Origin of the sequence: uncultured Erythrobacter sp., assembly GCF_947502395.1 — a bacterium.
Classification (GTDB): Bacteria; Pseudomonadota; Alphaproteobacteria; order Sphingomonadales; family Sphingomonadaceae; genus Erythrobacter.
In genome coordinates, this window is sequence record NZ_CANMZM010000003.1 from 512,581 (window position 1) to 627,923 (window position 115,343).

Below are 115,343 nucleotides of genomic sequence, written 5' to 3' on the forward strand. Positions count from 1 at the left end.
TGAGCGAGCTGGTTCACCGTGTTGAACCTTCGCCCAATTGCAATGATCGCAAACTGCCGATCAGCATGTTGGTGATCCATTACACTGAAATGAAGCCAGTGGAGACCGCGCTTGATCGGCTGACTGATCGTGAAGCCGGTGTCTCCGCACATTACCTCATCACCGAAGCGGGCGAAGTGATCCAACTGGTCAGCGAGGCCAAGCGGGCCTGGCATGCGGGTGCTTCCTACTGGCGTGGGATCAAGGATGTGAACTCGGCCAGCATCGGGATTGAGTTAGACCATCCGGGTCACGCCGGCGGATATCGCGGCTTTGAAGAGGCGCAATTTGAGGCTTTGGTACCCTTGGTAGCTCGGATCGTCAAAGATCACGATATCGCGCGGACCAATGTGGTGGGGCATTCCGATGTAGCCCCGATGCGCAAGGTGGATCCGGGCGAACTTTTCCCATGGGAACGCTTGTCGGAATACGAGCTATGTCTGTCCACACCGGCGAAGTTTGAGCAGGCTGATCCATTCGACAATGATGGTGCCTTCATCCTGGCGCTTGAGCGTTTTGGCTATGACATCACTGAGGGTCGCAAGGCGATTGAGGCCTTTGAGCGTCGCTGGCGGCCAGAGAGGATCGAAGGCAAGCCTGACGCGCAATTGGGCGCGATTTTGTGGCAATTGCTGCTGGAGCGCGATCAGGGACTGGCGCGATGATCAACTGTGGCACGCGTTCAATTTACAAATGCTCACAGCATCACATGGGAGAATGTGCTCTAATCGTTGAATAAGACAATATCTGGGAGGGATTGACTATGTTGAAGAAACTCGGAGCAGAATTTGTAGGGACGTTCTGGCTGGTGTTCGGGGGATGCGGATCCGCCGTGCTTGCGGCTACTTTTCCCGAACTCGGCATTGGGTTTGTCGGCGTTTCGATAGCCTTTGGCTTAACTGTTCTGACGATGGCGTATGCTGTTGGCGGTATTTCGGGTGGTCACTTTAACCCGGCGGTTTCATTGGGATTGGCGATTGGTAAGCGCTTTTCATGGGGCGAACTTGCTCCGTATTGGGCGGCGCAATTGTTGGGGTCCTTTACCGCTGCCGGAATGCTCTATGTCATTGCGAGTGGTGCGCCGGGCTTTGAACCTGGCGGCTTTGCTTCCAACGGATATGGTGAGCTTTCACCGGGCGGATATTCTATGACTGCTGCCCTTGTGGCAGAGATCGTTTTGACAGCAGGGTTCCTGATCGTCATCTTGGGGGCGACATCATCAAAGGCACCGGCTGGCTTTGCACCGATCGCAATTGGCTTGGCGCTCACGTTGATCCACCTCATCTCGATCCCTGTGACCAATACCTCGGTTAATCCTGCGCGTTCGACCAGCGTTGCATTCTATTCAGAGACGGCCGCCGTGCCGCAGCTTTGGTTGTTCTGGATCGCGCCGTTGGCAGGGGCGGCAATTGGGGCCGTTATTTGGGGGCTTATCGCTCCTGATGAATCGCTGGAGAACCTTGGCGGCACTGAAGGCTGATCAAAACTGGTAAGGGTTCCCTACGCTGGCACATGCGGCTAAGGCCTCACCCATCAGGGGGCTGAGGCAGCCGCGTGTGCTTTCGAGTATGCGAGGAAAGTCCGGGCTCCACGAAACATGGGTGGCGGGTAACGCCCGCCGGGTGCGCGTCTTCGGGCGTGCGTTTAGGGAAAGTGCCACAGAGAGCATACCGCCGATGGCTCGGGCCGCGTGTCCAAGTACAGGCAAGGGTGAAAGGGTGCGGTAAGAGCGCACCGGGGCTCTGGCAACAGCGCTCGCATGGCAAACCCCACCCGGAGCAAGGCCAAATAGGGGTCTCGTGCTCACCGCAAGGCTTTGTCTTGTGATTGGGCAGGGGTGTTTCGCCCTGAGGAGATCCGGGTTGGCTGCTTGAGCGCACCTGGCAACAGGTCGCCCAGATGAATGGTTGCCGCTGCGGCGCTGGTCGAACAGATACCGGTCGTAGAGACAGAACCCGGCTTATGACGCCCCCTGATATTTGCGGTTCGAACTCTGTAGCTCAGGCAGCGTCGGTGGTTTGCTCTACCGGTGGGTATAGCTCATCCAGTGGGCGTGAGCGTCCATCAGCACAAACGAGCCGAACATGGAAACGCTTCATCCTGCGAGGGCCGGGCACGCCGACACTGTGAGCGATGACACCTATCTCCTTGCGCATTTGCTGAACAAAGTTGGCCACCCGCACAGCTTTGTTCGCGGGGTCGAGACCGCGTTGAAGCGCGGGGTCATGGGTCGTAATCCCGGTGGGGCATGTGTTCTTATTGCACTTCATCGCCTGGATGCAGCCCAATGCGAACATGAAGCCGCGCGCCGAGATGGTGAAATCAGCGCCCGCACACAACGCCCACGCGACTTCGCTTGGCGTGATCAGCTTGCCGCTTGCAATGATCCTAATGCGGTCTTTGAGGCCTGCCTTGTCACGCAGGTCGACGAGCATGGGGAGCGCCTCCCGCAGCGTCAGGCCGACATTATCCATAAGCGGGAGCGGCGCAGCCCCGGTCCCGCCATCGCCGCTGTCGACGGTGATAAAGTCAGGCGCGCATTCGGGACCACGACGGTTGATCTCATCAAACATCTCCTCAAGCCAACCGTAGGCACCGATCACAGTCTTGAAGCCCACCGGCTTGCCGGTGACGTCGCGAATGTGAGCGATTTGATCGAGCAGTTCTTCATTGCTGCCGATGTCATGATGGCGATTGGGAGAAATCGACGCTTCGCCCACGGGAATGCCTCGGATGCTCGCGATCTCCTCATTCACCTTGCCAGCTGGCAAGATACCGCCCTTTCCTGGCTTGGCGCCTTGCGACAGCTTGAGTTCGAACATCCGAACCTGTTCATGGGAGGCGACTTCGCGAAGCTTCTTATCCGAGAGATTGCCCTCATCATCGCGCACACCATACTTGGCGGTGCCGATTTGGAAGACGATGTCGCAGCCGCCCTCAAGATGGTAGGGCGAAAGCCCGCCTTCGCCAGTATTCATCCAGCAGCCCGCTTTGGCCGCACCGTTTGAGAGTGCACGCACAGCTGGCGTTGAAAGCGCCCCATAACTCATGCCTGAAATGTTAAAAAAGGAAGGTGCATCGTAGGGAATGCGTGCGGCCCCTTCGCCAATGCGCATGGGATTGGAGGTAACGCTGTCGCGTTCCAATACAGGCCAGGGGCAGTTGACGAAAATTGGTGTCCCTACCGGTTCAAGATTACGGGTCGAACCAAAGGCCACATTGGTTGAATCGCCTTGTGAGGCTTCATTGACCCACTCGCGCTGGGCTCTGTTGAAGGGCATTTCCTCGCGGTCCATGGCGAAGAAATATTGGCGGAAGAATTCACCAAGCTCGGACAGGATGTTACGCATCCTTCCGATGATCGGATAGTTGCGACGCACCGTGTCACTTGTCTGATAGCGGTCGACAAAAAACAGCACGATCAGCGACAAGGCAACCAGGCCGATAACGAATACGAAAAGCGATGTCAGAATGTCTAATGTTGCGGCCACAAAAACCCTTCCTAATTCCCTGATACCGATTGTTCGCGCTCTGGCGCTGGTCCGTTACACATTGATAGAGAACAAAAACGCCGGGCCTTGCTTAATGGCAAGGCCCGGCGCTTGTTACAGCCAAGGCTTTTGTTGGAGGCTTAGAAGCGCCAGCTCAGTGAAGCTTGCGCCTGGTCATTCGAAAGAACGCCGCGGCCCATGTCTGAGGTGACCGAGATCGTTGCTGAGAAGTTGTTACCCAGCAGCATTTCGGCACCCGCATTGACGCTCACCCACTCAGGGTCGAGTGCGTTGGTGATTGCAAACGGTGTGTCAGAAGCGCCGAAGAAGTGCGCTGTGACAACGTCTTCAGTGTCGCCCAGCTCACGAGCATAAGCCACCGAACCGAACGCACGAAGCGCGTTCTTCTCAGATGCCATGATGTCCACACTAGCCATGGCGCCGACCTTCGCACCGAGCGAGGTGAAGGTACGCTCGTTGACATTCAGGCCAAATGCGCCAGCACCTGTCTCTTCAAACGCACCAATGCGGTTGTTGAGATAGTCCATGCTCGCCACAGGGCCCATTTCGAAGCCCTCAGCAATATCGAAAGCGTAGCCAAGGCGAACACCGCCGAAGACTTGATCGCCATCAGATTGGCCGATTGCGTTCTCATAAGCGGTGCGGAACTCTCCAGCAGACTGACGGTTCACGCCAAGACGCTGATCAGCAGTACCGGCATAACCATCGGCGAAGAGACCACCGTCGCTGTACGTCGCGTAGATTGCGACTGAGCGGCTGTTGTCTTCTTGCGGCTGAGTACCCGCGAGTGCCAGCTGGCTGTTTCGAATGTTGGACACCGCAACACCAAAGCTGAAGCCTTCACTCAATGCCACGTCAGCACCAACGGTAATCTCACCAGCTTGGCTAAGGGCAGCCTGCTCGAACGCGTTCGCGCCGACTTCGCCAATGGTCTGGCCATTGATGCCAAAGGCACCGAACCCTGCCGTTCCATTGCCGAGCACGCTCTGCTGGAGCTGACCGCCGTTGCGGTAGATGCCAGATGCAGTGCCGAACATGCCGATCTTGCCAACCTCAGCAGGTGCACCGCCAGCGATCGCAAAGCTCGCATTACCTGCAGCGGTGAAGCCACCAGCAGCTCGCGAGCCGTCACGAAGCGACAGAGTGCGCTGAGCAATCTGGCCAGTGAAGCGGTGCGAGAACGAGTTAGCGGTGAACGTCTGATTGAAGGCGTTCACTGGCGTGAGCGAGCTCAGGGTTGCTCCGAGAGTTTCAAAGCTTGCGCTATGAATAACGTCGAACAGACCTGCAAATTCAGCATAGTTGTTCTTGAGCATCGTATCTAGAGCACCGCCGAGCGATTCCATCCTGCTTCCGCGACCCATAAGGGTGCGAAGGCTCCGAGCGGTGATCTCAACGATCACTTCATTGCCTTCAACGCGACTTTCAGCTTGCAGAGTTGCAGAGTTGCTCAAAAGCACAGTCTCATCAAAGGTTCCGTCAATCGCGCCAGCTGTCAGCGCGGTGTATTCCGTGCCGAAGCGAGGACGACGATCGGTTGTAGCAACCAAAAGGGTGCCCCCAAGCAATGCCGCGCCTGACACATTGTAGACGTCAGAGTTGATAGTGCGGCGACGACCACGGCTGAACTCCGACAGAAGGAAACCTGTCGATGTTTGGAGGTAGTCACCATTGATTGTCATGGAACCAAACGAACCGAAGCCACCTGCATTGAGCAAGCCACTGCCATTTAGCAACGCATTGGTGTTGATTGTACCACCGTCACCGGCAATCTCACCGCTTACCAGCAGGTAGAACGGAGTGTTCACCGTACCATCGACTTCCACAAGTCCGCCAAACTGCTCGATGTCTTGGATGGTTGTGAAGCTGAACGGCGAGTCAACAAAGACCTCCGCATCGGCATTGTTCACAACCAGCTTGTCGATCTCAACGTCGAGGTCGACCGTAGTGCGTCCTTCGTTGTTCAGATGAACTTCGAAGTACTGTGCAGGATTTGCGAATGCCACTCCAACGGTGCCGTCAGTGTTCTGAGGAACAAAGCCGGTTGAACCCGGACCAAGCAGCGCAGAGCTTTCTGGAAGCGCGATTGGAATGCCTTCAAATCCAGGGGTGATCGCGGTTGTATTGCCCGAGATATCGCCACCAAGCACATTGCCGAACTTACCATCTGCGGCCGTGATTCCAGGCTCGTTTCCGGTTGGAGTGCCATTAACGATGTCGCCGTTTGCATCTTGGATGAAGAAGCCAGGGTCAAGATCCTGTGTCCAATGCGATGCATCTGACCAGTTGCCGTCACCAGCGTTAGCAGAGACATACTTGTACGGAGTGTTCTCTGTAATGAACTCAAAGAAAGGATACAGCGGGTTGTAGAAGCTTACGTCTGAGTAGGTGCCGCCAAGCTGAAAGAAGTCGAAGCCACCAGAAAGAACGCCAATGGCAAGCGGGAACTCTGCGATCTGGTCAGCAACAAGCGGAGAGCCTGAGTCGCCTGGACCTGTGCCTACTTCGCCTGGAAGAGCATCGCCATCGAAGAAGTCAATTGCGAAGACAGCCTCAAGAGATTCGCAAGAAATGGTGCCGCCAGGGAAATCACAGCCAGCCTGTTCTTCAGGCGTGCGGTCCGGATTGTCGAAATCAGTCCAATAGTAGTTTTGGCTTACTGAACCAATTGTCTGGGTTGCCGGGGCAAAATCAGAGAAGACACCTCCGATGAAATCGCCAAGGCTGCCATTAAGGCTCAGCATATTTTCACCCACCCGGCGAAGGAAGCGGCTTCCGGCGTTGGTCCCGCCAGTGAGACCGGTTCCGTTAGTACCATAGCCTACCTGAAGAACGTGGGTTGTCTGGGCCAAAGGTGAAAGAAGTAGTGACAAGGAAGGAACGTCGAGGATCGGTTGGTCAACGGCGACCAGCGCGATATCCGCCCAAGGGAAACCAAGACCGGTATTATCCGGATTGGCGGTTGGGTGAATGACGACGTCCGTGCTCAAAGCCGAACCGCCTTCATTGTAACCTGCGCCCGTCTGAGCGTAGGTGATCAGACGGGTAAAGCTTTCTTGGCCTGTCGAGATCACCAATGTTGTGTCGGCTTGGCCTGGCAGGCCGTAGGTTTCCGAAGACGTTGTCGCAATCGGACCGTCACTGCCATTCACACAGTGTGCAGCCGTCAAAATCGTACGCGGGTTGATCACACTGCCTGAGCAGTTGAAGAAGATGCCGCCAGCATCGGGACCTGTGTTGACCTGTTGGAAGATATGCACCGCATATGGCGCAATGTTGTCCGGATCACCAAAGTCCACGCCTACGTCATCACGAACAAGGAGGCGCTGTTCCGGGTCGACGATCGAACCAATGAAACCGTTGTCAGTGCGAGCGGTTCGGAAGTCGCCAATCGTGTCGAGATTGCCTGCGAATTCGAAGGTGTCGATACCCGAAAACGTGTTCAGCGGCGACATACTGCTGGTCGCGCCTGGTGAGCCGGCGTCTTCAGACTCGCTTTCCGTTTCCAGTCGGAATGAGACTTCGTCGGTTTCGGCCTCGCTGCTTGCAACATCTGCGTTTCCGCCTGAAGCGTATGCAGGTGATGCGGCAAGAGCTCCGGCAAGAGCCATGCAGCCCGCGCCAGAAAGAAGGATACGATTTTTCATGAATTGCCCCTTTGCATATGTAGTTTCCCCTAACCGGAAGCTACAGAGAATCAGGGGGTTTCCCAAGACAAAATTTTACGTTTCAGTAACTTTTTGGCACGGCCTACCGAATAAGCAGCCTTCCTAAAGCCGAAACGCCAGAAAAGCGTCCCATTACGGGACTAAGATTCCGCAAAGCTTGGCAAATTTCGAATCACTGGCGCCCGATGCTGTGATAGGTAAATCCGCGAGAGCGAACGTCTTCTGGCGTGTAAATATTGCGCAAATCGACCAGGACCGGTGCGTTAGCCAGACCTTTCACTCTCGCAAGATCGAGCGCCCTAAACGCGTCCCACTCTGTCACGATAACAGTAGCATCCGCGCCTTCGATTGCTGAATATGGATCGGTGCACATTTTGACCTCTGGCATAAGCGGCTGAGCCTGCTCCATCCCTTCTGGATCATAGGCCGATACCAGAACACCTGCATCAGTCAGGGTCTGGGCAACCGCAATCGCCGGTGAATCGCGCATGTCGTCAGTGTTAGGCTTGAACGTCAGACCCAAAAGCGCCGCTTTTTTGCCGCGAGCAACGTCGGCACCACCTAATGCATCAAGTACTTTGCGACCCATGGCGCGTTTTCGGCTGTCGTTCACATTGACCACCGCCTCCACGATGCGCGTCGGGCTATCATAGTCTTCTGCTGTCTTGAGGAGAGCGAGCGTGTCCTTTGGGAAGCAAGAACCGCCATAGCCTGGTCCTGCATGGAGGAACTTGGCACCGATACGATTGTCCATGCCGATGCCGCGGCTCACATCTTGAACATTGGCGCCTACCTTCTCGCAGAGATCAGCCATCTCATTGATAAAGGTGATCTTGGTCGCAAGGAATGCGTTTGCGGCATATTTTATCAGCTCGCTGGTGCGGCGCGAGGTAAACAGAAGGGGCGATTCATTCAGGAATAGCGGGCGGTAGACTTCGCTCATAACATCGCGGCCAAAATCATCCTCTGCTCCGATGACGATCCGATCTGGCCGCTTGAAGTCGCCAATCGCTGCCCCTTCGCGAAGGAACTCCGGGTTTGAAACCACAGCGAACCGATGGGCAGTTCCGCTGTTGGCCAAGATACGTTCCACCTCGTCACCAGTGCCAACGGGCACAGTGGACTTGGTCACAATCACAGCTTCATTGGCCAAGTGCTCACCGATCTCTTGGGCAACGGCATAGACAAATGACAGATCTGCATGGCCATCGCCGCGGCGGCTTGGGGTGCCGACCGCGATGAAGATGGCAGCTGCGTCTTTGATCCCTTCAGCAAGCGATGTTGTGAACGACAAACGGCCAGATTTGACATTGCTTTCTACCAGGCTGTCGAGACCGGGTTCGTATATCGGCATTACGCCATCATGGAGCCGGTCGATCTTGCCCTGATCCTTGTCGATGCAGACCACGTCATGGCCAAAATCGGCAAAACAAGCTCCCGAAACGAGCCCAACGTAGCCGGACCCCACCATTGCAATTTTCATCGTCTATGTCCCTTGGGTCAAAACTTGTTCTTGCTTGGCAGGCCGCATCTCCCAAAGCCTGCTTGATTACAGCGATACTCAGAGCAGACTATTGCCCTCGTCCGCCATGGAAAACCTCAACCGGTCCGCCATCGCTTTGGATCGTTTGAATAATCCGCCGCTGGTCGCCTTCAAGTACAAGCGCGCTAAGCACACCTGAACGAAAAGCACCAGTGTCAATGCCAATCCGATTGCCGCAATCCATGACCTTGTTGAAGATAGTGTGACCGTGCACCACCACCTTATCTAACGGCCCCTCATGGCTAAGAAAGCGATCGCGGATCCACAAGAGATCACTGCGCTTCTGTTCGGTGATCGGCGCGGCAGGATCAATTCCGGCGTGCACAAAGAGGTAATCGCCTGCGACGATGTAATCTTCAAAGGTTGCTATGTAGTCCCGTTCTGCTTGGGAGATGAGTTGTGGGAGTGCCTCAAAAAGCTCATCTAAGCTCATCGTATTGAACTGCTTTTTGGAAAGTCCGTAGGAAAGCAGTGTTTCGCGTCCGCCGTGCTTTAGGAAATGGCGCAAAAACTCTGGCTTCTTGAACGCATCGAGCATCATTTGCTCGTGATTTCCTGCCAGAACGCGAACCACGCGTTGGGTTTGCCAATGCCGCGCCAGGTTCACGACGCCTGCGCTGTCATGTCCACGGTCGACCAAATCACCAAGCAAGACAACTTGCGTGTCCTTTCCTGCCCGCGCTGCTTCGTCTTCTTCTATGGCTGCGACCATGGCTTTGAACAGGTCGAGACGCCCGTGAATATCTCCAATCAAATAGTAGCGCTCGCCTTCAGGGACCGCCGGCAGCAGAGTGTTGGGGCGGGGCCTAAAGAAAGAACGAATCGCATCAAACATGACTTGTTTTGGCACCCTGGCGGGTGAATGCTTTCTATTTTGTCTGTTACGAGAAACCCTCGGGGTTCGGAAACTGTAACAGCTTAGTTCTGCCTTGTCGGAACGGCAACTCACCCGCAGATCTTTGTTCCGCAATGGGTTTAGCTCCACCATAATGAGTGATGCACAAACTCAACAATGAGAGCATCGTGAAGCTGCAATAACCCAAATAGTGCAAAAGTGTCTTGTGCGGCGCACCATAAATGTGCACGATTGTGTCGCGTTCGGATGAGACTGCGTCATAAACAAGCAGCCGACGAGCGTGCAGGTGGGACGAAGCAACAACATTATCAAAGGAAGTTGTAATGCTCACGTCCATCCGCGGCCTTTCGGCTGCAACCCTCTCTATGGGACTGCTTGTTACTGCAGCACCAGCCTTCGCCGAAGAATCCTCTGCTGGCGAAACAACCATCGTGAATGAAGAGCTTGTCGCAGCTTCGGCTGCGCTTGATGCCAAGCCAGTTCTCTCCACCTCTGATCGCGCAATCGAGCCGATTAATGAGGCTGAAGCGAACAAGGTGGCTGGTGAAAGCGGGCTGAGCTTCTCAGCCAACGTTGCTTTTGCGACAGAATACCGTTTTCGGGGCGTTGGGCTGTCTGATGGCGAGTTCGCTATCCAGGGTGGTTTTGATGTCAGCCACTCATCGGGCCTGTATGTCGGCACCTGGGCGTCCAACATTGACGAACAGACCGTTGGTTTTGGTTCAACCGAGGTTGACCTTTACGGCGGTTGGAGCGGCGATGTCGGCGAAGGTATTTCGACCGACGTCGGGGTGATCTACTATCTTTTCCCGGATGCTCCAGGCGTTGCTGGTAACACTGACTACATCGAGTTCTATGGCTCGTTGAGTTTCTCGCTCGCCTCTGTTTCCGTGACACCAGGCATCGCCTACGCGCCCGATCAAGATTCGCTTGGCGATACCGATAACCTCTACCTGTATACTGATGTGAGTTTTGGGATTCCGGACACGCCGATCACGCTGAATGGTCACATCGGCTACACTGATGGTTTCCTGACCTTCACGAATGACAGTGAGGCTTTCGATTGGTCGGTCAGTGCTGACTACGCTCTCAATGATACCTTCACTATCAGCGCCGCCTACATCGGCGTCGAAGGTGATGCAGCCAATGATTTGATCCAGCCTGATGGTGATCTGGTCTTCACTGGTGACGCGTTTGTGGCGACGTTGTCGGCAAGCTTCTAAGCCAAACGCAGCAAGACAACCCGCTAAAAAGCGGGAGGAACGGGGCGCAAGATCATCAGGTCTTGCGCCCTTTTGCTTTTGCATGGTTCTCGATGCCGGGGCCGGAGCGCTTGCGGTCGATCTGACCAAGGATTATCTCGCTCTCGAAAGGACGTCCTCCGCATGGTCAAGTATCTTCATTCCATGATCCGCGTAACAGATCCTGACGCGACAATCGCATTCTTCAACTTGATCGGGCTCGAAGAGGTGCGCCGCTTCGATGTCGAGGCGGGGCGATTTACGCTGATCTTCCTTGCCGCTCCTGGTCAAGAGGGAGTGGCCGAAATCGAATTGACTTACAATTGGCCCGCTCAGGATGGCAGCAAGCCAGAGGAATATCACGGCGGGCGCAATTTTGGTCACCTGGCCTACCGCGTCGACGACATTTACGAGACCTGCTCGCGTCTTGCGGATGCCGGTCACACGATCCATCGTCCGCCGCGTGATGGGCACATGGCTTTCGTCAAATCACCCGATGGGATCTCGGTTGAGTTGCTTCAAGATGGCTATCTCGACCCAAAAGAGCCTTGGGCAAGTATGGAAAACACAGGAAGCTGGTAAGTCCTTGCGATCTTCAGCGGTGTCTTACGTTCCGCTTGGCTGGGTTCCTTGGTCGTCGCATTCCTGAGCAGTGTGCTTGGTCGTTAGCCTTAGAATGACAAATCCAAGCACCGCGGAAATTGCCGAACCTGTAAGAATGCCGATCTTGGCTTCTTCGATCAGGGACGGCTGATCCGGGAATGCAAGTCCACCGATAAACAGGCTCATAGTAAAGCCAATTCCGCACAGGATCGAAACGCCCCAGATCTCTGCCCAATTGGCATTGGCAGGGCGCGGCGCAAAGCCGACCTTGTCGGCAAGCCAGACGCAGGTGAATATGCCAACTTGCTTGCCTACCACGAGGCCAGCGGCAATCGCTATTGGAAGGGGAGCAAGCAGCGCTTCAGCTCCAAGCCCTTCGAGCGAAACACCAGCATTGGCAAAGCCAAAGACGGGAACAACCAGATAGGCGCTCCACGGTGCCAAACCATGTTCCAGCTTTTCAAGCATCGAGTTACCGTCGCTGCGTTTCAGCGGGATGGTGAGCGCGGCCACAACACCGGCAATTGTCGCGTGTACACCCGTGTTTAGCACGCAGTACCAAAGCACCACGGACAGCAGAATGTATGGCCAGAAAACCGAGACTTTGAACCGGTTCAGCGCGATCATAACTGCCAGAACTCCGGTCGCTGCCAAGAGCCAGGTCAAGTAGATCGTCGGTGTGTAGAAAATGGCGATGACGAGAACGGCACCAATATCGTCGACAATCGCAACGGTCAGGAGGAAGAGCCGCAAGGACGCGGGCACACGGCTTCCCAAGAGACCGAGAACACCCATTGCAAAGGCAATATCTGTGGCAGCTGGGATTGCCCAACCGCTGGTGTACTGACCTCCACCAGACACGCCCATAAAGACGATGGCTGGGGCAATCATCCCGGCCGCCGCTGCCAACATGGGAAGACGCCTTGCCGCGGGATCGGATAGCGATCCGGCGATCATGTGGCGTTTTACTTCAAGTCCCACGACAAAGAAAAATACCGCCATAAGACCGTCGTTAATCCAGTAATGAAGGTCTTTTAACTTGGCTATCGGGGTCCAAGAGAGTTCACCGTAAAAGAGTTCTCGATACTCGTTTGAGAAGGCGGAGTTGGCCGCTAACATCGCAGCTCCGGCCACCAATATAAGTAAAATGCCAGCAGAGGCATCTCCAACAAACAAAGCGCGGACTGGCGCAAAAACACGCCGCAACGGACTAGCAGTATTGGAAATATTCTCAGACATTAAGTTAAATCCAAATTGAATATATTTGATTTGTTTGTCCTGCCCCTTTGGGCAGATTTAATTGAGTGAATGCTCAAAGAAACCGGGGGGTCTTTGATCATATGGAAGTTGATATTTGGCAATTTCTGGCTTTGATTCAGTACGAACTGCTTCTGTTCGCAGGAGTTTTCTTTCTTATTGGTGCCCTCGATGACCTCGCTGTCGATCTGGCATGGCTATGGCTTAAACTTACCGGCCGGGCAAGGACTGCGAGGATCAACCGCAAAGAACTTCAGATAAGGCCGCTCAGTGAGCCTGTGGCGGTGTTCATTCCAGCTTGGCAAGAAGCAGATGTTATCCATGATACTGTCCGCCATTTGCTGAGCGTGTGGCCCCAGCGTGGCCTCATGGTCTACATCGGGGTTTATCGCAACGATCCCGAGACACTCGACGCTGCGATGAGGGCAGCCGAAGGCGATGCACGGCTGCGGTTGGTGATCCACGACCGAGATGGGCCGACCACGAAGGCAGACTGCCTCAATCGCCTGTATGAAGCTATGAGCGTCGATGAGCGCCGATCTATGGTCCGGTTTTCTGCAGTGTTGTTTCACGATGCAGAGGACATGGTTGATCCAGCAGGGTTGGGACTTCTGGATGAGGCGATTGGCGAGGGTGCCGACCTGGCGCAGCTACCGGTTGAGCCATTGCCTCAGGCTTCAAGAGATTGGCTGGGAAGCCATTACTGCGAGGAATTTGCTGAGGCACACGGCAAGGCGATGGTTGTGCGAAACGCTGTTGGAGCGGCGTTGCCTTCGGCTGGGGTGGGTTGCGCAATGGCGCGTAGGGCGCTCGAACAGCTAGCTGGAAAAAGTGGGGAAGGGGTACCATTCAATCCGGATTCTCTTACCGAGGACTACGAACTTGGCCTCGCAATTGCCGCACAAGGGGGGCGAAGCCGCTTTGTAAGGGCTCGCGGCGAGGATGGTGAGCTGGTTGCGACCCGCGCGTACTTTCCGTCGACGTTAAGCGAAATTGTGCGTCAAAAGACGCGGTGGGTACATGGTATCTCGCTACAGGGGTGGGATCGCAGTGGTTGGATAGGCGGCATCGCAGAAACCTGGATGCGCGCACGCGATCGGCGGGGGCCATTGACTGCCCTGCTGTTGGCGCTGGCTTATCTTCTCCTTATTCTCAGCTTGATCGTTTCGATAGCTGGTTCTTTTGGAGCGAGTTCTTCAGTGGTGATCCCGCCAATTATGCTTGGACTGGTGATAGCCAATTTGTGCTTCCTCGGCTGGCGGATCGGGTGGCGTTTCCTATTCACCGCACGCAATTATGGGATCGCCGAGGGTGTCTTCGCTGTAATCCGCCTTCCAATGACCAATATTATCGCGATCATGGCCGGTCGCCGCGCCATATTCGCCTATTTACGGACATTTTTCAGTCGCAGAGTGGTTTGGGACAAAACCGCACATAGTCGCCATCCTGCCAAGCCAAGCTACGGCCAGAGCCACGCAGTTTCTACCACCTCCGCGTACCGACTCCACGGTTCGCCAACCCAATTGAAGGGATCGGCTGAGGCGCGACAGTGAGCTCTGGCAGCAACATCGGTAGGCGTGGGACCCCTCTGGCTTTTTTGGGCATTCTGCTTACCACATGGGTGTGCCTTCGCGCTGCCACCTGGGATAGCGCCTTGGCATTTCCGACGCCAGATAGCGCTCCGATTGGTTTTGATACTGTGCAAATTGGCGAGCCAGCATCCGCCGACGGTGCTAGCCGGGTGGCCCCAAATGCGCCCCAATCTCTCGTTTTTCCGCAGTTTCAGCGTTTCCCTTTATATGCTCCACAATTCGCATCTGGTGCGAATTCACATCGCGCCTATCCACCCGCGGCCTATGCTCTTGCGCAGCGCGTGCCACGCCCGGCTGTCAATGCACGCCCCACCGCATCCGGGGCGCAAAGTTTGAATCTTCCGATCGCTCCGGACCTCACCAAAGGACATCAACTTTTGATGCGTGAGGCCTTCGGGGCGGACAGGCATTCAAGTGTCGTACAATTGGGGGAGATGGCGGGTCGTAGTGTTCAAAGCGAACGCATCCCTGGTACCCAAGCGGCCCGTCCACCCTTTACAGCCCATACGCTTACTGAGGGCCAGCGTTCGACAGATCGCTGGATGCTCGATGCATACGGTTTTTATCGCCAGGGCTCAGGCGCTCTGTCCGTCACACAACGTCGCCGTCCGATCTATGGCGCAAGCCAACTCGCGGCTAATCTCCAATGGCGTGCACGACCATCCTCAAGCCATGATCCGCGGATCTATGCTCGCGCCTATCACGCGTTGGTGACCGGCGGGGAAAGCGAAATCGCAGTTGGAGGCTCAGCACTGCCGATAGGGCACGTCCCGGTCCGCCTTTACGGGGAACTTCGTGCAACACGTCGTCCAGGGCTATCCGAAGCGGGCATCTCGTCCAGGACCGATTTACGCCCCACTGCGTTCGCTGCGACGGAGATTCCACCTCAAGGGCTGCCGCTGGGTTTCTCACTGGAAGCCTATGGCGCGGGCGGATACGTGGGTGGCAAAGACAGCACCTACTTCGCCGACGGGCAGTTGTTGGCAACGCGCGAGCTTGGACGGATTGACAACCCCGGTTCGTCTTCCGGTGTGGTTAGCCTTGGGGCCGGCCTCTGGGGCGGTGCCCAAGAGGGGGCGCAACGTGTCGATATCGGTCCAACCGTGCGATTCGATCTGAACATCGGCGATGTGCCTGCGCGAGTCTCGGTCGACTATCGTGAACAGATTGCGGGCGATGCGGAACCCGATTCAGGCGTAGCGGCGACCGTTTCCACCCGCTTTTGAGATATCATCGGGGTTTGGAGTCAAACGCTCCTTCCCTCGAAAAGCGAGCTCATGTAGTCGCTTAGAGATGGATGTTTATCTCCCAATTGCGAATCTCTCGGTGAATGGCCTATTCATCGTGCTTTTGGGCGTCCTCACAGGCATCCTCTCCGGACTTTTCGGGGTAGGCGGCGGCTTTCTGACCACGCCTCTGCTGATCTTCTACGGCATCCCGCCAACCGTCGCCGCGGCTTCCGCTGCGACACAGGTGACCGGGGCCAGCATTTCAGGCGTGATCGCCCACGGCAGGCGAAAAGGTGTCGATTATCGCATGGGAAGTGTGATGGTCGGCGGAGGAGTTGTTGGGGCACTGTTTGGCGCGGCACTGTTCCGCCTGTTTCAGGCTCTTGGTCAGATTGATGTGGTCATTAACATCCTCTACGTCGTGATGCTGGGATCGATTGGATCGCTGATGATGAAAGAGGCGTTTGAAGCGCTCTCTGCCGCCAAGGGCCAGAAAGATGCGAACCCACGCAAGAGACGGCACCACCCGCTTGTCGCGGGTTTGCCTTTTCGAACGCGATTTTACGCCTCAGGGCTCTACATTTCGCCTATCGCGCCGCTTGTTCTTGGTGTGATTGTCGGTGCCCTCACCATGCTGATGGGTGTGGGCGGAGGGTTTATCCTTGTGCCGGCCATGCTGTATATTTTGGGGATGAGCGGCAATGTGGTGGTGGGTACATCGCTGTTTCAGATTCTGTTTGTCACAATGGTGACGACTATGACTCATGCTCTGACAACCAAGGCTGTCGACATTATTTTGGCAGGTCTCCTGTTACTCGGATCAGTCATGGGCGCGCAGTTTGGTACGCAGATTGCGATGAAAGCGCGGCCAGAGATCTTGCGTTTCGTATTGGCAGCAATCGTGATCGCGGTGGCCCTGCGGATGCTCTATGGGCTGGGAGTGCAACCCGACGAAATCTATACGGTGAGCCCGTTATGACCGCGCGGGCACGCTCTCTGCTTTCAGCCTTCGCACTGGTATTTGCTGCCCCCTTCCTGATGGGGCAGGCAGAGCCAATCCTCGTTCCTGAGGTCAGTCAATCGCGGATCGAAGTACGCCAAGGTTTCACCGGCGCGAACTTGCTTCTTTATGGCGCAGTCATCGATCCGGAAGGACCCGGCAGCGATCGCGACTATGACATCGCCGTGGTGGTCAAAGGGCCTGCCGAACCCATCCGACTGCGAGAGAAGGAACGGATCGCGGGCATCTGGATGAATTCGGGCGCGAGCGATTTTCGCTCAGTCCCATCATTTTTCGCTGTCGCTTCATCCAGTCCGATTGCCGACATCGTCGATCCACGCACAGCCGCAATCTATGAGCTCGGGACCGAATTCATTCAGCTTAGTCCATCAGGCCAAATCGAGCCAGAAGAGCAGTCTCGGTTTGCAAATGGCTTGGTCGAGATGCGCCAGCGTCTCGGCCTCTACAAACAGGACCCTCAAGGTGTGCGGATCAGTGAGGGCGTGCTGTATCAGGCTCGGATTGCGTTGCCATCAAATGTAACCACAGGCCAGTACACAGCAGAAACCTTTGCCATAGCCAATGGCCGCGTGCTCGCCAGCGCAACCGCCGATATTGAGGTGGTCAAGGTCGGACTGGAGGGCAGCGTTGTCTTTGCTTCTCAGCGCTGGTCCCTGTTTTATGGGCTCGGTGCAATCGCGCTATCGCTCGGAATGGGTTGGATTGCTGGCCAGGCTTTCGCGAAGCTCTAGCGCGCTAAGGCGCTTATTATCCAATTGTGAACTTTGGCCAATTGAAGCATTGGCGTTGACGCGATCTTAACCCTGATCGGCCATGAAATTCCTCACGGTGGGAACCGCAAAAGCAAGAGCGCGCCAAAGGGTTAGGTGCGGTGCTAAAGCTGACATGAGGAAGCGCGCATGAACGCGATTGGGAATCAAGATTTTGAAGCAAACGGCCAGGGTGCAGCCCCGGCTAGTGGCGCAGACTTGCCCGAGGACAACGCCAAATTGCCAATCGGTGTAGTACTCGAGATTTCGGGTGCTGGTTCGCAGATCGCGCTGGACTTGCAGCGTCTGAATGAATGCATGCAAGACGATGATCGGTCCGTGGCTCTGGCGGGACAGGTGGGAAGTCAGATCAAGATCCGTGTCGGTGACGCATGGCTCCTCGCCAACGTCCGCGACCAACGCAAGGATCGTCGCGCCCAAAACGGCATCATCGCGCATATCGATTTTCTGGGTGAGGGGTCTGAAGAAAAGCTCACAGGTCGCATCCGTGGATTTAAGCGCGGTGTGACGCGCTATCCTGTGCCTGGAGCCATGGTCTATCCCGCCTCCACGAAGGACCTTGAACAAATCTACGCCAGCGATGGACGCGCCAATATCACCATCGGGACAGTGTTCCCGACAAAAGACATCCGTGCAGGCCTCTATATCGACGCAATGCTGGGCAAGCACTTTGCGCTGCTGGGATCGACGGGGACTGGTAAGTCGACCAGTGCAGCGCTCATCCTCCACAGGATTTGCGAGCATGCGCCCGATGGCCACATCGTGATGGTTGATCCCCACGGTGAGTACTCTGCGGCGTTCCGCCAGACGGGTAAGATCCTTGACGTATCGAACCTGCAAATGCCCTATTGGTTGATGAACTTTGAGGAGCATTGCGAAGTACTGCTTACCAGCGATGGCAATGAGCGTCAGGTCGATATGGATATCCTTGCCAAATGTTTGTTGCACGCCCGGTCCAAGAACCGGCTCGCTGAAACGATGGGCAAAATCACGGTGGATTCGCCCATACCCTATCTCTTGTCCGATCTTTCGACCAAGATTCAGGACGAAATGGGCAAGCTCGATAAAGCGACCTCGTCCGCACCTTACATGCGGATCAAAGGCAAGCTTGAGGAGTTGAAAGCCGATCCGCGCTATCAATTCATGTTTTCAGGCATGCTCGTAGGCGACACGATGACCGACTTTATCTCCAAAGTGTTCCGTATGCCGGGCGAGGGCAAGCCGATCTCGATCATCGATGTTTCAGGCGTTCCTTCCGATATTACCTCCACTGTAGTTGCTGTCCTTTCACGTCTGGTGTTCGACTTTGCAATTTGGGGGCGTGAAGAGAACACGCGACCGATCTTGCTCGTGTGCGAAGAAGCTCACCGTTACGTTCCAAGCGAGAAGAACTCCGATGGATCCTCCGTCGGTTCGATACTCAGCCGGATCGCCAAAGAGGGGCGTAAGTACGGGATCAGCCTCGGCCTCATCACCCAGCGTCCGTCTGACCTTGCCGAAGGCGTGCTCTCACAATGCGGCACGATCATCTCGATGCGCCTCAACAACGACCGCGACCAAGCCTTTGTGCGCTCAGCCATGCCAGAAGGCTCGCGCGGCTTTCTCGATTCCATCCCAGCGCTCAGAAACCGCGAATGTATCATTTGCGGCGAGGGCGTTGCGATCCCAATCCGCGTGAACTTCGACAACCTCGAAGAGCACAAGCGTCCAGCATCGGAAGACCCCAGCTTCAGCGAGCTGTGGAATCAGGGCGGTGGCGAAGAGGAAATCGTCGACCGCGTGGTTCTACGTTGGCGCTCACAAGGGTAGGCATGGGTCGAACGAGAACGCTCTACTGCATCAAGTTCCTCAGATTGCCAACCTCGCGCCAGCCATTGATCGAGGGATCGTAACTCACATTGTAGAAGCGCTGGAGACCTCCGGCATCGCCAGTGTTCTGGCCGGTCGAATTGAAGAATATCCGGCCCGTAACACCATTGAAGCTGCGTGAGCGTAGCACTGCAACCAGACCATCAGCGGTGATCTTGCCTTCAATCTCGCTTGCCGCTTGCTTGACGATCACGCCCGAATCAAAGGCCACCGCCTCCAACCGCCAACGCGGCGAGATCGGACCAAACAGGCTTTCGAACTGAGCGATCTCTTCCGGCTTGTCGCCATTGTAGTCGGCGCTTTCGAACACGTCGGTCATATCGATAAGGCGGCCCGTTTGGAGCGCGGTCATTTCGCTGACCGCTTGCACCTGATGGCTGTTGTTCCAGCTTGCCAAAATCGCTTTGCGCGCAGGCTGGTCTCCACGGAATTGGCCGCTGGCAAGGTCCTTGAAGTCGCCGCTCAGCCCCATGATCACGATCAGCCTGTTCTCATCCAGAAGCGCCTGTTGGTCCGGGGTTGAGAATGCATCGTTGATAGAACCACGGATAAAATCACGCGTATTCACACGCCCATCCGCTGTCCAATTTGCAAGGCGCGCGTCGCCCAGTTCCTCCGAGACCCGGTCAAAGAACAGTTCACCATAGGTCTTCGCTTCGCTTTCCGGATTGGTCTCAATCATAAAGGTGATACCAATCCCTTGCGAAATCGCTCGTTCCGCCAGTTCCTTGAACTGTGCGGCTCTCTCATCGACGCCAGAGCCAACTCGGAAAATCGGCAGATCGCTGTCTTTCCAGCCAAGGTCGGCGCGGCTTCCTGCCGTTGTCAGGACGATCGCTGGTCGTTGACCGCTTTCTTCGATCACTTCGAGCACTTGCGGGGTAAATTCTGTGATCGAAGGGCCAATAACTGCTACCACATTGCGCTCCGACAAAAAGGCGCGAAGATCCTCGATCACCTTTGGCGCGTCGCGCGTCTTCATCGCGCTGATCGGCGCGTCCAGATCCTGCACCATAAGCGCGGGAAAGCCTTCTAGCGAGGCCTTCAGCCCATTGCTTTGCTGAATGCCGAAGCTTTCGTTGGGATAGATGCCCAGCACAATCGCCTTGTCTGTTGGCACACCGGCAAGTCGCGCGGATTCGCTGCCGCCGCCCATTCCGCCAAACTGGAAGGTCAGAAACCCAGCAACGACCACTGCGAGCGCCGCAGCAGCCATGGTGATTGGGCGTTTCCAGAAAGGCGTGCCGCTATCGCCTCCAGTTGTTGTTTGAGGCGTAGCCGCTTCGCCTGTCACTGGCACTCCGAAGGCAGCCATCTCGGCTCTGCCAGCATCTGCGCCCTGGCCTTCACCCGCCAGATTGTGAATGCTCTCAAGAAAGACCGGCCAGTTTTTGCTCTGCGTTGGGTTTGCGCTTGAGTCTTGCAATTCCGCCGCCTGAATCCGCCTGAATCCGCGCGGGATCGTCACTTCGTCGATAAGTGCTGGTACAAGCTTGTTGTCGATTACACCGTCTTCGGCTTCTTCCTTGACCCAATTGCTGTTGATCGACGTGTTCGACCACACCACCACAATCGCCTTGGACTGTTTGATGTGCTTGTCGATGACGTTGTCGAATTCTTCGCCCGCGCGAAGATCGCGGTCCCACCAGACCGAATAGCCTTCGGCTTCAAGTGCCTTGGCCATGAAATTTACACGTTCGCGATCACGCCGTGAGTACGAAATAAAGATATCCAAATCTATCACCCCCCGGTGGTCTCACTCTAAGTCGCTCTTGCATCTCCGTAAAGGTGGATGTGCATCCGGTCTGACATGCGGTATCCCTTTTCGAGACACAGTGCAGAAAGCCACATTTGCCGTTCGCGTAAAGTGCTGGATTCAGTGCCTTCTGCCATCAGGAAAAGACGATCTCTGGGGATACGATACTCCCGTTGGAGTGCATCGACTTCGCGCACATCCGATGGCTCAGCCACGACAAATTTGAAAAAAGCGCGCGGGTCGCCCGCAAAGAAGTCGAGTCGCTCGGGGATCAGGGCGAGCTCGGCCGGATTGCCTGAATGGGCGAGCTTGGGGCTGACATTGTACTGATCAACACGGATATCGATATGAGCCGAGGGACGCACAGACCCGTTGGTCTCAATCTCCACCTCGATGTCGGGCAGAATGGCGAGCATATCTGCGAGCGGCCCACACTGTATCAGCGGCTCACCACCGGTGATAACAAGCCGTTTCTGACCCAAAGCCGCCACCTTTGCCGCTGCTTTCTCTGGAGAGAGCTTCACCTGATTGGCACTACGATCATAATGTACGCCATCGCGGTGCGGGCGATTATCGCCTTCAAAGCGCCAAGTGTAGGCGGTGTCGCACCACTGGCAGGCGAGATTGCAGCGCGAGAGGCGGATAAAGGCGACCGGCGTACCCATGCTTGGCCCTTCGCCCTGGAGGCTGGCGAAAATTTCAGGACCGCCCGAATCGTCAGTTGCAAGAACCAAATCAGCCATCAATGCATGCTTTCGCTCTGTGCGCGGAAAAAACACGTTTGAGACACTTGAGACACTGTCTTAGTTCTAAAAACCAATCGATCACAGAGGGTCCCTTTAATCGGTTTTGCCGATGGAGGGCAAAGAGGCGGCGGAGCGGTTCATACCTGTCCTATGCCACGAGGGGCCATGGTAGGAAAGAATGCCTCCTGCGAAGCCCCTTCGATCAACCCAATCGCGCCAGCGCTGCGGTCAAGCGTCCGACCTCGCCCTGGTGGTGGGCGAAGTCGGTCTTGGCTTTCTCCACTGCCTCGGGCTTGGCGCGTTCGACAAAGTTGGCGTTGGAGAGCCTGCCTTCGAGCGACTTTGCTTCCTTTTGTGAGGCGGCGAGGGCCTTTTCTAGGCGGGCCTTTTCCTCAGCGATGTCGATGATGCCTTCGAGTGGGATCACGAAGATATCGCCCAGCGCTGTTACCTGCATGGCAGGGCCTGTTGGCGCTTCGCCGACGGTGACCGGGGTGAGGCGGGCAATGCGTTCAATCGCGGCGCTCGAACGCTCGATTGTGCTTGCGGCAAGGGCGCTTGCCTCTGGTACAAAGGCCGCCAGTTTCGCGCCCGGTGAAATTCCGAGTTCGTTTTTGGCGCTGCGCACATTAGTGGTGAGGTCGATCACCCAGTCGATCGCGTCGGTTGCTTCTTTCGAGGTTTCACCGCGCGGACTTGGCCATTTGGCGGTGATAAGGTCGTAGGACCGCTCGCCCCCACTATTCTTGGCCTGGGCATGCCAAAGTTCTTCGGTGATGAAGGGCATAAAGGGGTGGAGCATGACAAGGATCTGATCGAGCGCCCATCCGGCAACCTCGCGGGTTTCGGATTGCGGGCTCCAGTCGCTCCCCTCGTCATTCCGGCGTAGGCCGGAATCCAGACTGGCTGGCGCACCCTTATCTCCTTGGACCCCGGCCTGCGCCGGGGTGACGGGGGTAAGAACCGGCTTGATAAGCTCCAAGTACCAGTCGCAGAACTTCGACCATGTGAACTGATAGATCGCATTGGCAGCCGCATCGAAACGCAAGTCTTCCATTGCGCTTTCAATCTCGGCACAAACCGCTTGAACCTCGCCGATGATCCATTGGTTGGCGGCGAGTTTGGCTTTGGGCGCGCGCACCGTGGTGGATTTGCCGATACCGTTGGATTGGCAAAAGCGCGTGGCATTCCAGAGTTTTGTGGCAAAGTTGCGGTATCCTTCGACCCGCTTTTCATCCATCTTGATGTCGCGGCCTTGGCTCTCCATCGCAGCCATAAAGAAGCGCAATGCGTCCGCGCCATATTGGTCGATCAGGCCAAGCGGATCGACGACATTGCCCTTGGACTTGGACATTTTCGCGCCGTCTGCTGCGCGCACAAGGCCGTGGAGATACAGGCGCGGCCATGGGGCCTGACCCATATTGTAATTGCCCATCATCATCATGCGCGCATCCCAGAAGAATAGGATGTCGAACCCGGAGATGAGGAGTGAGTTAGGGAAGTGTTTTGAGAGCAGGTCCGTATTCTCTTCCCAAACACCCGTTCGTGCTGAGCCTGTCGAAGCACGCGCGCGCCCTTCGACAGGCTCAGGGCGAACGGGGTTGTATTGTGTCTCGGGCCAACTAAGCGTTGCAAACGGCCAAAGCGCGGATGAGAACCATGTGTCGAGCACGTCGTTGTCACGAGTGAGTGCAACGCCTTCGCCCGCTTGAGCCTGCGCTTCTTCCTCGCTCATCGCGACATAAACGCCACCGTTTTCGTCGAACCAAGCTGGGATGCGGTGCCCCCACCACAGCTGGCGGCTCACACACCATGGCTGGATATTCTCCATCCAGTTGAAGAAGGTCTTCTCCCAAGACTTGGGCACGATTTCGATGGTCCCGTCGCGCACCTGCTTGATCGGAGCTTCGGCCAATTTCGCCGCATCGACATACCATTGATCAGTCAGCCATGGCTCGATCACCACACCGCCGCGGTCTCCAAACGGCGTCGCGATTTGGCGCGGTTCGGCGTCGGAGACGACCTCCTCGCCTTTCTTGTTTTTCGACACATGCGGGATGAGGAAGCCGTCCGCCTTCAACCGCTCAACCACGGCTTCACGGGCGCCGTCGACCTTATCGCGGCGGAAACGGTGGAGGCCGATAAATTCGTCCGGCACCAGGCCGTCCGAAGTCTGGCAAACGTCGCCATTCCCATCGAGCATGTTGAGCATCTCGCCCGCCTCGATGCCAGCACGCTTGCCAACGTCAAAGTCGTTGAAGTCATGCCCCGGCGTGATCTTCACCGCGCCCGAACCCAGCTCGGGATCGGCGTGTTCATCGGCTACGATCGGAATGCGGCGGCCTGTGATTGGGAGCATCACGTGCTTGCCAACAACGCTGGCGTAGCGCTCATCATCGGGGTGAACCGAGACCGCCATATCGGCGAGCATCGTTTCAGGGCGCGTGGTCGCAACTTCGATGTAATCGCGCCCATCCGCCAGCGTCTCACCATCGGCAAGCGGATATTTGAAGTGCCAGAAACCGCCGGCAATCGTCTGCGTTTCCACCTCAAGGTCGGAAATCGCGGTCTTGAGCTTGGGGTCCCAATTCACCAGCCGCTTGTCGCGGTAGATCAGGCCATCGTTGTAGAGGTTCACAAAGGTCTTCAAGACAGCCTTGGTGAAGTGCTCGTCCATGGTGAACTGCTCGCGTGACCAGTCCATCGAGCAACCCAACCGGCGAAGCTGCGTGGTTATGGTCCCGCCGCTTTCGGCTTTCCATTCCCACACCTTATCGACGAATTCCTCGCGCGAATAATTGGTGCGCTTGTCTTGGCGCTCTTCCATCTGCCGTTCCACCACCATCTGCGTGGCGATCCCGGCGTGGTCGGTGCCCACTACCCACAAAGCATCCTTGCCGCGCAGGCGCTCATAACGGATCACGATATCTTGAAGCGTGTTGTCGAGCGCGTGGCCGATATGGAGCGAGCCCGTCACATTTGGCGGAGGGTTCACAATGGTGAAGGGTTCCGCATCCGGGCGCTCGGGACGGAAGCCGCCGGTGCTCTCCCAATGCTGATACCATCGCTGCTCAATGTCAGCCGGATTGAAGGTTGTGGGTAGGCTCATTTTTTAAGGCTCGCTAACGCTAGCGGGCTAGACCACCCGCTCTTTTTCATCCCCATGCCAATCCGCTGGGTGCAGTGCAACATTTCTTGGGTTTTCAAGCCAAATGGGCGTCAATCTCGGCATTGGCCTTCGCGCGCAATTGCCGCTTGCAATCGCGAAAGGCGGGCTGGGCGGCGAGTTCTTCGGCGCGGGCGAGGGCGGTTTCGATGAGCGCATCGGCATCCACCACTTCGTCCACCAGGCCGGTGGCAATGGCATCCTGCGGCGCGAAAAGCTGAGACGTTAGCGCCAAGCGCCTACGCCAGACCGGATCGAGCCAATGGTCGATAATCGCCTGAGGCACTGGCGGAAACGCGAGGCCTGCTTTGGCTTCAGGAAGGCCGATTTTGTAGTCTCCTTCTGCGGCGACAACCCAGTCTGCGCACAAAGTGATGATCCCGCCTGCGCCAATCGTATGCCCATTGACGGCGCAGACGAAGGCGCAAGGAAGCCGGTGAAGTTCGGCCGCAACCTGATTGATGGCGGCTCTTGCGCGAGTTATCCCCTCAGCATCCAGCGATGCTGCGACCTTCACATCCATGCCTCGAGTGAAGTCATCACCCGCTCCGGTCAGCACAATCGCGTGCGTCGCCGGATCATGGCCCAGCTCGCGAATCTGCTGTGTGGCTGGCTCGAGCATTTCGGCAAACACTGCGTTGTAGGGCGGATTGTCTAGAGTCACGAGGTGAACCCCCTCGCGTTGTTCAACATGAAAATACTCATGGTTCGTGCTCATGGTAGAACGTTCCTATTGTCGTGCGATCGCGTCGAGACCATGCCCATCTGTGCAGGGATTCAACAGGATGCTTGTGAAGCTTGCAATTTCCTAGCATACCCTATCGGCAATGTATGGGGCCGTGACCTACTCCTTGGAAGACGCCGAAGCTGGCACCACTCGGCTCGTGCTCGGTGGACAACTTCTTGTGTCCTCCGTTGGTCCGTTTGAACAGGAAATCGATCGGTTTGACGGCGAGATCGCAGAGATCGACCTGTCAGGCGTTGACGAGATGGACACAACTGGCGCTTGGGTCGTCTCGCGTCTTGCCAATCAACATTCAAGTACGATCACCGGAGCCAGCGAAACAGCCACGCATCTTCTGAAAGCGGTTGAGGTTGCGGGAGGTGACGGAGAGTTATGCCCCGCTGTCGTGCCGGTCTGGGAACGGGTCCCGCTGGCCCTTGGTGAGAAAGTCTATGCTGCTCGCGGCGGCATGCTTGGCGTCGTTAGCTTTCTTGGTGCAATCCTTGTCGGATTTGGCAGTATTATTCGCAAGCCCTCGAGCATGCCCTTTCGCGCGGTTGTGCGGCAGATGGAGATGGTCGGGGTGTCGGCTCTCCCGATTATCGGTTTGATGAGCTTTCTGATCGGCATCGTGATTGCACAACAAGGTGCTGTGCAATTGCAGCAGTTTGGTGCGGAGACTTTAACAGTGAACCTCGTTGGCCGCATTACCTTGCGTGAACTTGGCGTTTTGATGACCGCTATCATGGTGGCGGGCCGTTCCGGCAGCGCCTTTGCGGCGCAAATCGGCACGATGAAGCTTACCGAGGAAGTCGATGCGATGCGCACCATCGGTATTTCTCCGATTGTGCAATTGGTGATCCCGCGGATTCTTGCCTGTACCTTCATGATGATCCTCTTGGGCTTCTATTCAAGCATCGTTGGAATCATCGGAGGAGCGGTTATCGGACAGGTCGCTTTGGGCATTCCTTTCTTTACCTTCCTTGAGCGTATACAAGAGGTCGTTCCACTCCACGATGTGTGGGTCGGCTTGGTCAAGGCACCGGTTTTCGGTCTGATTGTCGCACTTGCAGGCTGTTATCACGGGATGCAGGTCAAAGGTAACTCCGAGGAAGTCGGTATCCGCACTACAATGGCTGTGGTCTCTGCGATCTTCGCGGTGATCGTATTGGACGCGTTCTTCGCGGTGTTCTTCACCGAAGTGGGTTGGGGGTAAGGACCTGGGCCATGGCATTTGACGAATCAGAAGCCCCGCACGAGCGTTTTTGCCTTGAACCGCCCATTGTGGTGAGTGGCCTCGTCAATCGCTTTGGCGACTTTGCTGTCCACGACGGGCTCAACCTTGAGGTGTGCCGGGGTGAAATTCTCGGAGTCGTCGGCGGATCAGGTACAGGCAAGTCGGTGCTAATGCGCTCCATCATTGGGCTGCAACAACCGACAGCTGGTAATATTGACGTTCTGGGACGGCGAATTACCGACACGGACCTTGATCAGCGGGTTGGCGTGCGCAGACGCTGGGGTGTTCTGTTTCAGGGCGGGGCGCTGTTTTCGACCCTCACCGTGGGTGAGAATGTCGAAGTACCGCTCAAGGAATTCTATCCCAATATCTCGCCCAGACTTCGGCGCGAAATTGCGCGCTACAAAGTCCTTTTGTCAGGATTGCCGGAAGAAGCGGTGCTGAAGTATCCCAGTGAGCTTTCGGGAGGAATGAAGAAGAGGGCAGGGCTAGCGCGTGCGCTCGCGCTTGATCCTGAGCTCTTGTTTTTGGACGAGCCCACCGCCGGGCTCGATCCAATTGGCGCAGCAGCCTTTGATAGGCAGACGCGTGACCTCAAAGAAACGCTGGGCCTTACCGTCTTCCTGATCACCCACGATCTCGACACTCTTTACGAGATTTGCGACCGGGTCGCTGTGCTAGCGGATAAGCAAGTCATCGCAGTGGGGACGATCCCTGAGCTTTTGGAAACAGGTCATCCATGGATCGAGGAATACTTCAACGGACCTCGGGGGCGCTCCGCGCTTGCCTCACAAGAGCGGGCGCATTCGGCATAGAGTTATGGACAGGTGGGCGCGAAGCTGCGCATAGGAGAGTGGCATGGAAGCTTTGAATGGAAACTAGAGCTAATCATCTTTGGGTAGGCGCGATCACGCTAGCGCTGCTTGTTGCGCTCGCTGCCTTTATCGTTTGGATTGCTCGGCTTAATCAAGGCGCGGTCAACGAATACGATATCTTCTACAAACAATCCGTGGCGGGTCTCGCGAACGGCAGTCAGGTCTCATACGCTGGTGTACCTGTGGGCCAAGTGCGACAGATCGCTCTGTCGGCCGAAGACCCTGAATTCGTCCGTGTCCGCATTCGAATCCGCGATGAAGTGCCTATTCTGGTCGGTACTGAGGCGAGCATTCAGGCGAGCTTTACCGGCGTGTCGACCATTCTTCTGGATGGTGCGCGCAAAGATTCGCCAGCCATTACATGTGAAACCACTGCGTGCCCGGAAGGGCGTCCGGTGATCCCCCCCGGTCGTGGAGGCTTTGGTGAGATTGTTGCCAATGCTCCACTATTGCTAGAGCGCCTCACGACGCTGACCGAGCAGCTGAACACGATCTTCGGGCCGGAGAACCAAGAGGAACTGGCCGGTATTCTGGCAAACTCAAACCGTCTGACCCGTGAACTCGCTGACGCGGCACCGCGCCTTGAAGGCACATTCGACGATCTTCAAGGTGCGTTGAAAGAAGCGAGCGAGGCATTGGATGCATTTGAGAAGGTTTCTCTTACAACCAATGAGTTGTTGGATGCCGAGGGTCCCAAACTCGCTCAAGAGCTGAGCGAGACACTGGCGTCTGCCAATCAGGCTGCGGCCTCGCTTTCGGCTGTGCTCGAAGATACCCGACCTGCGGCACGTGCCTTGAGTGAGACCACTTTGCCGACGGTGGAAGCAACCCTGCAGGATTTGCGCGCTACGAGCCGTTCTTTGCGGACGGTCACCGATCGGCTTGAAGCCGAAGGAGCGGCATCGTTGATCGGCAGACGTCCATTGCCGGAGTATGAGCCATGATTACCACGCGCCCATTGGCGGGACTTATCGCCGCAAGCCTTCTCTTGAGTGGCTGTGTCAGCATTGGTGGTGGGGGTGAGCCACCAGAGAGCCTGCTAACGCTAACTGCTTCCGCCAGCGCACCAGCAGGTTCAGGCGCAGTGTCCGGCGTTGAAGGCAGCGAAGGCGCGATTGCCGTGCTTACGCCGGAAGTTCCGGCCAAGCTCAATGTGATCCGCGTGCCTGTGACGGTTTCGGCCACTGAGATAGCCTATCTGCCCGAGGCGGTGTGGATTGAGAAACCTGCGCACCTTTTCCGCAAACTGCTGGGCGAGACTTTGCGAACAGCCTCAGGTGAGCCTCAGGCACTTTTGGTGCTCGACACTGATGATACGCCGTTGCGGGCGACACAATCACTTCGCGGCACGCTGATCGACATGGGGTATGAGGCGGCGAACTCTGCGGTTGTGGTACGGTTTGAGGCGGTCCATACAAATAGCGACGGCAAAGTTATGTCGCGCCGGTTCGAAGCGCGGGAAGAAGGCGTATTGCCAACAGCCGCGTCCGTCGGACCCGCACTGAATACGGCCGCGAATGCCGTTGCTAAGGACGTGGCGGCTTGGGTGAAGTCGTCGCAATAGACTTTTCAGTCCTGCGCCAGCTCCCAGAATTCACGTGCCTTGAGAAAATCGCCTGTGCGTTTTTCGCGCCGTTCTTCGGCTTCCTCATCGCGGCCCCATTCCTCCGCCTGCCATTCTTCTTCGAGGCTCGCGGCTTGCCACAGGGCAAGCGCGTCCGCGTCCCGCTGAGCTGAGCTAAGCCCGGTGATGAGCGAGGCGGCGAGGTGGGTCATCATCTCGATTGAAGCGAGAGCAAAGGAGCTGTGGCCGCCGAGCACCTTGCGCAATTGGGTAAGCGTCTTTTCGCTCTGAGGGTGATGGATAATGCCAGAAATACGAACGAATTCAACGCGGTGCCGCGTTTCGAAAGCGCTCACAATCGGTTCCCACACCTCTTGCTGGCGCGCAAAAAGCGGTTCATCCGGATCGGCCCGGTAGAGCAGCGTGTCGGTGTCTCCATAGGCCACGGTCTTGTCGATCAATGCCCCAGGGTCGGGGCTCACCATATCAATGGCGTAGTCGGCCATATCGCGAAGCGGCATGGTCTGTGGATCGATCTTCTCACCTTGGCCTGCCCATTCCGCGGCGAGAGCATCAGCAAGAGCCTTCGTCGGCACCACTTGCGGCGTGCCTTTGACCGTCTTGATCGCGCGCGTGTCGAGCGTGATCTGCCAACCGCTTTCGACCTCGTTTACCGAGACCTTTTTGTAGAATCGTTTCATCTGTCGCTTGCCTAAAGTTCGCCTCTATCGCCCGCTTTCCAGCGACGGACCAGAAGGGGGGGAACAAAGAAGAAGGCGAGTAGCCCTGCTACCGCCAGCACCACGCCAAGGGCATAGGGTAAGTCCACCGCGCCTTGGGCCACCGCAATGCCCAGAATGACCGAGATCACCGCGCCAATGCGGACTAGGTTCATCAAGGTGTAGCGCTTGGCCGCCACCACTTCTTCGGGAGTAGGGGCGGGAGCCATGGTCACGCGAATCGGCCCAATTCTGCCCGCAATTCAGCCATGGAGTCTGCGACGTAATCAGCTCCGGTCGCGTGCAACTCTTCCGGCGCATGATAGCCCCAGCTAACGCCAACAGCGCGCACATGAGCAGCGGTGGCCATCTGCATATCAAAGCTGGTGTCGCCGATCATCACCGCTTGCGCTGGCTGCGCGCCGGCCTCGAACAATGCGGCTTCGAGCATAGCTGGGTGAGGCTTTGACGGATGGCGGTCTGCCGTCTGAAGCGAAACGAACAGCTCCGTTAACCCGTGGGAGGCCAGGCAGGCGCTAAGCCCGCGATCCGACTTGCCCGTTGCAACAGCCAGGCTCCAGCCATTGGCGTGAAGATTGTGGAGCAGTTCTGCGATACCGTCATACAGCGGCTCGTGCAAAAGTCCTTCCTCGCGACGGGTGCGGAAGGCGGTCTTGTAATTCTCGGTCAATGCTTGCTGTTGAAGCTGCTCGGCTTCGGGTGCCAGTTCGCGGATAGCGACCGGCAGGCTCAGCCCAACCAAGCGGCGGACTTGAGCGGCATCGGGCAAAGGCAGCCGCGCCAGCTCAAACGCGTGATTCATCGCGAACAGCACATCGGCCTGACCATCGACCAGCGTCCCGTCACAATCAAACACAGCAAGTTTTGTCACGCCTCAAACTCCCGCATCCAATGAGCAAGGCCAGCGTTGCCATAGGCTTCCACTCCGGCTGCGATCCGGGCGCGCTCTACCGGGTTCTTCTTCTGAGAGAGTTTGAAGGTAGGGCGCCGTTCCTCAACCTTGAGCGAAAAGCCGGTGATCCCTTTGAACAGGCCCGACCAAACCCTCTCGCTCGATTCCGAGGCCAGCCACGGTTCGCCCTCAATGCGTCCTTCAAACGTCGTGATGACATCGTGGAGCAGAGTTTCCAGATTATCGTCCGAAAGCCGTTCCACCGTTCCCTCAAGCACCAGCGCTGCATAATCCCAAGTGGGCACCGTATCGCGATTGTCGTACCAGCGCGGGCTCACATAACCATCGGGCCCATTGACGGTGATCAGCGCACGCGCGCCATCCAAATGCTTGGTGAGAGCATTGCCTCGCGCCAAGTGAAAGCGGATATCGTCCGTCCCGTAAGTCAACATCGGCGCATGCGCGACACGCGGACCATCGGGCGTGGTCAGGAAGACCATGCCGAAAGAAACCTCGCTCACCAATCTATCAAGCAAGTCCTGGTCTTCACTGCGGAAGAGAGGGTTGGGGTGCATTACCTTTTGCCCTTCGGCTTGCTTCCGGGCTTCGCTCCTGACCTTTTGGGAGCTTTGCCCTTGAATTTCAAACCTGACTTCGCGGCCTTCTTCGCCGTGTTTGCCGACGTTGTACGCCCACGACGCTCACCTCGCCGGTCTTTGCGATATTGTTTGGCGTGCCGGCGTGCTGCCTGCTTTTTCTCGGCAGGCGTGCGCTCTGGCACCTCATCGCGAACCGGGGACGCATCGCTCATGCTCTCTTCAAAGCCGAGCGCTTCCATGCTCGCGGCAAAGTGTTCGGGCAGAGGCGCTGTCACATCAAGCTTACCGCCGCCCGTCTCGTTCGCCGCTCTGCTTTCCGGCGTCCCGATGATGAGGCGGCGTGCGTGAAGGTGCATCTTGCGGCTGATTGCGCCGGTCAGAAACGCGTCCTGCCCGCCATATTTGCCATCACCAACGATAGGATTGCCGATCGCAGCCATATGGACACGCAACTGGTGGGTGCGTCCTGTGAGCGGTTCCAGCTCCACCCATGCAGCGCGCGTTCCGGCACGTTCAACCACGCGGTATCGGGTCTTGGCCATTTGGCCACCCTCTTCATCGACATGCATTTTCTCACCACCGGTGCCCGGCTGCTTGGCGAGCGGTGCATCAATAGTGCCTTCGCGAACCTCAGGAACGCCGACGACCAGCGCCCAATAAATCTTGCGAGCCGAGCGGCCAGAGAACCGCCGGGAATAGGATGCTGCGCTTCCCGGCGTGCGGGCGATCAGCAACACGCCCGATGTGTCTTTGTCGAGTCGGTGGACAAGGCGGGGTCTGACTGTTGGTGCATCTGTCTCTGGGGGTTCCACAAACGCATCGAGCAATCCGTCGACATGCTTTGTGGTCTTGCTCCCGCCTTGGGTGGCTAGACCCGGAGGTTTGTTGAGTACGATTGCGCTTGGCGTCTCGCGGATCACCATTTCGTGAGCCTGTGAAATCTCTTCCTCAGTCAGAGGACGACGCGATTTTGGTCCTTTGTGCTTTGCCTCGCCTCCGGGAGGTACGCGCAGGACTTGACCGGTCGCCAAGCGATCCTCAGGCTTTACACGGCCGCCATCGACCCGGATTTGCCCCGTGCGGGACCAGCGCGAAACGGTGGCAAAAGGGATCTCAGGAAGATTGCGTTTAAACCAGCGGTCTACCCGAATGCCATTGTCATCATCGTTGATGGTGAACTGACGGACTTGTTGTTTTGGCTTGTCAGAAGCCCGATTGTCAGAAGGAAGGGTCATGCCGCGCTTTGTGCTCCTACGAGGCCAATCAGGAAAGCGGCCATTCCGGCAATTACCGAAGCGCTGCCATAGCCAAATGCTTGGATGAGAAACCCGCGATGGACCAGCGTGACCATCTCGGCGCTGAACGCACTAAAGGTGGTAAAGCCGCCAAGGAGGCCCACACCCAAGGCCAGCCGCAAAGTCTCATTGGTCTGCGCAGCCAAAGGTGATCGCGCAAGCCAGCCCAAAAGTACGCCCATGGCAAGGCTTCCCACTATGTTGATGGCAAGTGTTCCCCAAGGGAATGCCGTGTTCGATCCTGCCATATGTGTGACTGCGCGGCCCAATTGGTGGCGCAGCACAGCACCCAGCCCGCCGCCAATTGCGACGTAAAGCGATGCCATAAGCGGAGAAAGCGACGGTGCTGCCATTATGAAAAGCGCTTTAGCGACGGTCTTACCTTATGCATAGCGCAGTCATTGTACATTCGGGCAAATCGCACTTTGGGTTGCCAATTCAGGTGAGCGAGGCTAGGGGAGCGCTCGTGATCGCGTGAACCCTTGTGGATTCGCGCCATTTTTAGCGTCAGTTTATAACGCACTCCCGCACTAAACCAGCGGGCTCAGGCGTATTTTGAAATGAGGTAGTTGCCGTTTATGCAAATCATGGTTCGCGATAACAATGTCGATCAAGCCCTCCGCGCGCTCAAGAAGAAGCTGCAGCGTGAAGGTGTTTATCGCGAGATGAAACTGCGCCGCCACTACGAAAAGCCCAGCGAAAAGCGCGCTCGTGAAAAAGCTGCTGCGGTTCGCCGTGCACGCAAGCTTGAGCGTAAGCGCATGGAGCGCGACGGCATCAAGTAAGCGGGTGTCTGCGCCCTTCGGGCGCGGCAACTTGCGGTTGAGGCGGTGGTCCACGGGCTGAAATGCTTGAAACACTTGCAACGATACGCCATCAGGGCGCGGAACACTTCCGCGCCCTTTTTGCTGGACACGACCGGACGGATGGCGCGCATAGAAGACGGGATTACTCATGACCGAGATTACACGCGTACCGATCCAGCCTATTGCCAAGGGCTCGCTGACCAAGATTTGGCTGGGTGTGATCATCGCTGTCCTACTTGGAGCAGGGCTTGCCTGGGCCGCGGTGCCCAAGGGTTTTAGCGTCGACACGCTGGTCGCAGGTGAGGGGCCTAACCCTCAAGAAGGCGACATGGTCTTTGTGAAGTACAAGGGTTCTCTTGCGTCGAACGGAGAGGTTTTTGACGAATCGCAGGATATTCCGCTTCCTGTCGAAGGCATCTTTCCTGAAGGCAGCCCATTCCCGATAGAACCCGATGCAACCATCGATGGATTTTATCTGGGGCTCCAGCAAATGCAGAAGGGCGGTAAGTACGAGCTCTTTATCCCATCGGACATGGCCTATGGCGCAGAGCCGCCGCAAGGCGCGCCAATTCCGCCCAATGCTGACTTGATCTTCGAGATTGAAGTGGTCGATTTCATGGACCGCGAAACTTTTGATCGCAATCTCTCGATCCTTCAAAGCGCAATCCAGCAATCCGGCCCCGGTGGTCCGGGCGGACCAGGTGGTCCTCCAGTGGGTGCGCCTCAACCCGGTCAATAAACGGGCCGGACTTTCATTGAAGGTTCAAGTGGCTTAGATCAACTCTCGCCATGAGGGAGGGATCGATGGCCGAAAATCAGAGCATTGAGCAGGACGTGGACGCCTTAAAAGAATGGCGCGAACGCCCTTGGGTTCTCGCTGTGCTTATGGCGGTTGCGGGGCTCGTGGTTCACATATGTACTGATGGTTCGAACATCGAACAATGGCGCGCTGCGCTTGCTGCTGCTGCCGTATTCGGTCCGCTTGTCTTCGCTTTCACCCTGACTGAAGAGCGGTGGCGCTCCTCTCTCGTTTTCTCCGCTATTGTGGCTCTGGTCATGGCGGGCATCGCTTGGCGCGCAACCGCTGCAGGGGATGGCTTTGCAGATGAAGAGTTTTGGGTCGCAGCAGGCGTTCTTGCCACGACCTTGTCCGTGCCGTTGTTTCAGGCAGGCTTCCATCGGCTTCGCTGGCAAACCAGTTACAAATCGACCCATTTCCACGTCTGGACCGATGCGATCACCGGGGCAGGGGCACTCGCCTTTGTAGGCCTGTCCTGGGCCTTGATTGCAATTCTGGCAGAGTTGTTTTCGGCGATCCAGATCGACCTTTTGAAGGACCTGCTCGACGAAGAGCCATTTGGATGGATGTTCTCAGGCACGACCTTTGGTGCTGCGCTCGGCGTTCTTCGCAATCAGCTCAAGATCATTGGCACTCTACAGAATGTCGTCCTGTTGGTGCTCTCGATCCTTGCGGTGCCTTTGGCGATAGCTCTGGTGATCTTCTTACTCGCCGTGCTGGTCTCCGGGATTGATGTTCTGTGGGAGGCCACCAAAAGCGCGACGCCGCTGCTGCTCTCGGTGGCTGTTGGGTGTTTTGTTCTCGCCAATGCGGTTGTGCGCGATGACGATGCCGATGCCAGCAATTCGCGGGTTCTTCGCATTGCGGGCTTTGTCTTAGCGCTTGGAATCTTGCCATTGTCAGTGATGGCGGCGATTTCCATGGGGACCCGCATTGCGCAGCACGGACTAAGTCCCGAGCGGATTTGGGCTCTCATCGCGATTGCAGTCGCTGTGGCTTATGGCGTTGCCTATTTCGTGTCTGCCATTCGCGGACGCGACGCAGGCTGGCGTAGGTTTCTTCGCCAGTCGAACCTGCATTTGGCGGTGATGACCGCTGTGCTGGCGCTCCTGCTTGCGATGCCGATCCTCAATTTCGGCTCGATTTCGACATCTAATCAACTTGCTCGCTTGGCCGCTGGTGAGGTTAGCGCGGAAGAATTCGACTATCGCGCCCTTCGATGGGATTTTGGAGATCCGGGACGCGAGGCTTTGGCGACTTTGAGTCAAAGCGACGATGCGAAGGTGGCTGAGCTGGCTCTATCTGCCCAGAATGCAGAGAGCCGTTACGAAGCGAGGCGTGTTGAAAATGCTGAGGCGATCAATAGCGCGCCGATTGATGTTGAGGATGATGACATCCGCTTAGCGGTTAGGATTTATTTGCAGGGTAACTACTATCGCTGCCGCGAAAAATGCCGTGTGGTCGAATTGGGCGAGCTTGGCGGACAGCCTCTTATGGTGCTTTTGGGCGAGAATTATGACCCGGAATTCCTGGTGTATGACGAAGCGACCAACAAGGTTTCAGATGCGGCTATTCGTCACGGCCAGATGCACCGCGATACGCCCTATAAGGTGCCTGAATTTGATGAGAATTCTAACGTAGAGTTAAGGCCGTTCACAGGCCAACAACTCTACATTGATGGCAAGCCTGCAAGTGGGGCGTTCGAGTGACCGCTTCGCACCTGCAAAAAACTTGAAGCTTAGGGTCCAACTCGTGCTTGAAGCGCCCCTTCCTGAGCGCTAAGCGGCAATCATGTCTGTAGATAAACAAACCGTGGCAAAAATCGCCGGACTGGCGCGCATCAAGATGGGCGATGAAGAGCTTGAGCGGATGGTGCCTGAACTTAACAATATCCTCGGTTGGGTAGAGCAGCTTGCCGAAGTTGATGTCGAGGGCGTTGAGCCTATGACGGCAGTCATCCCCAACACTCTTCGCTTGCGCGATGATGTGGTGGACGCGGACCCGCTGACCGGGGGTGGCAAGCGCGATGCGGTTATCGCCAATGCGCCTGCGGCCGAGCACGGCTTTTTCGGCGTGCCCAAGGTGATTGAATAGAACGAAGCGAACATTTGTGCGTTCCCGCGAAGGCGGGAACCTCTTTCAAACAGGCGATGAGCGAACGACATGAGGTCCCCGCTTTCGCGAGGACTCACAAGAAACTATGACAGACCTTACAAACTTGGGCGTAAAGGCCATCCGCGACGGTGTAAAAGCTGGGGACTTCACCGCGCGCGAAGTGGCGGAGGGCTTCAACACAGCAGTCGCAGAGGCAGCATCGCTCAACGCCTTTATCGTGGCGACTCCTGAATCTGCTCTCAAAGCCGCCGATGCGACCGACGCAAAACGCGCGGCTGGCGAGGATCTGGGCGCAATGGGCGGCGTGCCGATTGGTATGAAGGACCTGTTTGCCAGCCACGGTGTGCAGACCACGGCGGCGAGCCACATCCTTGAAGGCTTCAAGCCTGAATATGAGAGCACAGTTTCGCAGAACTTGTGGAACGCAGGCGCTGGGATGTTGGGTAAGCTCAACCTTGATCAGTTTGCGATGGGTTCCTCCAACGAAACCTCTGCTTTTGGCAATGTGAGCAGCCCGTGGCGCAAAGAGGGCACCAATGCCGCAATGTCGCCGGGTGGTTCGTCAGGTGGCTCTTCGACCGCTGTGGCAGCGCGCATCGCGCCTGCGGCAACCGGCACCGACACTGGCGGCTCCATCCGTCAACCCGCGGCCTTCACTGGCATTTGCGGGATCAAGCCGACCTATGGCCGCTGTTCGCGCTGGGGCGTGGTGGCCTTTGCCTCCTCGCTTGATCAGGCAGGCCCGATGGCGCGTTCGGTTGAAGACTGTGCGATAATGCTGGGCGCGATGGCCGGGTTTGATCCCAAGGACGCGACCTCGCTTCAAATGGAAGTTCCCGATTGGGAAGCCGCTCTGTCAAGCGATCTCAAAGGCAAAAAGGTGGGCATCCCCACCGAATATCGCATGGAAGGCACGGACCAGGCGATCTTGGACAGCTGGGAGCAGGGCAAAGCGTGGCTGAAAGATGCAGGCGCCGAGATCGTCGATATCTCGCTGCCGCACACGAAATACGCGCTTCCTGCCTATTACATCATTGCACCTGCAGAGGCGTCTTCGAACCTCGCGCGTTATGATGGCGTGCGTTATGGTTTGCGCGACCTGCCAGAGGGGGCCGGCCTTCAAGACATGTACGCGGAAACCCGCGCAGCCGGTTTCGGTGATGAGGTGAAGCGCCGCATTCTGATCGGCACCTATGTGCTCAGCGCAGGCTTCTACGATGCCTATTACACGCAAGCCCAAAAGGTCCGCGCATTGGTTTCTCAGGATTTCGAGAAGGCTTGGGCGAAGTGCGACCTAATCCTCGCACCAACAACGCCAACAGCGTCCTTCCCATTGGGGAGCCTCAATGACGATCCGTTGACGATGTATTTGAACGACGTTTTCGCCGTGCCAGCCTCGCTTGCGGGCCTTCCTGCGATGAGCGTTCCGGCTGGCCTTAACCCAAACGGTCTGCCGCTGGGCCTGCAATTGGTAGGCAAGGCATTCGATGAGCAAATGGTCCTAAACGCGGGCCTCGCCATCCAAGAGCGTGCAGGCTTTACCCACGCGCCGGAGAAGTGGTGGTGAGCCCCTTTGAAATGGCCATAATCGCTGTCCTTGCGTTGGGTTTTGTGGTGCCTGCGTGGCTGCTTGCGTTTTCTTTTCGCGAGAGGGCCAAGGCCCTGCGGGTGGAGGAGCCGAACAAGCGATATTTCGCCTACGCCGCGCTGCTCCAATCGCTCCACGCCCAGCTTGATCCCAAATCGCAGACAGTGCGCAATGGACCTCTGTTCGCGGCAACCGTGCGTGAGCTGGCGAACTATCCCGAATACCGCTCTTTCAGCGTCCTGTTCCTCGAAGAGATCAACATCACCGGCACGCGCAAATTCGATAACGTGGTGCGCGCTGAGTTGAAGGCGGTCGAGGCTCAACTCCTCGACATCAAGGAACCTGCATGAGCTTTACTGCGACTTTCGTGATGATCTTCCTCATCGCCTTTGCCCTCATCGGCGGGGTGGTGATGTTTCTGTCGAAGACAATCGACCACGGCGAAGCGCGGTTTGGGCCGGATGGCAAGGTGGTTTCCGAAGATGAAGAAGCTGACTAGGCCATGACGACTTTCGAATGGACTGTAATCGGGCTAATTCTATTCGGTATGGTCATCCCTTTCTGGGTTATGACGGTGTTTGCCATTATACTCGCCGAACAGGCGCGGAAGCAGGCCAAGCCATCGGATCGACCCATCAAAGTGCACGACTACTCCAAGTTGATGACCGCTTTTGATGAGCTCTTGCACCAACCAAACAAGAATGGAAAATTCAACGGACCAACGATGGTCGCATACATTCGAGAGTTGCGGGAGTACCCACAGTATCGGGATGCGACTCTGCTCTTTTTGGAAGAGATATCGATCACCGGTTCAAATGAATTTGACGAAGTCTGTAAGACTGAATTGAAATCAATCGAAACGCATTTGTTGGGACTAAACGATGAGTGACTACCGCATCCAAGGCGCAACCGGCGAATGGGAGGTCGTTATCGGCCTTGAAGTCCACGCGCAGGTGACTTCCAAGTCTAAGCTGTTTTCAGGCGCTAACACCGAATTTGGCGCAGAGCCGAACTCACAGGTGTCTTTGGTCGATGCGGCTATGCCCGGCATGCTGCCCGTGCCCAACAAAGAGTGTGTCCGTCAGGCGGTGCGCACCGGAATGGCGATTGAAGCGGAGATCAACGCGTGGAGCCGGTTTGACCGCAAGAACTACTTCTATGCCGATTTGCCGCAAGGCTATCAGATCAGCCAGCTCTATCACCCGATCGTGGGTGAGGGCTCGCTTTTGATCGAGGCCGATGAAAAGCACGGCATTCCCGAAGATAAAGTCATCGGGATTGAACGCATCCACGTCGAGCAGGACGCAGGGAAACTGATGCACGATCAGCACCCAACCATGTCCTATGTCGATTTGAACCGCTCGGGCGTTGCCTTGATGGAAATCGTCTCGCGGCCCGATATGCAATCACCAGCAGAAGCGGGCGCTTATGTGCGCAAGCTGCGCTCTATCCTGCGCTATGTGGGGTCATGCGATGGCAATATGGAAGAAGGCTCCATGCGCGCCGACGTCAATGTTTCGGTCCGTAAAGTCGGCGATACTGAACTTGGCACCCGCACCGAGACCAAGAATGTGAACTCGGTCCGCTTCGTCATGCAAGTGATTGAATATGAAGCGAACCGTCAGGTTGATGTGCTTGAGAGCGGCGGGACGGTTGATCAGGAAACGCGCCTGTTTGATGTGGCAGCCGGCACCACGCGCACCATGCGTTCAAAAGAAGACGCGCATGATTATCGCTACTTCCCGGACCCCGATTTGCTCCCGCTGGTGCTTGAGGATGACTTCCTCGAAGAATGTCGCGCTTCGCTTCCCGAACTCCCCGACGCCAAGCGCATTCGTTACGAGACCGAGCTTGGTCTGACGCCGTACAATGCGCGTGAGTTGACGCATGAGGTCGAGACCTTTGCACGGTTTGAAACGCTGCTGTCAGCAGCGGCGGGCGCGATCGGCAAATCGGAGGCGGATGTCGCCACACAGGTTGCGAACTGGGCTCTGTCAGTGGCTCCGGGCGTGATCAAATCGCTTGGCGATGAGGGCGATGCCTCTCACGCAACCGCTGAGCGTCAGGCCGCTATTCTCGCAATGCAGGGCAAGTCTGAGATATCCGGCAGTCAAGCCAAGGAAATCTTCGAGATCGTCCTCAAAACGGGCCGCGAGCCTGATGAGATCGCCGATACGGAGGGCCTAAAGCAGGTCAGTGACACTGGCGCGATTGAGGCGGCGATTGATGAGATCCTTGCCAACAACCAAGACAAGGTCGAGCAATATAAAGGCGGCAAAGACAAGCTCTTTGGCTTCTTCGTGGGGCAGACCATGAAGGCCATGCAGGGCAAGGCGAACCCGCAAGTGGTGAACCAGATACTGAAAGATAAGCTTGCTTAAGCCATGCTGATGCGGATCGCTCTATGGGGCCCGCTCGTCGTCGCAACGCTGCTGGTTGGCGCGTATATCTACGTCCACAAACCGCTCGCTCCCGATGCGACTGAGCTGCTCCAGGTGCCACTGTCCGAGGAAGACCCTTCGCTCAATAGAGTGGGGGACCTTAAGTATCTCGGGGGCCTCGACATTCCGCGTATGGGGCAAAATATCGGCGGCCTTTCGGGACTGCGATGGGATGCGGAGAGCGAGCGGCTGCTCGCGATCACTGATGATGCGCGATGGGTCTGGATGGTTCCCGTCGAGGAGGACGGGCGCCTTACCGGCGTGACGGAACTTGAAGTTGGTCAGCTGCTTAGCATTTATGGCGAACCGCTTGAAGGCAAACAAGACGGCGATAGTGAGGCGCTATACAGGGACGAAGATGGCGTTTGGGGCGTGGCGTTCGAACGCCATCACCGCGTAATGCGATACCTAAATGGTTTGAGTAAGCCCCCGTTTGAAACGATCTTTGATCCCGAAGGCGAGCTTGAAATCACCGAACCGAATAACGGCCTTGAGTCTTATGCGGTTGGCTCCCAGGGCCATCTCATGTGCGCCGAGCGCTTAGCGACCCAGGGCCGGAGTAATTGCAATTTCTACAGCTATGCAGAAGACCGCCATACGGATTTTGCGGTCAAGCCTCCAGAAGAGGTTGAAGCATTGAAGGGTGTTCCGACTGACGCAGATGCGCTTTCAGATGGCACGTTCCTCATACTCTTCCGCAGCTATTCACCCGCCAAAGGCAACACCGCCGCCATCGTCGCCTACGAACCAGATGGCACCCGCAGTGAGATTGCGACCTTTCTGCCGCCGCTTACGATCGATAATTTTGAAGGGCTTGCCGTACGTGAGGAAGGCGACAGAACCTTCCTCTACATAGTCAGCGACGACAATTTTTCCAGCTCTCAACGCACGCTGTTGATGAAGTTTGAACTGCTCGCAACTCCAAGCTAGACAAAAGAAGAGCCGCTGGAGCGTGAACTCCAGCGGCCTTCTTATTGTCTTGTGTCGCTTGTGATTAAGCGCGCGTGCCTGAAAGTGGCATAGCACCGAAAGCACCAGCATTAACGTTACCAGTGATGCTGTCGCCATCGACGGTGGCTTCGCAGTCGAGCGTCATCGGCATTGGAACAGTCATGTTCATTTTCCAGCTGATGGTGTTGCCATCGACAGTGCCGGTTTCGATGTCCATCGAACCCATGCCGCCAGCCATGTTGCCCTTGAAAGTGCCGTCGCCATTGTCTTCAATGGTGAGAGTGCCAGACTGGTCGCCCATAGGGCTTTTGACGGTCGTGTTGTAAGTTCCTGCTACAGACATCTTCTAGTCTCCTTGAGTGCGTGCCTTTGGGGGACGCTCGTTGCATTTCGGGAGCCAAAACCCACTCGGCGCAATGCCCTGGCCCTTTGGCTTGGCGAGAGGTTGTACACGTCAATCTGGGGCTTTCAATACCAAACCCCGCGCCAATTTTGTCAAAAAAGAAGCGGGCAAAGCCGGTTATGGCTTTGCCCGCTTGGTTTACGTCTTGTCGCCCTCAAGATGCCGTAGCGTCGGAGGGCGGTACAGCGATCAGCCGCCCAGCTGAGCGCCTTCCAGCTCGCGCACTTCAACTGGAAGGCCCAGCTGTTCAAGCTGCGGTGCTACCTTCTCGGCATCACCGACGACCACCCAGAGGAAGTCATCAACGTTGAGCGCCGAACGCGCGGCAGCATCCAGACTTTCCGTTGTCTGAGCCTCATACTTGCCGACGAGCTCTTCGTAGTAGTTGTCGGGGCGCCCATAGAGCGCGAGCTGCTGCATCGCGCCAAGAACCGCACGCGATGTCTCAAACCGGCCTGGCAGAAGACCAACCGAGTTGGCGACATTGCGGGTGAGCTCTTCTTCGGTCACACCGTTCACTGTCAGGAATTCACCGGTCTCACGGATCATCTCAGCGATGGAATCGCCGGTACGGTCCGCCTGAACGCCGCCGCCGATGGCATAGACAACCGTATTCTCACGCGCCTGCGGCCCCCCGCGTACGCCGTAGCTCCATCCCTTGGTCTCACGCAGGTTCATGTTGAGGCGGGCGAGGAAGTTGCCGCCAAGCGAGTTGTTGGCGTTCTCAAAGTCGACATAGGCCGGATCACTTGCATCAAGCGGGGTGATTTGACCGCCGAAGATAAAGCTCTGAGGCGAGTTTGGACGGTTGATGAGAACGATGCGTCCACCCTCGGCCGCTGTCGGCATGGTTGAGAAGTCTTTCTCGCCCTTGGCCGTTTCAGGTGTTTCCCAATCACCGAATGCTTCGTTGAGTTGGGCGACGATAGTGTCGAGAGGCAGACTTGAGATCACGAAGACCTCACCATTGTCAGGACGGATCCATGCGTCTTTGAAAGCCTCCAAATCATCGCGAGTGATGCTTTCCACGCTCTCAAGCGTTTCGACACCGCCATAGGGGCTATCGGGCCCGAACAGCTCAACCCCAATCGCGCGCTGCGCGATGCCCTGCGGAGACCGCATCTGCTGTCGAATGCCCGTCATGGTCTGCGCCTTTACGCGCGCAAGGTCGCTCTCGTTGAAGGCTGGGTTGCGGATGATATCGCCGAACAGGGCGAGCGATGGTGCGAGGTTTGATGAAAGAGCCGAGAGCGTAAAGCTCGAACGGTCATCACCACCGCCTGTGTTGATCGTGACGCCAAGCTTTTCGCGCTCTTCTGCGATCTGCTGACTGGTTAAGGTGGCCGTACCTTCATCGAAAAGGCCGACCGCGAGGTTTTCAACCCCGCGCTTTTCGGCAGAATCCGAAGCGGAGCCTGCATTGAAGGACATTGTCACATAGGTTGCCGGAACTGCGTCACGCATTGCGTAAGTGACCTGCATCCCATTGGCGAGCGTCGCGCGCTCAAAGTCCGGGAAGTCGAGTGAGGGCACAGAGGCGATCTCAGGAGTCGGGCGATCAAGTGATACGCTGATCTCTTCGTTGGCCCGGTCGCGTTCTGTCGCGTTGCCACCGGCGGTTACGCTGGACGCTTCCTGATAGGTCGCATCGCGCTCACCCGGTTCAAGCACTAGCGTGAATGCTGGACGCGTCATCCATTTCTGCATCGCCGTCTTGATCGTTTCAGGCGTGATCGACGCGAGCACCTCCAATTGCTTCTTGGCAAAGCCAGGGTCACCGGCAAGCACTTCGCCACGGGCCAGAGCGACAGCCTTGCCGCCAAAGCCGCCGACCTGCTCAAGCCCGCGAATTGTGCCAGCAAGGTTGCTGGTTGCTGCACGCTCAACTTCAGCAGCGGTTGGACCGGTTTCGATGTACCAATCGACCAGCTGCTTGAGACGCGCCTCTAGGACTCTGGCATCGACGCCATCTTTAAGCGTCGCGCTTACGCTGATGAGACCAACACGCTGGAAATCGAAGTTTCCAGCCGACACACTCACGGCAAGCTGCTCATCACGCACGAGAATCTGGTCGAGACGACTCGAGAGCAGACCACCGAGGATTTGCGTACCCATGTTGAGGGCGGCAAGATCTTCCGACGTGATGCCAGGAGCGGGCCAATACATGCTGATCGATGTCGCGGCGACTTGATCGCGCATCACTTTGCGCACGGGCTCGTCCAGCGTTGGAATGGCTGCGGCGGCAGGTGTGTTCACCGGGCCGCGCGCAATCGGGCCAAACCACTTCTCAACCAACGGGCGTGCTTCGTCAGCGGAGATATCGCCGGCTAGGACCAGCGTCGCATTGTTGGGACCGTACTTTTCGCGGAACCAGTCTTTCACATCGTCCAGAGTGGCAGCTTCGATGTCGGCCATCGAACCAATGACCGAGTGCTGGTAAGGATGGCCATCAGGGAAGATGGTTTCGAGGATTTCGTAGAATACAAGGCCGCCGGGACGGTTGTCGCCTTGACGCTTTTCGTTTTGAACAACGCCAATCTGGTTGTCGAGCTTACCTTGCGTAACCGCGCCCAAGAGATAGCCCATCCGGTCACTTTCAAGCCATAGGGCGCGCTCAAGCGCCGGGCGAGGGACGGTTTGGAAATAGTTGGTGCGGTCGAAGTTGGTTGTGCCGTTGTAATCGGTCGCGCCCATTTCCTGAAGGTATTGGAAGTAATCGTTTGGTGCGTTTTCCGAGCCGTTGAACATCAAGTGTTCAAACAGGTGGGCAAAGCCAGTGAGACCTTTGGGTTCGTCCTTGGAACCGACATTGTACCAGACAGCAACCCCGACGATTGGGGCCTTGCGATCTTCGTGAACGACAACGGTCAGACCGTTTTCGAGCTCGAACTTCTCAAAAGGGACCTGAACCTGTGCGACCAGTTCTTGAAGGTCGTTGGTAGGAGTACTTGCGGTGGCTTCAGCTGAGTCCTGAGCGAGAGCGGCAGTGTGCGGCGCAGCAATGGCTATACTCAGCGCAGCCAGACTGGCTGCGGCGTGACGGATCTTCATATTTTTAGTCCCTTCGAATTCTCGATGCCAGTTTGAACTTATTGGGACCGACGAGTGAACCCAAGCGAAATCATCTCTTGTGGATGGCTTACCGCTCTGCGTTGCTGACGACCCGTGTGCTCTTTGCATTGGCGCGTACGTCTTCTTCAAAGAAATGCACTGGCTTCAATTTGTGATCGACATAAAGCTGCATTTGATCGGTGAAGTGCTTGGATTCTGGCCGAGTGGTTGCCGCGCCAAATGGTTGGACCGAGCGCGAGGTCACCCGGCCGCCGTCGGTTGGCCATTCGACCCATTGGATGAAGCTGTCGCCGTGCACCAGGCTAAGCCGCCCATCCTCTTCCTGGCGCCATGTGGTGGAGGCGCGCAAAGTGTCTGATCCGCCATCAAGCGGTAGGTCCACATCGCCTTGGCGAAGACGCAAAAGTTCGCTCATCGGTGGATCAAGCCGTCCGAAATGCTCCATCAGGTGGTCGCTGGCCATTTGCAGATGCTCTTCTACGTCCGGCACAGGCGTGTTGTTGTACTCAGCACCCATATAGCTGAGGATCATGAGAAGAGAGAGCGCATCAGCTGGACCTTCGCTGTCTGCTGTATAGTCCCATTGAAGAAGCAATTCTCGCGCTTCGGCGATCAAGCTATCCGACAGGCCCGCATCCTGAACACGCGGGGAAGCATCCAACGACTCAAGTGCATCGAACAAAGTGTCGACATAGTCGCGCCGTTCGTAAGCCTTGTCATATTTGATCACTTCCAACGTGGCTCGGTCAAGCAGGTTTGCCTCACTCATCAGCTTGTAAGCGCGGTGTGATCTGTTGGTCTGTTTGCGCTCAATCCCCAGAACGGGGGAGAAATCGTCGGGAGACAAATCGCTCCCCTCGCCTGCAGCTGTGTAGGGCTCGTTGTTTGAATTATAGAGCCAGCCAGATGCGGGATTGATAAGCTTGGGAATGCGATCGTATTCGACGCTTCCTTCCCAAATCAGGTCCGAGCGCGAACCGTCCAAGATTCCGCGCCAGTTTGCCTCCACATCCTCGGGTCGATTGGGGATCGCCGCGTTGTAGACATAGGCGATGTTGCCCTCTTTGTCGGCGTAGATGAAGTTGGTGGAAGGGATCGCCATGCGGGCAATCTGCGCCTCCCATTCTTCCAGCGTCTTGGTCTTGTTGAGGCGGTAATAAGCATCCAGCTGTTCCGCTTTCTCCATCCCGCCATATCGGATTGCGAACACGCCCTTGTCGTTCTTGATGACGGGACCATGGTGCTGGCTGCGATAGACGGTGCGTGGAACCGGCAGGGTGATAGGCCCCATCTTTACTGGTAGTGTTACGGCTCTTTCGCTGAGCTCATGCCACTCGCCATCGAGCATATAGCTGTCGCCCGCCTCATTCATCTCAAGCTCGTATATGTCGGTCATGTCAGGGCGGTTGACCGTGTTGGTCCAGCCCAAATGCTCATTGTGTCCGAGGAAGGGGAAGGGTGAGCCAGGGAAATTGGCTCCGGTAAAATGCCAGCCTTCACCCGATTGTACGCCAAGCTCATACCATGCGACGCCGCCACGAAGGGGTTGGTGCGAATTGGAGATAAGAGTGGTTGGGCCACCGGTCTTCTCCGGTGCCACTGCCCAAGCGTTGGAACCCAGATGGTCGCCTGCGCTTCCCAGCGGCAGGACAAGATTGGGATGCTCGTCCCGGTGGGCCAATTCTTCGCGCAACTGCTCGGCGGGTGAATTGGGTCGAGGGAAACCAGGAATATCGGGGCCAAACTCCTTGCGCAGCTCTTCGCCTGCAACCAGCGGTCCGATCACATTGCCGAGCCCGTAAAAGAAAGGCTGACGAAGGACGAATCCTGCCGCAATATCCTCTCCGTTGACCGGAAAGAGATTGGCGAGCTTAACCTCGCTCGGGTTTTGTTTGGCGTAATGGTTCAGTCCGGCAGCATAGGCATCAAACAAGGCGCGCGTGTCAGCCGGAAGCTTGGGATACTCGCGGGCAGCAGTGCCGCGTGCATCAATGAGGTGATAGACGAAATCGACCTGAGCGCCGTCTTGGCCCGCAATCGCGCCATAGCGGCCCTTCGCCATGGCGGCGACATCCTGCAGCGTGAAAAAGTCATCCTCAGAGTGCGCGATCGCGACTCCGAATGCGACATCGGCGTCTGTTTCGCCATAGATCATCGGTACGCCGTATTCGCTGCGTACGATCTCTGCAGAGTATTCGCGATATTCAGGCGCTTTGCCCTGATGCGCTGCGAAGGGTTCCCAGGTCGCCAGAAAGACAAAAGCGACCAGCAAGAGGCCAGCAAGGCCGGCGGCCCCGCGCTTAATCCATACCATTTGTGTGCTCTTCCCTCTGTGTCTACCTCGGGACAATTGCGTGCTCTTGGCAAGAGGTCAAGTGATGGGGAAAGGGGGCTTGCAATGCGTATATTTGTGACCCACCTACTCAAGTAATACACCTGCGAAGCAAAAAGTTGTTCCACCGGCCTTGTGTTGCAATATTGCAACACTACATGGAGGAGGCAATTCACATGAGGAAACGGGCATGAATCTCGAAAAGTTTACCGACCGCGCGAAGGGTTTTCTGCAGAGCGCGCAAACGGTTGCGATCCGCATGAATCATCAACGGATTACCCCGCTGCACCTCTTGAAGGCGCTTCTCGAGGATGAAGAGGGGATGGCGGCTGGCCTGATCCAGCGCGCAGGTGGTGACGCAAAGCAGGCCGTGAGCGCTGTTGACATTGCGCTTTCCAAGATCCCCGTTGTGACCGGCAGCGGCGCGCAATCGACACCCGGTATGGACAATGATCTTGTCCGGGTGCTCGATGCCTCCGAAGGACTCGCGGAAAAAGCCGGCGACAGCTTTGTGACGGTTGAGCGGGTTTTGACCGCCTTGGCTGCGCAGCCAGAGGTGACCGCCAAGGCAATGAAAGCGGCTGGTGTCACAGCGCAAGGGCTCAACACTGCGATCGAAGACCTTCGCGGCGGCAAAAAGGCCGACAGTGCGAACGCCGAAAGCACCTATGATGCAATGGAGAAGTTTGCTCGCGACCTCACCAAGGCGGCGCGCGACGGCAAGCTTGATCCCGTCATCGGGCGCGATGAGGAAATCCGCCGCACGATCCAGATTTTGGCGAGGCGTACCAAAAACAATCCTGCGATCATCGGCGAACCTGGCACCGGTAAGACCGCGATTGCGGAAGGTCTCGCATTGCGGATCGCCAATGGCGACGTGCCGGATAGCCTCAAGGGCCGCACCTTGATGAGCCTTGATATGGGCGCGTTGATTGCCGGCGCGAAGTATCGCGGCGAGTTTGAGGAGCGCTTGAAATCGATCCTTGACGAAGTGCGCCATGCCGACGGCAATATCATCCTCTTCATCGACGAGATGCACACGCTGATTGGGGCCGGGGCCTCTGAAGGATCGATGGATGCGTCCAACTTGCTCAAGCCTGCTCTATCGCGCGGTGAGCTGCATTGCATCGGCGCGACGACGCTCGATGAGTATCAGAAGTACGTCGAGAAAGACCCCGCGCTCCAACGCCGGTTCCAGCCGGTCTATATCGAGGAGCCTTCGGTTGAAGACACTGTGTCGATCCTTCGCGGGATCAAGGACAAATACGAGCTTCACCACGGCGTTCGCATCACCGACAGCGCGATTGTTGCCTCTGCCAAGCTTTCCGACCGCTATATCCAGAACCGCTTTTTGCCGGACAAAGCTATCGACCTGATGGATGAGGCTGCGAGCCGCATCCGCATGGAGGTTGAGAGTAAGCCGGAAGAGATTGAATCGCTCGATCGCCGGATCATCCAGCTCAAGATTGAGGAAAGCGCGCTCGCCAAGGAGGATGACAATGCCTCCAAGGAGAGGCTTGAAAACCTGCTAAAAGAGCTGGCAGACCTCGAACAGGAATCATCCGAACTCACGACGCGTTGGCAGAACGAGCGCGATAAGATCGAGGCTGAAGGCAGGATCAAGGAAGAGCTTGATGCAGCGCGTCTCGAACTCGAGCAGGCCGAGCGTTCGGGAGACCTCGCCAAAGCGGGTGAGCTTTCCTACGGCACTATCCCCGCGCTCGAGAAGAAACTCGCGGAAGCCGAAGACCTCACCGAAAACGCTCTTCTTCGCGAAGAAGTGACCGAAGAGGACATCGCCAGCGTTGTTAGTCGCTGGACCGGCATTCCCATCGACAAGATGATGGAAGGCGAGCGCGAGAAGCTGCTGGAGATGGAGAAGATCCTCGGCAAGCGTGTGATCGGTCAGGTCCAACCTATTGAAGCTGTATCAAAGGCGGTGCGTCGTGCACGTGCAGGATTGCAGGATCCGGGAAGGCCAATGGGCAGTTTCCTTTTCTTGGGGCCTACCGGTGTCGGTAAAACCGAGCTTACCAAAGCGCTTGCAGAGTTCCTGTTCGATGACGATCAGGCGCTCGTGCGCATTGATATGTCTGAGTTCATGGAAAAACACTCGGTTGCACGGCTGATTGGCGCGCCTCCGGGCTATGTCGGCTATGATGAAGGCGGAGTGCTCACCGAAGCGGTGCGGCGCAGACCCTATCAGGTTGTGCTGTTCGACGAAGTCGAGAAAGCGCACACCGATGTCTTCAATGTACTTCTACAGGTGCTCGACGATGGGCATCTGACAGATGGGCAGGGGCGAAAGGTTGATTTCTCCAACACGCTGATCATCCTAACCTCAAACCTAGGCTCACAGCATCTGGCGAACTTGCCCGACGATGGGAAAGTCGCCGATGTCGAAGAGAAGGTGATGGATGTTGTGCGCGGGCACTTCCGGCCTGAGTTCATCAATCGTCTGGACGAGATCATCCTCTTCCACCGCCTGGCGATGGAGCACATGGCCCCTATCGTGGAGATCCAAGTGCGCCGTGTGCAAAAGCTGCTTGATGATCGCAAGATTACGCTTGATCTGACTGACGCGGCTCTGAGGTGGCTTGGCAGGGTGGGGTATGATCCGGTCTATGGCGCAAGGCCTCTCAAGCGCGCGGTGCAGCGCTATTTGCAGGATCCGCTGGCTGAGATGCTTATTCAGGGTGAAGTCTCAGACGGTGCTACCCTCAAGATTGATGAGGGTGATGGCGAACTCAAGATGGAAGTCGCTTCCTAGGCCCAAGCTTTCAAAGTCATTGCCGTTGGTCGGTCACGACTGCCTCAACAATTCTCTTGGTCCAACAAAAAAGGGCCCCGGTTTCCCGGGGCCCTTTCTTTTGTCGGTTTGATCCGATGGATTAGAACGATTTGGTAACGCTCGCCGAGAACTGACGACCGAATGCGTCGTTGATCGCGTTACCCGCTGGGTTACCAGCCGGGCTTACCCCTGGAATACAGAAGTCGTTCAGACGCTGACACTCACGGCCAAAGGCGTTGCTGACAACAAAGTTGAAGCGGAAGTCGTCATCCGTTTCAAAGAAGATGTTGAAGTCAGCCGTTACGAAGTCACGCAGTTGGTCAAACTGACGCGCGTCTGGGGTGCGATCGGTGCGTGAGAACAGCTGCTCACCCGTGTAGTTCAGAACTGTACCGAAACCGAAGTTGTTGAGTCGATACTGAGCTGCCAACTGACCGCTCCAGGTCGGGTCGCCGATGACTGCATCGCTACGACCAGGTGCAACACCGGTGATGTCAATCACACGTTGCAGAACAACCTGCAGGCTTCCCCGCAATGCGAGGTCACCTGGAATGCCAACGCTTTCAAGCGAGGTGCTGTAGTTCAGCTCAGACTGAATGCCTTCGAAATCGATACCATTGCCGTTCGTAAAGCCGGTCCGCACGCCTGGGTTACTGGCATCTGCAATGACTTCACCAATAGCGTCACGCTGGATCAGCGAACAGAAAGCGTTCCCGTTTGCAGGATCAGCGGCGTTGAACTCGTCGTTGTCAAAACAAGCGATGTTGATCTGAGCCGTGGTGAGGTTTGCAATCGGATCCGAGATCGAGATGTTGACGTAGTCAGTGGTCAACGAAAGACCTGGTGCGAACCAAGGACGGAGGATCACGCCGAGGCTGTAGCTGTCGGCCTGCTCGTTATCGAGGTCCGGGTTACCACCCGCAAGGATAGGAACCGTCCTTTGTGCAGCCAACTGCGGATCATTCCTGTTCGGGAAGAAAGCGTTGAAGGCAGCGCAGTTTGCGGCCCGTGCTTCCGGGTTGTTGCCGCCATTTGCTGGCGGGGTGACAACCGAACAGAGATCAGCAACAGCCGCAAATGCGTTTGCCGTTGGTAGGAACAGTTCTGTCACAGCCGGTGCGCGGAAAGAGCGAGTGAAGTTGCCGCGGAACTCGATATCGGGGACCGGGGCGATACTACCGCCAGCGGCCCATGAGAAGAAGCCGCCGTTCACAGTGTTGTCGACGTAACGACCACGAGCGTAAGCTGTGATCGATTCGACGATGAAATCGTTCTCTGGGGTTACCAGCGGAACGAAAAGCTCGCCGAAGACTTCGTCAACATTGAACGAACCTTCGATCGGAGTGATGGCCGCGCCACGACCACGACCAAGCTGTTCAAACTCGGACGGGTTGAAGCGACCGGTCTCGCTACGGTGCTCATAGCCAATGTTGACGCCAACATCATTACCGAAGACGGCAAACGGTGAGCCACCAACGTTAACGTTGATAACAACCTGTTCAAGTTCAGACAGTGTTTGGTTTTCTTCGATCACATAAGCGAGTGCTTCGGGTGAAGCCTGAAGGCCGAAAAAGTTGAACGGAACACAGTTCGTATCTGCGATTGGAGTTACCGGGCTGCCAGGTTGTACAGGATTGTCAACTGGGCCAAGGTTAGCCGCACACTGGATGACACCATTGGCATCAAGTGCAACGTTTGTGGCATTGGCAAACAGTTGCTGGTTGATGTCCTGACGATTGTCAGTGACGTCGGTTGAGCCGTAGACAAAGGAGCCTTCCCAGTTCCAATCTCGGCCCATAAGCTCAAAGTCGCCGCGAGCGCCAAGAACGCCACGGAGAAGTTCGGTCTCTGCAAAACCAGTGAGGTCTGCAAAGCCGACATTTGCCCGCGAAAGTGTGAACGTATCAACCCCGTTTGCCGCGAGAACTCCTCGCGCTTGATCGTTGAGGAAGGGGTTGTCGATGCTAAAGGTCAGCGCGCTCGAACCACCACCGAAAAGCGGCGTGTTGAAGGTTGGCTGTTGTACCAATTCGTCAGCGCGAGCGTCGTAATACTGAAGCTCGGTGAAGACGTTGATGTTATCTGTCACATCATAGTTCGCAAAGACGTTTGCACCAAAGCGGCGTAAGTCTGATGTCAGCTGGTTGAAGTCAACAAACTGGAAGCCATCACCGCCGCCGACAGCGCGAATACCCGATGTACGAGCGCCAACGGTGAACGGGATAAGGTCACCACCAGCGTCGAACTGGAAGACTGTATCGCCCGGTTGAGATCCAAATCCGACACCGATTGGGCCGCCAAAGATCACGCCGTTGTTCGAAAGGACGATCAGATTCACCCCTCGGAATGCCACTTGACTGGGCACGCCGTCGTTTGGACCCGTATCGAGAGGCAAATCCGGGTCAAGACGCAGAAAATCAAGGGTGTTCGGCTCGTTCTCGATATTATCGCGGAAGTTCTGACGCTGGTTCTGAAGGATACCATCGGTTTGCGTGTAGAACGATGAAAGTTGAAGATGGCCACGACCATCAGCGAACTGGGTGCCGTAAACGCCCTCAAAGCGATATTGGAAGCCATCACCTTGTTGATATATCGAAGAGGTGGCGGTCAGCTCTAGACCCTCATACTCGTCGTCGAGAATGAGGTTGACGGTGCCGGCGATCGCATCTGAACCGTAAACTGGAGCACCAGCGGTTGATGCAATGTCGACCTGCTTTACCAGAGCAGCTGGGATGACGTTCAAGTCAACCTGGAGACCTGGTGCGCCAGGACCAAACAGCGTCGGCGTGTTCGATGACACGACGCGGCGACCGTTGAGAAGAGTCAGCGAGCGGTTGGTCCCGAGGCCGAAGATGTTGATGAAGTTCACGCCCTGACCAAAGGCCGATTCGCCACCATTTGGTGTGACCGAGCCACGAATGATCGGAAGATCGTTCAGTGCATCTGCCACGTTGATGAAGTTACGTTGATCGATGAACTCATCGGTGATTGTCACCGTAGGCTCTGTCGATTCCAGGTTAGGCAGTCGAATACGCGAACCGGTAACGGTGATCGCGCCTTCATCTTCTGCTGCGTTTTCGGTGGTGACATCGACGGTTTCGTCATTGTCCTGTGCGTAAGCTGGCGTGGTGGCCAGCGCAAATCCGACCGCAAGCGAACCTGCGCTCAGACGGAGTTTTGTCGAAATTTTCATGTGGTGCTTACCCTCAATCAAAGCATACATCACGCTTTCCGCGATGCATCAGTTGGCGGATCAGGGTGAGCTTTCACCTTCATAAGGGTTGTTGCGCCCTGATCACTCTGACGGGCATCCTGCCAACGCAGCAGAATCATCCACTACGCGCTAGCCAGTCAGTCCCGAGAGCGTGGGTGACGCAAAGCTCACTGATTTGGAAGAGGAGCCCGAGAGCGCTGCGCAATAAATGCAAAGACCTGTATCTAGAATGCAACAGTGGTGTGAAGGGCCAGATCACGAAATGCGTTAGTCAGTCTTGCAAACAAAAAGAGCCGCGGACGGGATGCGTCCGCGGCTCTCTTGTTTCAATCTCAGTGAGATTAGAAGCGGAAGTTCACACCGCCGAAGAACGTACGAGCTGTGTCGTAGATCGTCGGGAAGGTGTTACCGTTACCCAGTGGTGGACCTGAAGAGGTCGATACTGGTGGCGTCTCATCAAAGATGTTGAGGATACCACCGCGCAGACGGATCGAATCGGTGATCTCGTAGAAGACCGCCCAATCGATATAGTTGATTGATGGCAGATCATCGTCGATCTCTGGGCTGTCAACGTTCGGATCATTGTCGGTGCCTGAGAAATGACGCCAAGTGAACGTGGTCTCAAGGCTCTCAACTGGAGTTTCCCAAGTTACAAGCATACGGTGACGATACTCCGGGTTCACCGCAGACACACAACCGTTGTTGAGGAAGCCAGCACATTCGATGGGCGTGTCACCGGCGAATGATGAGAAGTCGAACTCTTCGAGGTAAGTCCCCGCGTAATCGAACCGCAAGCCACCGTATGAACCGATGTCGGTTGAGTAGTTCACCTGCAGATCGAAGCCAGAGGTTTCGAGCTCCGCGATATTCAGGTTGGTTTGCGTAAAGCCAACACCTGGGGTGCCGGCAATAAGCGAACCGTTTGGTGCACGGTTGATCAGATCACAGAAGGTTGGATTACCTGTTGTGAGACACTGATCCAGAGTGGTTTGTGCAGCGATACCGGCAGAAATGAAGCCATCTACCGAAATATCGAAATAATCGAGCGAAATTGTCAGACCCGGGACAAATGTCGGGCTGAAGACCGCGCCAAATGTATAGGTGTCTGAAACTTCAGGCTCAAGGTTCGGGTTACCACCGGTAAGCGACTGGGTTTGACCAGAGATAACATCAGGGATGTTACCGAACTGAGCTGCGGTCACGCCGGTGTTCGCACAAGCCGCTGCAGAAGCGGTTGGGAACGGCGTTGCGCACGGATCGAAGATCTGATCACCATTCGAGTTGAGCGTCGAGTTGAGGTTCGGCAGACCAGTGTTCTGGCCGGTGAACAACTCAATCACGTTCGGCGCACGCACAGCGCGCTGATACTGACCACGTAAGGTAATATCTTCGACAGGAGCCCAAGTCAGCTGAACACCATATGCATCGGTGCTGAAGCTGTTGGAAGTGCCGTTACCATCTGTGTCATAGTCCGAATAACGATACTGCCCTGATAGTGTAAGCTCTTCAAAGAAGGGCATGTCCTGTACAATCGGGATCTGAATTTCGGCAAACAGCTCGAACACATCAACTTCACCAGCCACCGGCAGCGTCGCGCCGCCAACACCCGTAAAGCCACCGCCAGGAACCTGGCTGATTTCGTCTGGGATAGACTCAAGCGTGTCTTCGCGGACTTCAAAGCCTACGAGCAGTGCCACGCCGTCTTCGGCCCATGGTGAATTGAAACCATACTCACCAAGGTCACCCTGGATGTTACCGCCATAGACGGTTTGTGTGGTTTCACCGATGACGAGACCGACACCCTGGATGAAGTCCAGAGCACCCTGAGAAACAAGGCTCTCACCGTTAGGGCCACGCTGGAAGATGTTGTAAGGAACACAGCCGCCCGATGGATCAGTACAAACCGCATTGCCGTCTGCATCTGTCGTCACGAGGAAGGCCTGCTGAAGGTTCGAAACGATAAAGTCGTTGGTTGAAAGAGAGCTGTCCGAAGTTTCGGAATACTGACCAAACAATTCGTAGGCCCAAATACCGTCTGCGAAGTCACCGCGAGCACCACCGATGATGCGGAACGCCGAGTTTTCGAGACGTGAGTTACGTGGACCACCTTCGACGTTACGGTGTGAAGCGAACAGGTTGTTCTGGATCGTACCGTTGGCGATATCAGCGTCAGTACAGCCAAACACTTCCGTGGCGAGGTCAATACCTGGCGTTCCGGAGATGAATGGGTTGTCGCAGTTGATGCTATAAATCGCACCGAATGATGCGGTTTGAGCGATTTGTGCGTCAGAGATAACATCTGTGTAGCTTACATCGAGGAAGGCCTCGATGTTGTCGGTGATGTCGTAGTGAGCACGACCGTAAAGCGTGAAGCGCTCGGAAGGACGCTGGAAGAAGTTCAGAGCGCCAAAGTTAAACGTCTGAGCTGGACCACCAACAAATGGAACAATTGTGCCGTCCAATTCTTGGAACACGTCATCAACATCGTCGGGATTACCGTCGATATCGTTGAAGTCCGCAAAACGACGGAAGTTCGACGAGCCGACGCAGCCAGCACCGCCAAAGGAAGTCGCAGCGCTCGATTCACCAATGGTGCAAGCCGAGAAAGAACGGTTGTCCTGGGTGACCTGATTACGCTGCTCGTAAGAAGCGTAGACCGTCACGTTACCGCGACCGTCAGAGGTGTTAGTACCGATCATACCGGTAATGACGAATTCTTCACCGTCGATGATGCCATCCGGCACCGGCTGCTGCGCAGCGGCTGTCACGTTGTTGAAGAAGTCGTTGCCGTTTCCGGTCTGTTGGAAGTTGCCCTGGAAATCGAGCTCGACACCTTCAAAGTCGCGACGAAGGATGAAGTTGGCAACACCGCCAACCGCATCGGAACCGTACACAGCCGAAGCACCACCGGTCAGGACGTCAACGCGTTCGATCAGTTGGGTCGGGATAAGGTCAAGGTTGGCCGAGGAAATACTTGATGAACCGTAAGGAAGGCGGCGACCGTCGATCAATACGAGGGTGCGAACCGAACCGATACCGCGCAGGTTCAGGGTAGCAGTACCCGATGCACCGTTGGAAACCTCACCCGCTTGGCCGGCAAAAACCTGCGGCAACTGGTTGACGAGGTCTTCCACGCGGACCGTACCTTGAGACTGAAGCTGTTGTTGCGAAACAGACAGAACCGGTGCGGCACCTTCGAGGTTTGGATTGAGGTTAAGACGCGAGCCCGTGACCACGATGCCGCGATCTTCGGCTTCCTCTTCTTCCGTCGTAACATCTGCTTCCTGCGCAAACGCAGGCGATGCAGCCAGAGCAACACCGACAGCAAAGCTGCCAGCACTCAGGCGTAGTTTTGATGATCTTCTCATTGGATTTAATACCCCTAATGACGGTCCAAACACCTTGCCCGCACGCGAGTTTTAGTGATCAAACCAACACTGACATAGAATATGATCCACCCATTTGGTGGCTGAAGCATACCCAGTCTCTCGTAAGACGGAATGTATGCGCACGCGACGAAATTCCCCGCTAACAGCAAAGCTGCTTTACGCATAAATTGTCCGTCCCTGCATGCACGGTTGGCGGAATAGAGCTCACAATGGAAGAGATGACGGCACAGGAGGCCAACAAAGCGCAACGGTGTAACGCGATTGCAACACACCGTTTTACATTTGACGATGAGGCGACTTGTGCGTGCGCCGAGTTGTCCATCCCCTTGAAAAGTGGCGCAGTGTTGGGATTGGTCCAAAGGTGGTGCCGAGCGCTTTGGAATGCCTGCTTGATTCCGTTGCCCGCCTGCAATAGGCGATTTGCCACAATAAACGTTTACGTAAACGGGAAGGAGCCCTGCCGCTATGACAACCGCTTATATCGTTGACGCAGTCCGCACTGCTGGAGGCCGTCGCGGTGGCCGCTTGGCAGGGGTGCACCCGGTCGATCTGCTTGCCAAGTCATTGGACGCGGTGGTTGGGCGGAGCGGGATTGACCCGAGCGCGGTCGATGATGTGGTGACTGGGTGCGTGACGCAGGCAGGCGAACAGGCGATGCAAGTGGGACGCATGGGTGTTCTCGCCTCAAAACTGCTTCCTCAATCCACCCCGGCTGTTTCGATTGACCGTCAGTGTGGTTCATCTCAGCAAGCCATCCAGTTTGCTGCCCAAGCGGTAATGAGCGGGACGCAGGATGTTGTCATTGCATCAGGCGTTGAAAGCATGAGTCGCGTTCCAATGGGTTCAAACGCCACCTTCCACATGAAAGAAGGCCTCGGCCACTACATGTCGCCAGATATCCAGGCGAAGTATCCCAATGTTCAATTCAGCCAGTTCATGGGCGCTGAGATGATCGCCAAGAAGCATGGAATGACAAAGGACGAGCTCGATGCGTTCTCCTTTAACAGCCACAAGAAAGCGATTGCCGCGACCGAGGCGGGCGCGTTTGAAAACGAGATCGTGCCCATCGATATCGAAACACCCGAAGGTGACGATACCCACACTGTAGACGAAGGCATCCGCTTTGATGCCACCCTCGAGGGGATCGCAGGCGTTAAGCTGATTGACCCGAACGGCATGGTGACAGCGGCAAGTGCAAGCCAGATTTGTGATGGGTCTTCGGCAGTGCTCGTGGTGTCAGAAGAGGCGCTTAGGCAACATAACCTCACGCCAATGGCGCGTATTCATAACCTCACCGTCACCGCGGGCGATCCGGTGATCATGCTGGAAGAGCCGCTGTTCGCAACCGACAAGGCACTTGAGCGCGCTGGGCTCAAAATCGACGATATTGACCTTTATGAAGTGAACGAGGCGTTTGCGCCTGTTCCTATGGCATGGCTTAAGCACACCGGTGCTGACCCGGAAAAGCTCAACGTCCACGGCGGCGCGATTGCGCTTGGCCACCCGCTCGGTGCTTCGGGCACCAAGTTGATGGCGACACTGGTCCACGGGTTAAAGCGCCACGGAAAGAAATACGGACTTCAAACGATGTGCGAAGGCGGCGGCGTTGCCAATGTCACCATCGTAGAGTCACTATAAGTCTCCCTGGAATTTGGAAGAGGAAATCTAATGGAAGTTTCAGCCAACACTCCCGCAGTCGTCACCGGCGGCGCTTCGGGCCTCGGTGCCGCCACTGTGCGCGCGCTCGCTGCCAAAGGTGCCAAAGTCGCGATCTTCGATATGAACGAAGAGAAGGGCGAAGCGATGGCGGCCGAAGTCGGCGGCATTTTCTGCAAGGTCAACGTGACCAGCGATGAAGACGTCGATGCAGGCTTTGCCAAAGCGCGCGACGCACACGGTCAAGAGCGTATCCTCGTAAACTGCGCAGGAATCGGCAATGCTATGAAAACCGCCAGCCGCGTACGTGATGAGAACGGCGGGTTGACCGGCGAAACCAAGCACTTCTTGCTGTCTGCGTTCGATTTCGTGATTCAGGTGAACCTTGTCGGTACCTTCCGCTGTATCGCAAAATCAGCAGCTGGTATGCTGACGCTCGATCCGCTTTCGGAAGACGGCAATCGCGGCGCGATTGTGAACACGGCTTCTGTTGCTGCTGAAGACGGCCAGATGGGCCAAGCTGCATACTCTGCATCTAAAGGCGGCGTTGTTGGCATGACTTTGCCGATCGCGCGCGACCTTATGAGTGAAGGCATCCGTGTGAACACGATCCTTCCCGGTATCTTCGAAACCCCACTGATGAACGCGGCGCCTCAGAAGGTGAAAGACGCTCTGGCAGCTTCTGTGCCTTTCCCCAAGCGTTTGGGCTATCCTGAAGAGTACGCCAAGCTTGCGATGACCATGATCGAAACGGCTTACTTTAACGGCGAAGACGTGCGTCTCGACGGTGCGATCCGCATGGCACCGCGTTAAAGCTCACCTCATTGTACAACAAGGGAACCCCCGGCGCTTCAAAGTGCTGGGGGTTTCTTTTGTCCGAAACTTTTGTCTCTCGCCCGACAAAGCCTTGCTTCTTAGGAATTTTCAGTCACAAGATTGGTGTCGAGGGAGGGATTGCTCATGCGGCTTGGATATCTATTGGCAGCAATTGTGGGGTTTGTGCCAGGTGCAGCAAGCGCCGAACCACAGACTGAATTACGCGACATTGACTCATCCAGGGAGGCCAAGCTCGCAGAATTTGACGAATTCGCACATCAGTTTCGTCGCGAGAATTCTGTGCTTTCGATGTCCTATGCAATCGTAATGGACGGCGAGATCGTCGCCGCGCAAGGCATCGGGTGGCAGGATCATGATGCGGAAGAGCCAACCACTGCTGACACGAGCTACCTCGTGGCATCCATCACAAAGACATTCAGCGCAGCCACGTTGATCGGAATGGATGCCGACGGTGTCGTCGACCTCGACGATGCATTCACCAAGCTCTCCGATTGGGATGGTCGTTGCGAATGGCTTTCGAACAGTCAAAACATCTTTGGCGGCGGGGTGGAACTGGTCGATGGCTATACTCCGCCACCGATTGATTGCAGTGCGACGCTGTCGTTGCGCGACGTATTGCAAATGCGCGTGCTTGGCGAGCCGGGCACCAACTTTTTGTACAATCCGTTAGTATTTGGGCGGCTTTCCAATTGGGTGGAAGAGCAGACCGGCGAGAGCTTTGATGTGTGGATGCGCCGCTATGTCCTCGACAAGGCGGGGCTGAAAGACATCGCTGCTGGGTGGCGCGATCCGAAGGGCGGTGATGCCTTGCGCATGCTGGCTCCGCCCTTTCGCCATGCGCCCGAACAGGACGACAACCTCGATCCCTCATCGCTTCCCAATCCAGAGCTCAACGCGTCGAGTGGCATTATTTCAAGCGCTGTTGGATTGGCAAACTACTCAATCGCACTTGATGAAGGTGGCATCCTTGCACCCGATCAGCTCAGGGCAATGTGGGAGCGCCCGATCAATGCAGATGGAAACCCATCGGACTATGCTCATGGCTGGTGGGCCCAGGACTGGAACGGCAAACGCCTTCTCTGGCACGGCGGCTGGTGGCCCGATGCCTACGCCGGAATGCTGCTGAAAGTGCCTGACGAAGGGCTCACGCTCGTGGCGCTCGGCAATACCGATGGATTGAACTGGCAAAATCGCATACAAGTGGCCGAGATTGAGAAGTCAGCATTGGCTCTAAAATTTCTGGAGTTGTTTGCGTCTGATTGATCTTGTTCAGGCCGTCGAGTGGATCGGATGCGCTCGCTCATCACCCGTTCAAGTTGCGTTGACCAGAGCAACAATCTATCAGCCGCACAGCTGAATTGATGCGCGACGGGGCAAACCCCTATCTGCGCCAACTGGAAGGAAAGATTGTTCATCATGCGCCTTAAACTGGCTCCATTGGCCTTGACCGCCTCCGCGCTTGCGCTTGTCGCCACCACGACAGCCTGCTCACCCACAGAGCTTACCGCGTCGACAGATTACTTCGAGGCGGACAGCACGCTTCCGTTCCAAGCGCCAGACTTCACCAAAATCTCTGAAGAATCCTACATTCCATCGTTCGAGAAAGGGATGGAGCTGCATCTCGAAGAGATTCAGGCAATCATCGATAATCCCGATGAGCCGACCTTTGAAAACACCATCGTTGAGCTTGAGAAATCAGGACGCATGCTGGGTCGTGTTTCACGCGTTTTCTTCCAGCTTACCGGTACAAACACCAACGATCGCCTCGACGAAATCAATACCGAGATGAGCCCCAAGCTGACCGCCCACGGCGACAGCATCACGCTCAATCCGGAACTGTTTGAGCGGGTGAAGGCGGTTTACGACAATCGCGATACGCTTGAGCTGGGTGTTGAAGACGCGAAATTGCTCGATGAGACCTACAGTTCAATGGTCCATGCCGGCGCGCTTCTCACTGAAGAACAGCGCGAAGAGGTCAAAGAGATCAACACGCAGCTTTCCATGCTCACCACTGAGTTTGGCCAGCTTGCCCGTGATGCGATGGCCACTCAGCCGCTGATTGTTGACACACGCGAAGAGCTTGCTGGTCTTTCTGAGGCCGATATCGACGCGGCTGCTACGCTCGCTGCTGAGCAGGGCCAAGAAGGCAAGTTTGCCATTGCGCTTCAAAACACAACGCAACAGCCTCTTTTGCCGACGCTTGAAAATCGTGACACCCGTGAAGCTCTGTTTAAGCTGAGCCATGACCGTGCTGATGGAAAGCGCGGGGTCGATACACGTGACCTGATCGCTCGTATCGCACTTCTCCGCGCGGAAAAGGCCGCGCTCTTTGGTCAACCTGATTGGGCGACCTACACCATGTATGATCGTATGGCGAAAGAGCCCAAGACTGCCCTGGATTTCATGGAGCAAATGGTTCCAGCGCTTGCCGCGACGCAGCGCCGCGAAGCAGAGATGCTCAACGCGGCAATCCGCGCCGATGGTGGTGATTTTGATGTCCAACCGTGGGATTGGTATCGCTACGCCAACCGCATCAAGGCCGAGCAATTCGACCTCGATGAAGACGCGGTGATGGAATATTTCGTGCTCGAAAACGTGCTCGAAGATGGTGTCTTCCACATGGCAGAAGAGCTCTATGGTCTGACGTTTGAACGTCGCACCGACCTGCCGGTCTATCACGAGGACGTGTGGGTCTACACCGTCTTCGAAGCCGATGGTTCAGAACTTGGCGTGTTCTATTTCGACCCGTTCCAGCGTCCATCCAAGCGCGGTGGTGCGTGGATGAGCAATTTTGTTGATCAGAGCTATCTCTGGGACACCAAGCCGGTCATCTACAACGTGCTCAACATTCCCAAGGCGGCTGAAGGCGAAGTGCAACTGGTCAGCTTTGACTGGGTGAACACCACATTCCACGAATTTGGTCATGCGCTGCACGGCTTCTTTGCTGACCAGCAATATGAGAGCCTCTCTGGCACAGCGACCGCTCGCGACTTTGTCGAATACCCCAGCCAAGTTCACGAGATGTGGGCAACCTGGCCATCAATTCTGTCAAACTACGCCAAGCACTATGAGACTGGTGAGACCATCCCTGATGAGATGATCGAGAAGATCGAAGCAGCGGCCAAGTTCAACCAAGGTTATGACTTTGGCGAAGTCGTCGAAGCTGCTCTCCTTGATATGAAGTGGCACGCATTGTCGCCAGATGAGGCGCGCGCTCTGGTGGGCAATCCTGAAGCGGTTGACGCGTTTGAACGCCAATCGCTGACCGAACTTGGTCTTGAAATCGATCTGGTCCCGCCGCGCTATCGCAGCACCTATTTCAACCACATCTTTAGCTCACCCGCTGGTTATTCGGCTGGTTATTACAGCTATCTGTGGACCGAAATGCTCGATCGCGACAGCCGCGAGTGGTTCCGTGAAAATGGTGGTTTGACCCGTGAGAATGGCGATCATTATCGCAAGACCGTGCTCAGTCGCGGTGGCACGATGGACTACTTTGACATGTATCAGACATTTGCCGGTCGTCAGCCCAATGTGCAGGCGATGCTTGAGGCGCGGGGTCTGGTTGACGGCTCGTAAGAGCAAGCATTTCTTAGTTACAAAAAGCCCCGCCCGTGACAACACGGCGCGGGGTTTTTTGTGCTGTCCTACATGTCGCGATGAGAGGTATGATCAGGCGATGATCGAGCCTCATTCCCCTCTCTTTGGCACCCCATTTTCCGGCTGATCGCAGGGTAAGGGTTTTCTCCTCTTGGACAGTGTGTCAAGTGTCTCACGCAGGAGAGATTTTTCATGACAGACTACACCCAGATTCTGGTCGACAAAACCGATGGCATCGCCACCATCACCCTGAACCGTCCGGAAAAAATGAACGCCTATACCCGCACAATGGGTGCGGAGATCATGACGGCGATGGACGATATCGATGCCGATGACGATGTGCGTGCGGTGATTTTCACCGGAGCGGGCGAGCGAGCCTTTTGCGCAGGCGCTGACCTAACGCCTGAAGGGGGAGGGCAGGTCTTCGCCGATGCGACCGAGGTTGAGAGTCTTTCTGATGAGCGCGTGCGCGATGGCGGGGGCAGGCTCACCTTGCGTCTGTTCGAAAGCAAGAAGCCGCTTATCGCAGCTTGCAATGGTGTCGCGGTGGGCGTGGGCTCAACCATGCAGCTTGCGATGGATATCCGATTGGCCGCGTCGCATGCGCGTTACGGATTTGTCTTTGCTCGGCGCGGGATCGTGCCTGAGGCGGCCTCAAGCTGGTTTTTGCCGCGCCTTGTTGGGATCAGCCAAGCGCTGGAGTGGTGCTATTCAGGACGGGTCTTCGATGCCGAAGAAGCCAAGGCGGGCGGTCTGGTGCGATCGGTCCATGGGCCCGATGACTTGCTATATGAAGCGCGGGCAATCGCCCGTGAAATCGCAGACAACACTTCGGCTGTCTCCGTTGCAATGACGCGGGCGATGATGTGGCGTTTGATGAACACTGATCACCCGATGGAAGCGCATAAGATCGACAGCCGCTCTATCTATCGCCTTTCTCGCGGAGCCGACGCGAAAGAGGGAATTGCAAGCTTCCTTGAAAAGCGTGCGCCAAACTATCCTGGGAAAGTCACTCAGGATATGCCCGACTTCTATCCCTGGTGGGAGGATCGCCCTTACGAATAAGGGGGACTGCAGCTGGCTTGCGTGAAGACTGGTTTCATGGGAAACCACTTCGCATGACTCAGGCCACGAACCCAGATGCCCGCGACTTTCAACTCGCTGACTTCCTGCCCTACCAACTCTCGATCGCATCGAATGCGGTGAGCGATCTGATCGCGCAGCGTTACCGCTCGCGCTTTGGTCTTAAAGTTGCGGAATGGCGGGTGATGGCGATCCTTGGCGATACGGGCAGCCATGGCGGGCAGCTGACTCAGCGCGACCTGACGGAGGCGACCTTGATGGACAAGGTGGCGGTCAACCGAGCGTGCAAAGTGCTCGAAGAGCGCGGCCTAATTGCAAGGGTTGCCAATGAACTTGATGGTCGCTCTCACCTGCTGGCGCTGACGGCTGAAGGCGAGGCGATCCACCATGAGGTCATGCCAACCGCCAGGGCAACCGAGCGCGAACTCTTCGAGGGGTTTGACGCGGCAGAGGAAGCTGCATTGCGCTCCATGCTTGCCAAACTGAGGACGAGGGCGGGGGCGTTGGCTGGGATGCCGGTAGACTGAAAGCAAAAGGGCCAGTGCGTCATGTGACGTACCGGCCCTTTGTTTGATTTCGAAAGCTTAGGCCTTAGCCGCCGCCTTCCTGCGGAGTGATCAGAGCATCGGAGATCGAGCAGGCCGCTGGGCCAAGGATCACGATGAAGAGCACCGGCAGAATGAACATGATTAGTGGAACCGTCATGATCGCTGGCAGACGTGCTGCCTTCTCTTCAGCCCGCATCATACGCTCGTTCCGGAATTCGGCAGAGAGAACACGCAGGGCAGAAGCAAGCGGCGTACCATAGCGTTCAGTCTGAACCATGGTAGTCACAACGCCTTTGACTGCTTCCAGATCGACGCGATAGGCCAGATTATCGAAGGCCAGCTTCCGTTCGTTCAGGAAGGAAAGCTCAATCGCCGTTAGGGCAAATTCGTCACCCAATTCAGGGTAAGCCCGACCCAATTCCTTCGCCACGCGGTTGAAGGCAGCATCGACGGTAAGACCAGCTTCGGCGCAAATCACAAGCAGGTCGAGAGCGTCCGGCAGGCCTTTCTGGATCTCGGCTGTGCGCTTACTCGCAAGGTTCGAAAGATAGATTTCCGGACCCTTATAGCCAAGAAACACCATGCCAGCGAAGCCGAACAGGTTCTTGAGCGAACCTTCACCGAACTGGAAGTAGTCGAGCCAGTAAAAGAGAATGAAGCCAATGATGCCAAACACAACAGGCAGCACCATGCGCAGACCGATGATGATGACCGCCAATTCCTTGTTGCGGAAGCCAGCATGGGCAAGCTTCTGCTGAACCGCCTGGAGCTGGCTTTGCTCCAAAACGTTCATCTTGCCGAGGCTGTCTTTAACCTTGTCGGTCGTATCGCTTCGGCGAACCAGGCTGGCACGCTTGCGCGAGCCACCGGTTACGATCCCGGCTTTGAGCTCGTCGCGGCGCTCTTCGAGAGACTTCACGCGCTTTGCCATCGGGTCTTTGATGGTAACGGCGGCATAGATCGCCATCAAAACAGCGAAGGCAGCCAGTCCTGCGAGGATGCTCCCCACAAGGATAACATCAAAGCCGAGCAGAGTTGGTCCGGTTGGTTGATCAAGCATTTTGAATTCCCTCCCGGATCAGATTTCGAAGCTGACCATTTTGGCCATGATGAAGGCGCCGATGCTCATCCAGACTAGTCCGCCAAGTCCAGCAATGATCAGGCGATCATCAACGAAGAACTGGCCCAGATAATCGGGGTTGATCCAGTAGATCAGGCCGAAGACGATGAAGGGCAACGAACCCACAATATAAGCAGAGGCCTTTGATTCGGAGCTCATCGCCTTGATCTTGAGCTTCATCTGCGAACGCTTGCGCAGCACGTCGGCAAGGTTCGAAAGCGTCTCGGCAAGGTTACCACCGGTCTCGCGCTGAATGGCGAGCGTAATGGTGAAGAAGTTAAACTCTGGGATGCCCAGCTTGTCGCCGGCTTCCTGGAGAGAATCTTCCATCGTTTTTCCGATTTTGATGCGTTCAACCACGCCTTTGAATTCGATTCCGACAGGGCCGGGTACTTCCTCGGCCACAACCTGAAGCGTCTCAGCGACAGGAAGGCCTGAACGAAGGCCGCGCACGAGCAGCTCAATGCCGTCAGGAAACTTGGCCACAAAATTATTGGTGCGTTTCTTGATAAAGAACCCGACAACAAGGTGCGGAAGGCCAAGGCCAATCACTGCGCCGATTCCCAATGATAGCAGCGCGGCTCCGCTCTGAAGGTAAATCAGGACCGCAACAAACAGCGAGAGGCCAAGCGAGGCGTAGATATATTGCGACAGGGTCCACCCCTTGCCAGTGCGCTCAAGCCGCATCTCAAGCGCTTCGGTGCGCGAAGCAGAGCCTGCGACGCGATGCGCTTTGGGACGACGAGCTGCAATCGCTTTCTTCAGCTGCGACTCAACCTTTGTATCGGTGTTTTCAGAGTGCCGATAGCGCAACGATTGGAGGCGACGTTTCTGTGCCTTGCCAACGCTCGGTGTCGAAAGCAGTAGGTAGCCGCCAACGATCACCAGGAAGATCACCACAGTGATCAGCAGGGTTTGCAGTATGTCCATCTCGGTATCGTCCTGCCCGTTCTCGTTGTTTTGCTTGCGTCAGCCCTTGGGTTGGTTCCCAAGCAATGGCAGTACGCAGCGCCAGAAGTTTCACCCGGCTGGCCGGCGCAAGGATCCTCCGTGCGCCAGCCTCGCCGGCTGAGTGTTTAATCCGCAGGCTCAGCTGGAGCCTGGTTCTTTTGTTTCTTCGCCAACAGCGATTTGAGATCGAACCCGCCCAAAAGCGACTTCTTCTCTTCGGTGATGGCAGTCAGATCGTCTTCGCTTGCGCCCATGATACGCTCAGCAATCTGCTTAATTGTCGCAGTTGCCTTTGAGTTCTTGTTTGCTTCGGTGAAGACTTGACCCAGCTTGGCAGCGTTTGAAGCGGCCTTGATGTCGTAGGGAATAGCAAAATCGATCTTGCGCTCGATTGAGGCTTCAAAATCGGACTTGCTGATCTCCGCAACACCTGACTGGAACTTGTTGACCAAGACCATTGGATGAGCGTGAGCCGCATGGGTCTTGAGCCAGGACAAAATCCGGATCGTATCGCGTGCCGATGCAAGGGTGAGTTCGCATGTGAGCAACACCAGATTTACGTCAGCCAGCAAATGCGGGAAGTTAATCAGCATGTTGCGCGGCAGATCGATCACGGTCATTTCGAATGCTTGACGGAATTCTTCCTCAAGCTGGACGAACGCAGCACCATCGGTCATCAGCGGTTGGCTGATAGGAGCCTCGGCCGAGAGGATCGACAAATTGTCATTGGCACGGATCATAGCGCGTTCGATGAAGAGACCGTCGATCCGGCTTGGGTTGTCGATCGCATCGGTGAGGCCACGGCCAGGCTCGAGATCAAGCGCCAGTGCGCCCGTTCCAAAGTGCACATCGAGATCGAACAGACCCGTAGGGACCTTGTGTTCCTCGCTGAACAACCACGAAAGCGAGGTTGCCAGCGTAGAGGCTCCAGCGCCGCCACGTGTGCCGACCACTGCGGTTGAAATGTGACGTTTAACGCCTTCAGCATCTCCACCCTTGGGCGAAGTGAAAACTGCCAACGCACCGTTCAACGCATCGTGCACAGCTTGAGCGTTAAGCGGCTTGAGCAGATAGTCATGAATGCCGCTTGCGAGCAGGTCGCGGTAGAGGCGCACGTCGTTGACTTGGCCAATGGCGATCACAACTGTACCTGGCTCACAAACCTCGGCAAGCGCATTGATATCATTCAGCGGATCGCCGCTTTCCGACAGGTCGACCACCAGAATGGCAGGACTTGCACTGACCGAGAGCGACTGGATCGCGTTGCGCAGACCACCTTTGTTGCACTTCTCAGGAGGCCAGCCCATTTCGATAACGACCGGGCGCAGAACGTCCAGCGCTGCGTCGTCGCAGATATAGGCGGCAAATGGATCGCGATTGCCGGGGATACCCGATTTCCATGGAGCGTTCATTGATCAGTTTCCTCCGCCTTGAGCATCTTGAAGACCAGCAGCTCCGGTTGGCTCAGCGTCGCGGAAAGTTGCGATAGCTTTTGTGCCGGTCGAAATCACAGTCTCACCTGTGCCTGATTGCCCTTCGAGAAGGTCCTCAGGATTAGCGACCATGGCCGCCAGATTGCCGTTGATCGCACAGCCATAGTTTTTGCTGGTTTCATTCTTGAAGTTGCTATCCGAACGGCCGTCCCAATTCGGACAATTCGGGACAGAAGCTGTCGAGCGAGTAATCACTACGCGAGCTTGGCTTGCGCCCAACATTCCAGCCGTTGTCGGGGCAACGCCCTCAACGATTAGGCCATAACGCCCAGCTAACTGGTTCACCGCGTCGGTAACAGCTGGGTTCGAGGAAGGATCTTCAATGGTGACCCGGTCACCATAGCGAAGATCCATAGTCTCAAACCAACCATTAAGGCGCTGCTGCTCGGTGATTGGAAGACCTGATCGAGTTGTGTCGACATCCAATGTGAAATTGGTGCGCTCGACCACTGGCTGATTGACCGAGTATAGCGAGGTGTTTGTTTCTGAAAGCGGACCGCTGCTGCATCCAGCAAGGGTGACGCCCAAAGCGAGGGCAATTGAGCCCAACAGCTTGTTATTGTGTGTATTCTTCATCACGGTAACCTTTCGCTGAGGGCTTAGAGGCTGAAGCCGGGCGCTGGAGCGTCAGCCCCATCACGCTTGCGGTTGTTGTCGGCGCGGCGGTCTTGCTTACTTGGGCGCGAGGGCACGATTGCGGCAGGATCAACAGCACTGATTTCAGGATTGGGCGCTTCGGGTTCAGAAGCGGTTGGGCCTGGGCGGGCTTCACCGCTCTTGCTGCCGCTTTCGCGATAGAGGAGCAGCTGCTCCAGCTCGCTTGACGCACGGAAGCCATCGGTTGGATAAACGATATCGCTTTGATTGACTGGCTTGACCAAATACGGTGTCACAACGATGACAAGTTCAGTCTCGCCGCGCTGGAAAGAACGCGAACGGAAAAGGTTACCAAGGATTGGAACATCCCCAAGGCCGGGTGCTTTATCCAGAGCGTTCTGAGCGTTGTTGCTCAGCAGCCCTGCGATCATGAAGCTCTCACCAGAGCCCAATTCAACCGTCGTTTCGGTACGACGGATGGTAAGAGCGGGCACCTGGAAGCCGTTCAGAACGACTGCACCTTGTGTTGAAAGCTCGGAAACTTCGGGACGCACGCGGATCGAAATCCGACCATTGGAAAGAACCGTTGGCGTGTAAGCGAGGCTTACACCGAAATCACGGTACTCAATCGCGACGTTACCAAGTCCTTGCGAAATCGGGATCGGAAACTCACCGCCAGCTAGGAAGGTCGCGGTTTCGCCCGAAAGTGCAGTAAGGTTTGGCTGAGAGATCGTGGTGATCAGACCCAGACGCTCTGACAGGTCAAGCGCGCCAAGCACATCGAGTCCGAAGAGCTGAGCGAGGCCACCGATAGTGGTGCCTGCACCGGCATTGGTTCCGATGGCTGTGCCAAGTACCTCTTCAAGTAATGGGACATTATTGTCGTCGACAACAATATTTCCATCGATATCGCGGATAAAGCGTTGACCAGATACTGCGCCTGCGCCCGATCCAACACTCAGCGGGCCGCCTGTGTTGAACCCTGACTCACCAGCGAGGTTGCGCCCAGTACCAACACCGCCGCGGAAACCGCCTTGTGACCCATCAATCGTGGTAACGTTGCCACCCACAGCGCGCACAAGACTGCGGCTGACTTCGGCGAACTTCACCTGAAGGTTGACCTGGAGCGGCGTCGCTGTCTTGAGGCGAGTAATCACATTGGTTTGATCGCCAAGGAATGCCTGTACGAGGCGTTCTGCTTCAGCGGCATCTTCTGGCGCTTTCACTGTGCCGGTAAGCAGCACGGTGTCCGTACCCATTGTGGCGACATTAACCTTCGCATTAGGCATCGCGAGAGCGAGCATCTGATCGATGCTGCCAATGTTGTTGCCGACGCGAATATTGGCCGAGAAAATCACATCACCGCGAGCGTTGCTTGCGTAAATCGTGGTTTCACCGCCTGCGCGTCCAAAGACGTAGAGCTGGCGCTGTGACTTGATTTGAACGTCGGCAATCTGATCGTTGGCGACGAACACATCGGCCATGGCACCCGGCACAGCCACCAACTCGCCTTTGCCGATCGAAAGAACGATCTCGGAGTTAGGGCTCACAACCTGCTGGGCGGTTGCTGTTCCGGTCGACACCGCCGCCAAAGGCAGCAATGCGATCCCGGCGAGCAATGCTCGGCTAAGAAACTTGGCTTTCATCTTAGGGCCCCCTGTGGATTTCCCTGTTTTTCCTTTGACCGGATTGGCCTTTCGGAAATTCATGGTGGTTTCGGCTCGCATGGTTAATTTTCCTCTTATCGAGCGCGTTACCGAATGGTGCTAAGCGCGGATGGAACGGTTTGACCGGCTTGGCCAACACCGCGGCTCACATTGCTGTTCAGCTGGCCAGTGGCGGCTGTGATGGAACCGTTCACGGGAACCTCAGTGGTCGCTTTGCCACGCGTCACACGGACCGATGGTCCTTTGTAGACGGGCGCGCCGTTCACCTTGGCAGATACACCAGGTGCAGCAGGCGTGCGGGCTGGGGCGCGGTTGCGGCCACCATCGTTCTGCGGCGGAATGGTCTTGCGCTGGAAGCGTGAAACATCGCCGCCGGTCTGGAAGGTCGATTTGCCTTCAACTGGACGGCCCATGGCAGTGCGAAGGAAACGCTCTTCCTCTTCAGGCGTTGCATCAGCCGGAATTTCAATCTCACCCGATGCAATAGCGCGTTCCAGTTCAGCCTGATTGTCCGAAATCGAACGTAGAACCAGGGTAAGTTCACCGATAGTCTGCGCAACGGCAACCTTCTCAGCGATCTTTGGTGTCACTTCGAGAGTAACCGTGCGGAAAGCGCGAACCTGGGTTTGACCCGTTACCTGATCGGTCACTTGTTCGGTTGTTTGGTCGGTTGCGAGAACCCGAAGGTTACGCAGAACCGTTTCAGCTGCGCGAAGCTCGCGACCTTCGCCAGCCACGCTCTGCGTGAGGACCATATCGACGCGGTCACCTGGGAACACGAAGCCAGCAACGCCAGTCTTTGCAGAAACCGGCACTGTTACAGCGCGCATGCCTGGGCCAAGTGCCGCCGCCAAGAACCCGCGGTCACCAGGGCGTACAAGTGCACCATGAGTAACCGGCTCACCCGCAGTGATCGGGAAGCGGACAACAGTGCCAAGGAGTTGGCTCATGTCAGAATTGCCTTCAATAAAGTAGGCGTCCTGGACCAGTTCTTCAGGCCATTGCTGATAGCCCATGGCATCAGCGGTAATGATTGTCCCTGCGGGCAACGCTCGGTTGGCGACAAGGACTTTGGGCCCTTGCGGCTCGACTTGAGCTTCTGCGACTGGAGCCGCATCTCCCGCGAACATGCTTCGTGCAAGAAAGGCGCTGCCGATCGCGACAACGAGTGCACCAAGCAGCAGAACCAGTTTCTTCCTATCCATGGCTAATCAGCCCCCTTCGTGGGCCCGTGACATTACGGGCAGGTATGCTTTCCGTTGGTAAGAGCAAAGTAGTTAAGATCGGGTTCACGGCCCTCACTCAGACGGAAGTTTATGCGATTGTCGGAAATTGACTGAGGCGCGGCACCAGCACCCACAACGCCCCGATTGCGATGGCCACTCCGTAAGGTATCGCAAGCTTGTCTTTACGTTTGCGCATGGCGTGGACGACAGCCATGCCGACTGTGAGCACGCCGCCGGCTACAGCCATGACGAGCAGCAATTGCAAGAAGGCGTTGGGCTCGATCCAAAGCGCAAGAGCGGTGAGAAGTTTGACATCTCCTCCGCCCATCATGCCAAGTGCAAACATGCCAGCAAAAACGGCGAAGGCTGCGAGAGCCACACCCAGTTGAATGGCAACATCCGGCCACAGGGAAAGCCCGCTTGCCCACCAGAATACGGGGGCGAACGCCGCGATGCCAAGGTTCAGCCAATTGGCGATAGTGCGCGAACGGATATCCGTGAACGCGGCGTATAGGAGCGCGATTGCCAAGGCAATCAGCAGTCCGTATTGAACAATCGTCATCAACATTAGTCGCCCCTCGACAAGATGTTCGTTTGGTCGCCAGATCGGCTGGCACGAACTGTCTTCAATTGAGGTGCTACAGATTAGTGCTTACCAAATAGTAACCACGATCAACCGCTCGGAACCTGCGCTTCATATATGGATCAACCAATCACACAGGCTGGCGCTAAAATGGCAAACGCTGATGCACCGATTGATCGGCGCTCAATCCCCCCAACTGCCACTGAGGGCACATGGGTTCTTGCGGACGGACATGCGGTGAGGCGTATTGATTGGCCGGGAGCACCCGTTGATGGGCAAGACGCTCGTAGAGGATCTATTCTGTTCATGCCTGGGCGGGGCGACTGTTATGAGAAATATCTAGAGAGCCTGGAAGAATGGCACCGAGACGGTTGGCGAGTGACGGCATCGGACTGGCGCGGGCAGGCTGGATCAGGCCGGCTGGGAGAAGACCCATTCACGGGTCACATAGAAGACTTCTCGATCTGGACCGATGATTTGGCGCACCTGTGGCAGCAATGGGTGCAAGAGGTGCCCGGGCCGCACATAATTGCAGGCCACTCAATGGGCGGACATCTGATTATGCGCGCGCTCGTTGACGGAAAACTGCAAGGAGGAACGCCGCCAGTCGCCTGCTTCCTAAGCGCCCCGATGCTCGGGATGAAAGGGCCACCCGTACCGTTCTTCGTGCAGCATTCCGTTGCAAAGCTCATGACCCTGATTGGCGATCCCACCCGTCAGGCATGGAAATGGAGCGAGAAGCCCGGAGAGCTTCCTGCTGACCGAATCAATCTCTTGACCCACGACCCCGATCGATATGCCGACGAGCAATACTGGCGTGACACGAGGCCCGAGTTGGTGATGGGCCCGGCAAGCTGGCGCTGGGTTGAGCGCGCCTATGCCTCTTGCCGTGTTCTGAATGCCTCTGGAGCAATGGAACGTGTGCGAGTACCGGTGCTTCTTGCGTCAACAGCTCACGACAAACTTGTCAGTCACGATGCGATTGCGCGAGCAGCTGATCGCCTGCCCAATGGGCGCTTATTTGTGCTTGGCGAAGAGGCTCATCATGAAATTTTACGCGAACGTGACGAAGTTCGTCGCCGCGTGATGGACGCGATTGGCGCATTCCTTGATGAGGTTGCGCCTCCTCAATGACGGCCATTTCGTACGATTTTGCGATCATCGGCGCGGGGATGGCGGGGGCTAGTCTTGCCGCTGAGTTAGGTCCCTTTGCAAAAGTCTTGCTGCTCGAAGCAGAAGATGTGCCCGGCTATCATTCGACGGGCCGTTCGGCTGCTTTCTGGGAAGAATGCTATGGTGGTCCCGGCATTGTCCCGCTCACGCTGCCCTCGGGCAATTTTTTGCGCGAGCACGGGTTTTTGCGCCGTCGTGGGGCGCTTTATGTTGGGCGTCAGGAAGACGGGCCAAAGCTTGATGATTTCGAACGGCGCTTCGCCGGCACGGGTGTCACGATTGAGCGCGTGGACGGCATGGCTGCTCGCGCGCACGTGCCATTCCTTCGCGATGAATGGTGTGACGGCATTTATGAACAGGCCTGTGCGGACATTGATGTGGCTGGACTTCATCAGTTCTACCTCAAAGCTCTCAAGAACGCCGGAGTAGAATTGAAGTGTCGTGCGCGAGTATTGCATTTGGAGCGGGGGCAGGGCGGTTGGCGGATCCTTACAACCAATGGCGACACCTACCACGCCACTCAGATCGTAAACGCTGCCGGAGCATGGGCGGACACCATCGCCAGGATCGCAGGTGCTCAACCCCTCGGTATCACTCCATTTCGTCGCACCGTTGCCCAACTAAGAGTGGGACAGGAAGCGCCCGAAGACATGCCGTTGGTGCTTGATATCTCGGGCAATTTCTATTTCAAATCGGACAATGGCCGCATTTGGCTCAGCCCGCATGACGAAACACCAACCGACCCATGCGATGCGGCGCCGGAAGAGATTGATGTCGCCAAAGCGATCAATCAGTTTGAGAGAGCAACCAGCTGGCGAATTGAAGCGGTTGAGAGGAGATGGGCTGGGCTTAGGAGCTTTACCCCTGACCGGCTACCGGTTTACGGTGCTGACCCGCTCGTGCCCGGTCTCCAATGGTTCGCGGGTCAAGGCGGCTTTGGCATCCAGACTGCGCCAGCGGCAGCAAGAGTGGCTTCGCAGGCAATGCTTGGTTTGGGCCGCGATGATCTCACTAGCGATATTGACGCAAAAGTTTACGATCCTTCCCGCTTTTACCGCGAGAAAGCTGCAAGCGCGATCTAGCCAGGCCTTTCTTGATCTGTATGATGTCCTTTGAGTTCACAACCATTTGAGAGGGTATCTGACGATGGCTCACAAGTTTGAAATCTACAAAGACAAAGCGGACGAGTTCCGCGTGCGGTTCAGCTACAACAGCGAAGTGATGTTTTCGACGCAAGGCTATTCCAGCAAGTCGTCGGCGCAAAATGCGATTGACTCGATCAAGAAGAACGGCCCAGGCGCGCCGATCGAAGACAACAGCTAAGTCTTAGGCTTAAACGATTTTCCAAACGGGCGCGCCGCACGACGGAGCGCCCGTTTTGCGTTCTAGGATTGGGGCGCCCGCGCGATCTGTTCCGCGGCATCGCTTGCAAGCTTGTCGACCCGCTCATTCTCAGCATGGCCCGCGTGACCCTTGACCCAGTGCCAGGAGATATCATGGCGCGAGGCGGCATCAATGAGATCATGCCATAGGTCCGCATTGCGAACCGGTTTCTTGCTGGCGTTAACCCAGCCACGTTTCTTCCAGCCGTGCACCCACTTTGTAATGCCATCAATCACATATTTGCTGTCAGAATAGAGATCGACCCTGCACGGTTCGATTAGCGCGTTAAGGCCTTGTATGACGGCCTGCATTTCCATCCGATTGTTGGTGGTCTCTGTTTCATTACCGGACAACTCTTTCTCATGCTGTCCCATACGCAAGAGCGTGCCCCATCCACCTGGGCCTGGATTGCCTTTGCAAGCCCCATCGGTGAAAATCTCGACGTGTTTGGTTGGTGTCCCCATAGCTAGGCTCCAATGCCTCACGATTGTGCTTTAGGCAAACAAATCAGCCCCATGATCATTGTAACAGTTCCAACGTGAGACAAATTGCATTGGGTCCTTGCGTGTCACCAATGCGTCCTCGGGCGTGTCAAGCCAGTCTTCCGCCCGGCTTGCGATGAACCGGATGGCAGCGCCCTTGGCGATCTCGGGCAACCATCGCCTTTCGTCATTGCTCAGCTTGCGGACACCTTGATAGCCTTCCAGCAATGCACCTCCCAATGCAGGTAAATAGTCACCTTCTTCATCGAAGCACCATGCAGCGTGGGTGATCGCCAGATCAAGGGCCATAGCTCCCGAACATGCGAAGTAGAAATCGATCAGGCCGGTCACTCTCGTTCCCAGCATCAGAACATTATCCGGAAAGAGGTCTGCATGGATTTGAGCCTGGGGCAGGGCGCTCAAATTGAGAGCAGCAGCAGTACGCGCAGGCTCCAAAATTGCTGGCAGGTCTGGGTGAATGGAGGCGAGCTGAGCGGCTCCGCACTTTTCCAGACTGGCAAGATTGTCCGCAAAACCCATTGTGTTCGCCCGTGGCAAGGCAAAATCCTGACTTGCATCGTGCATTTGCGCGAGCGTTTCTCCAACCGCGAAGGCTTGGGTCGCATCTGGCTTCGTCGGAGAGACCCCTGGCAAGAACTCGATCAGCGCAATCGCTTTGCCGTAAAGCATTCGAAAGGCTGCGCCCTCTCGGTCGTGGATGGTACGTGGAACTGGGCATCCCTTTGCGGAAAGGTGATCGAGTAGACCCAGAAAATAGGGCAGATCGCCAAGCTCAATGCGCCTTTCGTACATGGTGAGAATAAAGCGCGCACTCGCGCCGTCTTCGCCTTGAGTATCGATCAACCAGTTCGAGTTGGAAACACCTTCCGCAATCCCCTTCGCCGAGACGAGCGGACCAACAGGGTAGTGCGCGATCAGTGCGGCAAGCTCTTCTGCGCCAAGATTAGTATAGACTGCCACCTGCCCCCGCGCCTCTTAATTCTATTGCGTCAATTGGCGCGGCAGTTTGAAGACCATTTTTTCTTCGGTCGTCTTAATCTGACGCTCATTGATAGGACGCAATTTTGCAAGCGCATCAACGACCTCGCGCACGAGGACTTCGGGTGCCGAAGCCCCTGCGGTAAGGCCAACTGTGGTGACACCATCCAACCAACCAGGTTCAATCTCGTCAGCGCGTTGAATTAACTTGCCCGGTGTGCCCAGCCGCTCGGCCACCTCCACAAGGCGGAGCGAATTCGAGGAATTGGGCGCGCCAACGACCAGAACCAGATCGCAGTCTTTGGCCAGTTCCTTGACCGCCGCCTGACGATTAGAGGTCGCATAGCAAATGTCCTCTGCCTTCGGCCCGCGAATATTGGGGTATCTCCAAATGAGAGCGTCAATCACCTCGCGCGTATCGTCGACCGAAAGCGTGGTTTGCGTAAGAAAAGCGAGCGGCTCATCGCTGTCGAACGGAAGTTTGTCGACGTCTTCGATATTCTCAACCAGCGTCATTTGACCCGGTTCGACCTGTCCCATCGTACCAATAACTTCGGGGTGCCCTTCGTGGCCTACAAAGATAATATGTCGCCCTTTTTCGAGCTGGCGCTCAGCCTGACGGTGCACTTTGGAGACAAGCGGGCAAGTCGCATCGACATAAATCATATTACGCCGCTCGGCCTCAGCAGGCACCGATTTGGGCACGCCATGTGCACTGAATACCACAGGTGCATCGGTAGGCACTTCGTCCAATTCCTTGACGAAAATTGCACCTTTAGCCTTCAGGCCCTCAACCACATATTTGTTGTGAACGATCTCATGGCGAACGTAGACCGGTGCACCGTATCGCTCGAGCGCTTTCTCCACGATCTCAATTGCGCGGTCGACACCTGCGCAAAAGCCGCGTGGTGCAGCGATCAAGAGGTTGAGAGGCTCGGCCGTGGCCGTGTTCGCATTCTGAGTTATGGGCGCGTTCATACTACGCCCTCTAGCGCTTTGCTGCACGGCTCGCTAGGGCGTATGCCGGTTCGGATAAATTGCGCGAATAGGCCGCGCGCAATGACACACTTTTCACGGGATCAATTTTGACAATGACGCATCGCAAAACTGCCTTTACCGCACTCATTGGAGCCGCCGCGCTTGCTGGGTGCGCTGGCGAAGGCGATCTGGTGATCGATCAGGGCGTCGGGATCACCGCAGTTCTGTCGTCGTGCCCGGACGTCGGCATTCCGGATTTCACAGGCGATGTCACGATGTTCCGTGCTGCTGGTGATCAGACGCAGAGCAATCTCGATGTGAGCGCAGCGATGACAAACCTGCGCTCAACCTGCGACGATAGTGGCACACGTGTTTATTCAGAAGCGAGCTTTGATGTACTGGCCCGTCGCACGGACACGCGCGGAGCGCGCACTGTGACGCTTCCTTACTTTGTGACGGTGCTGCAGGGTAGCAGCGCAGTTGTGACTAAGCGAGTGGGCGAAGTGACATTGACCTTTGCCGATGGCCAGGACCGAGCGCAGGCCAGTGCAAAAGCAGGTTCATTTATCGACCGCGCAGCTGCGACCCTTCCTGAAGACATTCGCGAACGCATCACTCGTAAACGACGAGCAGGCGATGTCGATGCGGCGCTCGACCCACTGTCTGCTCCCGAAGTGAGAGCCGCGATCCAGCGCACGCGATTTGAAATGCTGGTGGGCTTTCAACTAACCGAATCGCAGCTGGCGTATAACGCCACACGTTAGGACTAAGTTTGCCCACCGGGGCGAACTCCTCGCGACGCAGGCAGACAATCTGCCCGAGCTGCCGACGACCGTTCGACCTCGGGACACTTTTGGTGTGGTTGATGCCGCGTCCGCCCTTTCCCTTTGTTCCTTTTTGTCCTTTGCGCTAACGGCGCACCCGAGATGACCGATATGCAGACCCTTTACACCGCTTTTGGCGGCACAATCGAAACCGCGCTCAATGCACTCGTCGCTGATGGTACGCTTCCGGAGGATGCCTCGTTCAAGAACGTGACGCTTGAGCCGCCCCGTGATCCATCACACGGCGATCTTGCAACCAATGCAGCGATGGTGCTCGCAAAGCCTGCTAAGACGAACCCGCGCGCGCTGGCTGAAGCTTTGGTGGCGAAGCTAGAATCTGCTGATGGGATTGCCGGGGCGGAAGTCGCTGGGCCTGGTTTTATAAACCTTCGGCTTGATGGTCAGGTCTGGTTAGATGAGCTGCAAGCGATCACTGCATTGGCCCATGCTTATGGTCGCTCAACCATGGGTGACGGGACCCGTGTCAATGTAGAATATGTAAGCGCCAATCCAACTGGCCCCATGCATATGGGGCATTGCCGGGGCGCAGTAGTGGGTGACGCGCTTTCAAGTCTGCTTGAATTTGCCGGCCATGAGGTCACGCGGGAGTATTACATCAACGACGCTGGCGGGCAGGTCGACACGCTCGCTCGGTCTGCGCATTTGCGGTATCGTGAGGCCCTGGGTGATACGATCACCATTCCTGAAGGACTTTATCCCGGTGATTACCTGATCCCGGTGGGCGAGGCGCTCGCCAAGGAATTGGGTGATGCGCATAAGGAGGCGCCTGAGGAAGAGTGGCTACTCCTGTTCCGCGAGCATGCCGTGAAGCAGATGATGGGGCTGATCAAGTCGGACTTGGCGCTTCTCGGTATTCACCATGATGTTTTTTCCTCGGAGGCTGCGCTGCATTCCGCAGGCAAGCCCGATGAAGCCGAGAAATGGCTGCGTGAACACGATCTTGTCTATGATGGCGTCCTTGAAGCGCCCAAGGGCAAAGCGCCTCCGGAAGATTGGGAGCCTGTGGAACTACCACTCTTTCGCTCGACCAAATTTGGCGATGATCAGGACCGTCCGATCAAGAAGTCGGATGGCAAATGGACGTACTTCGGGGCGGACCTCGCATATCACATGCAGAAGGCCGAAAGCGCTGACGAGCTTATAGACATCTGGGGCGCGGACCATGCGGGGACGGTCAAGAGGATCAAGGCCGCAGTCGCCGCATTGTCAGAAGGCAAGGGCAAGCCAACGCCCTTCGACGTAAAGCTGGTTCAGATGGTACAGCTCATGCGGGGCGGCGAGCCAGTAAAAATGTCCAAGCGGTCGGGCAATTTCATCACCATCGCAGATATGATCGAAGAGGTCGGCCGCGATGTGGTGCGCTTCACCATGCTCACCCGCAAACCTGACGCGCAGATGCAATTCGATTTTGCCAAAGTTGTTGAGGCGAGCAAGGACAACCCCGTCTGGTACGTCCAATATGCGCACGCGCGGATTCAGTCTACCCTGAGGAAAGCCAAGGAAGAAGAAGGGCTTGCGCCTGCTTTTGACTGTGTGAGTGAGCTCGGCGATGAGGAGATCGCACTGATCAAGCGGGCTGCACAATTCCCACGGGAAGTCGAAGCGGCTGCCAAGGCGCGTGAACCACACCGTATCGCGTTTTACCTCTACGACTTGGCAACCGACCTTAACGCCTTCTATTCCTTGGGTAACACTGATACTCAAAAGCGCTTCATTGTGAAACAGGACGCTGGTTTATCGCAGGCGCGGCTTTTCCTCGCCGCGGCAATCGGGCAAGTTCTTCGCAATGGCTTGCGCCTGCTTGGCGTGGAGGCAGTTGACAGAATGTAGGTCATCGGGCGGATATCGGCCCGAAGGTCAGGGGTATTGCGACGTGATTATCACCGCTGAATATGATGAAGTCGAAAGCACGGAAGGCGAGCTTGACCTGTCCGCAGACGACAGCCTGCCTTGGCTCGAAGCTGATGAGGACGAGGAAGCAGGCGGCGCAGATCACAAGCAGATAGTTGTGCTCCTTCTTATCCTGTTGGCCATTGGAGCCATTGCAGTTGGAACGGTATGGATCTTTGGCAGCCGAATGACCGAAGGCACTCAAGTCGCTGATGGCAGCGTGATCGAAGCGCCCGAAGGTCCAATCAAGGAGCGCCCAGAAGATCCCGGTGGCAAGGAGTTCGCTGGGACCGGCAATGTCGCTCCGGTGGTAGGCGAAGGCGGCGCGCCAGACGGCGTGATGAATACCGATGGCAATTCGGGGCCGGGTGAGAGCAGTGATGCGGACCCTAGAACGACAAGGTCTGGTAGCGCTGCTGGCGCCGGCGAAAATGCTGCTTCAACCGGTGCAACAACATCACGTAGCGGCGTTGGGGTGCAACTTGCCGCATACACCTCTCGCGCACGCGCTGAGCAAGGCTGGCAAGAACTAAGTCGCCGCACGGATGCGCTTTCGGGTCTGCGTTATCGGATTGAAGAGGGTGTCGTGGATATTGGCACGGTCTATCGCCTTCAGGCAGTGGCGGGCGACCGCGCGACGGCGGATCAACTCTGTGCCAATCTCAAGTCAGACGGCATCGATTGTCAGGTGAAGCCCTGATCGGTCAGAGGTTTCGAACACAGAAAAACCGATTCCAGGCGCTTTTCCCCCCGAAAAGACCACAATGGATGGTTACTGCGCTTGCCTGAGTGCGTGGTGGCTGCAAATCTAATAACATGGTTCCGGCGATATTCGGATGTTCTGGGCTCACGCTAACCGAGGATGAGCGCGCGTTTTTTCGCGACGCTGATCCTGCGGGGTACATCCTGTTTGGCAGAAACTGCGATAATCCAGAGCAATTGCGCGCCCTGACCGATGAGCTGCGCTCGCTTCATGGTCGCGATCACCTGTTGGTCTCGATCGATCAAGAAGGTGGGCGAGTGGCGCGTCTTCGGCCCCCACATTGGGCGGCATATCCTTCGGGTGAAGCGTTCGACCGGCTTTATCAACTTGCCCCGGCGAGCGCGATTGAGGCTGCACGTGCCGGTGCAAAAGCGATGGCCTTGGAACTCTCGGCCATGGGGATCACGGTGGATTATCACCCGCCCTTGGACCTTCGCCAAAATGGCGCTCACGATGTCATTGGTGATCGAGCATTGGGCAGCGGGTCGATGCAGATCGCGGCAATTGGCCGAGCGATCCTTGATGGGCTTGCAGCTGGCGGTGTCGCAGGCTGCATCAAGCATATGCCTGGCCACGGCCGGTCAATGGTCGACACGCATAAAGAAATGCCCACAGTCCACGCGAGCGTCGAGGAGCTGGAGGCTGACCTTGCGCCATTTCGTAAGCTCAACAACGCATTGATCGGGATGACGGGCCACCTCAAATTCCCTGTGTGGGACAAGAAGGCACCCGCTACGCTTTCTGAAACGATCATTCGTGACATCATTCGCGGAGAAATCGGTTTTGAAGGCCTGCTTCTTACTGACGATATCGATATGGAAGCACTGGATGGCAGCGTGCCAGAGCGGTCTGAACGTGCCATCGCAGCAGGATGCGATATCGTGTTGAATTGTTGGGCAAAAATGGACGATATGCTGGCTATATGTAAGCGTGTACCCGTCATGTCTGATGAGGCGGCTCACCGTCTGAACCGTGCTCTTGAAGGGACGTGCGTCGCAGAATCGATTCCATCTGAAGCAAATGAACTTCTCGCCAAGCGTGATGAGCTTCTTGCGCTGACGGGAGAAGCGGCATGAGCCCTCCTGTGATGTCTGAGAGTGATGATGGCTTCATGCTGACAGGCGGCAGCATGAACGCCTCCGAACCCGAAGCGATCATGCCCGATGGCTGGGACGATGATCCGGCCAAGCAGGGCGCGAAAGCCGGCGAGGAAGCGCTCTATCTTGAGCTTGACGGCTGGGAAGGTCCGCTCGACCTCTTGCTCGACCTTGCGCGGCGTCAAAAGGTTGATCTCAAACAAATTTCAATCCTTGCCTTGGTTGATCAATACCTCACTTACATTGAGCGGGCGCAGGACCTAAGGCTCGAATTGGCGGCGGATTACCTGGTCATGGCGGCTTGGCTGGCTTTCCTGAAATCTTCGCTCCTTCTGCCTAAAGACGAGCAAGAGGACCCGAGCCCCGAAGAGCTGGCGCTTCGCCTGCAGTTGCGGCTCCAACGTCTTGGAGCGATGCGCGAGGCGGCCGCGCGGTTGATGGGTCGTGACCGGATCGGACGCGACATCTTTCTACGGGGTAACCCAGAGGGGCTGCGGACAGATCGCAAGACCTTGTGGAAGTCCGATGCTTTCTCGCTGATCCAGGCATATGGTCAGGTCAAAGCCCGCACCGCGCCGCGCATCTATCACGTTTCGGATCGTCCGGTGATGACGCTGGACAGTGCGCTTGACCGGGTTTCCGCCATGCTCGGTGTGACGCTCGACTGGATGGATATTCGTGACTTTCTGCCCAAAAATGCTGAGCCCGAGCTACGCAAGTCAGTGCTTGCATCAAGCTTTGTGGCGGCGCTTGAACTGGCCCGCCTTGGACGGGCGGAAATCGACCAAGAAGGGGCATTTGAGCCTCTGCGCATCCGCCGCCTCAAACAGAAGGCTAACGCGTAATGGAACGCGAGAACCATGAACCTGATGAGATCGAACGCGGGCTGGAGGCGACATTGTTTGCCGCTGAAGAACCGCTGACGGTCGATCAACTCTCGGCTCACCTTGGCGATTGTGACAAGGGCGTTATTCGCGATGCGCTTCGGGCTCTTGCCCATCATTACGAGAATCGCGGCGTACACCTCGTTGAACGCGGAAAGCGTTGGCATTTCGAAACCGCAGTTGACATGGCGCATCTGCTTAGACGCGAGAAGGAACAGGTCCGCCGCCTTAGCCGTGCGGCGACCGAAGTGCTCGCGATCATCGCCTATCACGAGCCGGTCAGTCGTGCGGAGATCGAATCGATTCGCGGTGTGCAAACCAGTTCCGGGACGCTCGACGTTTTGATGGAGGCTGGCTGGATCAAACTGGCGGGTCGACGCGAGGTGCCAGGACGACCGGTGATTTACGCCACAACCCCTGATTTTCTTGACCATTTCGGATTGTCCTCGCGCCGCGATCTTCCCGGAATTGACGAATTGCGTGCTTCGGGTCTGCTTGATCCCGTTGACGAGGCTTTCGAAGAGGCAATGTCGGCAGATTCCGCTGAGGAAGAGGCTGTGAACGCTGATGAGGCGCATGAGGAATCCGAGTGCGCGCCCGCATCCGACATCCCTGCAACCTGCGAGCCGAATTGAGCTTCCAAGACAATTCCGATGAGAATTAAGGCTCTCACTGGCGTGAACGCGCGAGAATGCCTATGTTGTCATAGCAACACCCCTTCTTCGCAAAGGGCAATCAAGAGAGAATTCGCATGCAACCCGGTATTTGGCAGATCCTCATCGTCGCAATTGTCGTCCTGATTTTGTTCGGGCGCGGTCGCATTTCTGAGATGATGGGGGACTTTGGAAAGGGCATTTCCAGCTTCAAAAAGGGTATGACCGAGGAGCCGGCATCCAAGGATGCGGCCAAAGCTCAGATCGAAGCGCCTGCCAAAGACGCAAGCGAGGAAACCACCAGCGAGAAGAGCGAAACCTCCAGCTGATGCCCGCAATAGGCACGAGCCGCTTTTTCGCTCGCGCCTCTACAGGTCCTTTAGGCAATGTTTGACATCGGCGCAGCAGAGCTTCTGGTCATCATCATAATTGCGGTCCTCGTGATCGGGCCAAAGGATATGCCTTTGGCGATGCGCCATGCTGGGCGCTGGATCGGCAAGGTGCGCCGGGTTTCCTCACATTTCCGCACCGGGATCGATGCCATGGTGCGCGAAGCCGAGCTGGAGGACATGGAAAAGAAGTGGAAAGCGCAGAATGAGGAGATCATGAAGCGCTCCGCGACCGAGGTAGAGTCCTCGAAGGACGAGCCGTTGATGACTGGTCCGCCACCTGCCGCTGACGCGGAAAGCGCTGTCAGCGAGCCGCTTAAGAGCGTTGAACCGCCTCCCGCACCACAAAAACCGTCCCCAGTAGCCCCAACGCCGCCGGAAGCTCCGGCAGAAACCAAAGAGTAGGCGGTGCGAATGGCTTTCGAAATCAAGGATATCGATGAAACCCGCGCTCCACTGCTCGATCATCTAATCGAACTGCGCAGCCGATTGATGCGCGCGATATTCGCGTTGCTGATTGGTTTCGGCGTGTGCTTCTATTTCGCCGATCCGATCCTTGGTTTTCTGGTCCAACCCTTGAAGGATTCCTTTCCAGACGGCGAGGGGCAGTTGATCTTTACAAAGCTGCCTGAAATCTTCTTCGTAGAGCTCAAAATCGGACTATTCGCAGGCTTTATGGTGAGCTTCCCGATCATCGCTAATCAGCTATGGACCTTTATTGCACCGGGCCTCTATGCGCAGGAAAAGAAGGCTTTTCTGCCGTTTCTCATCGCGACACCAGTGCTGTTTATCGGCGGGGCGGCGCTCGCATACTATGTGGTGATGCCGCTCGCTTTCCTGTTTTTCCTTGGGTTTGGGGGAGAGGCTGGGGGGCTTCAGGTTCAGGCGCTTCCAGCAGCGGGTGAGTACCTCAGCCTGGTGATGCAGTTCATCCTTGCCTTCGGACTGACATTCTTGCTGCCTGTGCTGCTGATGCTGCTCCACCGTGCAGGCATTGTCACACGTGAGCAATTGGTGGCTGCTCGGCGCTACGTCATTGTTGGCATTGTTGCTCTGGCAGCAATTGTCACCCCGCCTGATCCGGGCACGCAGGTCATACTTGCTGTGCCCTTATTGCTTCTCTTCGAAGGCTCGCTTTTGCTCATGCGCCTGCAAGAAAAGACCATGCGCAAGAACAAGGCCAAAGAAGAATCAGAGGCTGAGGAAACGGCAGAACGAGCTGTCGGCGATCAACCCGCCGAATAGCGTCGGCCTACTGCGCGAAGACGCGCTCCCCAGCCAGATAGACCTCACGCACCTGAGTTTCCCGGATCTGCGTTGGCGAAGCAAGCATTGGGTCGCGGTCAACCAGGAGGAAATCGGCGCGTTCACCTGGTACCAATCGCCCGAACTTTCCTTCCGCGAAACCTGCGTAGGCCGCGTCAGAGGTGAACGCTGCGAATGCTTGTTCGCGGCTCACCGCCTCATGCGCACGCCAGCCGCCGAATGGTCGCCCGTTTTCATCGGTTCGACTGATAGCAACGGCGATTCCTGCAAAGACGTCTGCAGGCTCGACCGGAGCATCTGAGCCAAAGGCAATCCGGCCGCCCACATCAATGATGCTGCGCCATGCGTAAGCACCTCCAAGACGATCTTCTCCCAGCCGGGCCTCAGCCATGAACATGTCGCTTGTCTGATGAAGCGGTTGCATCGAGGCGATTGTGCCGTGTTCGCCAAAGCGCGGCAGGTCCGCTGGATCGACGATCTGAGCGTGTTCAATCCGCCAACGGCGGTCACCTGTGTAGCTTTCTGAAAGCTCTGCGATTGCCATCAGCACATCGGCGTTGGCCGCATCGCCAATCGCATGGATGGCGGTCTGAAAATTGTCGAGCGCTGCCCGACTCATCCGGTTGCGCAATTGGGCAGGCGAAGTGATCGCGATGCCGCGTGTCTTGGGCTCATCGTGATAGGGTTCTTTCAATGTCGCCCCGCGCGATCCAAGTGCGCCGTCCACATAGAGCTTCAGCCCGTTGAGCCGCAATTTGTCTTCGTAAAGCCATGGGGTAGGGCCGGGGCCACCGATAAGCTCCATTGCTTCGGGGCTATCGGCATAAGACATGATCCGGATGCGCAGATCTCCTTGGTCAGCAGCTCTGCGGAACGTCATCCAATCGACCACCGGCGTACCCATATCCGCAACAGCTGTGATGCCATTTGCGAGGAGCTTTTGCTGCGCCATTGCAAAGGCCGCATCGCGGTCCTCAGGGCGTGGGGGAGGGACGCTGTCTCCCACGAGCGGAATGGCATTGTCGACAAAAACGCCCGTAGGATTACCGCTCGCATCGCGGATGATCCGGCCACCATCCGGACTTTGTGTTTCAGGAGTGATCCCGGCGCGTTCCATGGCAAGGCTGTTCGCCCAATTCGCATGATTGTCGGCTCGCTCGAGCCAGACCGGGCGATCTGAGACCACAGCGTCAAGCTCCGCAGCGGTGGGGAACCGGCCAAGCCCCCATTTTTCCTGATTCCACCCGCGGCCGAGAATCCACGGGCGACCGGGATTTTCCTCAGCAAACGCCGCAACTTTGGCAAGCGCCTCTTCGAGGCTCGTGGTATCGGAAAGATCAAGCGTGAGAGCAGCAAAGCCAATATCCATAACGTGGACATGCGCATCAATCATTCCGGGCAGCATGATTTGCCCCTTACCGTCCATTGCAAAGTCTATGCCTTCAGGGCGCTCTTCGCCCCGTGTCAGGACGTGGGTGATGAAGCCCTCATCATCGAAAACCAGTTCGTTGAAGCGCTTGACCTCTCCTTGCTCATTGATGGTGATGCCGTCGACATTATAGACCACCGTGTCGGCGAGGGCGGGTGTGGCCAAAAGTGCGGTGCTTGCGGCAAGGATAGAACGGATCATGCGAGTTCTCATTTTGTGGTCTTTGCTTTGGGTAGTCGAGTAATCAGTGCGCTAGTGTCTTGGCGACCGCCTCCAGCGGACTGAACCTCTGCATAGAATTGATCGACGAGTGCCGAAATCGGTGACGAGAGGCCCAAACGCTTCGCTTCATCGAGCGCGTAGCCCAGATCCTTCCGCATCCAATCAATGGCAAATCCGAAGTCAAACTCATCCTTGGTCATCGTCGCCCAGCGATTGTCCATTTGCCAGCTTTGCGCTGCGCCTCTCGAGATCGCCTCATAGGTTTTCTCCAGATCAAGCCCCGCACCTTGCGCCAGCCGGATGGCCTCGGAAAGTCCACCTAGAACACCGGCGATGCACATTTGATTGGCCATTTTGGCCGTTTGCCCTGCACCCACCGGACCAACGTGAACGATTGCTTTGGCGTAGGGTTCCATTGCTGGGCGCGCGCGCTCTATCGCTTCATCGCTGCCACCGCACATGATTGCGAGTTGCCCGTTCTCTGCCCCCGCTTGCCCACCGCTGACCGGTGCGTCGACAAAGCCGATTGCGTTGGTCGCGCATATTCCACCAAGATGCCGTGCCATGTCTGCGGAAGTGGTGGTGTGGTCTATCAAGAGCGAGCCTTTGCTCATGCCCTCCAGAACGCCTTCGGCTCCGGTAGTCACACTGGCCAAGTCTTCGTCATTGCCAACACAAGTGCACACAACGTCAGCGCTATTCGCTGCTTCTGCCGGAGTCGCCGCAAAGTTGGCGGAAACTCCCTCTTCTTCCCAGCTTTTGCGCCAGGCTTCGGCTCGCTTAGGCGATCGGTTGTAGGCGGTAACTTCAAATCCGCCACGCGCCAGATGATCCGCCATCGGCCCGCCCATAACACCAAGGCCGATGAAAGCTATTTTCGTGGCTGTACTCATAGGCACGCTGCCTAATAGGTTTGGTACACATTTGCCAAGTCAATCGCGGTTGCTCTCCGGATTATGAAGGCTTAGTGCTCACCACCGTTATGAATGCACCAAACGCAAGTCTCACCGCGGGCCCTACGCCAGCTGATCTGACCATCGATGATGTCCGTGCAGCGGCTGCTCGAATTGAAGGCTCCGTTGTCAAGACGCCGATGATGCATTCGATTACCTTGTCGGAAATTACCGGTGCAGAGATCTGGCTGAAGTTCGAGAACTTGCAGTTTACCGCAGCCTATAAAGAGCGCGGCGCGCTCAACGCGCTGCTCAAGCTCAGCGATGAGCAGCGAAAGCGCGGGGTCATCGCGGCCTCCGCTGGAAACCATAGTCAGGGCCTTTCTTACCACGGCACGCGCCTCGGCGTTCCGGTGACCATTGTTATGCCCAAGACCACGCCCACCGTGAAGGTGATGCAGACAGAGAGTGTGGGCGGCACTGTCGTTCTCGAAGGTGAGACTTATGATGATGCCTACGCCCATGCCTGTGAGCTCAAAGAAGAGCGTGGGCTGACCTTTGTTCACCCGTTTGATGATCCCGATGTGGCAGCGGGTGCCGGAACGGTCGCCCTCGAGATGTTGGAGGCCAAACCCGATCTCGATTGCCTCGTAACCCCAATTGGTGGGGGCGGACTTATCTCTGGCATGTCGACCGTTGCGCACGCACTTTCGCCCGAGATTGAAATTGTTGGCGTGCAAGCCGGGCTGTTCCCGAGCATGTTTGCCAAACTCAAAGGCATCGACCGGGCTTGCGGTGGCGACACATTGGCAGAAGGGATTGCGGTCAAGCAGCCTGGTCACTTCACATCGCAGGTGATCGCCGAGCGGGTCGATGATATTCTGCTGGTCGATGAGCCCGAACTTGAAAAAGCGGTATCGCTGCTCCTCCAAATCGAAAAGACGGTTGTTGAGGGTGCAGGCGCAGCTGGATTAGCTGCCGTGATAGACAACCCCGAGCGGTTCGCCGGTAAGAAAGTGGGGCTGGTGCTATGTGGCGGCAATATCGACACGCGTTTGCTTGCAAACGTACTTTTGCGCGACCTTGCCCGGCAAGGACGGCTGGCGCGATTGCGCGTCACATTGCAGGATCGTCCCGGTGCCTTGTTCAAGGTGATGCGCTTGTTTGATGAGCACCATGTCAACATCATCGAGATCTATCACCAGCGCATCTTCACCACACTGCCAGCCAAAGGCCTCATTACCGATATCGAATGCGAGGCCCGGGATGCCGAGCAGGTTGAGCGGTTGGTCACAGCGCTGCGCGATGCGCGGTATCACGTAGATGTGGTCGAATTGAACTGAGTCGTGCCCATTGAGCGGTGCGGGACGACGCATCTAGGTTAGCCGCGGCACTTATTGTGCCACAAAGCGACGCGGCAAACGCAAATTGTGAATCATTGCTCCGAAGTGGTGCCTTTCTGCGTTCAGTGATGTGCAAAGTAAGACAATATTCACCCTGTTTCTTGGTTAAAGGTCTTTTACCCGCCCTCGCAAAAAGGCATAAGATTGTCTTAACGCGGCAATTGCCGATTCCACCTTTCGCCTAGAGGACAACGCCAAACCCGTGACGGCCCCGATCCGCTTCCCTCGTTTCTTCGTGACCAGTCCTGCGCCATGCCCTTACCTTCCGGGCAAGAGCGAGCGAAAGGTGTTCACTGAACTCAAAGGGGCACATGCGGATCAGCTAAACGAGGCGCTTGGTCGCATCGGCTTCCGCCGTAGCCAAACCGTAGCCTATCGCCCCAGCTGCCTTGATTGCCAGGCCTGCGTCTCTGTTCGCGTGGTGGCCGATGGGTTCAAACCTTCAAGCACTCAGAAGCGCGAAATTAAACGCAACCGCGATCTTATCGTGACCGAATGCCGTCCTTGGGCGACCGATGAACAGTTTGAGCTTCTCACCAAATATCTCAGCGTACGCCATCCAGATGGTGGCATGTCGACGATGGATGAGATGGATTATGCCGACATGGTCGAGCATACGCCCGTCACCAGTTCGTTGGTCGAATATCGTGAGCCCTTGGAGAATGGGGAACCCGGCCGATTGGTGGGAGCATGCCTGACGGATCGTCAGGGCGATGGCCTGTCGATGATCTATTCCTTCTATGATCCCGATCATGAAAGGCGCGCTGGCCTCGGAAATTTCATCATTCTCGATCATATTCAACGCGCGGCGCAAAGCGGTCTCCCCTATGTCTATCTCGGCTATTGGGTCGATGGTTCGCCGCGGATGCAGTACAAGGTCCGTTATCGTCCGCTTGAACAGCTTACCCGTGATGGATGGCGCCGGATGAGCGAAGAGCAGCAAAGCCAGTTGATTGCCGCAGCCACGGCCCCTCGCAACGAAAAAGATGGTGCGATTAAGGGCGCTCGGGGTAAAGACGGACAGCCTATCAAGTTCGCTGCGAGCTAAACTGCATTTGTTAAACTTGGGTGCGAGACTGGCCGTTGCGGCCGGAATGCTTACCACTGGCTCTCTGGCTGCCGGACAAGAAAGTGTGCCTGAAACAACGCCGCCGCCCGCGCAGACAGAGGACATCGAGACGCAGAGGCTCGATGATCTCATCCCTCAAAGCGCTGCTGAGAATCCGGATGACTGGGCCGCAGGTCGCAGTGATGATGGACCTGAAGAAGACCTCGCAGAGCCCGAGTCGATTAAGGTCGAGCTCGATGCGTCCTATGAGTTGGGAAATCCATTCGACATTGAGGGTGCGCTCAATGAACTGGGTATTGCCGAGCCCGAAAAGCTTACCGCTGACCCTGATCTCCCTTCGTTCGCCGATATTGATTCCCCCACATTGGTCGATCTGCCGGACTTGGCCGAGTTTGATTTAAGCGATCAGCTTGTTTTGGCCTTTCCAGCCGAAGCTGGTCGCTTTCCCGAGGAGGCTGAGTTCATTGCTCGGTTCCGGGCTTTATCAGCGATTGAGGCCTTGGGCAGTGAGGAGGATACCGTCCCACAACTCGCCGCGCGAGCGCGGACAGATGCCGATCTTCTAAATGCGATGCTGCGTAATTATGGCTATTACAATGGCGAAGTCATTCGGCAATTGTCAGGGGGAAGGCGGGGATTTTCGGACGAGGCTGAAAGCAATGGAGAACCAGCCGTCGACCGCGATCCAAAGGTGCGTTTCGATGTTTTACCAGGCCCGCGATACACTTTTGGAGCGGTCGATCTGGGAATCCTTGATGCGCTTCCGGAATCGGAACGCGCACCTCTTCTGGAAGCGTTTGGAATCAGCTCCGGAGACCCGATCTACGCTGATAGAATTGTCTCAGGCGGGTCGCGGCTCCGGTTTGCGCTTGGGCAAAACGGGTATCCTTTCGGCGAAGTCGGTGCACCTGATCTGCTGATCGACCATTCGCGCGAAGAAGGGGATCTTACGTTACCCGTTGACCCAGGCGGGAGATTTGTCTTTGGCGACGTAACAAGCGACGATCCGGAGTTTTTGTCAGGGCGTCATCTGGGACGTATCGCCCGCTTCGATGCGGGTGATCTTTATCAAACGGGCATGCAGGCGGATTTGCGCCGAGCGATCCTTGCAACGGGGCTTGTCTCCTCCGTGGCGATCACTCCGCGAGCGGTCACGCCTCCAGAAGGTGAGGAACCGGGCGAGGTTGCATTGGATGTTGAGATCGAGCGTGCGCCCTTACGAACCATATCGGGTGCAATCGGTTTCGGAACGCAGGACGGTTTCAAACTCGAGGGCGCCTGGGAGCACCGCAATCTGTTCCCACCTGAAGGTGCGTTGAGATTGCGGGGGATCATCGGCACGCGCGAACAGCTGGCAAGCGTCACCTTCCGGCGCAGCAATTTTCGCGCTCGGGATCAAATCCTAACCTTCGATGCTTTTGCCAGCGCCATTGAAACGGAAGCGGTAGACGCGCGCACGGTTGCCCTTAGAGGTTCGTTCGAACGTGTTTCCAATCTGCTTTTTCAGAAGCCCCTAAGCTGGCAGTTGGGTGCCGAAGTACTCTACACTGACGAGCGCAACCGTGTGACCGATGGTGTCGAGCTTCCCCGTCAGGAGTTCCTGATTGGCGGACTGTTTGGCCGGGCTACTTTAGATGGCAGTGACGACCTGCTTGATCCAAGAAGCGGATACCGTCTTACCCTTTTTGCCGAGCCAGAGGTCTCACGCACACTTGGAGAAGTCTCAACTTACCTGCGTGCAAGGGCCGATGCGAGCTATTACCAGCCGCTGGGTAACATTGTATTTGCGGCACGCTTTGCCGTGGCAACCGTGGTGGGAGCCGATCTCGATGATATTGCGCCATCGCGCAGGCTGTATTCCGGTGGCGGGGGGTCGGTGCGCGGTTTTGCCTTTCAAGCCATTGGCCCGCGCAATGAATTCGATGAGCCAGAAGGAGGAAGGTCGTTACTCGAAGCGGCAGTCGAGGCACGCATTCCAACGGGCTTGTTTGATGGTGCGATCGAAGTGGTTCCCTTTTTCGATCTTGGTTCGATCTCGAGCGAAGCCCGTCCCGACTTTGATGTGGTGCGTGTGGGAGCCGGTGTCGGTGCACGCTACAAAACCAGTTTTGGCCCCATTCGTGTGGACGTAGGCGTGCCGGTTAACCCTACTGAGTTTGATGCACCCGTGGTTGTTTATGTCAGCCTTGGGCAGGCGTTCTGATGGCGGAAGAGAACAACATTGACCTGCCCGAGGCGGATACGCGCCCCCGCAAAAGGGTTTGGGCCAAGCGACTGGGTTGGGCGATCGCCATAATTTTCGCGCCCTTGCTTCTGGCAGCGGCCTTTCTTTCATCTCCTATCGGCAAAAGGTTCGTTGCAGACCAGATCGCAAGCGTAGCGCCTGCGTCTGGACTGCGCTTTGAAGTTGGACGGATCGAAGGTGATATCTACGGTCAGGCGGTTCTGCACGATGTCGTACTCAAAGATCCAAATGGGGTGTTCTTGATGATACCGGAGGTGGAGCTGAGTTGGCGGCCTCTAGCCTGGCTGTGGAGCGGATTAGACATTCGCAAACTTACCGCGAGACGAGGGCGTTTGCAGCGGCTGCCCGAACTCCTTCCTGGCGATCCTGATGCCCCCATCCTGCCCGACTTTGATATCCGCATAGACAAGCTGGGAGTTGAGAATTTCAAGCTGGCTGAAGGCCTTGCTGGTGAGATGGAGCAACGGGTGGACTTCGCTGCGAAAGTCGATATCCGCAAAGGTCGTGCGCTCATCGATGCGAGTGGGGCGTTTGGGCCAGAGGACCGCATTGATCTCTTACTTGACGCTGAGCCAGACGGGGATCGGTTTGACCTCGCTTTAGAATACAGGGCAGCCGAAGATGGACCAATCGCTCAGCTTTCAGGACTAGACGCCGCCTATGAGGCGCAAATTGTGGGCGAAGGGACTTGGTCCAATTGGCTCGGTCACGCTTTGGTTTTGCGCGAGATAACCGCACCGGAAGATCCACAAAACCCCGTTCAAAGAGCGCGTGTTGCGGGTTTCCAGCTGACCAACAAGTCGGGGCGATATGGCCTGCTTGGCATGGTCACTCCGGATCTTGCCGCACCGTCAATTCTTGATCGCACTTTTGCAGACGGGCTGGCGTTGGCTGTTTCTGGCACGCTCGAGGCAAGCATTTTCGACGGGAACATCACGGCGGTCAGCGACACTTTGGATCTGCGTGGCCGAGGCGCAATTGATCTGGCGCGCAATCGTGCGGATGCTTTTGCAGTAAGCCTTGATCTGCGCGATCCGACTTGGCTCGCTCCAGCCACTGAATTGGAGGGCGCTCAGCTTTCGGCCATGCTGGACGGACCATTTCGCGATCTCGAAATCGAGCATCGGCTCAGGGTGGATGCGCTGATTGTCGGACGAGCGGTCACCGCGACGAGTGTGGTGCAAACCGGCAGAGCAAGTTTCGATGGAGAGACGTTCCGCGTTCCCCTCAATGCCCAAACGAGCAAGGTTGAAACCGGGAATCCCCAGATTGACGCGATTCTTACGAGCGGTGAATTGGGGGGTGTAGTCACCCTGACAGGCAGCGATCTTGCGATTGACAATTCGCGGATCACCTTCCCGGGACTGGTTGGTGAGCTCACCTTGCGCGGGGACCTTTCAACCGGAGCTTTTGCGCTTGCGGGACCCGTGAGATCGCGCAGCCTAGCGCTCGACAACGTCGGCACCTTGACTGCCGATGCCAAGATTCTGGCAAAGTTTGGAAGCGGAGTTCCTTGGAGCGTACGTGCCAATTTCACCGGAGCTGCGAGCCAATTCAGCAATGCGACACTCGCAAACCTCGCCGGCGAAACCATCCGGTTTGAGGGCAGCTTGGGCCTCGGTGCAGGAAGCCCAGTTGTTCTGCGAAACGTAGTACTGGACAGTGAACGCCTCAATGCACGGCTCGATAGCCGAATTGTTGAGGCGCGTACCGCGCTTTCCGGCGAAGGCTCCCACGTACAATATGGCGCTTTCAACTTCGATGCATCGCTAGGAGATGACGGTCTTCGTGCCGATCTTTTGCTTGCTGATCCATACCCCGCTGCAGGGCTCAAAGATGTCCGCATTGGCATTGCACCCAGAACTGATGGCATCGGCCTCGATATTGAAGGCGGCTCGACGCTCGGTCAATTTGAAGGTGCGCTGGCTCTTCAACTGCCGGAAGATGGCCCGGGCAGGATTGGCATCGATAGCCTGAGGATATTCCGCACCAATGTGACGGGGGCTGTGACCCTGGGAGATCAAGCGTTGAGCGGTGACCTCGCTCTGAGTGGAGGGGGACTAGATGGAACCATCGTGCTTTCGCCTGCCGCCAATGGAGCGCAGGGGTTCGACCTTGATCTCGCCTCGCGCGGTGCGCGGTTTGGCGGGGATGTGAATGCCGGGCTCGAGTTTGCCGATGTGGATGCCAGTGGCTATTTCGACGGCAACACCAGCCAGATCGAAGGGGAAATCTCTGGGCGAGGTTTGGAGTACGGCGCACTCAGGCTCCATGCTTTCAACGCGAAAGCGCAAATCGTCGATGGAAGCGGAGATTTGCAAGCCTCGATTGCGGGAAGGCGCGCAGATCGGTTTCAGTTAAAACTCGATGGCGACTTCACCCCGCGCCGCATCGCATTGATTGCCCAAGGTGAGTATGGCGGAAGAGCCATCACCATGCCGCGCCGCGCCGTTTTGACCGCGCTCGACGATGGTGGGTATTCGTTGGCTCGCACTCAAATTGGGTTTGCCAGCGGCTTCACTCAGCTCGAAGGGCAAATTGGCGGCGACACCACCCGGATTGAAGCGTCATTTGCGCAGATGCCCTTGCGCCTTGCTGATTTGGTCGGAGCAGATTTGGGGCTCGGAGGTCTGCTCTCAGGTGTTGCCACTTACAACCAGGGTGCAAGCAGTCCGGCGACTGGGGACGCCCGGTTCGAAATCAAGGGATTTACGCGGTCTGGCCTTATCCTATCGTCGCGTCCGATCGATGTCTTTGCGGTCGCAAATTTGTCACCTCGGGAACTGGCGATCGGAGCGCGCCTTATCGAAGAAAGCGAAAGAGTGGGGCGCCTGGACGCGCGGGTAAGCGGGTTGGGGGATGGAAGCATCGCAGGCCAGTCCCTCGCTGACCGTATCATGCGCGGAAGGCTAAGCGCGCAGCTTGGCTATGACGGGGCAGCAGAAGCCTTGTGGAGGCTGCTTGCGATTGAGGTGTTTGATCTGACAGGGCCCATAAATGTGCAAGCTCGCGCCACGGGCTCGCTTGATTCACCTCGTATCAATGGCGATTTGGCGAGTGACAATCTCAGGCTCCAAAGTGCGATTTCTGGCACCGATATACGGGAAGTTTCCGCGCGAGGCCGCTTCGAGGGCTCACGTCTAGAACTCACTCGCATTGCTGGCGTGACCAACGGCGGCGGGACAGTCAGCGGCAGCGGTTCAGTGGATCTTGCCGATATCTCCGCTTCGCGTGGGCCGAAGATCGACATCAGGGCAGCCGTCAAAGATGCGCAGATCCTCAATGCCAATGGCCTTGATGCAACGATCACAGGACCGTTGCGTATCGTTTCCGATGGTGTTGGCGGGGCGATTGCAGGCCGGGTCGAGGTCGACAAAGCGAGCTGGGCCTTGGGTGTTGCAGCCGAAGATATGCGGCTGCCTAACATTCCCACCCGCGAGACGGGTCGCGCGGGACTGACCGACGTTGGCACACCAAAGCAAAACTCAGGTTGGCGATATCTGATCGATGCCAAATCGCGATCACGCGTTGCAGTAGATGGGTTGGGTCTCGATAGCGAATGGGGTATCGATATTGCCCTGCGCGGAACTGTCAGTGACCCGCGCATAGGCGGTGAAGCGCGCCTCGTGCGTGGCGACTATCGCTTTGCGGGCACGCGTTTTGAGCTCGATCAGGGTCGGATCGAATTCGACCCAAGTGGCCCCATCGATCCTCGGCTGGACATCGAAGCTCGGGCAAGCGCCAATGGCACGAATGTGACAATCGATATCACCGGCAATGCCCAATCGCCGCAGATCGCGTTTTCGTCCGTCCCAGCTTTGCCTGAGGAGGAGATTTTAGCCCGGCTGTTGTTTGGTGGGTCGGTGACATCGCTTTCGGCAACCGATGCGATTCAGTTGGGTGCTGCTCTTGCATCGTTGCAAGGCGGTGGAAGCGGGCTTGATCCGATAGGCACACTGCGCCGTTCAATCGGGCTGGACCAACTGCGCATTGTCAGCGCCGATCCAGCCCTGGGTCGCGGAACGGGGGTTGCGCTGGGCAAAAACCTTGGGCGCCGGGTGTATGTTGAATTGCTCACCGATGGGCAGGGTTACAGCGCAACCCAGGTCGAATATCGCATTACCAGTTGGCTCGCCCTGCTGGGCAGCGTTACCACAATCGGGCGCGACAGCGTTCTGGCAGAGATCAGCCGCGACTATTAGCGCGCCACCTTAGCCATCTATGTAGAGTTTGGCCTCTTCGCGGCGACGGTTCACCAGACCTTTTAGAACTCTTCCACCAGCCTTGTTCCAGCGCGCAAATTCTGATGCAGCACCGGCAAAGTCGCCAGCCTTGTGTTTTCGGGTCAATGTCGCTCGGTGGATCGCTCCGGTGTTATAGTGGAAGCTGACCATAGCATCGAACTGCCCTTGGGTCGTCGAGGCATTTCCAATCGCGCGTGCGACTTCATTTGCATAATGAGTGAGGTCGCTGGCCAGTCGAGCGTTGCATTGCGCCTGCGTCCAGATGGTGTCGGGTCCGATGTGGGCTTCAGTTTCAAATCCTTTGCCTGTCGCTCCCCATCCAATCGTCCATGGCTCCCCACCGGTGCCCGGATCTGGGTAAGCTTCAACCATTCCATCGCGCCGCAGACGTGCACAGCCCTCGAAGCGTTTGATTAGCGCGATGCCTTTGGGTCCGATTGAATGCGGGGCTACAGACGGAGCGAGATCGTTGGCGCTGACGCTCGCATCAAGCGCTGCATCGAGGTGCTCAACTTCGGATTGGCTAAACTTGCGACCCATAAACTGGCGCACAAGATCGAAAATCCTTTTGCGGGACCGGGCACGGGGGAAAAGATCAGACATAGCAGCAACCTCGGAAATCGATTCGCGAAAGACGAGGCGCATTGATTACGCACAAGATGGGTAAGTAGGAAAATGGATCAGTGCAATTTCCTTACAAATGCTTGCGGTGATCACCCGTAGAAGGCGAAGTGCCTGTGCTACGTCAATTCAACTCTCAGTCGCTTATGAGACCGCAAGGTAATCGGGCAGTCTGAGAGGTTTTCTCCAAAACGATCATGAGCTTACCTCTTAGTCATAACGAGGAAGAACGACTGGCGTCGCTCCATGGACTGCAGCTCCTTGATACCCCGTCGGCCGCCATGTTTGACCGGATTACCAATCTCGCCTCGGTGCTTTTCGATGCTGAGATATCTGTCATTTCGCTTATCGACAGAGACCGCCAGTGGTTCCTCTCTCGCCATGGTCTTGAGACTTCCGAAACACCGCGCGACGTTGCGTTCTGTTCGGTAGCGATCTCGCAAGACTGCCTGTTCGATGTTCCCGACGCGAGGCTTGACCCGCGGTTTGCGCAGAACCCGCTGGTCACAGGTCCACCCTACATTCGTTCTTACCTTGGCCGGCCCATTCGGAGTCCAGACGGGTATTTGATCGGCACATTGGCTGTGATCGACTCATCGCCGGACAAGTTCGCCAGTTTCGCCCGTGAGAAACTGGCTGTTCTTGCCGGTGTGGTCGAGGACCTCATGCGCGCGCACAGGCAAACCATTGCAATGACGGAAATGCGGGACAGCGAGCGCGCGAAGCACGATGCTCTTGAGAAAGCGAACCGCATTTTTGTCGCAGCGGAAAAAGCGGCGCAGATCGGTTCGTGGGAGATCGACCTGTCGACCATGGACTTGACGTGGTCGGACGGAGTTTACGCGATGCACGGCATGCCGATCGGGCAAGCCATCACGGTGGAGGACGCTATCAAGGCCTACGCATCCAAGGATCGCGAAAATGTCTCTGCCTTGGTTGATGCTGCAATCAAGAAAGGTGAACCCTTCGAATTCGAAGCCGAACTCGAAGATCGCGGAGGTGGCATCCGGAGAGTGCAATCGCGTGGTGAATGCATCAAAGGCGACGCTCTGACCCCAGACAGAATTGTGGGAGTGATCCATGATGTAACGGAGAGCCACCGTGCAAAGACCGCTCTTCAACGCGCGGCTGATTATGATCGCTTAACGGATTTGCTCAATCGAAACGCGTTTGACCGCATCCTTGGTGAAAAGATCAAACAACAACGCGCAACCGGTCAATCGCTCGCGGTGATGCTGCTCGATCTTGATGGGTTCAAGGCGATCAACGACACCTTTGGTCATCTTGTCGGCGATATGGTGCTTGAAGAGATCAGTTCTCGGCTCCGCAAAGCCGTGCCAGAGGAAGTTGTAATTGCGCGCTGGGGTGGGGACGAGTTTGTATTCGTCCCACCTTTGGGCTCCACTCGCGCTGACATTGAAGCCTTGTGGGAGATAATGGCTGAGGCTGTCCATAAGCCGTTTGTTATATCCGGGCGTAAGCTGGTCATGCATGGCACCGCAGGTGTTGAGATATGTCACGAGGTCATCGGAGGGCGCGAGATTGTGCGGCGAGCTGATCTTGCCATGTACACTGGCAAAAAGCGGGCAACCGGGACACTCGGGTTCTATAATGCGGCGCATGCGAAGCAGCACACAGAAAAGCTTCAGGCGGTCGCCGAGGTACGCGATGCAATCCAGGGCCAGCGACTATTCGCAGCCTACCAACCCATCGTCGATCTTCTGACGGATGAAGTGGTTGGCCTTGAAGCGTTACTGCGAGTGAAAACGCGAGATGACTTGGTGCTGACCGCGAGCAACGTCATGCCAGCGCTCCTGGATCCGCACGTATCGCGCGAAATCGGGGAGGCCATGGTCGCTGATATCTGCGCAGAGCACGAGAAGATTTGCGCTGACTTGCCCGCATTGCCCTACATTAGCTTCAACGCCAGCGAAGCTGATCTCCTAACCCAAAACTATGCGCCCAACCTTCTCAGTCAATTGAGCGAGGCAGGGGTTGATCCGGCTTCGCTCACGCTGGAGGTCACAGAGACTATGCTCATGGTCAACGATGATGATGCAGCCCGCAGGGTCCTCTCTGAACTCAAAGAGGCCGGTATGCAGATCGCGCTGGACGACTTCGGGACAGGCTTTTCATCGCTTACCCACTTGCGCGATTTTCCGATCGACATTGTCAAAATTGATCGCAGCTTTGTGCAGGTAATCAGCTCTGATCACCAATCACGCCTTATCGTCCAAGCGATGATTGCGATGGCGCAGAGCCTCGAAATCAAGGTGATCGCCGAAGGCATAGAGAGTGAGCGGCAGCGCGACCTTTTGGCCTATATGGGTTGCCGATATGGCCAAGGCTTTCTGCTCGGTCGTCCGGAAGCACGCGGTCAGCTGCAGCTTGCGAGAAGGTCTACCGCCGAGCGGATTTCACCCAGAGATTTGGTCGCACAGGCTAAGAGACAAGCGATGCGCTAGTCCTAAGCTCTATAGAGAGCTCTTTACAGGCACCAATCGCCTTAAAGGGATCTTGGTCTGGAAAACCACGTCAATTATCACCATGAGAAGTACAGCCGAAGGCAGGGCGAATTGGCATCTCGGCTGGGCGTCTCACGGCAAACGATTAACGCGTTCGAGACCAACAAATATGATCCGTCACTTCCGCTGGCCTTGCGTTCACGGGTGCCGCTGGAGTGATTGCTCATTCTGTTTCGCTGGCAATCGCTGCTGCACTTTATGCACTAGGGCTTTACTTCGCGTTCGAGTCTTACGTGGTGTCGGATGAGCTTATGAAGGCTGTCAATCGTGAGTTAGCGGTCTGGTCCTATGGTCTTGTCTTCACGTTTCTTGGCGGTTGGAGCGCGCTCGCACACGCGGGCGTTTTGAAGGAGCCTAGGCCGCTCGATATCTTTAGCGTCTTCTATGGAATGGTCTTGATCGCCACTTTCATCGCTGCCGGTAGGCGAGGAATGCTCAAAGTTCGATGAACCAATTGCGAGCTCACTCGATAATAAGAGCTCGACGATCTCGCGGCGAACATCTTGATCACGCTGGACATGACTGGGGTCTCTAGCTCATCGATCAATCCCAATGCGGAATCAGCGGCAAAAAAATACGATCAGTTTTGCGAGCGATCTAGATGCAATGTAATCGCCGACTTTTGGGGGATCGATCGAACCGATATGCGCTAGCGTATCAAGACAGGAACTTTATATGAAAACGGCCGCCCCGATTTCTCCGGACGGCCGTTTGTTTGACTGTGAGATCAGTTCTTAGGAGCTGTAATACATATCGTATTCAACCGGAGCCGGCGTGGTTTCAAGGCGAAGAACCTCTTCCCACTTGAGCTCAGCGTATGCTTCGATTTGATCCTTCGAGAATACGTCGCCCTTGAGCAGGAAGTCGTGATCGGCTTCGAGAGCCTCGAGCGCTTCACGAAGCGAGCCGCAGACTGTTGGGACCTGTGAAAGCTCAGCAGGTGGTAGGTCATAAAGGTTCTTGTCCATGGCGTCGCCCGGGTGGATCTTGTTCTCAATCCCGTCGAGGCCAGCCATAAGCAGAGCTGAAAACGCGAGATATGGGTTCGCCAGTGCATCAGGGAAACGGAATTCAACGCGCTTGGCTTTCTCACCAGCACCGTAAGGAATTCGGCAAGATGCCGAACGGTTGCGCGCCGAGTAAGCGAGCAGCACTGGTGCTTCAAAGCCCGGCACCAGACGCTTATAGCTGTTGGTGGTCGGGTTGGTGAAAGCGTTCAGGGCTTTCGCGTGCTTGATGACGCCGCCAATGTAATAAAGGCAGTTTTCCGACAGGCCAGCATACTCATTGCCCGCAAAGGTGGGCTTGCCGTCCTTCCAGATCGACATGTGGCTGTGCATGCCTGAACCGTTATCGTCCTTGATCGGCTTTGGCATGAAGGTCGCCGTCTTGCCGTACGCGTGCGCAACTTGCTGTGTGACATACTTGTACACCTGCACGTGGTCAGCCGATTTGGTCAGCGTCTCATAAGTGATGCCAAGCTCGTGCTGAGCAGCGGCGACTTCGTGGTGGTGCTTGTCCATGGAAAGGCCGATTTCCTGCATGGTCGAAACCATCTCAGCACGGATATCCATAGCGCTATCGACGGGAGCTACGGGGAAGTAGCCGCCGGTTGCGCGTGGGCGGTGACCCATATTGCCCATGTCGTATTCTTTGCCGGTGTTGGTCGGCAGCTCAACATCATCAATGGCAAAGCCCGAACCCGCATAGCCGTCTTCGAAGCGCACATCGTCGAACATGAAGAATTCAGGTTCTGGGCCAACATAGATCGTATCGCCAATGCCGGTCGAAGCGAGGTAGGCTTCGGCACGGGTCGCGGTTGAACGCGGGTCGCGGCCGTAAAGCTGACCGTCAGAAGGCTCGATGATGTTACAGAAGATCGCGATCATCGGGGTCGCGCTGAATGGGTCGTCGTAAACCGCGTCGAGATCAGGTTTCAGGATCATGTCGGACTCATTGATGTCCTTCCAGCCTGCGATTGAGGACCCATCAAACATGAGGCCATCTTCAAGAGCATCTTCGTCCATGACGACAGCGGACATCGAGAGATGCTGCCACTTACCTTTGGGATCGGTGAAGCGAAGATCGACCCACTCGATCTCCTCATCCTTAATGCGTTGTACGATTTCTTTAGCGGTCGCCATCTTGGTATACTCCAGCTTTTTCGTTTTATCGTGAGAGGTGCGCCCGATCACCTTGAGTGAAAGGCGCTGGTTGTTAATTCTTAGATCGCGTCATCGTCGGTTTCACCGGTACGGATGCGGAGAGCGCTTGCGATATCGCTGACGAAAATCTTGCCGTCGCCAATTCGGCCCGTCTGTGCCGCCGCGGCAACCGCTTCGACCACGCGTTCGGCTTGATCATCAGCTACCACGACTTCGAGCTTAACCTTGGGAAGGAAGTCGACAACATATTCCGCGCCGCGATACAGTTCGGTGTGCCCCTTCTGACGGCCAAAGCCGCGCGCCTCGGTGACGGTGATGCCCGAGACGCCAATTTCGTGGAGCGCCTCTTTCACTTCGTCGAGCTTGAAGGGCTTGATGATCGCTTCGATCTTTTTCACGTGAATCTGTTTCCGCCGGTCGGTTGGTTTTGCATTATCTGATCAAGAATCATGCCAAGATGTGTTATGCTTCGGTAGCTGATCCTGCGCCCTGCGCAAGGATCATTCCTGCCTGCTGCATTGAGCGCAGTAAATTGTAGCTTGGCAACGATTATGCCCAAGCTACAGGCGGGTGTGCCCAAAAATTAGGCATCGCTACCATTGTTCGAATGCTACTAGAGTTTGAGGCCCGCCGTCTCGGGCAGGCCACACATGATATTCAGGTTTTGGATTGCTGCGCCTGACGCGCCTTTGCCAAGGTTGTCGAGACGGGCGATTAAGCGGACGTTCCATCCCCCCTCATTGCCGCAGACGAAGAGCTCCATTCCATCCTGCCCTTGCGTGTCCCGTTCCAACAGCAATTCAACAGGAGCATTTCCATTTGCAATGCGGATGACTTTTGATCCGGCGTAGAAGGATTGGAGAGCATCGCGCAGTTGTTCAGCGTGTGGATCATTTGCCATCGCGCCAAGATGCAACGGAACTTCGACAATCATACCGCGATGGGCCGGAATCACCGATGGAGCGAACAATACTGGGTGGACCAACCCAGCGTGCGATTTCATTTCCGGCAGATGTTTGTGTGCCAATGTAAGACCATATGTCCGATAAGCAATTTCGGGATTGGTCTCAAACCGGTCGATCAGCGCATTGCCACCACCAGAATACCCACTCACCGCATTGACTGTGTAAGGCCAGTCAGCTGGGAGAAGCTCTGCGCGAACAAGCGGGGCGATCATTGCGAGGAATCCGGTTGGATAGCACCCTGGATTGCTTACCAACTGTGCGTTGGCGATTTGCTCTTTGCCAATCAGCTCGGGGAACCCGTAAGTCCAGCCATCCGCAACCCGGTGCGCGCTCGACGCATCGATGATCCGCGTATTTGCCCCTTCCGCCAGCCTCACCGCTTCACGTGCGGCATCATCGGGAAGACACAGGATTGCTACATCTGCGGCGCGCAGAGCCTCACTGCGTGCAGACACATCTTTGCGGCGGGCATCATCCAAAACAAGCAGCTCAAACTCACTGCGGCCAGCCAATCGATCGCGGATCTCAAGGCCAGTTGTGCCGGCCGCTCCATCAATGAAAATCCGATGTGTCATTACGATCTTAGTGCAACTGCTCGCATGTAACCGCTCGGGCCGTCGGGGCCCAGACATCCCCAGATCCAGTCACCAGAAACGTCAATGACCTCGACCAATGTGCCAGCTTCAAACCGAGTCACAACTGGACTGTCGTCGCGGGTGTTCTCCATCACATCTACGCCGTCTGCGCCAACTGTCCAGATATGCGGGACCACATAATGAGCCGCCAGATGCGTGCCGGCGAGTGCGATATGTGCCAAGTCTCCGCGCAGGGGCAAAGTGCCGGGTGCAGGCGTTTTGACCGGGCCTTTGAGGCCCAAATCACCGCCTGGCACTGTGTACTCATATTCTTGGCGGTTGTCGCCGCTCATTCGCATTTGCTTTCTTTGAAGCCCCGTTGATTTTCGCGCTTAGACACACAGACGCTTCGGGGCAAGTTTAGCTCCCAAATCGCGCCTTCAGCATATGCCATGCGGCGCGCAGGCCATAGGCGGTACCGCCTTTTGAACGGCCAGGCTTGGGGAAGGGGCGCCAAGCAAAGGTGTCAAAATGCACCCAGTCAATTCCTTCGTCGACAAAGCGATCGAGGAATAGGCCAGCGACGCTCGCACCCGCGTAAGGATTAGAGTGCGCGTTGACCAAATCGGCAATGTCGGAATTGAGGTACTCGCGATAGGCATCAGGCAGGGGCAAACGCCATGGTTGATCGTCCACGCCCCGGCCCGCCTCAACCAGTGCATCTGCTGTCTCATCCCGGCGCGCCATCATCGCGGCGTAATCTGGGCCAAGCGCAACACGTGCCGCTCCGGTGAGTGTAGCGAAGTCGATGATAAGTTCAGGGTTTTCCTCAGAGGCCCGTGTCAAGGCATCGCCAAGGATCAAGCGACCCTCGGCATCGGTATTGTGAATCTCCACCGTCAGCCCCTTGCGGCTAGGCAGCACATCGCCGGGTCGGAAGGCTGGACCAGAAATCGCATTCTCGACTGCTGGCACCAGCAGATGCAGCCGCACTTTGAGCCCTGCGCCCATAACAAGCCCCGCCAGAGCAATCGCATGGGCTGCGCCACCCATATCCTTTTTCATCAGCCGCATGCCGGCGGCTGGCTTGATATCGAGACCACCTGAATCAAAACAAACACCCTTGCCGACAATCGCCAGAACCGGCGCGTCTTCTTGGCCCCACTGAAGATGCATGATCCGAGGCGCGTGTTTGCGATCTGCGGCTCGACCGACAGCGTGAACCATGGGATAGCCTTGCTCAAGATCATCCCCGCGAGTGACCTTGAAGTCAGCGCTGTGGTCCTTAGCCAGCTTCTGGAACTCATCCTCAAGTGCGGCTGGTCCCATGTCCTCCGCCGGGGTGTTGACCAGATCGCGTACCAGCATTTCGGCTGAGGCCTCGGCAACATATCCGTGCAAACGGCCCACCTGCTCGGTCAGCAGAATGCGAGGTCCAATGGCGTTGTCATCCGCCTTGTAGCGGGTGAAGCGATAATGCGCGGTGAGCCAACCAAAAGCAGCCGCGCCAGGCTGCGCGTCGACGAGGCGATATGTGCCCTCAGGGAGCTTGTTCGCCAATGCAGCGAGACAATAGCTACCCAAGTTCTCAGGGTCAGCAACTCCGCCGATTGCGAAGAACCCCTCACCATCGGGAACTATGCCTACGCTGCCCGGACCTCCCTCGAACTTCTGCCCTGTGAGGCTGGCTCTTTGGCCGGTGCTCAGTCCCTTAGCAAAGTCTTCAAAGCCAGCCTTGGTGATCAAGTGAATGGCTACTGCCTCTTGCCCTCGGTCGGGTCGGATCAGGTCGTTCAAATCAGTCATGATTTCCTAATGGTAATCGGATGGCAGCTTGTCACGCGCTTTCGCTCGCATTTGTTTGTGGGGCCAGCTATATATGCCGCATGACCGAATACCAACTCGTCGAGAGCCAAGACACCGTCTACCGCGACGGAACGATTAAGCTGCATACGCAAGAAGGCTTTGAAGGAATGCGCGCCGCTGGCCGGCTTGCTGCGACCATCCTCGATCAGGTCGCCGGTATGGTGGAGCCGGGGGTCACCACGCAAAGCATCGATGACCGTGTGCGTGAGATGACTTTGGATGCAGGGGCGGTGCCCGCAACGCTTGGCTATCGCGGCTACACCCATTCATGCTGTATCTCGATCAACCATGTGATTTGTCATGGTATTCCGGGGTCCAAGGTCCTTAAAGAGGGGGACATTCTGAACGTCGATGTCACCCCACTGCTTGACGGCTGGCATGGTGATACATCGCGTATGTTCTTCGCTGGCGAGCCTTCGATTAAGGCCAAGCGCTTAGTCGATGTAACCTATGAATGCCTGATGCTGGGCATCGAGGCGGCGGGTAAGCCCGGCGCGCGGCTCGGCGACATTGGCGCTGCGATTGAAGCGCACGCCAAGCAGTTCCGCTACGGCGTGGTTCGCGAGTTCTGCGGCCACGGTCTAGGTCGCCTGTTCCACGATGCCCCGGAAGTGGTCCACGCTGCCAAAGCGGGCACGGGCCCAGAGCTTAAACCCGGCATGTTCTTCACGATCGAGCCGATGATCAACCTTGGCAAACCATGGGCGAAGGTGTTGAACGATGGTTGGACCGCAGTGACCCGCGATAAGAGCTTGTCAGCGCAGTTTGAGCACTCACTAGCGATCACAGAAGATGGGACTGAAATCTTTACGAAGAGCCCGACGGGACGGGATAAGCCGCCATACGCATAGACTCCCCTAAACTTCCCGCGCCGCCCTTATCGCAGCGCCTGCTGCAAATGGTGCCATCGCCACCAGTCCGAGACTGATCGCGGCAACAAATCCAAGGCTCACTGCGTCCTGTCTCGCCAAAGCGCCCGTGCCGAAGATCAGGATTGGCAGCGCCAGTGGGATCAACAACAGCCCAGACAATGCAGCGCCCGCGCGAAGGCTTGCGGTGAGGGCTGCAATCATCAGGCCTATAGCTGCCAAACCCGGTGTCCCTGCGAGCAAGCCCAACAAGAGCAAATGCAAAGTGGGTCCGTCGATAGCGAGCAAAGCCGCCGCTGGAAAAGTTGCAAGGATCAGCGGCGGGCCAAAGCTTAGCCAATGCGCAATCAAACGCACTGCCATCATCACCTCCTCGGTCAGCCCGCGCAGCCGGAGTTGGTCGAAGAAACCCAGCTCAATATCGTTCGCCACCAGTTTTTCGAGAGGCAGGATCGCGGCGAGCAATGCGGCGATCCAGACAACCCCACCGCCGGTGCGCGACAGAATGTTGACGTCCGGCCCCACCGCAAAGGGGTAGAGCATGGCAACGGCGACAAAGAACATCACCGGCAAGCTCGCACCGCCGCCTGCAAAGGGGAAGAATTTTGCGAGATCGCGCTTTAGGAGCGAGCCGATCATTCTTCCTCCTCCCATTCCGCATAGCTTGGCACGAAGTCACCAAGTTCGAGGCTTTGCAGACCTTCAATTTCAATCCTCTGGTGCGAGGCAATCAGCGCTAGGCCTCCTGACTTCACATGTTTCTCTATCAGCCGCGTGACAGTTTCTATCGCTGCGACATCAAGTCCGGAAAGCGGCTCATCCAAAAGCCAGATCGGCACCTTGCGGCTCAGCAAAGCGGCGAGGCCAGCCCGCTTGCGTTGCCCTGTCGATAGGTACCGCACTGGCACCTCCAAGAGGCGGTCGAGGCCTAAGCGCATCTGAGCTTCAGAAGGGTTCTCACAATTGTCCACCCGGTTCCAAAACCCCAAGGCTTTGCCCAGCGGTTGTTCGAGATCGAGGGCAGGGCGCTCATCGAGAAGTCCAAGTTCGCCCTCTCTCTGAACCTCACCCACGAACGGCGTGCTGAGCCCAGCCAGAGCCCGCATCAAGGTGGTCTTGCCAATGCCGTTCGCACCCGTGATATGCAGGGCCTGACCTTCGCTCAAAGCAAAGCTGAGTTTCTGAAACAACACCCTGTCGCCGCGGCGACAAGCAAGATTGGTGGCGGTCAGTTGCGCTTGCATCGCAGGAAGCGTTAAGCAAAAGCGTGGGCAGTCACAACATCACATAAAGGTTCCTCCCCGATGGTTTCCGTTCCAGAGCTCAGGCAAGACGAAGTCTCGCAATTGTTGTCCGACCACCCCGAATGGGTGCTTACCCGCGAAGGCAAGGCCATTATCCGCACGCTTCAGTTTAGCGATTTCAACGAAGCCTGGGGGTTTATGAATCGCGTGGCCCTGATCGCGGAAGCTCAGGATCACCATCCCGAGTGGTTCAACGTCTACGCCAAGGTCGAAATCACGTTGACGACCCATGATGCAGGGGGGCTGTCGATCCGCGATGCGAAGATGGTTCGCGCGATCGATCAGCTGGTGTGAGCAGGGCTATACTTTTGGGCTAGCACAACAGTGGTGTGGCGTGAGCTGAAACCAAAGTCCATTCAAGTATTTCAAATATAATAGAAAATATAGATCGTCTAACGCAACACTTGTGCTGAAAAGTATTGAACCGGATTTCCGGAATTGAAAGAACCAAGGCTACTCTGGCGCGCAAATCCCAAGTAGGAAAGCGGGTCAATTTCCGCCAAGAAGACCTGCGGCATCGCGCTGTTGCTTGCGCACACGGCCCGGCATCCAACGCTTGGCGAAATTCAATTTCTTGGCGGTCTTGCCGACCAGATAATGCAAATCATCGCCGTGCACTGCGTCCCAAACCGTCTTGGCGACTTCCTCTACTGGCGTAATCTCAAGACCTGCTTCGAGAACGCGGGTGCGAATCTGCTCATTCTCGCCGTGATGGCCGGTGCCGTCCAAAAGCGGGGTTTCAATAAAGCTAGGACAGATTGAAGAGACCTTGATCCCTTCAGGGGCCCATTCCGCATCGAGGCTCTCGGCTATTCCACGAACGGCAAACTTGGTCGCAGAATAGACGCTCATGCCAGAACCGCCGGTGATGCCAGCGGCGCTCGCGGTGTTGACCAACGCGGAGCCTGGTGCGGTTCTCTGAAGATAAGGGTAGGCAGCCTGACCTCCATACAGGACACCGCGCAAATTGATGTCGAGGCAAGCATCGATCTCATCCTTGGTCAGGTCTGAGAGAGCGCCGCCCGTTCCGATCCCTGCATTGTTGAACATCACATCGATCCTGCCACCAGCAGCGGTTGCTGCAGATTCGAGCGCAACGTCCCAGGCATCGCGATCGCGAACATCGAGCTGGTGTGAATATTTGAACCCGCCTTCGATCAGGCCCAGCGTATCTTGAAGTCCTGTGACATTGACGTCTGTGACCGTCACAAACCAGCCGCGTGCACCAAAGTACACTGCCACTGCGCGACCAATGCCCGATGCGCCGCCTGTGATGAAGATGTGGCGCATGGCCTGTGATCCCGAATTCATAGTTTTGCTCACTCCCAAAACAAATCGCCCCGAGCGTTAACCCGGGGCGATCCATTTGTCAGCAAATTAGCAGAACGTGTGGAGGCTTAACCACCCAGCGCATCTTCAAGGCCATTCACATGCTCTGCGCCTTCGACGATTTCAGCGGTCGACGGGGTAAGCACATCGCCTAGTGGCTCAGAACGACCACCAATGCATTCTGAAAGGAAATTCTCAGCAACAGCGAAGAAGGAAATGGTGTTTGCAGGCTTGGCAAAACCGTGGCCTTCATCGGGATAGAGAACATAGGTCACAGGAATGCCCGCATCCTTCATCGCGCCGACGATCTGATCGCTTTCTGCCTGCTTCACTCGTGGGTCATTCGCACCTTGAGCAATCAACAACGGTTTGACGATCTGGTCAGCCTTATAGAGCGGGCTTGCCGCTTTGAGTAGCGCCAGGCCTTCTTCGGTGTTCGGATCACCCATGCGGGTGTGGAACAGCTTAACAATTGGTGCCCAGTATGGTGGGATCGTTGCCAATAATGTTTCAAGGTTGGACGGGCCAACAATGTCAACGCCGCAAGCAAATTTCTCGGGTGTGAAAGTCAGTCCAGCCAAAGTTGCGTAGCCGCCATAAGAGCCGCCCATGATCGCGACCTTATCTGGTATCGCGATGCCCTCATTTATCGCCCAGTCTGTCGCATCGATCAGATCATAGTGCATTTTGAGACCCCATTCCATGTTACCGGCGTTGAGGAAGTCTTTGCCGAACCCGGTCGAACCACGGAAATTCACTGAGAGCACGGCATAGCCGCGATTGGCGAGCATTTGGTGGTTCGAGTTGAACCCATAATTGTCGCGCGCCCAAGGGCCACCGTGGACTAAAAGGACCATGGGAACAGCTTCATCGGGCCTGCCATCACCATCGCTGTCGCTGCCAACGGGTAGAGTGAGGTAGGATGGCAAAGTCAGTCCATCGCGGCTGGTGATCTCAATCGGATACATGGGCTGTAACGGCATGCCTTCAAGCTCAGGTCGCGATGTGTAGAACGGCGTGAGCGTTTCTGCATCGCGATCATAAATGTAGGTTGAGGTAGGCGCCGTCAGTGGATCATTCCAGACAATCCAGGTGCGGTCATCGTCGGTGCGGCTTGAGATGCCAAAATCACCTTCAAGCTTGCCGTCGAGCCAGCCAAGGGTTGCGCCAAGATCTTCGTCAATCGCAGTCCATTTGTTCTGTAGGTAATTGACCGAATAGGCCTCTACTACGCCGGTCTTGGGATCGCGGATCGTGCCGCCAAGGTCTGCCTTGTCGTCTTCCGCAATCATGGTCTTCTCGCCGGTCGCGGTGTCTTGTGCATAGAGCGCAGCGGTGTTGCGGCCACGGCTGTCGAGCCAATAGAGGATCGAGCCGTCGGTGGTGTATCCAGCCGGCGTCGTGGTCAGCGAATCTTCCATCGCGGTCGACTCAAATGGCTCAACGGCCACCTCATTGCTCTCAACGTTGAAATAGTCGGTGCCGCCTTCAGCATTCTGCCGCATCGCCATGCGCAGCGTCAGCGTGTCGTCCGCCATGAAACCGGCAAAGCCGTTGTTTTCATAAACAAGGGTAAGCTCGCCCGTTTCGAGATCGAGCATATGCACGTCGTGAAATTGTGGGTTGCGATTGTTGACACCGAGAAGGACCTTGTCCTTGATTGTTTCAGAAGTGCCTACAACCTGAATCCGGGTGTTCTCAAATGGCGTCAGGGTCTTCTCTTCAAGCGTGTCGAGATCGATTTGGTAGAGCAGAAAGTTCTCATCGCCGCCCTTGTCCTGAACATACATGATGCTTTCGCCATCGGGCGCCCAGAAATACTGGCGGATCGGGCGATCAGTTGAGCTAGTAATGGCTTTGCCCTCATTGGGCTTGTCGCGCGTTGTAACCCACACGTTGAGCACGCCATCTTTGGGCGCAAGCCAACTGAGCATAGTGCCATCGGGGCTGATCTGACCACCCGCTCGGGTCGGGTTTCCAAATAGCGCATCGCGCGGGATCAGAGGGGCAGATTCAGCGGTGTGGTTCATATGTGTTCCAGTATGTGCGGCCTGGGCCTCGGCGCTCTGGCCATTGGCGGTTGTGATCGTGGGAAGTGTCAGCAGCGCAGCGGCTGTCGTGGTGGCGAGGAGTGTTGCATATTTTGAGAGTGCAGACATGGTTAGGCCCTCCTTAGGTTGCAAGAATGTTTGGATATGTCTCTTGGTGTATTGCACACACGGTACAGATGGAGGGGCGCTGAGCAAGAGCGCTTTGTCGGAAAGGAAGGGCGGTTTGTCGGTGTCGATTGAGGCTAAATCTGTGAAGCTTCAGTTTCAGGCTGCGGGTTACCAAGGGTCAAAGTGAACTCTTGGCTCCACTGACTGAGCACAGGCTCGCCTTCTTCATCAGTGGCAGGTGTGAAGCGAGCATAGCGGACCGTGCCACGGCAGGCCCATTGGTCGATAATGCTATCGCCGCTTGATTTCTTGATCTGACAGTTCGTTGCCCGCCCATTGGTGGTCACTAACACGCTGATCTTGGCGGTGCCTTGCACGTCTCTCCGAATAAGCGGCATTGGATAACTGTCGATGATTTTTTGACCAAACTGCTCTGTGTTCAAGAGGGTTGCCTCAGGCAGTTCAGCGCGCTCGAAAAACGACAGCTCGGGCACTTTCTCTTGTGTATTGGCGCAAAGAGCCGTTGCGGCAAAGAGAAGAGGTAAGGGCTTGGTGATTTGCATCACGGCTCCCCCAATCTACAGCGCCGGATTGGCGTAAAAATGCCAGGTGAACAGCGCGACGCTGGACCGGTGCGGGGCCCATGTATCGCCGAGGGTGCGGCACTCTTTTTCTTTGGGACGTTCGTCCAGGTTTAGTAGGCGCTTCACACCCTCCTGCACGGCCAAATCACCCGCTGGCCAGATATCGGTGCGCCCTTCTGCGAACATGAGGTATATCTCCGCCGACCAGCGCCCGATGCCCTTGATCTGGGTGAGTTCGGCAATCGCCTCTTCATCGTCCTTGGGGAGCGCATCGAAATCAACCGCGCCAGCTTCAACGAGCTCGCACAACGACCGCGCATAGCCCTGTTTCTGGCGCGACAAGCCGCAAGCTCTCAGCGTATCGAAATCGCGTTCGAGCAGACAGGACGTGGTGAACGCCTCGCCCAATTCCGCCTCCAGCTTGCCCCACATGGAACTTGCCGCCGCGACTGAAACTTGCTGGCCAACAATGGTGCGCAGCATCGTTTTGTAGCCGCGCGGTCTTACCCGCGGTTCGGGATAGCCGATGCGCGCCAACTCTCCATTGAGGCGTGGATCCATTGCGGCAACAGCGTCCAATTCGGTTTGCAATATCTCGGCTGTGAGCCCCACGCGTTTCTCCCTCCGACATGCTCTAGGTTGCGTTCCGCAATGGAAACTCCTAGCTGAACGCCGAGATTTTCCAAGCGCGCAATCTTGCGCTCAACCTTTCCCAGAAGGACCAACGCACCATGCCTAAGCTCATCGTGACCAATCGCGACGGCGAAACCAGTGAAATCGAAGTCGAAGACGGCCTGACCGTAATGGAAGCTGTGCGCGACAATGGTTTCGATGAACTTCTGGCGCTGTGCGGCGGGTGCTGCTCGTGCGCGACGTGTCACGTCTATGTTGATGAAGCGCCTGGCGAAGTCCCCGAGATGAGCGAAGATGAAGATGACCTTCTGGAGTCTTCCGATCACCGCAAGGACAGCTCGCGTCTGTCGTGCCAGATCGCATTCAGTCCTGTCCTTGACGGCATGAAAGTGACGATTGCGCCTGAAGACTAATTGCTGCGCTTGAAGATTTATCTTCGTTGCGAGCCAACCCGGCGCGGCCTAATTCGGCTCCCATGAATATCACTCAACCATATGGCGATACGCTTTCGCTTATCGGCAATACCCCGCTTGTGCGATTGAAAGGCGCGAGCGAAGCAGCTGGATGCGACATTTGGGGCAAGTGCGAGTTTGCCAATCCAGGCTCGTCAGTGAAGGATCGTGCCGCGCTGTTCATGATTCGCGATGCAGAGGCGCGCGGTGACCTGCAGCCCGGTGGCACCGTGATCGAAGGGACCGCTGGCAACACCGGGATTGGCGTTGCTCTGGTTGCGAATGCTCTCGGCTATAAGACCGTTATCGTCATGCCAGATAATCAGTCGAAGGAAAAGATGGACACACTGCGTGCGCTCGGCGCTCAGCTTGTCCTCGTCCCTCCGACGAAATATGCCGATCAGAACCACTTCCAGCACGTTTCTCGCCGTTTGGCGGAGGAAACCGACGGTGCAATCTGGGCGGGGCAGTTCGACAATGTCGCAAACCGCCGCGCGCATATAGAGACAACCGCACCTGAGTTGTGGGAACAAACTGGAGGCAAAATCACCGGATTCACCTGCGCCGCTGGCACGGGCGGTACGATTGCGGGTGTCGGCATGGGCCTCAAGGAGAAGAATGCGGATATCCGCATTGCCTTGACCGATCCGCACGGGGCGGCCCTCTACAGCTATTTCGCCACGGGCGAGCTCAAATCCGAAGGCTCATCAGTGGCAGAAGGCATCGGTCAGGGACGTATCACTGCAAACCTTGAGGGTGCCCCGATCGACACTCAATTCCGCATCAGCGACGAAGTTGGCCTCCAATGGGTTGCGCAATTGTTGCGCGAAGAGGGGCTTTGCCTTGGTCTCTCCAGCGGGATCAATGTTGCGGGTGCGATCGAGCTGGGCCAACAACTCGTGGCGGAAGGCCGTGAGAGCCCCCAAGTCGCCACGATCCTATGCGATACCGGTTTCCGTTATCTTTCAACGCTCTACAACGCAAAATGGCTGGCCGAGAAAGGCCTCCCGGTGTTTGATTGGCTTGAGCAATAGGCCAGCTTATCTCGGGCGACTCGGTGAGTGAGCGCGCCCGATTTCCGAACCTGCCAATCGACAGCCATTCGATAGGGGGCTAAGCTGTCCCCTATGACCGGCGGAAAATTCCAAAGCGCTGTAGACGCGGCAGCAGGCGAACCATCGCCGCAAAACGGGCCACCAGAGGGCGCGCCCTTGGGTGGCACCAAGGCAGAAGCGACACAGCGGTTACAGATCGGCCTCTTTGGGCTTGGCTCCATGGTGCTCTTGATCGGACTTGCCACGATCATCGGCAATCAGGCTGATATTACGCAAGAAAGCTCTGTTCCTGAGGCGGCACCAACCACCGAGCCCACCGATGTCGCGCCGCAGCGCGATCCGCTGGCGGATGCTGGCATTGTGCCGGATATTCCGGTGGAGCCCGAACCTGAAACGATTGAGGGCGTTGTGGAAGACCTGCCACTTGAAGATGTGGGTCCTGAAGAAGGGCCTGTCGATGATGCCGATGAAGCGCTTCAAGAATAGCTTACTGCTGGCTCTTGCATTGGCTGCTGGATTGGGAGCCTGCGGCGCTCAGTCAGAATGCAACCAGGCGGACCCAAGCGAACCGCGCCCCAAACTGGGCCTGATGACAAGCCTACCGATTTATTGGCCTCTTGGCACAGAGATTGGTGAGTTCGCATCGGGCGAATTCGAGACACCTTGGCAAAGAGAGGTGTTTGAGGGAAAATTCGAACTCGTTCCCCTAGACACTTTGTCGCCAGTCGCGGATCTCCATGTGGAGGCTCCGCCGATCGATCCGCTTGCAGAAATCGACCGCCTTGCTGTCATTCAGCCACGTGTTCTCACCCCAAGCGACAATGTCGCCCTGGACGATTGGGTTAGGGGCGGAGGGCGGTTGTTGCTTGTGCTCGACCCAGTTTTGGGCGGTCATTACCCTTTGCCTCTTGGTGATCCGCGGCACCCGGTAGAGGCTGCGCTTATTCCGCCGGTTCTCGAGCGCTGGGGTCTCGACCTTCGCTTCGATGAAGATCAACTCGCAATCCGGGAGGTTACCATTGCCGATACCAAGTTTCCGCTTGTGCTCACAGGCTCACTGCGGGAAGTCGCGGGCGCGTCGGGTCAATGCCGCATAATGGGCGAAGGCGTTCTGGCGAGATGCCGCTTGGGTAAAGGACTGGCAACGCTGCTGGCCGATGCAGAGATTTTTAAGAGCTCGCATCAAGTTGGCGTCGATGATGGCCATTCGCATGGACACGAGGATGGGCATGAGCAGGAGGCAAGAATTCCCGCAATTCAGGTGCTTGTGGAACTTGCTTTCGAATAAGAGTGATCATGTGTTATGCTGGGGAAACCACGGGACGAGCTTGATCAACGCCCGTTCGAACCAGGGAATCTGCGGGAATCGAACGAGATTCGTCAGCCTCATACGGGAAACTAAGGGACTTCAGGCGCGCGCCCCTGTGAATATAGTCGGAATCGGTGCTTTAAAAATCTATATTAAACAATTATTTAACGTTTAATCCCGTGAAATCCCTAGAAAAGCCCTTCCCAGTGACGCGCATCCTCGATATGTCTGCGTCCCATCAAACAGGCTGAATTACCTCGCGCTGCTGATCTCAGTGGGCGCGCTGCCTCCGTTTGCGCGGAGGTGGTGGCGGGTAAGTCGTGGAATTTGGCAGGTTTGATGCCGGGTATAGCGCGAGGGAGCTGTGTGTTTCCTCTGCGTTCAAAGTGGAGAGGGAGCGGACCGTGTCAGCGCCGCACAGATATAATGGACAAGCCTATTCGCCTGCGGGCGATAAGGGTCGTTATGTCTTGCCTCCTGCCTTCCGCAAAGCAGTCAAAGAGAGCTCTGGTGGTTCCAAGACCCTCTGCCTCGCAGTCCATGACCGATACAATTGTCTGATCGGCTTT

100 protein-coding genes and 1 other RNA gene (2 of these 101 only partly in view) are annotated in these 115,343 nt (G+C 56.5%); 57 read left to right on the top strand and 44 right to left on the bottom strand.

Annotated elements, in window-relative coordinates; all coding sequences use genetic code 11:
• From Q0778_RS13715 to rnpB, 3 genes are all read left to right on the top strand, one after another.
• Positions 1–704: the 3' portion of an N-acetylmuramoyl-L-alanine amidase gene (locus Q0778_RS13715; RefSeq protein ID WP_298337691.1), read on the top strand. The gene continues 7 nt to the left of window position 1, outside the view; 704 of the gene's 711 nt are visible here — the last part of the coding sequence; its start codon lies beyond the left edge, outside the window; the stop codon is at positions 702–704.
• A 98-nt stretch (positions 705–802) separates the two neighbouring features.
• A complete protein-coding gene (aqpZ, locus tag Q0778_RS13720) occupies positions 803–1,519 on the top strand; it encodes an aquaporin Z (protein ID WP_298301492.1) in 717 nt (238 codons plus the stop codon).
• Between the two features lie 54 nt (positions 1,520–1,573).
• An RNA gene (gene rnpB / locus Q0778_RS13725) (RNase P RNA component class A) lies at positions 1,574–2,018 on the top strand.
• Positions 2,019–2,039: 21 nt separating this feature from the next.
• Here the strand turns inward: rnpB and Q0778_RS13730 are convergent.
• The 4 genes from Q0778_RS13730 to Q0778_RS13745 form a co-directional block, all read right to left on the bottom strand.
• Positions 2,040–3,530 carry an FMN-binding glutamate synthase family protein gene (locus tag Q0778_RS13730; RefSeq protein WP_298336835.1) on the bottom strand — a complete coding sequence of 497 codons (1,491 nt, stop codon included), beginning with the start codon at positions 3,528–3,530 and terminating at the stop codon, positions 2,040–2,042.
• 140 nt (positions 3,531–3,670) lie between these two features.
• On the bottom strand, positions 3,671–7,198 hold the full coding sequence (locus tag Q0778_RS13735; protein WP_298336837.1) for an autotransporter domain-containing protein: 3,528 nt from the start codon (positions 7,196–7,198) through the stop codon (positions 3,671–3,673).
• Between the two features lie 193 nt (positions 7,199–7,391).
• Positions 7,392–8,702 (bottom strand): UDP-glucose/GDP-mannose dehydrogenase family protein, encoded by a 1,311-nt coding sequence (locus tag Q0778_RS13740; RefSeq protein WP_298301498.1) that lies wholly within the window; start codon positions 8,700–8,702, stop codon positions 7,392–7,394.
• A gap of 88 nt (positions 8,703–8,790) precedes the next feature.
• Positions 8,791–9,597, bottom strand: a complete 807-nt coding sequence (locus tag Q0778_RS13745; RefSeq protein WP_298336839.1) for a metallophosphoesterase family protein — start codon at positions 9,595–9,597, stop codon at positions 8,791–8,793.
• A gap of 344 nt (positions 9,598–9,941) precedes the next feature.
• Between Q0778_RS13745 and Q0778_RS13750 the strand changes: the two genes are divergently transcribed.
• Positions 9,942–10,841: a TorF family putative porin gene (locus tag Q0778_RS13750; protein WP_298336841.1), complete on the top strand. Its 900-nt coding sequence runs from the start codon at positions 9,942–9,944 to the stop codon at positions 10,839–10,841.
• Between the two features lie 162 nt (positions 10,842–11,003).
• On the top strand, positions 11,004–11,441 hold the full coding sequence (locus Q0778_RS13755; RefSeq protein WP_298336843.1) for a VOC family protein: 438 nt from the start codon (positions 11,004–11,006) through the stop codon (positions 11,439–11,441).
• Between the two features lie 24 nt (positions 11,442–11,465).
• Here Q0778_RS13755 and nhaA read toward each other — a convergent pair whose 3' ends face one another.
• Positions 11,466–12,701: a Na+/H+ antiporter NhaA gene (gene nhaA / locus Q0778_RS13760; protein ID WP_298336845.1), complete on the bottom strand. Its 1,236-nt coding sequence runs from the start codon at positions 12,699–12,701 to the stop codon at positions 11,466–11,468.
• Between the two features lie 101 nt (positions 12,702–12,802).
• Here nhaA and Q0778_RS13765 point away from each other — a divergent pair, with 101 nt between their 5' ends.
• From Q0778_RS13765 to Q0778_RS13785, 5 genes are all read left to right on the top strand, one after another.
• Positions 12,803–14,272: a glycosyl transferase family protein gene (locus Q0778_RS13765; RefSeq protein WP_298336847.1), complete on the top strand. Its 1,470-nt coding sequence runs from the start codon at positions 12,803–12,805 to the stop codon at positions 14,270–14,272.
• 419 nt (positions 14,273–14,691) lie between these two features.
• The gene (locus Q0778_RS13770) at positions 14,692–15,537 is read left to right on the top strand and encodes a hypothetical protein (protein WP_298336849.1); all 846 of its coding nucleotides are present in this window, start codon (positions 14,692–14,694) and stop codon (positions 15,535–15,537) included.
• A gap of 67 nt (positions 15,538–15,604) precedes the next feature.
• Entirely contained in the window at positions 15,605–16,519 is a 915-nt protein-coding gene (locus tag Q0778_RS13775) for a sulfite exporter TauE/SafE family protein (protein ID WP_298301512.1), read from the top strand.
• Positions 16,520–16,578: 59 nt separating this feature from the next.
• The gene (locus tag Q0778_RS13780; RefSeq protein ID WP_298337694.1) at positions 16,579–17,292 is read left to right on the top strand and encodes a TIGR02186 family protein; all 714 of its coding nucleotides are present in this window, start codon (positions 16,579–16,581) and stop codon (positions 17,290–17,292) included.
• A gap of 168 nt (positions 17,293–17,460) precedes the next feature.
• Entirely contained in the window at positions 17,461–19,140 is a 1,680-nt protein-coding gene (locus Q0778_RS13785; protein WP_298301514.1) for a DUF87 domain-containing protein, read from the top strand.
• A gap of 22 nt (positions 19,141–19,162) precedes the next feature.
• Here Q0778_RS13785 and Q0778_RS13790 read toward each other — a convergent pair whose 3' ends face one another.
• From Q0778_RS13790 to Q0778_RS13805, 4 genes are all read right to left on the bottom strand, one after another.
• Entirely contained in the window at positions 19,163–20,944 is a 1,782-nt protein-coding gene (locus Q0778_RS13790; RefSeq protein ID WP_298336851.1) for a toll/interleukin-1 receptor domain-containing protein, read from the bottom strand.
• A gap of 17 nt (positions 20,945–20,961) precedes the next feature.
• Positions 20,962–21,699 (bottom strand): 7-carboxy-7-deazaguanine synthase QueE, encoded by a 738-nt coding sequence (locus tag Q0778_RS13795; RefSeq protein WP_298336853.1) that lies wholly within the window; start codon positions 21,697–21,699, stop codon positions 20,962–20,964.
• 205 nt (positions 21,700–21,904) lie between these two features.
• Positions 21,905–24,811, bottom strand: coding sequence for a valine--tRNA ligase (locus Q0778_RS13800; protein WP_298336855.1), 2,907 nt, complete (start codon positions 24,809–24,811; stop codon positions 21,905–21,907).
• Between the two features lie 94 nt (positions 24,812–24,905).
• Positions 24,906–25,586, bottom strand: a complete 681-nt coding sequence (locus tag Q0778_RS13805; protein ID WP_298301523.1) for an enoyl-CoA hydratase/isomerase family protein — start codon at positions 25,584–25,586, stop codon at positions 24,906–24,908.
• A gap of 109 nt (positions 25,587–25,695) precedes the next feature.
• Here Q0778_RS13805 and Q0778_RS13810 point away from each other — a divergent pair, with 109 nt between their 5' ends.
• The 4 genes from Q0778_RS13810 to Q0778_RS13825 are packed head-to-tail and all read left to right on the top strand — an operon-like array spanning position 25,696 to position 29,268.
• Positions 25,696–26,808 (top strand): ABC transporter permease, encoded by a 1,113-nt coding sequence (locus Q0778_RS13810; protein WP_298336857.1) that lies wholly within the window; start codon positions 25,696–25,698, stop codon positions 26,806–26,808.
• An 11-nt stretch (positions 26,809–26,819) separates the two neighbouring features.
• Positions 26,820–27,644: an ATP-binding cassette domain-containing protein gene (locus tag Q0778_RS13815; protein WP_298336859.1), complete on the top strand. Its 825-nt coding sequence runs from the start codon at positions 26,820–26,822 to the stop codon at positions 27,642–27,644.
• 56 nt (positions 27,645–27,700) lie between these two features.
• Positions 27,701–28,648, top strand: coding sequence for an MlaD family protein (locus tag Q0778_RS13820; RefSeq protein ID WP_298301530.1), 948 nt, complete (start codon positions 27,701–27,703; stop codon positions 28,646–28,648).
• Positions 28,645–29,268 (top strand): ABC-type transport auxiliary lipoprotein family protein, encoded by a 624-nt coding sequence (locus Q0778_RS13825; RefSeq protein WP_298301532.1) that lies wholly within the window; start codon positions 28,645–28,647, stop codon positions 29,266–29,268. The genes Q0778_RS13820 and Q0778_RS13825 overlap by 4 nt, the downstream gene beginning before the upstream one ends.
• A gap of 5 nt (positions 29,269–29,273) precedes the next feature.
• Here Q0778_RS13825 and Q0778_RS13830 read toward each other — a convergent pair whose 3' ends face one another.
• From Q0778_RS13830 to crcB, 6 genes are read right to left on the bottom strand one after another with little or no spacing between them, the layout of a single operon-like run.
• Positions 29,274–29,969 carry an ATP12 family protein gene (locus Q0778_RS13830; protein WP_298336861.1) on the bottom strand — a complete coding sequence of 232 codons (696 nt, stop codon included), beginning with the start codon at positions 29,967–29,969 and terminating at the stop codon, positions 29,274–29,276.
• An 11-nt stretch (positions 29,970–29,980) separates the two neighbouring features.
• Positions 29,981–30,217, bottom strand: coding sequence for a hypothetical protein (locus tag Q0778_RS13835; RefSeq protein ID WP_298336863.1), 237 nt, complete (start codon positions 30,215–30,217; stop codon positions 29,981–29,983).
• Between the two features lie 2 nt (positions 30,218–30,219).
• Entirely contained in the window at positions 30,220–30,879 is a 660-nt protein-coding gene (locus Q0778_RS13840; protein ID WP_298336866.1) for an HAD-IA family hydrolase, read from the bottom strand.
• Complete coding sequence (locus Q0778_RS13845; protein WP_298336868.1) at positions 30,876–31,475, bottom strand: FMN-binding negative transcriptional regulator; 600 nt, start codon at positions 31,473–31,475, stop codon at positions 30,876–30,878. Before Q0778_RS13845 ends, Q0778_RS13840 begins: the two co-directional genes overlap by 4 nt.
• A complete protein-coding gene (locus tag Q0778_RS13850; protein ID WP_298301543.1) occupies positions 31,475–32,734 on the bottom strand; it encodes an RluA family pseudouridine synthase in 1,260 nt (419 codons plus the stop codon). The genes Q0778_RS13845 and Q0778_RS13850 overlap by 1 nt, the downstream gene beginning before the upstream one ends.
• On the bottom strand, positions 32,731–33,147 hold the full coding sequence (gene crcB / locus Q0778_RS13855) for a fluoride efflux transporter CrcB (protein ID WP_298336870.1): 417 nt from the start codon (positions 33,145–33,147) through the stop codon (positions 32,731–32,733). The genes Q0778_RS13850 and crcB overlap by 4 nt, the downstream gene beginning before the upstream one ends.
• Before the next feature lie 225 nt (positions 33,148–33,372).
• On the opposite strand from crcB, the gene rpsU reads away from it, so the two are divergent.
• From rpsU to Q0778_RS13905, 10 genes are all read left to right on the top strand, one after another.
• Entirely contained in the window at positions 33,373–33,579 is a 207-nt protein-coding gene (rpsU, locus tag Q0778_RS13860; protein ID WP_006834591.1) for a 30S ribosomal protein S21, read from the top strand.
• 169 nt (positions 33,580–33,748) lie between these two features.
• Complete coding sequence (locus tag Q0778_RS13865; RefSeq protein ID WP_298336872.1) at positions 33,749–34,339, top strand: FKBP-type peptidyl-prolyl cis-trans isomerase; 591 nt, start codon at positions 33,749–33,751, stop codon at positions 34,337–34,339.
• A gap of 65 nt (positions 34,340–34,404) precedes the next feature.
• Entirely contained in the window at positions 34,405–36,108 is a 1,704-nt protein-coding gene (locus tag Q0778_RS13870) for a DUF4153 domain-containing protein (protein WP_298336874.1), read from the top strand.
• Between the two features lie 82 nt (positions 36,109–36,190).
• On the top strand, positions 36,191–36,493 hold the full coding sequence (gatC, locus tag Q0778_RS13875; RefSeq protein WP_298301563.1) for an Asp-tRNA(Asn)/Glu-tRNA(Gln) amidotransferase subunit GatC: 303 nt from the start codon (positions 36,191–36,193) through the stop codon (positions 36,491–36,493).
• Between the two features lie 106 nt (positions 36,494–36,599).
• Positions 36,600–38,081 (top strand): Asp-tRNA(Asn)/Glu-tRNA(Gln) amidotransferase subunit GatA, encoded by a 1,482-nt coding sequence (gatA, locus tag Q0778_RS13880; RefSeq protein WP_298336875.1) that lies wholly within the window; start codon positions 36,600–36,602, stop codon positions 38,079–38,081.
• An 11-nt stretch (positions 38,082–38,092) separates the two neighbouring features.
• Positions 38,093–38,452, top strand: coding sequence for a hypothetical protein (locus tag Q0778_RS13885; RefSeq protein ID WP_298301567.1), 360 nt, complete (start codon positions 38,093–38,095; stop codon positions 38,450–38,452).
• Positions 38,449–38,601 carry a hypothetical protein gene (locus tag Q0778_RS13890; RefSeq protein ID WP_298336877.1) on the top strand — a complete coding sequence of 51 codons (153 nt, stop codon included), beginning with the start codon at positions 38,449–38,451 and terminating at the stop codon, positions 38,599–38,601. The genes Q0778_RS13885 and Q0778_RS13890 overlap by 4 nt, the downstream gene beginning before the upstream one ends.
• Before the next feature lie 3 nt (positions 38,602–38,604).
• A complete protein-coding gene (locus Q0778_RS13895) occupies positions 38,605–38,991 on the top strand; it encodes a hypothetical protein (RefSeq protein ID WP_298336879.1) in 387 nt (128 codons plus the stop codon).
• On the top strand, positions 38,984–40,483 hold the full coding sequence (gatB, locus tag Q0778_RS13900) for an Asp-tRNA(Asn)/Glu-tRNA(Gln) amidotransferase subunit GatB (RefSeq protein ID WP_298336881.1): 1,500 nt from the start codon (positions 38,984–38,986) through the stop codon (positions 40,481–40,483). Before Q0778_RS13895 ends, gatB begins: the two co-directional genes overlap by 8 nt.
• A gap of 3 nt (positions 40,484–40,486) precedes the next feature.
• Positions 40,487–41,473: an esterase-like activity of phytase family protein gene (locus Q0778_RS13905; RefSeq protein ID WP_298336883.1), complete on the top strand. Its 987-nt coding sequence runs from the start codon at positions 40,487–40,489 to the stop codon at positions 41,471–41,473.
• A gap of 64 nt (positions 41,474–41,537) precedes the next feature.
• Here the strand turns inward: Q0778_RS13905 and Q0778_RS13910 are convergent, their stop codons facing one another.
• From Q0778_RS13910 to Q0778_RS13920, 3 genes are all read right to left on the bottom strand, one after another.
• Positions 41,538–41,837 (bottom strand): hypothetical protein, encoded by a 300-nt coding sequence (locus tag Q0778_RS13910; RefSeq protein ID WP_298301576.1) that lies wholly within the window; start codon positions 41,835–41,837, stop codon positions 41,538–41,540.
• A 249-nt stretch (positions 41,838–42,086) separates the two neighbouring features.
• Complete coding sequence (locus tag Q0778_RS13915) at positions 42,087–44,948, bottom strand: pitrilysin family protein (protein ID WP_298336885.1); 2,862 nt, start codon at positions 44,946–44,948, stop codon at positions 42,087–42,089.
• An 88-nt stretch (positions 44,949–45,036) separates the two neighbouring features.
• Positions 45,037–47,283 carry an acylase gene (locus Q0778_RS13920; RefSeq protein ID WP_298336887.1) on the bottom strand — a complete coding sequence of 749 codons (2,247 nt, stop codon included), beginning with the start codon at positions 47,281–47,283 and terminating at the stop codon, positions 45,037–45,039.
• Between the two features lie 208 nt (positions 47,284–47,491).
• On the opposite strand from Q0778_RS13920, the gene clpB reads away from it, so the two are divergent.
• Entirely contained in the window at positions 47,492–50,071 is a 2,580-nt protein-coding gene (gene clpB / locus Q0778_RS13925) for an ATP-dependent chaperone ClpB (RefSeq protein WP_298336890.1), read from the top strand.
• 121 nt (positions 50,072–50,192) lie between these two features.
• Here the strand turns inward: clpB and Q0778_RS13930 are convergent, their stop codons facing one another.
• Both Q0778_RS13930 and Q0778_RS13935 read right to left on the bottom strand, forming a co-directional pair.
• The gene (locus Q0778_RS13930) at positions 50,193–53,285 is read right to left on the bottom strand and encodes a TonB-dependent receptor (protein ID WP_298301585.1); all 3,093 of its coding nucleotides are present in this window, start codon (positions 53,283–53,285) and stop codon (positions 50,193–50,195) included.
• Positions 53,286–53,647: 362 nt separating this feature from the next.
• Entirely contained in the window at positions 53,648–56,674 is a 3,027-nt protein-coding gene (locus Q0778_RS13935; protein ID WP_298336892.1) for a TonB-dependent receptor, read from the bottom strand.
• A 486-nt stretch (positions 56,675–57,160) separates the two neighbouring features.
• Here Q0778_RS13935 and Q0778_RS13940 point away from each other — a divergent pair, with 486 nt between their 5' ends.
• The 6 genes from Q0778_RS13940 (at position 57,161) to Q0778_RS13965 (ending at position 64,398) form a co-directional block, all read left to right on the top strand.
• Positions 57,161–58,333, top strand: a complete 1,173-nt coding sequence (locus Q0778_RS13940) for an acetyl-CoA C-acetyltransferase (protein WP_298336894.1) — start codon at positions 57,161–57,163, stop codon at positions 58,331–58,333.
• A gap of 30 nt (positions 58,334–58,363) precedes the next feature.
• Positions 58,364–59,164 carry an SDR family NAD(P)-dependent oxidoreductase gene (locus Q0778_RS13945; RefSeq protein WP_298336897.1) on the top strand — a complete coding sequence of 267 codons (801 nt, stop codon included), beginning with the start codon at positions 58,364–58,366 and terminating at the stop codon, positions 59,162–59,164.
• A 147-nt stretch (positions 59,165–59,311) separates the two neighbouring features.
• On the top strand, positions 59,312–60,451 hold the full coding sequence (locus Q0778_RS13950) for a serine hydrolase domain-containing protein (RefSeq protein WP_298336900.1): 1,140 nt from the start codon (positions 59,312–59,314) through the stop codon (positions 60,449–60,451).
• A gap of 153 nt (positions 60,452–60,604) precedes the next feature.
• A complete protein-coding gene (locus Q0778_RS13955; protein ID WP_298336903.1) occupies positions 60,605–62,767 on the top strand; it encodes a M3 family metallopeptidase in 2,163 nt (720 codons plus the stop codon).
• A gap of 213 nt (positions 62,768–62,980) precedes the next feature.
• Complete coding sequence (locus tag Q0778_RS13960) at positions 62,981–63,853, top strand: crotonase/enoyl-CoA hydratase family protein (protein ID WP_298301599.1); 873 nt, start codon at positions 62,981–62,983, stop codon at positions 63,851–63,853.
• A 53-nt stretch (positions 63,854–63,906) separates the two neighbouring features.
• Complete coding sequence (locus Q0778_RS13965) at positions 63,907–64,398, top strand: MarR family winged helix-turn-helix transcriptional regulator (RefSeq protein WP_298301603.1); 492 nt, start codon at positions 63,907–63,909, stop codon at positions 64,396–64,398.
• Positions 64,399–64,462: 64 nt separating this feature from the next.
• Here Q0778_RS13965 and Q0778_RS13970 read toward each other — a convergent pair whose 3' ends face one another.
• The 7 genes from Q0778_RS13970 to Q0778_RS14000 all read right to left on the bottom strand — a co-directional run bounded on the left by Q0778_RS13970 (position 64,463) and on the right by Q0778_RS14000 (position 72,041).
• Positions 64,463–65,479, bottom strand: coding sequence for a type II secretion system F family protein (locus tag Q0778_RS13970; RefSeq protein ID WP_298301604.1), 1,017 nt, complete (start codon positions 65,477–65,479; stop codon positions 64,463–64,465).
• Positions 65,480–65,497: 18 nt separating this feature from the next.
• On the bottom strand, positions 65,498–66,469 hold the full coding sequence (locus Q0778_RS13975; protein WP_298301607.1) for a type II secretion system F family protein: 972 nt from the start codon (positions 66,467–66,469) through the stop codon (positions 65,498–65,500).
• A gap of 146 nt (positions 66,470–66,615) precedes the next feature.
• Positions 66,616–67,902, bottom strand: a complete 1,287-nt coding sequence (locus Q0778_RS13980) for a pilus assembly protein CpaE (protein WP_298336905.1) — start codon at positions 67,900–67,902, stop codon at positions 66,616–66,618.
• A gap of 3 nt (positions 67,903–67,905) precedes the next feature.
• A complete protein-coding gene (locus tag Q0778_RS13985) occupies positions 67,906–68,559 on the bottom strand; it encodes a CpaD family pilus assembly protein (protein WP_298301610.1) in 654 nt (217 codons plus the stop codon).
• Positions 68,560–68,582: 23 nt separating this feature from the next.
• Entirely contained in the window at positions 68,583–70,226 is a 1,644-nt protein-coding gene (locus Q0778_RS13990) for a type II and III secretion system protein family protein (RefSeq protein WP_298336907.1), read from the bottom strand.
• Positions 70,227–70,333: 107 nt separating this feature from the next.
• A complete protein-coding gene (gene cpaB, locus Q0778_RS13995; RefSeq protein WP_298336909.1) occupies positions 70,334–71,452 on the bottom strand; it encodes a Flp pilus assembly protein CpaB in 1,119 nt (372 codons plus the stop codon).
• A gap of 109 nt (positions 71,453–71,561) precedes the next feature.
• Complete coding sequence (locus Q0778_RS14000) at positions 71,562–72,041, bottom strand: prepilin peptidase (RefSeq protein WP_298336911.1); 480 nt, start codon at positions 72,039–72,041, stop codon at positions 71,562–71,564.
• Between the two features lie 165 nt (positions 72,042–72,206).
• Between Q0778_RS14000 and Q0778_RS14005 the strand changes: the two genes are divergently transcribed.
• The 3 genes from Q0778_RS14005 (at position 72,207) to Q0778_RS14015 (ending at position 74,552) form a co-directional block, all read left to right on the top strand.
• Positions 72,207–73,190, top strand: coding sequence for an alpha/beta hydrolase (locus Q0778_RS14005; RefSeq protein ID WP_298336912.1), 984 nt, complete (start codon positions 72,207–72,209; stop codon positions 73,188–73,190).
• Entirely contained in the window at positions 73,187–74,311 is a 1,125-nt protein-coding gene (locus Q0778_RS14010) for an FAD-dependent oxidoreductase (protein ID WP_298336916.1), read from the top strand. The genes Q0778_RS14005 and Q0778_RS14010 overlap by 4 nt, the downstream gene beginning before the upstream one ends.
• Positions 74,312–74,375: 64 nt before the next feature.
• A complete protein-coding gene (locus tag Q0778_RS14015; protein ID WP_298301622.1) occupies positions 74,376–74,552 on the top strand; it encodes a YegP family protein in 177 nt (58 codons plus the stop codon).
• Between the two features lie 62 nt (positions 74,553–74,614).
• Here the strand turns inward: Q0778_RS14015 and rnhA are convergent, their stop codons facing one another.
• From rnhA to ispH, 3 genes are read right to left on the bottom strand one after another with little or no spacing between them, the layout of a single operon-like run.
• Positions 74,615–75,076, bottom strand: coding sequence for a ribonuclease HI (gene rnhA / locus Q0778_RS14020; protein ID WP_298301624.1), 462 nt, complete (start codon positions 75,074–75,076; stop codon positions 74,615–74,617).
• A 30-nt stretch (positions 75,077–75,106) separates the two neighbouring features.
• The gene (locus Q0778_RS14025) at positions 75,107–76,075 is read right to left on the bottom strand and encodes a homoserine kinase (RefSeq protein WP_298336919.1); all 969 of its coding nucleotides are present in this window, start codon (positions 76,073–76,075) and stop codon (positions 75,107–75,109) included.
• A gap of 21 nt (positions 76,076–76,096) precedes the next feature.
• A complete protein-coding gene (gene ispH / locus Q0778_RS14030) occupies positions 76,097–77,071 on the bottom strand; it encodes a 4-hydroxy-3-methylbut-2-enyl diphosphate reductase (protein ID WP_298301628.1) in 975 nt (324 codons plus the stop codon).
• Between the two features lie 113 nt (positions 77,072–77,184).
• On the opposite strand from ispH, the gene Q0778_RS14035 reads away from it, so the two are divergent.
• The 9 genes from Q0778_RS14035 (at position 77,185) to tatC (ending at position 84,837) form a co-directional block, all read left to right on the top strand.
• Positions 77,185–77,835, top strand: a complete 651-nt coding sequence (locus tag Q0778_RS14035; RefSeq protein ID WP_298301630.1) for a hypothetical protein — start codon at positions 77,185–77,187, stop codon at positions 77,833–77,835.
• A gap of 162 nt (positions 77,836–77,997) precedes the next feature.
• Positions 77,998–79,746, top strand: a complete 1,749-nt coding sequence (gene argS / locus Q0778_RS14040) for an arginine--tRNA ligase (RefSeq protein ID WP_298336921.1) — start codon at positions 77,998–78,000, stop codon at positions 79,744–79,746.
• Positions 79,747–79,789: 43 nt separating this feature from the next.
• Positions 79,790–80,506 carry an SPOR domain-containing protein gene (locus Q0778_RS14045; RefSeq protein ID WP_298336923.1) on the top strand — a complete coding sequence of 239 codons (717 nt, stop codon included), beginning with the start codon at positions 79,790–79,792 and terminating at the stop codon, positions 80,504–80,506.
• Between the two features lie 116 nt (positions 80,507–80,622).
• Positions 80,623–81,645 carry a beta-N-acetylhexosaminidase gene (gene nagZ / locus Q0778_RS14050; RefSeq protein ID WP_298301636.1) on the top strand — a complete coding sequence of 341 codons (1,023 nt, stop codon included), beginning with the start codon at positions 80,623–80,625 and terminating at the stop codon, positions 81,643–81,645.
• A gap of 80 nt (positions 81,646–81,725) precedes the next feature.
• Positions 81,726–82,511: a ScpA family protein gene (locus tag Q0778_RS14055; RefSeq protein WP_298303340.1), complete on the top strand. Its 786-nt coding sequence runs from the start codon at positions 81,726–81,728 to the stop codon at positions 82,509–82,511.
• Positions 82,511–83,185, top strand: coding sequence for an SMC-Scp complex subunit ScpB (gene scpB, locus Q0778_RS14060; RefSeq protein ID WP_298336925.1), 675 nt, complete (start codon positions 82,511–82,513; stop codon positions 83,183–83,185). Before Q0778_RS14055 ends, scpB begins: the two co-directional genes overlap by 1 nt.
• A 116-nt stretch (positions 83,186–83,301) precedes the next feature.
• Complete coding sequence (tatA, locus tag Q0778_RS14065) at positions 83,302–83,532, top strand: twin-arginine translocase TatA/TatE family subunit (protein WP_298301640.1); 231 nt, start codon at positions 83,302–83,304, stop codon at positions 83,530–83,532.
• Positions 83,533–83,589: 57 nt separating this feature from the next.
• A complete protein-coding gene (tatB, locus tag Q0778_RS14070; protein WP_298301642.1) occupies positions 83,590–83,997 on the top strand; it encodes a Sec-independent protein translocase protein TatB in 408 nt (135 codons plus the stop codon).
• Between the two features lie 9 nt (positions 83,998–84,006).
• Positions 84,007–84,837, top strand: coding sequence for a twin-arginine translocase subunit TatC (gene tatC / locus Q0778_RS14075; protein WP_298336927.1), 831 nt, complete (start codon positions 84,007–84,009; stop codon positions 84,835–84,837).
• A 7-nt stretch (positions 84,838–84,844) separates the two neighbouring features.
• Here the strand turns inward: tatC and Q0778_RS14080 are convergent, their stop codons facing one another.
• Both Q0778_RS14080 and Q0778_RS14085 read right to left on the bottom strand, forming a co-directional pair.
• The gene (locus Q0778_RS14080; protein WP_298336929.1) at positions 84,845–86,488 is read right to left on the bottom strand and encodes an amidohydrolase family protein; all 1,644 of its coding nucleotides are present in this window, start codon (positions 86,486–86,488) and stop codon (positions 84,845–84,847) included.
• An 8-nt stretch (positions 86,489–86,496) separates the two neighbouring features.
• Positions 86,497–87,408, bottom strand: a complete 912-nt coding sequence (locus tag Q0778_RS14085) for an NAD(P)-dependent oxidoreductase (RefSeq protein ID WP_298336931.1) — start codon at positions 87,406–87,408, stop codon at positions 86,497–86,499.
• A gap of 83 nt (positions 87,409–87,491) precedes the next feature.
• Between Q0778_RS14085 and Q0778_RS14090 the strand changes: the two genes are divergently transcribed.
• The 4 genes from Q0778_RS14090 to Q0778_RS14105 all read left to right on the top strand — a co-directional run bounded on the left by Q0778_RS14090 (position 87,492) and on the right by Q0778_RS14105 (position 96,321).
• Positions 87,492–88,745 carry a threonine ammonia-lyase gene (locus Q0778_RS14090; RefSeq protein ID WP_298303342.1) on the top strand — a complete coding sequence of 418 codons (1,254 nt, stop codon included), beginning with the start codon at positions 87,492–87,494 and terminating at the stop codon, positions 88,743–88,745.
• A gap of 262 nt (positions 88,746–89,007) precedes the next feature.
• Positions 89,008–89,853, top strand: coding sequence for an arginyltransferase (locus tag Q0778_RS14095; protein WP_298301649.1), 846 nt, complete (start codon positions 89,008–89,010; stop codon positions 89,851–89,853).
• 46 nt (positions 89,854–89,899) lie between these two features.
• Positions 89,900–92,077 (top strand): BamA/TamA family outer membrane protein, encoded by a 2,178-nt coding sequence (locus tag Q0778_RS14100; RefSeq protein WP_298301651.1) that lies wholly within the window; start codon positions 89,900–89,902, stop codon positions 92,075–92,077.
• Positions 92,077–96,321, top strand: coding sequence for a translocation/assembly module TamB domain-containing protein (locus tag Q0778_RS14105; protein ID WP_298336933.1), 4,245 nt, complete (start codon positions 92,077–92,079; stop codon positions 96,319–96,321). The genes Q0778_RS14100 and Q0778_RS14105 overlap by 1 nt, the downstream gene beginning before the upstream one ends.
• A 9-nt stretch (positions 96,322–96,330) precedes the next feature.
• Here the strand turns inward: Q0778_RS14105 and Q0778_RS14110 are convergent, their stop codons facing one another.
• Positions 96,331–96,966: a lysozyme gene (locus Q0778_RS14110; RefSeq protein ID WP_366519548.1), complete on the bottom strand. Its 636-nt coding sequence runs from the start codon at positions 96,964–96,966 to the stop codon at positions 96,331–96,333.
• 299 nt (positions 96,967–97,265) lie between these two features.
• Here Q0778_RS14110 and Q0778_RS14115 point away from each other — a divergent pair, with 299 nt between their 5' ends.
• Genes Q0778_RS14115 through Q0778_RS14125 form a run of 3 tightly spaced genes read left to right on the top strand, consistent with a single transcriptional unit; the run spans position 97,266 to position 99,958 of the window.
• Positions 97,266–99,449 (top strand): EAL domain-containing protein, encoded by a 2,184-nt coding sequence (locus Q0778_RS14115; RefSeq protein ID WP_298336935.1) that lies wholly within the window; start codon positions 97,266–97,268, stop codon positions 99,447–99,449.
• A 57-nt stretch (positions 99,450–99,506) separates the two neighbouring features.
• Positions 99,507–99,668 carry a helix-turn-helix domain-containing protein gene (locus Q0778_RS14120; RefSeq protein ID WP_298337696.1) on the top strand — a complete coding sequence of 54 codons (162 nt, stop codon included), beginning with the start codon at positions 99,507–99,509 and terminating at the stop codon, positions 99,666–99,668.
• A complete protein-coding gene (locus Q0778_RS14125) occupies positions 99,665–99,958 on the top strand; it encodes a hypothetical protein (RefSeq protein ID WP_298336937.1) in 294 nt (97 codons plus the stop codon). Before Q0778_RS14120 ends, Q0778_RS14125 begins: the two co-directional genes overlap by 4 nt.
• A gap of 285 nt (positions 99,959–100,243) precedes the next feature.
• Here Q0778_RS14125 and glnA read toward each other — a convergent pair whose 3' ends face one another.
• From glnA to Q0778_RS14150, 5 genes are all read right to left on the bottom strand, one after another.
• Positions 100,244–101,653, bottom strand: coding sequence for a type I glutamate--ammonia ligase (gene glnA, locus Q0778_RS14130; protein ID WP_298336939.1), 1,410 nt, complete (start codon positions 101,651–101,653; stop codon positions 100,244–100,246).
• A gap of 80 nt (positions 101,654–101,733) precedes the next feature.
• Complete coding sequence (locus Q0778_RS14135; protein WP_298336941.1) at positions 101,734–102,072, bottom strand: P-II family nitrogen regulator; 339 nt, start codon at positions 102,070–102,072, stop codon at positions 101,734–101,736.
• Positions 102,073–102,287: 215 nt separating this feature from the next.
• On the bottom strand, positions 102,288–103,214 hold the full coding sequence (gene argC, locus Q0778_RS14140; RefSeq protein ID WP_298301664.1) for an N-acetyl-gamma-glutamyl-phosphate reductase: 927 nt from the start codon (positions 103,212–103,214) through the stop codon (positions 102,288–102,290).
• Positions 103,214–103,567: a hypothetical protein gene (locus Q0778_RS14145; RefSeq protein ID WP_298336943.1), complete on the bottom strand. Its 354-nt coding sequence runs from the start codon at positions 103,565–103,567 to the stop codon at positions 103,214–103,216. The genes argC and Q0778_RS14145 overlap by 1 nt, the downstream gene beginning before the upstream one ends.
• 67 nt (positions 103,568–103,634) lie before the next feature.
• Positions 103,635–105,020, bottom strand: coding sequence for a M17 family metallopeptidase (locus tag Q0778_RS14150; RefSeq protein ID WP_298336945.1), 1,386 nt, complete (start codon positions 105,018–105,020; stop codon positions 103,635–103,637).
• An 80-nt stretch (positions 105,021–105,100) separates the two neighbouring features.
• On the opposite strand from Q0778_RS14150, the gene map reads away from it, so the two are divergent.
• Positions 105,101–105,931: a type I methionyl aminopeptidase gene (gene map / locus Q0778_RS14155; RefSeq protein WP_298336946.1), complete on the top strand. Its 831-nt coding sequence runs from the start codon at positions 105,101–105,103 to the stop codon at positions 105,929–105,931.
• A gap of 6 nt (positions 105,932–105,937) precedes the next feature.
• Here the strand turns inward: map and Q0778_RS14160 are convergent, their stop codons facing one another.
• A complete protein-coding gene (locus Q0778_RS14160; protein ID WP_298336948.1) occupies positions 105,938–106,588 on the bottom strand; it encodes a heme exporter protein CcmB in 651 nt (216 codons plus the stop codon).
• On the bottom strand, positions 106,585–107,193 hold the full coding sequence (gene ccmA, locus Q0778_RS14165) for a heme ABC exporter ATP-binding protein CcmA (RefSeq protein WP_298336951.1): 609 nt from the start codon (positions 107,191–107,193) through the stop codon (positions 106,585–106,587). Before ccmA ends, Q0778_RS14160 begins: the two co-directional genes overlap by 4 nt.
• Positions 107,194–107,253: 60 nt before the next feature.
• On the opposite strand from ccmA, the gene Q0778_RS14170 reads away from it, so the two are divergent.
• Positions 107,254–107,547, top strand: coding sequence for a 4a-hydroxytetrahydrobiopterin dehydratase (locus Q0778_RS14170; RefSeq protein WP_298336952.1), 294 nt, complete (start codon positions 107,254–107,256; stop codon positions 107,545–107,547).
• 195 nt (positions 107,548–107,742) lie between these two features.
• Here Q0778_RS14170 and Q0778_RS14175 read toward each other — a convergent pair whose 3' ends face one another.
• From Q0778_RS14175 to Q0778_RS14190, 4 genes are all read right to left on the bottom strand, one after another.
• A complete protein-coding gene (locus tag Q0778_RS14175) occupies positions 107,743–108,564 on the bottom strand; it encodes an SDR family oxidoreductase (RefSeq protein ID WP_298336954.1) in 822 nt (273 codons plus the stop codon).
• A gap of 86 nt (positions 108,565–108,650) precedes the next feature.
• Positions 108,651–110,741 carry a S9 family peptidase gene (locus tag Q0778_RS14180; protein ID WP_366519549.1) on the bottom strand — a complete coding sequence of 697 codons (2,091 nt, stop codon included), beginning with the start codon at positions 110,739–110,741 and terminating at the stop codon, positions 108,651–108,653.
• Between the two features lie 134 nt (positions 110,742–110,875).
• Positions 110,876–111,304: an energy transducer TonB gene (locus Q0778_RS14185; RefSeq protein ID WP_298301682.1), complete on the bottom strand. Its 429-nt coding sequence runs from the start codon at positions 111,302–111,304 to the stop codon at positions 110,876–110,878.
• A 15-nt stretch (positions 111,305–111,319) separates the two neighbouring features.
• Positions 111,320–111,937: a DNA-3-methyladenine glycosylase 2 family protein gene (locus Q0778_RS14190; protein ID WP_298301683.1), complete on the bottom strand. Its 618-nt coding sequence runs from the start codon at positions 111,935–111,937 to the stop codon at positions 111,320–111,322.
• A gap of 119 nt (positions 111,938–112,056) precedes the next feature.
• Between Q0778_RS14190 and Q0778_RS14195 the strand changes: the two genes are divergently transcribed.
• The 5 genes from Q0778_RS14195 to Q0778_RS14215 all read left to right on the top strand — a co-directional run.
• A complete protein-coding gene (locus tag Q0778_RS14195) occupies positions 112,057–112,371 on the top strand; it encodes a 2Fe-2S iron-sulfur cluster-binding protein (RefSeq protein ID WP_298301685.1) in 315 nt (104 codons plus the stop codon).
• 62 nt (positions 112,372–112,433) lie between these two features.
• The gene (locus tag Q0778_RS14200) at positions 112,434–113,444 is read left to right on the top strand and encodes a cysteine synthase A (RefSeq protein WP_298336956.1); all 1,011 of its coding nucleotides are present in this window, start codon (positions 112,434–112,436) and stop codon (positions 113,442–113,444) included.
• 93 nt (positions 113,445–113,537) lie between these two features.
• Positions 113,538–113,951 (top strand): hypothetical protein, encoded by a 414-nt coding sequence (locus Q0778_RS14205; RefSeq protein ID WP_298301689.1) that lies wholly within the window; start codon positions 113,538–113,540, stop codon positions 113,949–113,951.
• A complete protein-coding gene (locus Q0778_RS14210; protein ID WP_298336958.1) occupies positions 113,923–114,753 on the top strand; it encodes a hypothetical protein in 831 nt (276 codons plus the stop codon). The genes Q0778_RS14205 and Q0778_RS14210 overlap by 29 nt, the downstream gene beginning before the upstream one ends.
• A 425-nt stretch (positions 114,754–115,178) precedes the next feature.
• Positions 115,179–115,343, top strand: the 5' end (the start) of a protein-coding gene (locus Q0778_RS14215) for an MraZ N-terminal domain-containing protein (protein WP_298301693.1). It continues 336 nt past the right edge of the window; the window shows 165 of its 501 coding nt (coding positions 1–165); its start codon is at positions 115,179–115,181; the stop codon falls past the right edge of the window.

Bases quoted from the DNA above. Each gene is read 5' to 3' on its own strand.
- aqpZ (WP_298301492.1), top strand. From the start codon at position 803: ATGTTGAAGAAACTCGGAGCAGAATTTGTAGGGACGTTCTGGCTGGTG.
- Q0778_RS13735 (WP_298336837.1), bottom strand. From the start codon at position 7,198: ATGAAAAATCGTATCCTTCTTTCTGGCGCGGGCTGCATGGCTCTTGCC.
- Q0778_RS13740 (WP_298301498.1), bottom strand. From the start codon at position 8,702: ATGAAAATTGCAATGGTGGGGTCCGGCTACGTTGGGCTCGTTTCGGGA.
- Q0778_RS13745 (WP_298336839.1), bottom strand. From the start codon at position 9,597: ATGTTTGATGCGATTCGTTCTTTCTTTAGGCCCCGCCCCAACACTCTG.
- Q0778_RS13750 (WP_298336841.1), top strand. From the start codon at position 9,942: ATGCTCACGTCCATCCGCGGCCTTTCGGCTGCAACCCTCTCTATGGGA.
- Q0778_RS13755 (WP_298336843.1), top strand. From the start codon at position 11,004: ATGGTCAAGTATCTTCATTCCATGATCCGCGTAACAGATCCTGACGCG.
- nhaA (WP_298336845.1), bottom strand. From the start codon at position 12,701: ATGTCTGAGAATATTTCCAATACTGCTAGTCCGTTGCGGCGTGTTTTT.
- Q0778_RS13765 (WP_298336847.1), top strand. From the start codon at position 12,803: ATGGAAGTTGATATTTGGCAATTTCTGGCTTTGATTCAGTACGAACTG.
- Q0778_RS13770 (WP_298336849.1), top strand. From the start codon at position 14,692: ATGCGTGAGGCCTTCGGGGCGGACAGGCATTCAAGTGTCGTACAATTG.
- Q0778_RS13775 (WP_298301512.1), top strand. From the start codon at position 15,605: ATGGATGTTTATCTCCCAATTGCGAATCTCTCGGTGAATGGCCTATTC.
- Q0778_RS13780 (WP_298337694.1), top strand. From the start codon at position 16,579: ATGGGGCAGGCAGAGCCAATCCTCGTTCCTGAGGTCAGTCAATCGCGG.
- Q0778_RS13785 (WP_298301514.1), top strand. From the start codon at position 17,461: ATGAACGCGATTGGGAATCAAGATTTTGAAGCAAACGGCCAGGGTGCA.
- Q0778_RS13795 (WP_298336853.1), bottom strand. From the start codon at position 21,699: ATGGCTGATTTGGTTCTTGCAACTGACGATTCGGGCGGTCCTGAAATT.
- Q0778_RS13800 (WP_298336855.1), bottom strand. From the start codon at position 24,811: ATGAGCCTACCCACAACCTTCAATCCGGCTGACATTGAGCAGCGATGG.
- Q0778_RS13805 (WP_298301523.1), bottom strand. From the start codon at position 25,586: ATGAGCACGAACCATGAGTATTTTCATGTTGAACAACGCGAGGGGGTT.
- Q0778_RS13810 (WP_298336857.1), top strand. From the start codon at position 25,696: ATGTATGGGGCCGTGACCTACTCCTTGGAAGACGCCGAAGCTGGCACC.
- Q0778_RS13815 (WP_298336859.1), top strand. From the start codon at position 26,820: ATGGCATTTGACGAATCAGAAGCCCCGCACGAGCGTTTTTGCCTTGAA.
- Q0778_RS13820 (WP_298301530.1), top strand. From the start codon at position 27,701: ATGGAAACTAGAGCTAATCATCTTTGGGTAGGCGCGATCACGCTAGCG.
- Q0778_RS13825 (WP_298301532.1), top strand. From the start codon at position 28,645: ATGATTACCACGCGCCCATTGGCGGGACTTATCGCCGCAAGCCTTCTC.
- Q0778_RS13830 (WP_298336861.1), bottom strand. From the start codon at position 29,969: ATGAAACGATTCTACAAAAAGGTCTCGGTAAACGAGGTCGAAAGCGGT.
- Q0778_RS13835 (WP_298336863.1), bottom strand. From the start codon at position 30,217: ATGGCTCCCGCCCCTACTCCCGAAGAAGTGGTGGCGGCCAAGCGCTAC.
- Q0778_RS13845 (WP_298336868.1), bottom strand. From the start codon at position 31,475: ATGCACCCCAACCCTCTCTTCCGCAGTGAAGACCAGGACTTGCTTGAT.
- Q0778_RS13850 (WP_298301543.1), bottom strand. From the start codon at position 32,734: ATGACCCTTCCTTCTGACAATCGGGCTTCTGACAAGCCAAAACAACAA.
- crcB (WP_298336870.1), bottom strand. From the start codon at position 33,147: ATGGCAGCACCGTCGCTTTCTCCGCTTATGGCATCGCTTTACGTCGCA.
- rpsU (WP_006834591.1), top strand. From the start codon at position 33,373: ATGCAAATCATGGTTCGCGATAACAATGTCGATCAAGCCCTCCGCGCG.
- Q0778_RS13865 (WP_298336872.1), top strand. From the start codon at position 33,749: ATGACCGAGATTACACGCGTACCGATCCAGCCTATTGCCAAGGGCTCG.
- Q0778_RS13870 (WP_298336874.1), top strand. From the start codon at position 34,405: ATGGCCGAAAATCAGAGCATTGAGCAGGACGTGGACGCCTTAAAAGAA.
- gatC (WP_298301563.1), top strand. From the start codon at position 36,191: ATGTCTGTAGATAAACAAACCGTGGCAAAAATCGCCGGACTGGCGCGC.
- gatA (WP_298336875.1), top strand. From the start codon at position 36,600: ATGACAGACCTTACAAACTTGGGCGTAAAGGCCATCCGCGACGGTGTA.
- Q0778_RS13885 (WP_298301567.1), top strand. From the start codon at position 38,093: ATGGCCATAATCGCTGTCCTTGCGTTGGGTTTTGTGGTGCCTGCGTGG.
- Q0778_RS13890 (WP_298336877.1), top strand. From the start codon at position 38,449: ATGAGCTTTACTGCGACTTTCGTGATGATCTTCCTCATCGCCTTTGCC.
- Q0778_RS13895 (WP_298336879.1), top strand. From the start codon at position 38,605: ATGACGACTTTCGAATGGACTGTAATCGGGCTAATTCTATTCGGTATG.
- gatB (WP_298336881.1), top strand. From the start codon at position 38,984: ATGAGTGACTACCGCATCCAAGGCGCAACCGGCGAATGGGAGGTCGTT.
- Q0778_RS13905 (WP_298336883.1), top strand. From the start codon at position 40,487: ATGCTGATGCGGATCGCTCTATGGGGCCCGCTCGTCGTCGCAACGCTG.
- Q0778_RS13910 (WP_298301576.1), bottom strand. From the start codon at position 41,837: ATGTCTGTAGCAGGAACTTACAACACGACCGTCAAAAGCCCTATGGGC.
- Q0778_RS13915 (WP_298336885.1), bottom strand. From the start codon at position 44,948: ATGAAGATCCGTCACGCCGCAGCCAGTCTGGCTGCGCTGAGTATAGCC.
- Q0778_RS13920 (WP_298336887.1), bottom strand. From the start codon at position 47,283: ATGGTATGGATTAAGCGCGGGGCCGCCGGCCTTGCTGGCCTCTTGCTG.
- clpB (WP_298336890.1), top strand. From the start codon at position 47,492: ATGAATCTCGAAAAGTTTACCGACCGCGCGAAGGGTTTTCTGCAGAGC.
- Q0778_RS13930 (WP_298301585.1), bottom strand. From the start codon at position 53,285: ATGAAAATTTCGACAAAACTCCGTCTGAGCGCAGGTTCGCTTGCGGTC.
- Q0778_RS13935 (WP_298336892.1), bottom strand. From the start codon at position 56,674: ATGAGAAGATCATCAAAACTACGCCTGAGTGCTGGCAGCTTTGCTGTC.
- Q0778_RS13940 (WP_298336894.1), top strand. From the start codon at position 57,161: ATGACAACCGCTTATATCGTTGACGCAGTCCGCACTGCTGGAGGCCGT.
- Q0778_RS13945 (WP_298336897.1), top strand. From the start codon at position 58,364: ATGGAAGTTTCAGCCAACACTCCCGCAGTCGTCACCGGCGGCGCTTCG.
- Q0778_RS13950 (WP_298336900.1), top strand. From the start codon at position 59,312: ATGCGGCTTGGATATCTATTGGCAGCAATTGTGGGGTTTGTGCCAGGT.
- Q0778_RS13955 (WP_298336903.1), top strand. From the start codon at position 60,605: ATGCGCCTTAAACTGGCTCCATTGGCCTTGACCGCCTCCGCGCTTGCG.
- Q0778_RS13960 (WP_298301599.1), top strand. From the start codon at position 62,981: ATGACAGACTACACCCAGATTCTGGTCGACAAAACCGATGGCATCGCC.
- Q0778_RS13965 (WP_298301603.1), top strand. From the start codon at position 63,907: ATGACTCAGGCCACGAACCCAGATGCCCGCGACTTTCAACTCGCTGAC.
- Q0778_RS13970 (WP_298301604.1), bottom strand. From the start codon at position 65,479: ATGCTTGATCAACCAACCGGACCAACTCTGCTCGGCTTTGATGTTATC.
- Q0778_RS13975 (WP_298301607.1), bottom strand. From the start codon at position 66,469: ATGGACATACTGCAAACCCTGCTGATCACTGTGGTGATCTTCCTGGTG.
- Q0778_RS13980 (WP_298336905.1), bottom strand. From the start codon at position 67,902: ATGAACGCTCCATGGAAATCGGGTATCCCCGGCAATCGCGATCCATTT.
- Q0778_RS13985 (WP_298301610.1), bottom strand. From the start codon at position 68,559: ATGAAGAATACACACAATAACAAGCTGTTGGGCTCAATTGCCCTCGCT.
- Q0778_RS13990 (WP_298336907.1), bottom strand. From the start codon at position 70,226: ATGAAAGCCAAGTTTCTTAGCCGAGCATTGCTCGCCGGGATCGCATTG.
- cpaB (WP_298336909.1), bottom strand. From the start codon at position 71,452: ATGGATAGGAAGAAACTGGTTCTGCTGCTTGGTGCACTCGTTGTCGCG.
- Q0778_RS14000 (WP_298336911.1), bottom strand. From the start codon at position 72,041: ATGTTGATGACGATTGTTCAATACGGACTGCTGATTGCCTTGGCAATC.
- Q0778_RS14005 (WP_298336912.1), top strand. From the start codon at position 72,207: ATGGCAAACGCTGATGCACCGATTGATCGGCGCTCAATCCCCCCAACT.
- Q0778_RS14010 (WP_298336916.1), top strand. From the start codon at position 73,187: ATGACGGCCATTTCGTACGATTTTGCGATCATCGGCGCGGGGATGGCG.
- Q0778_RS14015 (WP_298301622.1), top strand. From the start codon at position 74,376: ATGGCTCACAAGTTTGAAATCTACAAAGACAAAGCGGACGAGTTCCGC.
- rnhA (WP_298301624.1), bottom strand. From the start codon at position 75,076: ATGGGGACACCAACCAAACACGTCGAGATTTTCACCGATGGGGCTTGC.
- ispH (WP_298301628.1), bottom strand. From the start codon at position 77,071: ATGAACGCGCCCATAACTCAGAATGCGAACACGGCCACGGCCGAGCCT.
- Q0778_RS14035 (WP_298301630.1), top strand. From the start codon at position 77,185: ATGACGCATCGCAAAACTGCCTTTACCGCACTCATTGGAGCCGCCGCG.
- argS (WP_298336921.1), top strand. From the start codon at position 77,998: ATGACCGATATGCAGACCCTTTACACCGCTTTTGGCGGCACAATCGAA.
- nagZ (WP_298301636.1), top strand. From the start codon at position 80,623: ATGGTTCCGGCGATATTCGGATGTTCTGGGCTCACGCTAACCGAGGAT.
- Q0778_RS14055 (WP_298303340.1), top strand. From the start codon at position 81,726: ATGCCCGATGGCTGGGACGATGATCCGGCCAAGCAGGGCGCGAAAGCC.
- scpB (WP_298336925.1), top strand. From the start codon at position 82,511: ATGGAACGCGAGAACCATGAACCTGATGAGATCGAACGCGGGCTGGAG.
- tatA (WP_298301640.1), top strand. From the start codon at position 83,302: ATGCAACCCGGTATTTGGCAGATCCTCATCGTCGCAATTGTCGTCCTG.
- tatB (WP_298301642.1), top strand. From the start codon at position 83,590: ATGTTTGACATCGGCGCAGCAGAGCTTCTGGTCATCATCATAATTGCG.
- tatC (WP_298336927.1), top strand. From the start codon at position 84,007: ATGGCTTTCGAAATCAAGGATATCGATGAAACCCGCGCTCCACTGCTC.
- Q0778_RS14080 (WP_298336929.1), bottom strand. From the start codon at position 86,488: ATGATCCGTTCTATCCTTGCCGCAAGCACCGCACTTTTGGCCACACCC.
- Q0778_RS14090 (WP_298303342.1), top strand. From the start codon at position 87,492: ATGAATGCACCAAACGCAAGTCTCACCGCGGGCCCTACGCCAGCTGAT.
- Q0778_RS14100 (WP_298301651.1), top strand. From the start codon at position 89,900: ATGCTTACCACTGGCTCTCTGGCTGCCGGACAAGAAAGTGTGCCTGAA.
- Q0778_RS14105 (WP_298336933.1), top strand. From the start codon at position 92,077: ATGGCGGAAGAGAACAACATTGACCTGCCCGAGGCGGATACGCGCCCC.
- Q0778_RS14110 (WP_366519548.1), bottom strand. From the start codon at position 96,966: ATGTCTGATCTTTTCCCCCGTGCCCGGTCCCGCAAAAGGATTTTCGAT.
- Q0778_RS14115 (WP_298336935.1), top strand. From the start codon at position 97,266: ATGTTTGACCGGATTACCAATCTCGCCTCGGTGCTTTTCGATGCTGAG.
- glnA (WP_298336939.1), bottom strand. From the start codon at position 101,653: ATGGCGACCGCTAAAGAAATCGTACAACGCATTAAGGATGAGGAGATC.
- argC (WP_298301664.1), bottom strand. From the start codon at position 103,214: ATGACACATCGGATTTTCATTGATGGAGCGGCCGGCACAACTGGCCTT.
- Q0778_RS14145 (WP_298336943.1), bottom strand. From the start codon at position 103,567: ATGAGCGGCGACAACCGCCAAGAATATGAGTACACAGTGCCAGGCGGT.
- Q0778_RS14150 (WP_298336945.1), bottom strand. From the start codon at position 105,020: ATGACTGATTTGAACGACCTGATCCGACCCGACCGAGGGCAAGAGGCA.
- map (WP_298336946.1), top strand. From the start codon at position 105,101: ATGACCGAATACCAACTCGTCGAGAGCCAAGACACCGTCTACCGCGAC.
- Q0778_RS14160 (WP_298336948.1), bottom strand. From the start codon at position 106,588: ATGATCGGCTCGCTCCTAAAGCGCGATCTCGCAAAATTCTTCCCCTTT.
- ccmA (WP_298336951.1), bottom strand. From the start codon at position 107,193: ATGCAAGCGCAACTGACCGCCACCAATCTTGCTTGTCGCCGCGGCGAC.
- Q0778_RS14170 (WP_298336952.1), top strand. From the start codon at position 107,254: ATGGTTTCCGTTCCAGAGCTCAGGCAAGACGAAGTCTCGCAATTGTTG.
- Q0778_RS14175 (WP_298336954.1), bottom strand. From the start codon at position 108,564: ATGAATTCGGGATCACAGGCCATGCGCCACATCTTCATCACAGGCGGC.
- Q0778_RS14180 (WP_366519549.1), bottom strand. From the start codon at position 110,741: ATGTCTGCACTCTCAAAATATGCAACACTCCTCGCCACCACGACAGCC.
- Q0778_RS14185 (WP_298301682.1), bottom strand. From the start codon at position 111,304: ATGCAAATCACCAAGCCCTTACCTCTTCTCTTTGCCGCAACGGCTCTT.
- Q0778_RS14195 (WP_298301685.1), top strand. From the start codon at position 112,057: ATGCCTAAGCTCATCGTGACCAATCGCGACGGCGAAACCAGTGAAATC.
- Q0778_RS14200 (WP_298336956.1), top strand. From the start codon at position 112,434: ATGAATATCACTCAACCATATGGCGATACGCTTTCGCTTATCGGCAAT.
- Q0778_RS14205 (WP_298301689.1), top strand. From the start codon at position 113,538: ATGACCGGCGGAAAATTCCAAAGCGCTGTAGACGCGGCAGCAGGCGAA.
- Q0778_RS14210 (WP_298336958.1), top strand. From the start codon at position 113,923: ATGATGCCGATGAAGCGCTTCAAGAATAGCTTACTGCTGGCTCTTGCA.